Source organism: Mesorhizobium sp. M7A.F.Ca.MR.176.00.0.0, assembly GCF_004023165.1.
Taxonomy (GTDB): Bacteria; Pseudomonadota; Alphaproteobacteria; order Rhizobiales; family Rhizobiaceae; genus Mesorhizobium.
Genome location: NZ_RZTC01000003.1, coordinates 1 through 86,389, shown reverse-complemented (window position 1 = coordinate 86,389; position 86,389 = coordinate 1). Strand labels below are relative to the sequence as shown.

Sequence of the window (86,389 nt, the reverse complement as noted above, 5' to 3'; positions counted from 1 at the left end):
GTCGGGCGGCCAGCGCCAGCGCGTCGGCATTGCGCGCGCGCTGGCGCTGTCGCCGAAATTCGTGCTGGCCGACGAGATCGTCTCCGGCCTCGACGTGTCGACGCAGGCGCAGATCCTCACCCTGCTGGAGAAGCTGGCGGCGGAGATGGGCCTGACCGTCGCTTTCATCAGCCACGATCTGTCGGTCATTCGGCGGCTGTGCCGGCAAGTGATCGTCATGCGCGAGGGCGTGATCGTCGAGGCGAGCACCACCGACGTCTTGTTCGACAATCCACGGCAGGCCTACACGCGCGACCTGATCGCAGCCATTCCGCTGCCCGAGATCGATGCTGGCTGGCTGGACATCCCCGCCGCCGCCAAGGCGCCGACATGAATGCATACGCACGCCGAAGAGCGGGCCTCGGGCGTGCGACCACAAAGACCCAAGTCCCGCCAAATGGAGAGGACTGACATGAAGACCACTATCGCAATTGCAACGCTGGCCGCCGCGATGCTCGGCAGCGCCGGCATGGCCTCGGCGGATTCGATCCCGGGCATGCGCGGCCACGACCACACCGGCATCACCGTTCCCGACATGAAGCAAGCGGTCGACTTCTTCACCGAAGTGGTCGGCTGCAAGAAGGCGATGTCGTTCGGTCCGTTCGCCGACGACAAGGGCACCTTCATGCAGGATCTCCTGGGCGTCGACCCGAAGGCGGTGATCGAAGAGGTCACCATGGTGCGCTGCGGCTATGGATCGAACATAGAGCTGTTCAAATACACAGCACCGGACCAGAAGGACCTGACGCCGAAGAACAGCGACATTGGCGGCTTCCACATCGCCTTCTATGTCGACGACGTCGCTGCCGCCAAAGCCTATCTCGAAGGCAAGGGCGTCAAGACGCGGATGGGGCCGCTGCCGGTCAAGGAAGGGCCGGCCGCCGGCCAGACCATCCTCTATTTCCAGGCGCCGTGGGGACTGCAACTGGAAGCGATCAGCTATCCCGATGGCATGGCCTATGAGAAGGACGCCGAGACGGTGCTGTGGAGCCCGAAGAACCCGGAAAAGTGATCCGGCAGCGCGCTTGCGCGATGACACGCAGGCGCGCTTTCGCCATGTCAGGATAATCGTTTTGATATAAAACTTTAAGCTTGAAATATCTTGTTGCCGGCGCGATACTGAACTCCAGCAAGCGAAGAGGAGATCGCAGACATGAAGGTTGCGGTTCTCGGCGGCGGACCAGCCGGCCTCTACTTTGCCATTTCGATGAAGCTGAGGGACGCCGCGCACGATGTGACGGTGTTCGAGCGCAACCGCGCCGACGACACGTTCGGCTGGGGCGTCGTGCTGTCGGCCGAGACGCTCGACAATCTGTCGAAAAACGACCCGGTCAGCGCTGTCTGGATCAAGAAGCACTTTGCCTACTGGGACGACATCGCCGTCATCCATGACGGCGTGCGCACGGTCTCGTCAGGTCACGGTTTCTGCGGCATCGGCCGCAAGCGGCTGCTGGTCCTGCTGCAGCGCCGGGCGCGCGAACTCGGCGTCAAGCTGATGTTCGAGACCGACATTGCAGATCCCAAGCCCTACATGGAGACGCATGATCTGGTTGTCGCGGCCGACGGCCTGAACTCCAGGGCGCGCAACAGTTTCGTCGACATCTTCAAGCCCGACATCGACACCCGCAAATGCAAGTTCGTCTGGCTCGGCACCAACCAGAAGTTCGACGACGCCTTCACCTTTATCTTCGAGAAGACCGAGCATGGCTGGGTGTGGGCGCACGCCTACCAGTTCGACAGCGACACCGCGACCTTCATCGTCGAGTGCAGCGAACAGACCTGGGCTGCCTTCGGCTTCGGCGCGATGTCGCAGCAGGAATCGATCGCCCTTTGTGAGCGGATCTTCGAAAAACATCTCGGCGGCCACGCCTTGATGACGAATGCCAACCACATCCGAGGTTCGGCCTGGATCAATTTCCCGCGCGTGCTGTGCGAGCGCTGGTCCTACAAGAATCTGGCGCTGATGGGCGATGCGGCGGCCTCAGCCCATTTCTCGATCGGCTCCGGCACCAAGCTGGCACTGGAAAGTGCCGTGGCGCTGGCCGAATATGTCGAAACCGAGCCGGACCTGGATGCCGCCTTCCGTAAATATGAGGATGCCCGCCGCACCGAGGTGCTGAAGCTGCAATCGGCGGCGCGCAATTCGCTGGAATGGTTCGAGGAGGTCGAGCGCTATCTCGGCCTCGATCCGGTGCAGTTCAACTATTCGCTATTGACCCGCTCGCAGCGCATCAGCCACGAGAATCTGCGACTGCGCGATGCCGAATGGCTTGAAAGCGCGGAGGAATGGTTCCAGCGCCAGGCGGGCGCCGGCGGCAACAGCCTGCGCCGCGCGCCGATGTTCGCGCCGTTCAAGCTTCGCGACATGAGGCTGCAGAACCGCGTCGTCGTTTCGCCGATGGCGCAGTACAAGGCCGTCGACGGCTGTCCGACCGACTGGCATTTCACCCATTATGCCGAGCGGGCCAAGGGCGGCGCCGGCCTCATCTATATCGAGATGACCTGCGTCAGCCCGGAAGGGCGGATCACGCCCGGTTGTCCGGGGTTCTATGCGCCCGAGCATGAGGTGGCATGGAAGCGGCTGGTCGATTTCGTCCACACCGAGACCGAGGCGAAGATCTGCGCCCAGATCGGCCATTCCGGCGCCAAGGGCTCGACCCGGCTCGGCTGGGAAGGCACCGACATGCCGTTGACCTCGGGCAACTGGCCTGTGATGGCGGCCTCGGCTGTCGCGTGGTCGCCGCAGAATCAGGTGCCGAAGGCGATGGATCGCGCCGACATGGACCGTGTGCGCGACGAATTCGTCGCATCCACCGAGATGGCCGCTCGTTGCGGCTTCGACATGCTCGAGATCCACGCCGCACACGGCTATCTTTTGTCGTCCTTCATCACGCCGGTCACCAACCGGCGCACGGATGAATATGGCGGTTCGCTGGATAATCGCATGCGCTATCCCCTCGAAATCTTCCGCGCGGTGCGCGCCGCCTGGCCGGCGGAGAAGCCGATCTCGATGCGCATTTCGGCCAATGACTGGGTCGGCATCGAGGGCGTCACACCGGCCGACGCGGTCGAGATCGCACGGCTGCTGCACGAGGCCGGCGTCGACATCTGCGACGTCTCGGCAGGCCAGACCTCGGCACTGGCCAAGCCTGTCTATGGCCGCATGTTCCAGACGCCGTTTTCCGACCGCATCCGCAACGAAGTCGGCATGGCGACGATGGCGGTCGGCAACATCTACGAGCCGGACCATGTCAATTCGATCCTGATGGCCGGCCGCGCCGATCTGGTGGCGCTGGCACGGCCGCATCTCACCGATCCCTACTGGACACTGCATGCCGCCGTGACGCTCGGCGACCGTGGTGTCAAATGGCCAGATCCCTATCTGCCCGGGCGCGACCAGCTCTACCGTCTGGCCGAGCGCGACGCCGCAGCGGGGCTGAAAGTATGAGTACCGCCGCGACGATACCCGGCAAGCATGCGCTGGTCACCGGCGGTGGCTCCGGCGTCGGGCGGGCCATCGCGCTGGCGCTGGCTGCTGCCGGCATCGATGTCACCATCTGCGGCCGCCGGGAAGCCGAGCTCACTGAGGTGGCCGGGGAGAACGGCCGCATCTTCGGCATTGCCGCCGATGTCACCGACGAAGTGGCAATGGCGGCGCTCTACGAGACGGCGCAAGCCGCGCGCGGCCCCTTCGACATCGTCGTCGCCAATGCCGGCATGGCCGGCAGCGCCCCGGCGCACAAAACCGCGCTCAGCGAGTGGCAGCGGACGCTCGACGTCAATCTGACCGGCGCCTTCCTGACGGTGAAGCCGGCGCTGGCCGGAATGGCGGCGCGGAAAACAGGACGAATTGTTTTCATCGCCTCGACCGCCGGCCTGAAAGGCTACGCCTACGTCGCGTCTTACGTCGCCGCCAAGCATGGCGTCGTTGGCCTGATGCGGGCGCTTGCCGCCGAAACGGCAAAATCGGGCATCACCGTCAACGCGGTGTGCCCAGGCTTTGTGGAAACCGAAATGCTGGAAGAGTCCATCCAGCGCATCATCGAGAAGACCGGCCGCTCGGTCGAGCAAGCGCGGTCAAGCCTCGCCTCGACCAACCCGCAAGGCCGCTTCATCCAGCCGGATGAGGTCGCCGCGGCCGTGCTGTGGCTCTGCGGCGACGCCGCCCAGTCGATAACGGGACAGGCGATTTCCATCTCAGGAGGCGAAACATGGTAGCCGGCCCCCTGCCCGCGCCGTCGGGACCCGGCAAGGACCGCTTGCGTCTGTGGATCAGGCTGCTGCGCGCCTCGCGCACGATCGAGGCCGAGCTGCGCGAACGGCTGAAGAAGGAGTTCAACACGACGCTGCCGCGCTTCGACGTGATGGCCGCCCTCTATCGCGCGCCGGAAGGCATGCTGATGAGCGACCTGTCGCGTTTCCTGCTGGTCTCCAACGGCAATGTCACGGGCATCGTCGACCGGCTGGTTTCGGAAGGACTTGTCGCCCGCGCAAGGCGCAATGGCGACCGCCGCACGTCGATGGTGCGGCTGACCGAGGAAGGCGCGCAGGCATTTGCCGCCATCGCTGCGGCGCATGAAGGCTGGATCGGCGAATTGCTGGGCAAGGTCAGCGAGGACGACGCGCGCCGGCTGACCGGCATGCTGACCTCGTTCCGCAGCAACTGGGAGGGACGCGAATGACCGCAATGGCCGGGCGCAAGCCGAAGCATTTCCTGTGGGAGGTCGAGGGCAGGATCGCCAAGGTCCGGCTCGACCGGCCGGAGCGCAAGAACCCGCTGACCTTCGACAGCTATGCGGAACTCCGCGACACGTTCCGCGACCTCGTCTATGCCGACGATGTCGACGCCGTGGTGTTCCTCTCCAATGGCGGCAATTTCTGCTCCGGCGGTGATGTCCACGACATCATCGGCCCGCTGGTCAATATGGACATGAAGCAGCTTCTCGCCTTCACCCGCATGACCGGCGATTTCGTCAAGGCGATGCTGAATTGCGGCAAGCCGATCATTGCTGCGGTCGACGGCGTCGCGGTCGGCGCCGGCGCCATCATTGCGATGAGCTCCGATATCCGCATCGCCACGCCGGAAGCCAAGACCGCGTTCCTGTTCACCCGCGTCGGCCTCGCCGGATGCGACATGGGCGCCTGCGCGATCCTGCCGCGCATCATCGGCCAGGGCCGCGCCGCAGAACTGCTCTACACAGGCCGCACCATGACGGCGGCGGAAGGCGAACGCTGGGGTTTCTACAACCGGCTGGTCGATGCCGCCTCGCTGGAGGCCGACGCGCTCGATATGGCGGCGCGCATCGTCTCCGGCCCGACCTTTGCACACGGCATCACCAAGACGCAGCTCAACCAGGAATGGTCGATGGGTCTCGACCAGGCGATCGAGGCGGAAGCCCAGGCACAGGCGATCTGCATGCAGACCCGCGATTTCGAGCGCGCCTACAAGGCGTTCGTGGCCAAGGAAAAGCCGGTGTTCGAGGGGGATTGAGGATGATGCATTCCGTGGAGACGTCGGCGGGACAGCGCTCCCCTCTGTCCTGCCGGCGCCGTAGAGCGCAGGGCCTGGAGAATAGCGGTGGAAGCACCCATGCCTGACCGCTCCTTCCTCTCCTGGCCGTTCTTCGAAGACCGCCATCGCAAGTGGGCCGAGCAGCTCGACGTATGGTGCGCGAAAAACCTGCCGGTCTCCCACCATGATGTCGACGCCGCCTGCCGCGAGCTGGTCAGCAAGCTCGGGCGAGACGACTGGCTGAAGCCGACGGCGATCGACCCAGACAATCCTGGCCCCCTCGACGTCCGCACTTTGTGTATCACGCGCGAGACACTCGCCCGTCATGACGGGTTGGCCGATTTCGCCTTCGCCATGCAGGGGCTTGGTACCGGCGCGCTCAGCCTGTTCGGCACGCCGCACCAGCAGCAATGGCTTGCGAAGACGCGTGCCGGAAAGGCGATATCCGCCTTCGCCCTGTCGGAACCGCGCTCGGGATCGGATGTCGCCAACACGGAAATGACGGCGACCCGCGACGGCGACAATTACGTTCTGTCGGGTGAAAAGACCTGGATCTCCAATGGCGGCATCGCGGACCTCTATGTCGTCTTTGCCCGCACCGGCGAGGCGCCGGGCGCCAAGGGGCTTTCCGCCTTCCTCGTGCCTGGCGACGCCAGGGGCCTTGGCATCGCCGAACGGCTGGAAGTGATCGCGCCGCACCCGCTGGCGCGCCTGTCTTTCGACCAGGTCCGCCTGCCTGCCGCTGCGCGGATCGGCAAGCCCGGCGACGGCTTCCGTATCGCCATGTCGGTGCTCGACGTGTTCCGCTCGACCGTCGGTGCGGCGGCGCTCGGCTTTGCCCGCCGCGCGCTGGACGAGAGCATCAAACGCGTGGCCGAGCGCAAGCTGTTCGGTGCCCCGATGGGCGAACTGCAAATGGTGCAGGGCCACATCGCCGACATGGCGCTCGACATCGATGCGGCGGCGCTGCTGGTCTACCGCGCCGCCTGGACCAAGGACATGGGCGCCGCGCGGGTCACCCGCGAGGCGGCGATGGCCAAGCTGTTTGCCACCGACAAGGCGCAAGAGGTGATCGACAAGGCCGTGCAGTTGCATGGCGGCGACGGCGTCCGCAAAGGCCATATCGTCGAAAGCCTGTATCGCGAGATCCGCTCGCTGCGCATCTACGAGGGTGCCTCCGACGTGCAGAAAGTGGTGATCGCGCGGCAAGTAATGGGCGCGGCCTGACGGCTGGAAATCGACGAGCGATTTTTGAGACTTGGTTTTTTGGGTACCGGGAGGTTTTGAATGCATACGATTCTGCAGCCGGAAGGCTGGGCAAAACCTGTCGGTTACGCCAATGGCGTCGCGGCACGCGGACAGCTCGTCTTCGTTGGTGGACAGGTCGGCTGGAACGGCCAATGCCAGTTCGAGACCGACGACTTCGTTGGCCAGGTGCGACAGACGCTTCAGAACATCGTGGCGGTGCTGGCCGAGGCCGGTGCGGGGCCGCAGCACATCACCTCGATGACCTGGTATTTCACCGACAAGGCCGAGTATCTGGCCAACCTCAGGGGCATTGGCGAGGCCTATCGCGAGGTGATCGGCCGGCACTTTCCGGCGATGGCCGCCATGCAGGTGATGGCGCTGGTCGAAGACCGCGCCAAGGTGGAGATTCAGGCAACTGCCGTCATCCCGGAATAGGTGTACTGATATTCAGGTGATGCCGGTCTGCAAACGGCAGCTTCCTGCGCTTCCGGTGCTCGCGTACGAAAAGTACGCTCCGCTCCGGTTCTCGTAACCCACCGTTTTCGACTCGGCCTGACCTGAATCTCAACACACCTTCGGCTATACGCGCAGTCCCGCTTGCCGTAAAATCGGCAGTACGTGATCGCAGAAATAGGGCAGTTCTTGCGTGTAGTTGACGAAGGACAGCGCGATGCCCTGGTAGCCGTGTCCGGCGATGGCGGCCATGTCGGCGGCGATCGTTTCAGGCGTTCCGATCAGCGGGTAGGTGCCGGCGCCGCCGGCGAAGCGCTGCCGGTAGCGGTCATAGGCGTGCGGGTCGTGGGACTGCGAGAATTCCTTCTTGCCGGCCATATGGGCATCGACCGCATCGTGGTCGGCCATATCGACGGCATAGCGCGTGTAGTAGGCCTGCGCCTCTTCCATGGTAGGGCGGCAGACGACATGCGCCACCGTGTAGACACCGACATCACGGCCTGCCTTGTCGGCCCGCTCGCTGATATCGGCGACATGCTTGCCGGCATCGCTCATTTCCGAAAAGGTCGTGAACAGATAATCGCACCGGGCGGCGGCGAAATCGCGGCCCGGCCCGCCGAATGCGGCGTTCATGGTCACGGGGCGGGGAACCTGCAGGCTGGCCGGCCGGCTGACAGCCTCCTTGAGGCGATAATAGGTGCCTTCGTAATCGAGCGGTTCGGCCGAGGCATAGAGCTTTTCGAGGATTTCGATCCATTCGGCCGCCTGGTCATAGCCCTTCTCGACCAGCGGCGTGCCGAACATGCCGAATTCCTTCGGGTTCCAGCCGCAGACGATGTTCAAGCCCGCGCGGCCCTGGCTGATATGGTCGACCGTCGCCAGCGCCTTGGCGGCATAGAGCGGATGCACCAGCGGCACATGCACGGTCATGAACAGGCCGATCTGCTCGGTAGCCACAGCAAGCGCCGCCGCCCATGTGAAGGTTTCGAACGACCATTCGCGCACCTTGTTGCGGCCGCCAAAACCGCGCCAGCGCGCGATCGGCAGCATGAACTCCAGCCCTGCGCGGTCGGCGATCTGGGCCGCGGTCACATTGTCCTGCCAGTTTGCCGTCCAGCGTTCCGGAACGTCTGTGATAGCAAGGCCGCCATCGGCATTGGTCGAAAAGACGCCAAGCTTCAATCTGTTCGGGCCGTGCAAAGGGTGTGGTTTGTTCATGTCGCGACCTCCCGGCGAGAGAGCACACGCTAGGCCCGTGCCGAGATATTTCAAGCCTGAAATAGCTTCGGGTCGCCATCGCTCGCGGGTATCGGTTCCAGCGGGCCGCACGGTGTCCGCCACGCAACCGACACCGCAGCTTTTTAAGCTTAAAACTTTCGCCTTGAAAAGCGCCGCACTTTGGATAAGCATTCCACAGTCGATGGCGATTGCCTTGCCGGACGGGCTTGCCGGCCAGTCCATCGTGCAGACCAGTCCATCGTGCCGGCCAGTCCATCGTGGGTGCTCCGGGTGGGAGTCTCAGTTCTTGTCGTTCATACTGTCCCAGTCATCATCCAATGCGCGCCATGCCTTCGATGACGTGCGCGCGCAGATCCGCGATCTGCAACAAAAAACGTCGCCAACCATGACCGCATTGGTCGCTGCCATGAATTGACGCCCTGCGGTGCGGGGCGGCAAAAAACCGTGCGGGAGCAACCCGCCCGATCAACAACAGAGGGAACACAAATGAGCTTCACACGTCGCAAATTGCTTCTTCTCGCCGCCGCCATCGGCATCGCCGCCGGCCCCGCCACCGCTTATGCCGCCGATGTGCTCAATGTCGGCGCCTACCCGACCAATCCACCCTTCGAGTACAAGAACGAGAGCGGCACTTTCGAAGGCTTTGAAGTCGACATCGTCAACGAAGCCGCCAAGCGCATCGGCATGACCACCGACATCGCCGATCTCGGTTTCCAGGCACTGTTTGCCGCCACCACCTCGAAGCGCATCGACGTCGCCATCTCGTCGATCACCATCACGGCGGAGCGGCTGAAGTCACAGTCGTTCACGCAGCCCTATTATGATTCGGACATGGGCATCGCCACCAAGACCGACAGCGCGATCAAGGCCGAGGCCGACCTCAAGGGCAAGATCATCGGCGTGCTGTCCGGCTCGACCGGCGAAACCTGGGTCAAGGCGCATCAGGAAGCCGATGGCTTCAGCGACGTGAAGGGCTACGACACGCAGCAGAACCTGCTCCTCGACCTCAGCGCCGGCCGCGTCGATGCGGCCGTCAGCGACATTCCGGGCATGGAGTATTCCTTCACCAAGATGAAGGACCTGGTCGTCAAGGAGCGCATCAAGACCGGTGAGCAATACGGCCTGATGATGACCAAGGACCACCCGCTGCTCGGCAAGCTGAACGATGCGCTGAGCGCGATGAAGAAGGACGGCACCCTGGCCGCCATCCACAAGAAGTGGTTCGGCAGCGACGCGCCGGCCGACTCCTCGACCATGAAGGAAATGCCGCTGCCGAAGGCCTGATCTGAAAGCTGCGCTGACATCGTGCCGGCTTTCCAGGCCGGCACGATTCATTTCATGCTCCAGCGCCGGCTTCCGCGCCGACTGCCTCGCCATCTGCGAGGCATATTGGTTTTAACCTGAGCATGATTGCTCTCGGGTTCGGGAACGCTCCCATGTCGCTGCTGGATACCTTCTTTAACCCCGACGTCATCATGTCCAGCCTGCCGGCGCTGCTGCGCGGCTTCCTGAACACGCTGCTGCTCGGCATTTTGAGCATCGGCATCGGGATCCCCATCGGCCTGGGGATCAGCCTGGTGCGGCTCTATGCGCCGAAGCCGCTGCGCTGGCTCGCGGTCGGCTACACCGACATCTTCCGCGCCCTGCCGGTGCTGGTCGTGCTGATCCTGATCTACTACGCGCTGCCCTTCCTCGGCATACGCCTGTCGTCCTGGGCGTCGGCGGTGACTGCCTTCGCCTTCATCATGTCGGCTTACTCGGCCGAAGTGTTCCGCTCCGGCATCGAAAGCATTCCGCGTGGCCAGTTCGAGGCGTCGCAGGCGCTTGGCCTGCCGTTCCTCCTGACCTTGCGCAAGGTGGTGCTGCCGCAAGCGATCCGCGTCGTCATCCCGCCGATGACCAGCAACTGCGTCTCGATGTTCAAGGACACCTCGCTCGCCTCCACCGTGGCGCTGCCGGAACTCTTGAAGGAGGCGACCAACGCGCAGTCGCTCTACGCCAACCCCTCGCCGCTGATCGGCGCAGCCCTCGTCTATCTCATCTTCCTCTGGCCGATGGTCCGCCTCGTCAGCCTGCTTGAAGAGCGCTTCAAGACCGAAAAGAAGCGCTGACCTCCGCCACCTGATCCCCGCCCAAGTCCTTTGCAGGAGCCTACCCGTGAACAAGCACCAGACCGACAATGCGAATGCCACCGCGTTCCCCGTCGACGCCATCCGCGCCATGTTTCCAGCTTTACAGCGGGCTGGCGACTTCATCTTCTTGGACAATGCCGCCGGCGCGCAAATTCCGCAGAGCGTGCTCGACGCGGTGACCAACCATCTGGTTTCGCACAATGTGCAGCGTGGCGGCCGTTATGGCCGCAGCGTCACTGTCGACCAGTCGGTCGCCGATGCGCGGACAAGCGTCGCGCTGCTCATCAACGCCTATAGCCCGGCGGAAATCTGCTTCGGCATGAACGCCACCTCGTTCATCCGCCTGGTCAGCCTCGGCATCGGTCAGATGCTGCAGGAGCGCGACGAGATCGTCATCACCGACATGGACCATGATGCCAACATCGCGACCTGGCTGGCTCTGGAGTCCGCCGGTGCAAAGTTCAAATGGTGGCGCATGCGCGAGGACGGCAATCTGCATGTCGACGACCTTCGCCCGCTGGTTTCCGACCGCACCCGTCTCGTCGCCAGCACGGTCACCGCGCATTCGATCGGCTCGATCGTCGATGTCGCCGCGGTGGCCGAGATCGCACATGCGGCCGGCGCCGAAGTGTTCCTCGACTGCGTGCATTACGGACCGCACGGGCTGATCGACGTGCAGGCCTGGGATTGCGACTATCTCGTCTGCTCCGGTTACAAGAATTTCTCGCCGCATATGGGCTTCCTGTGGGGCCGTTTCGAAACGCTGAAGCGGCTGCCGACCTTCCGCGAGGATTTCATCCCCGACGAGCCGCCCTACAAGGTCGAGGCCGGCACCTTCATCTACGAGAACGTTTCCGGAATGGATGCCGCCGTGCAGTATCTTGAACTGATCGGCCGCAATCTGGCGCCGTCCAACAACCGCTCGCGGCGCGACAACATCGTTGCCGGCATGGGCGCCATCCGCGACTATGAGCTGGTGCTGGCGCGTGAGATGCTGGCCGTGCTGAAAGGTTGCGGCGCGACCATCTACGGCGTTGCCGACGAGGCCCGCATCAATGAGCGTGTGCCGACCTTCTGCTTCAACATCGGCAGACTGTCGCCGCAGCGGGTCGTCGAGGAAATGGCCGAGATGCAGATCGGCATCCGCGACGGCCACATGTACGCGCCGCGACTGATGAAGCGTCTCAACCTCTCAATGGACAGCGGCGCCATCCGCGCCTCCCTGGTCCACTACAACACCGTGGGCGAAATCCACAAGTTCGGCGAGGCGCTGCGCGCCATCATCGCCAAGCTGTCGTGATCGGCGTCTAGAGCGAGATGCAGTCAGGCCGAACCGGCGTGGGCTCCATCTACCTTCAGCGCATTTGGTGCGACGCCAAGTTATTCCACCTAGCTGAAAACGCTCCAAGTCAAAACTCGGTCGGCTGGCAGCCGCAAATGGCTGGTCAGAAATGGACGCTAGGACCGCGCCAGAAGCGGCCATTCGGATATGCATTTCGGAACGATGGGAACGGGGCCGACAACGGACTGTCAGCATTTATCGGTAGAATGGCTATTGGGTCGGCCAGGCTCTCATCGCGATATCAGCGATGCGGTGGAGTTCGTCTGGCTGGGCTCCGCTCGCGGCCTCGACGGCGATGCCGCGCAGAATTGCAACCAGGTATCCTGAGAGGGCAGCTGTATCGGTGTCCTTGCCGACATCACCGTCTATCTGAGCACGTTCGAGACGTTTAGCTATCTGGTTTCTAAGTTGCCCGCGTCGAAGATTTGTCTCCTTGCGGGCCGACGCGCTGTCGTCGCTCCCTATCAGGGCACCATGCACCATAAGGCAACCTGGCGGATTTCTCGTGTCGGAGTGGAACGCGCATGCACCATATATCAGCCCCGCAGCAAGCGCGCGTGCAGTTGGCGCGTCCAAGGCATTCTGGATGAAATGCGACGTCTCGCGGTCATAGCGGTCGAGCACCTTCAGGAACAACTCTTCCTTGTTGCCGAACGCCGCGTAGAGACTGGGGCGCGTAATGCCTAGCTCTTCAGTAAGGTCAGTCAGCGATGTGCCCTCGTAGCCCTTGCGCCAGAAAAGCCGCATCGCCTGCACGAGTGCTTTCTCGGTATCGAACTCTCTCGGCCTGCCCATAGTCACTCACTCTCTTTATTGTACCGACTGGTATATTATCGCTTGACGCGTGAATCGATCTGCCTTTTATATACCGATCGGTAGATAATGGGGAAGTGAAGCGATGTCGAAGCTGTTGATCTTTTGTACTGCGCTGTTGCTGGCCACGCAGACCGCCAGCGCCAACGTTAAACCGTTTCCGGCCAGCTTCGAAACGCGCGAGGTCAAGACGGACGGTGTGACGATCCACGTGCGCGTAGGTGGTTCCGGTCCTGCGGTACTAATGCTGCACGGGTACGGTGAGACGGGAGACATGTGGGAGCCGCTCGCCGTTGAAATGGCAAAGGATCACATGGTCGTCGTGCCGGATCTACGTGGCATGGGTCTGTCGTCTCATCCTGAGACTGGCTACGACAAGAAAACTCAGGCTGCCGACATGGAAGCAGTCCTGCGCAGCCTAAATATCCAAAGCGTCGATCTCGTCACGCATGACATTGGCAATATGGTGGGTTTTGCCTTTGCTGCGCAGCATCGGGATCAGGTGTCCAAATTTGTGCTGATCGACGCACCTGTTCCCGGCGTCGGCCCCTGGGAAGAAATACTCAAGAACCCGCTTCTCTGGCATTTCAGGTTCGGTGGACCGGATATGGAGCGGCTCGTGGCAGGTCGGGAGCGGATTTATCTCGACCGATTTTGGAACGAGTTTTCTGCCGATCCATCACATTTCGACGAAGCGTCCCGTGAGCACTATGCCGCTCTCTACGCTTTGCCGGGCGCGATGCACTCCGGCTTCGCGCAGTTCGCAGCCTTCGACCAGGACGCGCTCGACAACAAGGCGATCCTGGAAACGTCAGGAAAGCTGAAGATGCCCTTGCTGGCAATCGGAGGAGAAATGTCGTTCGGTACTCAAATGGCGACGGTGATGCGCTTCGCCGCGGACAACGTTACCGAGGGCGTCATTCCCGGTTCGGGACATTGGATCATGGAGGAGAATCCGGTCGCCACGGTGAAAGTGGTCACTGACTTCCTCAGATAAACGCGATCGGTTTGCTATCAGCTTTCAGGCATCGCGCAAACAGAGTTTGGTGGACGACTTGGGCGCAAAGCTGCCGTCCACTTCGCGGAAGACGTAAGTCGTGTTCGGGCAAAACTCAATCGTTCAGAGTAATTGGGTTTTGGCTCAAGCCGCCTTCTTCTTCGCCAGTCTTGCCTTGATCGAGGCGACGTCGGCGCGCGGGGTCGCGGCGAACAGCGTCCTGGTGTAGCTGTGCTTGGGGTCGGCGAAGACCTCGTCGCGCGAGCCGTATTCGACCGCTTCGCCGAAATACATCACCATCACATCGTCGGCGATGTAGCGCACCACGGACAGATCGTGGCTGATGAAGACATAGGTCAGCTGGAACTCGTCCTGCAGGTCGGCGAGCAGGTTGAGCACCTGTGCCTGCACGGAAAGATCTAGCGCCGAGACCGGCTCGTCCAACACCAGCAGGCTTGGGTTGAGCATCAGCGCACGGGCAATGGCAATGCGCTGGCGCTGGCCGCCCGAGAACATGTGCGGGTAGCGGTTGTAGTGCTCGTGACCGAGGCCGACCTTCTTCAGCATCTTCATCGCCAGGTCGCGCCGCTCGGCCGCCGGCTTGTCGGTGTTGATCAAAAGCGGCTCGCCCAGCACGTCGCCGATCTTCTGGCGCGGATTGAGCGATCCATAGGGGTTCTGGAAGACGATCTGGACCTTGCGGCGCATCTCTTTGGTCAATCCGCCCTTGGCGATATCGACCTTGTTGCCGTCGATGAACAGGTCGCCTGACGTCGCCGGATCGATCAGCGTGATGATGCGGGCGAGCGTGGACTTGCCGCAGCCGCTTTCGCCGACGATGGCCAGCGTCTTGCCCTTGTCGACCTTGAACGAGACGCCCTTGACCGCGTGCACGGTACGCGGCCCGGTGAACAGGCCACCACCGATGTGGTAGTCGCGGACAATGTTCTTGCCTTCGAGGACCGTGGTGTTCATGAGGCGGCTCCCGCGGCAGAGGGGGCCGGCTCGAACAGCATGTCGGAAACGGTCGGCAGCCGGTCGCCGACGGCGTTCTCCGGCAAAGCCGACAACAGCGCCCGCGTGTAATTGCTTTTCGGCGATTCGAACAACGACAGCACGTCGGCCTCTTCCATCTTGCGGCCCTTGTACTGGACGATGACGCGATCGGCGGTCTCGGCCACCACGCCCATATTGTGGGTGATCATGATCAGGCCCATGCCGTATTTGGCCTGCAGCGAAACCAGCAGATCGAGGATCTGCTTCTGGATGGTGACGTCGAGCGCCGTCGTCGGCTCGTCGGCGATCAGCAGTTTCGGATTGCAGGCGATAGCGATGGCGATCATGACGCGCTGGCATTGGCCGCCCGACATCTGGTGCGGAAACGAGCTCAGCCGTTCTTCCGGATCGGCGATGCCGACCAGCTTCATCAATTCGATGGCGCGGGCCCGCCGCTGAGCGCGATCCATACCCATATGGAAGCGCAGCACCTCCTCGATCTGGAAGCCGACGGTGAAGCACGGATTGAGGCTGGCGATCGGCTCCTGGAAGATCATCGAGATGTCCTTGCCGACGATCTTGCGGCGTTCGGACGGGCTGAGCTTCAGGAGATCGACGCCGTCGAAGGCCATGCGGTCTGCCTTGACGGTTGCCGTGTTGGGCAACAGGCCCATCACCGCGAGCATCGCCACGGACTTGCCGGAACCGGACTCGCCTACAATCGCCAGCACTTCGCGCGGCTCGATCGAGAGGTCGATGCCTTGCACGGCCATGAACGGTCCGGCCGCGGTGTCGAAGGAAACGGTGAGGTTCTTGATCTCGAGCAGAGGCATGCTCACGACCTCTTCAGCTTGGGGTCGAGCGCGTCGCGCAGGCCGTCGCCGATCAGGTTGATGGCGAAGACGGTGATCAGGATGGCGAGGCCCGGGAAGGTCACCACCCACCAGGCGCGCAGGATGAACTCGCGCGCTTCGGCCAGCATGGTTCCCCATTCCGGCGTCGGCGGCTGCGCGCCCATGCCGAGGAAGCCAAGGGCCGCCGCCTCGAGGATGGCGTTGGAGAAGGACAGCGTCGCCTGCACGATCAGCGGCGCGATGCAGTTGGGCAGGATGGTGACCAGCATCAGCCTGAGATGGCTGGCCCCGGCGACCTTGGCCGAGACGACATATTCGCGGGTCTTCTCGGCCATCACGGCGGCGCGGGTGAGCCGGGCGAAATGCGGCTGCAGCACAAAGGCGATGGCGATCATGGCGTTGACGAGGCCAGGGCCGAGAACCGCGACAAGCACCAGGGCCAGCAGCAGCGACGGGAAGGCCAGGATGATGTCCATGATGCGCATGATCAGCGTGTCGACCCAGCCGCGGCAGTAGCCGGCGAGCAGGCCGAGAATGACGCCTGAGATCAGCGCTGACGTGACGACGACGAAGCCGATGGCGAGCGAGAACCGCGAGCCGTAGATCAGCCGCGACAGCATATCGCGGCCGACAGCGTCGGTGCCGAGCAGGAACTGCGCGTTGCCGCCTTCCTGCCAGGCCGGCGGCGTCAGGAAGAAGTCGCGGAACTGATCGTCCGGCGAATGGGGCGCCAGCAGCGGCGCGAAGATGGCGATCAGGATCAGCAGCGCAAAGACGAAGAGCCCGATCACCGCGCCCTTGTTGACGGAGAAGTAATGCCAGAACTCGCCGAACATCTGCAGCCTGGCGTCCTGCGGCTTGACGACGGTCGCGGCTTCGATGGTGGCTGGGCCTTCGTTGCTCATGTCAGTTGGCCCGGATGCGTGGGTTGATGACGGCGTAGAGCACGTCGACGATGAGGTTCACCGACATGACGATCAGCGCGATCAAAAGCAACCCGCCCTGCACGGTGAAATAGTCGCGCTTGGAAATGGCGTCGATCATCCATTTGCCGATGCCGGGCCAGGAGAAGATGCTCTCGGTCAGGATGGCGCCGGTCAAAAGCGTGCCGACCTGCAGGCCGATGGTGGTGACGACCGGGATCAGCGCGTTGCGGAAGGCATGCAGGCCGATGACGCGGCGCGGCGCCAGGCCCTTGGCACGCGCGGTGCGGACATAGTCCTCACCCAGCACTTCGAGCATCGCCGAGCGCGTCTGCCTGGCGATGACTGCGAGCGGGATAGTGCCGAGCACGATCGTGGGCAGGACGAGGTGCGACAGTGCCGAGCGGAATGCGCCCTTCTGGCCCGAGATCAGCGAATCGATGGTCATGAAACCGGTCACCGGCTTGAAGAAATAGAGAAGGTCGATGCGGCCGGAAACCGGCGTCCAGTGCAGCGTGCCGGAGAAGACGATGATCAGCAGCAGGCCCCACCAGAAGATCGGCATGGAATAGCCCGCCAGCGCCGTGCCCATCGTCAGCTGATCGAACCAGGAACCGCGACGGATGGCGGCGAAGATGCCGGCGGCGACACCCAGGATGACGGCAAAGATCATGGCGAAGATGGCGAGTTCGACCGTTGCCGGGAAGCGCACCAGGAAATCCTTCAGCACCGGCGTCTTGGTGGAAAACGAGGTGCCGAAATCACCGCTGAGGATGTTGGTCAGATAGGTCAGATATTGTTGCCAGATCGGCAGGTCGAAACCGAACTGGTGCATCAGCGCCGTGTGGCGTTCGGGCGACAGGCCGCGTTCGCCCGCAAGCACCAGCACCGGATCACCGGGCAGGATGCGCACGAAGCCAAAGGCGAGGATGGTTATCCCGATGAAGGTCGGGATGATGAGGGCGAGCTTGCCGAGGATATAACGCAGCATGGCGGGCGAGTGGGGGCGTCACCATATGGTGGCGCCCCCGTTTCGCAACCTTATTCGGCGATATCGACGCCGTCGAAGCGGTGGATACCGAGCGGATCCATCGCAAAGCCGGTGACGGTCTTCTGCATCGGCATGAACACCTTGGAGTGAGCGAGCGTCGCCCAGGGTGCCTGTTCCTTGAAGATGACCTGTGCCTGTTCATAGAGCTTGGTGCGCTCGGCCTGATCCGAAACGGTCTTGGCCTTGTTGATGAGCGCATCGAAGTCCTTGTTGCACCATTCCGCGCGGTTGTTCGAACCGACGGAAGCGCAGCTCAGGAGCACGCCGAGGAAGTTGTCCGGATCGCCATTGTCGCCGGTCCAGCCGACGATGACGGCGCCGTCGTGATCGACCGCGGAAGCGCGCTTGAGGTATTCACCCCAATCGTAGCTGACGATCTCGACGGTGACGCCGACCTTGGCGAAGTCCGCCTGGATCAGCTCGGCGGTACGGCGCGCGTTCGGCATATACGGGCGCGACACCGGCATGGCCCAGACGTTCATCTTGAGGTCCTTGACGCCGGCCTCTTCAAGCAGCTTCTTGGCTGCATCCGGATCGTAAGGATCGTCCTTCACTTCCTTGTTGTAGGACCACATGGTCGGCGGGATCGGATTGATCGCCACCTGGCCGGCGCCCTGGAAGACGGCGTCGATGATGGCCTTCTTGTTGATGGCCATGTTGAGCGCCTTGCGGACGCGCACGTCGTCGAACGGCTTCTGCTGGGTGTTGTACATCAGCGCGCCGACATTGAGGCCTTCCTGCTCCTCGACCTTCAGGTTCGGATCGGCCTGCAGGCCTGCGATGTCGGCCGGTGCCGGGTACGACATGATGTTGCATTCGCCGGCCTTGAGCTTCTGCGCGCGCACCGCCGGATCGGTGGTGATGGCGAAGACCAGATCGTCGATCTTCTGCTTGCCGCCCCAATAGTCCGGGTTGGCCTTGTAACGGATGGCGGCGTCGGTCTGGTAGTCGACGAAGATGAACGGACCGGTGCCGATCGGCTTCTGGTTGAACAGCTCAGGCGTCTTGTCGGCCTGCAGCTTGTCGGCATATTCCTTGGAGACGACCGAAGCGAAATCCATGCCCAGCGTTGGAATGAAAGTGATCGCCGGCTCCTTGAGGGTGAACTTCACCGTCAGGTCGTCGACCTTCTCGACCTTGGCGATGTTTTCGCCGAACTGGTCATTGTAATACTGGTATGCAATGCCCGGAATGTACTGAAACCAAGGGCCGTTCTTGTCGACCTGGCGTTCGAACGAGAACACCACGTCGTCAGCGTTGAAGTCGCGCGTCGGGGTGAAATAGTCGGTCGCGGCGAACTTGACGCCCTTGCGCAGCTTGAAGACATATTCCTTGCCATCGTCGGAGATCGTCCAGCTCTCGGCCAGGCCCGGCGAGGTCGTCGTCTTGCCGTGATCGAATTCGACAAGGCGGTTGAAGACGGTGCGCGATGACGCGTCGAACGTCTGGCCTGCGGTATACGGCGCCGGATCGAAACCCTCCGGCGAAGCTTCCGCGCAGTAGACCAGAGTTTTCGCATTGGCCACGCCGCCCAGGACGCTTGCAGCCAGCAACGCGGCTGCAAAAGTCAGCTTCTTATTCATTGAGCACTCCCTGATGTTCTTCCAAGCCCCTCTATCAGGCTCGCGAAGCGCGCATATAAGCACCGTTTTTCCGGCTTTGGAACACCCCGTTTGCTTACCCCGCGGGAAGCAGGAAAAAAATCCGCTATTTTGCCAAATTGGAGGAAAAATTAGCAGTCTCTTCCATTCACGAGATTATTAACAACCGAATTTTTTTATTGATCGCCAAGCTGACGATATAATGTTCCCCGCGCTTCCGAGCGGCCGAGGGATGCGCCAGAACACCGTTTGGCAGCGCTGGCGGCGGCAAGGACTTTCGACGGCAAATCTTTCGCCGTGTTGCCGCAAGGGCAAGACTTGCACGGTCACCAAGGGAGGCAATACATAGGGTATAACGGCCGCAGCGGAGGGCGCCCTTGTCAATTCAGAGGCGAGGTCAATTCAGGGGCGAGCGCGGCGCGAATGAACAAGACTTGTCCAGGGAGGAACGGGTGGCAAAAGCATCAAGGACGACGACGGTGAAAGCGGGAGCCAAGGCGCCGTCGAAAGCAGCCGGTACTGCCAAGCCGAAAGCACCCGTTGCCAAGGTCGCCACGGCGAAGGCGGCCGCGGCGCCCGTAAGGGCAAGCACAAAGCCGGCGGTGAAAGCCCCGGCCAAGGCCGCGGCCGAAAAGACGGCGCCGGGGAGTAAAGCGGGTGCGGCAAAGCCCGCTGTCAGGCCGGCGTCGAAGGCTGCGGCGGCGGTGAAGGCCCCACCGGCGGCAAGGCCGACCGCCGCCACCGCCAACCGATTGCCGAAAGCATTGACGGCGCTGGCCGCCGGCTTGCCGGAAAAGCCGTGGCTCAAGAGCTATCCGAAAAACGTGCAGGCGGAGATCGGCGCCCTGCCCTACAGCTCGATCGGCGATTTCCTCGTCGGCGCCTGCAAGCAGTTTTCCGCGCAGCCGGCCTTCACCTGCATGGACAAGTCCATCAGCTACACCGATATCGAGCGGCTGTCGGCGGCCTTCGGCGCCTACCTGCAATCGAAGGGCCTGCAGAAAGGCGCGCGCGTCGCGCTGATGATGCCGAACGTGCTGCAATATCCGGTGGCGATGATGGCGATCTTGCGCGCCGGCTATGTCGTGGTGAACATCAATCCGCTCTACACGCCGCGCGAGCTCGAACACCAGTTGAAGGATTCCGGTGCGCAAGCCATCGTCATCCTGGAAAACTTCGCCAACACCTTGCAGGCGGTGATCGCGAGGACGGCGGTCAAGCATGTGGTGGTCGCCGCGATGGGCGACATGCTCGGCGGCCTGAAGGGCACCATCGTCAATTTCGTCGTGCGCCGCGTGAAGAAGATGGTGCCGGCATGGTCCTTGCCCGGCCATGTCAAGTTCAATGCCGCCATGAAGGCCGGCGCCGGCATGGGCTTCAAGCCGGCCAAGGTGGAAGCCGACGATGTCGCCTTCCTGCAATATACGGGCGGCACCACGGGCGTGTCGAAGGGCGCCACACTGCTGCACAGAAACGTGCTCGCCAACGTCGCGCAGAACGCGCAGTGGATGGAGGACGCCTACACGATCAAGCCGAAACCGGCGCACCCCAACTTTATCTGCGCGCTGCCGCTCTATCATATTTTCGCGCTGACCGTGAACGCACTGATGGGCATGCAGCAAGGCGCCCGAAATGTCCTCATTCCCAATCCGCGCGACATTCCCGGCTTCGTCAAGGAACTGCAGAAGTATCCGGTGCACATCTTTCCCGGCCTCAACACGCTGTTCAACGCGCTGCTCAACAATGAGGATTTCCGCAAGCTCGACTTCAAGCCGCTGGTGCTGACGCTGGGCGGCGGCATGGCGGTGCAGAAGGGCGTTGCCGAACGCTGGAAGACGCTGACCGGTTGTTCGGTCACCGAAGGCTACGGCCTCTCGGAAACTTCGCCGGTGGCCACCGCCAACAAGTTCACCGCCGGCGACTTCACCGGCACCATCGGTTTGCCGCTGCCCTCGACCGAGATCGCCATCCGCGACGACGACGGCAACAATTTGCCGCTCGGCGAGGTCGGCGAGGTCTGCATCCGAGGACCGCAAGTGATGGCGGGCTACTGGAACCGGCCCGATGAGACCGCCAAGGTGATGACCAAGGACGGCTACTTCAAATCCGGCGACATGGGCTTCATGGACGAGCGCGGCTACACCAAGATCGTCGACCGCAAGAAGGACATGATCCTGGTCTCGGGCTTCAATGTCTATCCGAACGAACTCGAGGAAGTCGTGGCCATGCATCCGGGCGTGCTCGAAGTGGCGGCGGTCGGCGTGCCGGACGAGCATTCGGGCGAGGTGCCGAAACTGTTCGTGGTCAAGAAGGATCCGGCGCTGACCGCAGAGACGCTCACCGCCTTCTGCCGCGAGAACCTGACCGGCTACAAGCGGCCCAAATACATAGAATTCAGGACCGAGCTGCCGAAGACGCCGGTCGGCAAGATCCTGCGGCGAGCTTTGCGCGAATGATTGCAGCCGGCGGCGCGGATGCCGTAAATGCACCTTGCCGTCCTGACCCGGCAGAATTCATCAGGACGAACATGCGCCTCGCCCCGGTGCCGTCGGTGCCTGAGATCCGGCTCTACACGCCGCACCCGGCCAGCGGCCTGAGGCGGCTTACCGATCCGCTCCAAGGCTCCGACGCCGATGACGACACATTCGAGGCGGACGAACCTGAGCCGCAGCCGCCTTACTGGGCTTATGTGTGGGCCGGCGGCGCGGTGCTTGCGCGCCACATCATGGATCACCCGCAAACGGTGGCCGGTCGCCGCGTGCTCGACCTTGGCGCCGGTTCCGGCCTCGTTGGCATCGCCGCAGCCAAGGCCGGTGCGCGCGAAGTGATCGCCGCCGAAATCGACCGCAACGGCGTTGCCGCAATCGGCCTTAACGCCGCGGCCAACGACATCGAGATCACCATTGTCGACAAGGACATCACGACGGCTCCCCCGCCGCCGGTCGACCTCGTGCTTGCGGGGGACGTGTTCTATGGCCGCGAGGTCGCTCTACGCTTCATCCCGTTCCTCGACCGCTGCCTGGCAGCCGGCATCGAAGTGCTGGTCGGCGATCCCCGCCGCAACGACCTGCCGCTGTCGCGGCTGCGGTTGCTCGCCGAATACAAGGTGCCGGATTTCGGCGACGCGAAGGGTGCCGCGAGCAAGCCGAGCGGTGTGTTTTCCTTCGAGGCGGATAACCGCTGGCGCTGAGATCAAAACCCAGTCAGTCGGAATGACCGGGTTCGACCTCCATCTTTGCCGCAACGACGTTGCTGGCCATTACCTGAAAGCAGACATTCGACTGCTGCACCACGTTGGCCGTTTTGCGCCTCATTTCGGCCGTTGCCGTCGTGACGGCCGCTGCCCAGAAGCGGACAAAGGCGAGGCAGAGCACCGTGGCACCTTTGCGCCAGAAGCTGCCATTGGCAAATGACCAAGTTAGGTCAATCCCCCTGCTCGACCGCCAGTCCTTCGATGAGAGTGTCCAGTGCCGCCTCGAGGGGGTTCGGCCCCACCTTTTCGGGCACGAGAAGGCCGTCAATAGCAAGCATGGCGATGCCGTGCAGCAAGGCCCAGCACGTCGCTGCCTGGCCCTGTATTGGTCGATTGCGAATAAGGCCGGCGGCCTGACCCCGTCGCAACAGCTCGACCGTCACCTCAAATACGCTGAGAGCACTATCGCTCAAGTGGAGGCCTGTCGATCGTCCCTCTTCAGCGCTGAACATCAGGCGATAGAGCGCCGGATTTTGCATGGCGAAGGCGATGTACGCCTGTGCAATCGGCACGACCTCATCGCGCAATGATGCAGTGTTTTTTGGTGTCGCACCGTTGAGTGTTGCCGCTAGTTCGGCAAATCCCAACTTCGCCAGCTCGGCCAACAACGCCGACTTGTCGTGAAAGTGCTTATAGGGCGCCGCGTGGCTCACACCGGCCCGGCGAGCGACTTCCCGCAGCGTGAACTGCCAGTCCTTCTCCTCCCGAAGCATGTCCTGTGCCGTGTCGATGACTGCACGACGGAGATCACCGTGATGGTAGGGGCGACTAATCGGGTCTGGCATGATAGCAAAGTTTCTCGTGGATACATTGTTGACAGTGACTACTTCAAGGCTTATGTAGAGGCATAAGTTTCTCTTGTCTACATCAGAGTGGATCATGAACGCCATATCAAAAACCACCGACGCCGATCACATAGGCGGTTTTCTGTCAGCCCAGCTGCGCGACGAGGCCCTGAGCCATGCCAAGGGCATCTATGAGCAGGTTCGGTGGAACACCATCAAGCTCCTGCACGCCCCCTCCGGGCGGCCGGTCGAAATCAGTCTCAACATGATGCTGCGGTGACCGGAATGGCGTCCCCAAATGAAACCCAGAAGCATCAGCACGTGACCGCCGACAGCTCGTTCCCGCTCACCGGCTCGTGCGAGTGCGGCGCCTGCTCGTTCGAAATCCAAGTCGCGCCAAAGGGCAGGTTCCGGTGTCATTGTCTCATATGCCAAGGCTTCACTGGCAGGCACTTTTCCGACGTCGTCGTCGTGCCGGCCAGGCATGTCACGCTGAATGACGCCTCGAACATCTCCTTCGCTAAGTATCGCCCGCCGCCGAACTTCAATCGCGGCAAATGCCGGACATGCGGAAAGCCCGTAGTCGAGGTCGCGGGGGTAGGCTCCCTGCAGCTGATGTTCGTTCCGGTCTTCAATCTGCGGCCGACCGCGCCTTTGACTCCCGTTCGCGCCGACGTCTTCTACCACCGCCGCGTCGAGGACATGCATTACGGCGTCCCCCACTACAGCGGTTACTGGCCAAGCCAATATGCCATCACCCGCACGATTATCCGCAGCCTGTGACGAGCTGCTTCTCAGCGCTTGCTGCCATCACAAATCGAACCAACTGAAAGAGACATTCAAATGAGCAAAGACAACAAGGCAATCGCGCTGGTGACCGGCGCTTCCTCGGGCATCGGCCTGGCGACCGCCAAGGCACTGGTCAGGGCGGGCTACTGGGTGTTCGGCACGAGCCGCAAGGCCGTTGCAGACCGCGACGGGATCACCATGCTGGTCTGCGATGTCACTGAAGATGCATCGGTGGAGGCGCTGGTTGCCGAGATCGCGCGACGCGCCGGGCGCATCGACCTCGTCGTCAACAACGCCGGGATCGGCATGCTGGGTGGCGCCGAGGAATCATCCATTGGCCAGACTAAAAGACTGTTCGACGTCAATGTGTTCGGCGTCGCCCGCGTCGTCAACGCGGTGTTGCCCATCATGCGCCGTCAGAAGAGTGGTCGGATCATCAACATGAGTTCCATTCTCGGCCTGATCCCCTCGCCGTTCAACGCCTTCTATGCATCGACCAAGCACGCCATCGAAGGTTATTCGGAGTCGCTGGATCACGAAGTGCGGGGCTTCGGCGTCCGCGTCCTCATGGTCCAACCAGGCGTAACGCACACCGCCTTCGAGGAAAACCTGACGCGGGCGGACCAGCCTATTGACGTCTATGGCGTCGGCCGCGACCGCAGCGAGAAGCTGATGCGCAAATGGGTGGATGCTGGCGATGATCCGCAGGTGGTCGCCGATGCTGTGGTGAAGGCCGCAACCGCGGCCAACCCCCGGCTGCGTTATCCTGCAGGACCACAGGCCCGCCAGCTCAGCATGGTGCGCCGGTTCATGCCGCAGCGCATCATGGACCGCATGCTGCATCGGTATAACGGCTTCAACGGCTAACGCTCGCAAACCGAAGGCCCGCAGCCCGACCGCACCTTGGCGAAGCTCGCGACGGCGATCCGGCACACCCAAACAATCAATCAATCTGGAGGCGATGATCAATCGTGCCGTACTGCCGCCCGACGCCGACCTGGTCGCCGCGTATGGTGAGTTCAGCCGATCACTCACCTTGCCAGGATTTCTCGTGCGTGCCGCTGGGAGCCAGGCCTTGATCCAGCAAGCGGGCTCCGATATCGAGTACCGTCTAGGGCACTACCTCGGCATCGCCAATCAACGGGGCTGAGACAACGCCGGGTGACGAGCGCAACAGCGCTCCTCACCCCCACTGCTACACAAAGTGTGAGGCAGCTTTGGGCCACTTCCGGCCCTAGGCTTTCATCGGCGGTATGTCCGTTTCTCGATAAACGTCCCCCAATAGCGGCCTGTCTGCCACCGGCCCCATGACAGACATAGAAGCGAGCGAACTGCACGTCTGCTTTCCTGAACTGCTTCCCCGAAACCTGCCGTTCCGCTTTCCACCAATCAGCCGTTGGCGGGAAAGCCCAAGTTGATTTTGCCCCGCCTCGGCCGTCAGATCGCCTCCTTGACCCGCGCCGAGAGAAAATCCGGCAGGTCGGCGACCGAATCCAAGATCACATCGGCAATGCCGGCCAGCGATTCGCGGGTGCCGGTGCCGGAGAGCACGCCGACTGCCAGCCCGCAGCCACCGGCACGCGCCATTTCGAGGTCGTGCCTGTTGTCGCCGACCATGGCGATCTCCGCCGGCCTGAGGCCGGTGAGGTCGCTGAAAGCCAGGATGGTGTCGGGCGCCGGCTTCGGATTGGCCACCGCGTCGTAGCCATAGGCCGCGTCGAACAATTGGGCGACGCCGAGCGTCACCAGCGTCTTTTCCGCGCCGCTGGTCGAATCATTGGTGGCGACGCCAAGCCGGTAGGATTTCCTGTGCAAGGCCGTCAACGTGTCGACGATGCCCGGCAGCGCCACGGCCATCGCCGAGCCCTGCACAGAGGTGATCTCGTTGAAGCGGGCAACCGCAAGCATCTGGTCCTCGTTGGACAGGCGCGGAAACCACAATTCGACGACGTCGAGATTGGTGCCGGACGCAAAGATCGAGTCGGGCTTGAAGCGTTTGTTGGCGAAATCGAAGCCGGCGGCGGCCAGCAGCCTGTCGGCTTTCCAGCGATCGCCTTCGGACGCATCCATGGCCATGAAGTCGGCAACGCCGAGCCAGGTTGCGTTGAAGTCGACAAGCGTGCCGTCCTTGTCGAACAATATTCCCTTGATGTCTGCCAAGCTTTTCACTCCGCGCCACGCAAATGGTGGATGAATCCCACAAGGCCAGCGGTCGATGCATCCCGCTTGGCGGCACTTTCCTTGCCCTCCACGACAGGCAGAAGGCCGGTGGCCAGTTCCTTGCCGAGCTCGACGCCCCACTGGTCGAAGGAGTTGATGTCGAACAGCGTGCCCTCGACGAAGACGCGGTGCTCGTAGAGCGCGATCAGCCGGCCGAAGGTGCGTGGGTCGAGTTTGCGGTAGAGGATGGTCAGCGAGGGCCGGTTGCCCGAGAAGACGCGGTGCGGCGCTATCTTGTCGACGTCGGCCGGCTTCATGCCCTTGGCCAGCATCTGGGCGCGGGCTTCGTCCAGCGTGCGGCCCTTCATCAGCGCTTCCGACTGCGCCAGGCAGTTGGCGAGCAGCAGATCGTGCTGGTGTTTGAGTTCCGGCTCGTGGCCGACCGCCGCGGCGAGGAACTCGACCGGGATGAAATCGGTGCCCTGGTGCAGCAGCTGGAAGAAGGCATGCTGGCCGTTGGTGCCGGGCTCGCCCCAGACCAGCGGTCCGGCCGGCGTCGTCACCTCTGTGCCTTCGAGGGTGACGCTCTTGCCGTTCGATTCCATGTCGAGCTGCTGCAGATAGGCCGGCAGCCTGGACAGGCGCTGGTCATACGGGATGACGGCGCGCGCCGGGTAGCCGCAGATGACGCGATGCCACCAGCCGACCAGTCCAAGCAGCGCCGGCAGGTTCTCCTGCACCGGCGCGGTGCGGAAATGCTCGTCCATCTCATGCGCGCCATCGAGGAAGGCGCGAAAATTCCGCGGGCCGACAGCGATCATCACCGGCAGGCCGATGGCGCCCCAGAGCGAATAGCGGCCGCCGACCCAGTCCCAGAAGCCGAAGACGCGATCCGGCTCGATGCCGAACTTGGCCACCAGGTCGAGTGCGGTGGAGACGGCGGCGAAATGCTTGCCGACCGCTTCCTTACCCAGTGCTTCCTGCACCCATTTCCGAGCGGTTTCGGCGTTGGTCATCGTTTCGACGGTGGTGAAGGTCTTGGAAGCGATGATGAAAAGCGTGGTTTCGGCGGAGAGGCCCTTCAGCGTGTCGTGGATATGGGCGCCGTCGATGTTGGAAACGTAATGTGCGCGCGGCCCGTCATGATAGGGCGCCAGCGCCAGCGTCGCCATGGCCGGGCCGAGATCGGAACCGCCGATGCCGATGTTGACGATGTCGGTGATCTTCTTGCCGGTGGCGCCAGCCGCCTTGCCCGAGCGCACGGCATCGGCAAAGGCGCCCATGGCGTCAAGCACGGCGATGACGTCAGCCTTGACGTCCTGGCCATCGACGGTGACGCCCTTGCCGGTCAGGTTGCGCAGCGCCGTGTGCAGCACGGCACGGTCCTCAGTGACGTTGATCTTCTTGCCGGCGAACATGGCGGCGCGGCGGCCTTCGAGATCGGCGGCCTGGGCGAGCTTTTCCAGCAGCTCCATGGTGGTCGCGTCGACCGCGCATTTCGACCAGTCGAGCAGCAGATCGCCGTCGGCAGCGGAGAATTCCACGAACCGCTTGGGATCGGCGGCGAAGGCCTGGCGCATGCTGGCGGGCGCCGCCGCGCGGTGGTCACGCAAGGCGGCGAGCTGTTTTTGAAAGGACGATTGATCCACTGCCAAACTCCGAGACCTCGAGCCATCATTACGGACCGGATGTTTCCGGCGCGTGTCGTCGCGACAATCTATCGGGCCGAACTCCACCCGTTTCAATGCGCAGCGATGACGCACACCGTCACCCCAGCGATGACGCAGACGTCACGCGGCGATCACGCAGACGTCACGTACGGTGTCATCGCCGGGATGAGGCGCCGCGTCACCCCAGGATGCCGCAACGCGGCATCAAAAGGACGTGAAGGATCACTGGCATAAATCCCAACGATCAGAAAAATTGATTGGCGCAACCCCTTGTGCCACGGTTACGTTCGGCTGGTCCAGCCAAGCGAAAAAGGCTGGCCATCGAGGAAATCTCCCATGCCACAGCGAAACGACACGGCGATATGGTCCGGCCTGTTCCGGATTTCGGCCGAATCCGGCCAAACCCTGCAGGCGCAGATCCGCCAGGCCATCGTAGCCGCCATTCTCGACCGCCAGATCGCCGCTTCGATGCCGCTTCCTTCCTGCCGGATCCTGGCCGAAAAACTTGGCGTGGCTCGCGGAACCGTGGTGCTGGCGTTCCAGCAGCTCGTCGACCAGGGTTTCCTGGTGGCGCGCGAGCGGCGTGGCCATTTCGTCAATCCCGATGTGCTGGCGACACCGGCCAAGCCCCACCAGAAGGCGCCCGACCAGGCCAACGAGATCGACTGGAAGGCACGCCGCAAGATCGCCGCAAGCGACATGCCGCCGCCAGCGAAGCACGAGAACTGGATCAAGTCGTCCTATCCCTTCGTCTACGGGCAGTTCGACCCGGCGCTGTTCCCGACCGCCGAGTGGCGCGAGTGCAACCGCATGGCGCTTGCCGTGCTGGAAATCCGTAACTGGGCGTCCGACATGGTCGACCGTGACGATCCGCTGCTGATCGAGCAGATCCAGGCGCGGCTCCTGCCCCGGCGCGGCATCTTCGCCAATCCGGACGAGATCATCGTCACGCTGGGCGCTCAGAACGCGCTCTACATGCTGGCGACGCTGCTGATGTCCAAAGGCTCCAAGGTGGCGATGGAAGACCCGGGCTATCCCGACGCCCGCTCGATCTTCCGCCTTGCGGGCGCGGAGATACAGCCGGTGCCGGTCGACCAGTCCGGCATCGTAACTGCTTCTATTGCCAACGATTCCGGGTTCGTCTTCGTCACGCCGAGCCATCATTGCCCGACCATGGTGCCGTTGTCGGCGGAGCGGCGGCAGGATCTTCTGGCGCGCGCCAACCGCTACAACCAGATCATCATCGAGGACGGCTATGACAGCCAGCTTCTCGACGAGGCACCGCAGCAAGCGCTGAAGAGCCTCGATCGCTCCGGCCGCGTCGTCTATGTCGGCTCGATGTCCAAGACGCTGGCTCCGGGCCTGCGGCTCGGCTACATCGTGGCGTCCGCCGGACTGATCGCGGAGCTCAGGGCGCTGCGCCGCTTCATGCTGCGTCACCCGCCGGCCAACAATCAGCGCGCCGTAGCGCTATTCCTGTCGCTCGGCCACCACGAGGCGCTGGTGCGGCGGCTGTCTTCAGCCTTCGACGAGCGGCGTAAGCGGCTGGTCCATGCGATTTCCGCCTTCCTGCCGGAATGGCGTTCGACCGATTCGGCCGGCGGCACGTCGCTGTGGCTCGAAGGGCCGCGCGGCACCGATTCGCGCGGGCTGGCCGAGGCAGCCGCCTCGCGCAGCGTCATCATCGAGCCAGGCGACCGTTTCTTCGATCGCACTGAAAAGCCTTCGCGTTTCATGCGGCTGGGCATCTCGTCGATCGCACTGCAGCACATCGAGCCAGGCATTCGCGAACTGGCCACGGCCGCCGGACGCAGACCCGCGGCCGCCTGATCCATCGTCGATCTCTCGTGACCGGAGCCGTTCGCAGCGGCTCCGGTATTTTAGCTCTGGCACATGGAACTGGGCCAGCTGGCCCATAGGATGGGCCAGTGCCAGCGGCATAGTCGGCGTCAGGGGAAGAAGCAGGCCGATGGTGGACCAACCGCCACGAGTTCCTGCCGACGAAGGTGGAGTGCTTCCATGCCAGTGGCTGTCGAACAGCAGGACACGCCGGCGAACCGTCGTCCGCAGCGCTCCGGTCTTCGCGAAACAGGACATGCCATGCGATCATCTCCCCTGGTGGAGGATACCAGACCACAGCACAAGGCCATCGAGGGCGGCGGCTACGGGCCGCTGCGCGGGGATGACCGCGAGCGTATCCACGAGGGCGTGCTGACGCTTTTGGAGACAGTGGGTTTCGCCAACGCCATTCCTTCCTGCATAAAGGTGCTGACCAAGGTGGGGGCGGTCCACGGCGACGATGGCCGGGTCCGCTTTCCGCGCGCGCTCGTGCTCGACACCATCAAGCGAGCGGCACGACATTTCACGCTTCATGGCCAGGACCCCAGGCACGACATGGTGGTCCAGGGCAAGCGCGTGCACTACGGCACGGCAGGCATCGCCGTGCACCTGGTGGATCTGGAGAAGCGCGAGTACCGCGAGTCCAAGCTGCAGGATATTTATGATGCCGCCCGCATCGTCGACGGGCTGGACAACATCCATTTCTTCCAGCGGCCGATGGTGGCGCGCGACATCGCCGATCCGCTCGAGATGGATTTCAACACGCTTTATGCCTGTGTGATGGGAACATCGAAGCACGTCGGAACATCCTTCACCGTGCGTGAGAACGTGAAGCCTGCGCTTGAAATGCTGTACGCCATCGCCGGCGGCGAGGAGAATTTCCGTGCCCGGCCGTTCGTTTCCAACTCCAACTCATTCGTCGTGCCGCCAATGAAGTTCGCCGAGGATGCCTGCGGCGTGCTTGAGGCCTGCGTCGAAGGCGGCATCCCGATCCTGCTGCTGTCGACCGGCCAGTCCGGCACCACGGCACCCGCGGCGATGGCCGGCGCCGTCGTGCAAGCAGTGGCCGAAGTGCTGGCCGGCCTGGTCTATGTCAACGCGCTCAAGCCCGGCCATCCGGCGATCTTCGGCGCATGGCCGTTCATGTCGGACCTGCGCACCGGCGCCATGGCGGGCGGGTCGGCCGAGCAGTCGGTGGCAACGGCGGCCTGTGCCCAGATGGCGCAATTCTACGACCTGCCCGGTGGCTCCGCCGCCGGCATGACGGATTCGAAATTGCCCGATATTCAGTCCGGCTACGAAAAGGGCATCACCAATGTGATGGCCGGCCTCTCCGGCCTCAACCTCGTCTACGAGGCGGCCGGCATGCATGCCTCGCTGCTCGGCTTCTGCCTGGAAAGCCTGGTCATCGACAACGACATGCTCGGTCATTGCCTGGGCTGCGCGCGTGGCATCGACGTGACTGACGAGGCCCTGTCGATCGACAGCATCGCCGAGGTCTGCCTCAAGGGTCCGGGCCACTATCTCGACAACGAACAAACGCTCAAGCTGATGCAGACCGAGCACTTCTATCCCGCCCTCGGCGATCGTTCCTCGCCGAAGGAATGGAACGAAAAAGGCCGGCCTGATATATTGCTGCGTGCGATCACCGAGAAGAAACGCATTCTTGCCGAGCGATTTCCGCGCCACGTGCCAAAACAGGTCGACGACAGATTGCGTGCCCGCTTCGGCAACCTGATCCACCTGCCGCGCACGCAAATGGGCGGCTGACCGGAGACGAGTTCGTGCAGCCATACAGCCACCACCCGGAGCCAATTCAGGACGGGAAACCGCTTCACACTTTTCCTGGAATTGCGCTCTTCGTTTGACGCAATTCCTAACAGAAAACCGCTTCACACTTTTCCTGGAATTGCTCCGGGATCAACCATCGGGCAGAATGACAAATGAGTGTGCATCCTATCCAGCAAGCACCCACCGACGGCGACGCGATCGATCGGCTGGTGGCATCTCATCAGCCAGGTCACGGCCTGGTGCGTGCCTTCTATCATGATCCGGCGATCTTCGAGCGCGACATCGAACGTGTTTTTCGCCGCCATTGGCATTGCCTGGCCCATGCCAGCGTTATCCCGAACCCCGGCGATTTCGAGCTGTTCAAGCTGGGCGACGAGGCGGTCATCCTGACACGCGGCATGGATGGCACCGTGCATGCCATGCTCAATGTCTGCCGCCACCGTGGTGCCGAGGTCTGCACCAAGGAGAAGGGCAATGCGAAGATGTTCGTGTGCCCCTACCACGCATGGGCCTATTCCAATGACGGATCCTTGCGTGCCGCGCGCCTGATGCCAAAGGATTTCGACCGCTCGGCGCACGGGCTGAAGAAGCTTCATGTCCGCGTCGCTTCCGGGCTGGTCTTCATTTCCTTCGCCGAGACGCCGCTCGATTTCGATCCGATCGAACAGTCGCTGCGCACGAGCTGCGGCCAATATGGCTGGGGCGACGCCAAGGTGGCGTATCGTCAGTCCTATCCGCTCGACGCCAACTGGAAGCTCGCCGTCGAGAACTATGTCGAATGTTACCATTGCGGGCCGGCGCATCCGGAATATTCGCAGACGCATGCGCTGGAAAAACCGGCCGAGATGATCGAGCAACTCAATGCCGCGATGGAGCAACGCACCTGCGCGCTCGGCATCGAGATCGGCAGCGCCAACCGCTGGCAGAACTCGGCCGCCGGACAGGAGGCGATCCACACTTTCCGCTATGCGCTCTATGACGGCGTTTCCAGCGGCAGCAAGGACGGCTCGCCGGTCGCGCCGCTGATGGGCCGTTTCACCGACTATGATGGTGGCGTGACATCGATCCATCTTGGCGGTACGACCTTTCTCGTCTGTTATCCCGATCACGGCATGATCTATCGTTTCATCCCGAAAACAGCTGGTACCTGTGAGATGGAGCTGATCTGGCTGGTGCGCGGCGACGCGGTCGAGGGCCAGGACTACGATCTGGAGAAGCTGACCTGGCTGTGGAAGGTCACCACCGAAGAGGACAAGAAGATCATCGAGCACACCGCGCGCGGCGTGCGCTCGCACTATTTCGTGCCCGGACCGATCGCGCCGATGGAATACAACGAACTGCGCTACATCGGCTGGTATCTCGAGGAGATCAGCCGGGCCTGATCGGCTCGGCTGCCGCAGGGGATCAGGCAGATCTTGCCTTTCGCGTCATTCCGCGCTGAGCCCGTATCGGTCGACGACTTCAGCGTTGATGAGCTTGGCATGCAGCGTCATCAGCACGATCTGCGCGTCGAGACTGTCGCCGGTTTTAAGCGCCGCCTCGATGCGACGCTCGGCTTCCAGCGTCCGCTCATGGCCATTGGCTTGCTCGAAGGTTTCGGGACCCGCGATGCAATAGCTGCATAATTGTGCCACAGACGCATAGGTGCCCGGCGGCGGCTCGTCGGGCCAGCGATCCTTCATCAGGTTGACGATGGTAAGCTTCACGCCCTCCGGCACAAGGGCTGGATGCAGATCGGCGCCGCGCAAGGCATCGTCGAGCTGCCTCAAGTCGCCCGAACGGCCGAACATTCCGAGGAAGCCGAGGGAAGAGCGCCGTCCGGCCATGATGTTTCCTTCCGTTTCCAGCCCACTTAGGTGGTGGGCAAGCGGATTACAAAGGCGGTGCTGTCTAACCAGCCGCCGCCAGCAAGACCCCTGCAAGGGCGGATAGCGCGAGTGCCGGCAGCATGCCGACTTTCAGCTTCAGGATGGCGACCATGGCGGCTACGGATAGCAAGGCCGCACGCCAGTCGATGGACGAAAGCACCGGCACGTTCATGCCAAGCCCCGTCGCGTGCACCTCACGGAAAATGACATGCAAAGCAAACCATAGGGCCAGATTCATGATCACCCCAACAATTGCGGCGGTGATAGCGCCCAGTGCGGCCGACAATGCCTTGTTGCCGCGCAAGGCCTCGATGTAGGGCGCCCCGAGGAATATCCAGAAGAAGCAGGGCGTGAACGTCACCCACAGGGTGAGCAGCGCCCCCAGCGATCCGGCAAGTAACGGGTCGAGCGAGCCGGAATGGCGGAACGCGGCGATGAAGCCGACGAACTGCAGCACCAGGATGAGCGGTCCTGGCGTCGTTTCTGCAAGTCCAAGACCGTCCACCATTTCACCCGGCGCCAGCCAGCCGAAGGACTGGACGGCTGCCTGCGCGACATAGGCGAGCACCGCATAGGCGCCACCGAAGGTGACGACAGCCATCAGGCTGAAGAACCGGCCTATCTCGGTCCAGACGCTTGCGGAGCCGGTGAACCACCAGATCAAAAGAACAGGCCCGAGCCAGATCGGCAGCCAGATGGCGAGGGTGCGCGGCGCGTGCCATTTGGTCGGTTTGACATGGGCCAGTTCGCCACGCTCGAACATCAGGTCGACCGCTCCCTTGGAGTCGGCAACACCGTCCTTGGCATGGGCCGAGCCGGAAAACAGGCCGGGAGCAACGCGGTCCCCCAGCCATCCCGTCAGGCCGGCGAGAAGGACGATGAGCGGAAACGGCACATTCAACGCATAGATGGCAATGAACGCCGCGACCGCGATCGACACCATGACCCGGTTCTTGAGGGCGCGTCGCCCGATCCGGATCACCGCCTCGATGACAATGGCGAGCACCGCCGCCTTCACCCCGAAAAACAGCGCCGCGACGAGCGGCATGTCGCCATAGAGGACGTACAGGCTGCTCAAGGCGAGCATGACAAGCGCGCCCGGCACGACGAACAGGATGCCGGCGACAAGGCCACCGGCCGTCCTGTGCAGCAGCCAACCGATGTAGATGGCGAGTTGCTGGGCTTCCGGGCCAGGCAGCAGCATGCAGTAATTCAACGCATGCAGGAAACGCCGTTCCCCGATCCAGCGCCGCTCCTCGACCAGTTCCTTGTGCATCAGCGCGATCTGCCCGGCCGGTCCGCCAAAGCTGAGCAATCCGATTTTCGCCCAGACCTTCGTGGCTTCCGCGAAGGTCGGCGCAGCCGGCGGCTCGACGGTCACCGCCTTATTGTCGGGGACAAGAATGGTCATGACGGTTTACCTGCAGCGGGCCAGTTGTGCGTTTCTTCGGTGGCGTCGCGACACCAGCGGAAGAACGCGTCGTAGAGCAGCATGCCTGCTTCCAGTTGTTCCAAATCGTCGCGGAACATACGCGACAGACCGAGCGAGGCAGCCAGAAAACCGGCCGCCTGGGGCACCAGGTCGAGGCTTGCGGTGTCGGCCGCGCGCACGATCAACGCCAGGCGATCGAGCGCCCCGGATTCCAACCCGAACTCCTCGATCATGGTGTCGAAGGTGCAGCGTTCGCCGCGATGGCTCCAGAACACATTGTCGATGTCGAACGGCACGGCCTGAAAGCGGTCGGCAACAGCCAGCACTTCAGCGGGTTCGACAAACAGGAACACCGCATCAGGGTCGAGGAAACGCCGGATCAGCCATGGGCAAGCGATGCGGTCGACCTTCGGGCGGGATCGCGTCACCCAGACGGTGGCGCCCTTTTCATTGCGTGGCGGCAACTTGGCGGTGCGGACCAGAAGCCCCCCGGCATCGCGCCAGGCCTCAAAGCCGCCTTCAAGGGATTCGGCTGATATCCCCTCATGGCGCAGCCATGCGACGACGCCTTGCGAGAGCTTTTGCCCCTTCTGGCAGACGACGGCCACCGGCTTGCCGGCGAATGCAGCGGCCCAAGTCGAAACGGTTTTGAAATCGCGCCGGCACGAGGCCGGCAACAGGCGCGGATCGGCGTCGAAATCTTCATCTATGCGAACATCGACAATGACAGGTGCACCCGGCAGACCTATGAGCCGGGACAATTGCGGTGCGGTGATAGCGGTTGTTGACGGCATGGCGTCCACCTCCTGAAAAGAGAAGCTTGGACGCGAACGTTGGGCTGACGCCTCACGGGGTCGTCGCGATGCACCCCTTGTCATGATGGTGGATTTGTTGGGCGCGCTTGTCAAGGACGGTGACCGTTCTCGACCTACCCGGCCGGGATGCAACACACTGACCGGAAAACCGACGGCGGCCTGATTTGATCAAGCCGCCATCCGTCGATCCAGAATCAATGATTGTCCCGCGGCACGCCGCTGGTGTGCGCGACATCCTGGTATTTCACCGCCGGCTTCAGCACCATTCCCTCCGAGAACTGCGCGACCATGCCGCGCTGGATCTCCTGCCAGGGTGTCTGGTGCTTGGGATAGTGGAAGCCGCCATTGTTCTGCAACTCGGCGCGGCGCCGGGTGATCTCGTCGTCGGTGACGAGGATGTCGGCCGTACCCTTGCGCAAGTCGATGCGGACACGATCGCCCGTCTTGAGCAGCGCCAGTCCGCCGCCAATCGCCGCTTCCGGCGAGGCGTTGAGGATCGAGGGCGAACCCGACGTGCCCGACTGGCGGCCGTCACCGATGCAAGCGAGCGCGTGGATGCCCTTCTTGATGAGATAGGCCGGCGGCTGCATGTTGACGACCTCGGCACCGCCGGGATAGCCGACCGGGCCAGCGCCGCGCATGAACAGGATGGTGTGTTCGTCGATGCCTTGCGCCGGGTCGTCGATGCGGGCGTGGTAATCCTCCGGCCCGTCGAAAACCATGGCGTTACCTTCGAAAGCCTCGGGATCCTTGGGGTTGGAGAGATAGCGTTCGCGGAATTCCGGCGAAATGCCGCTGGTCTTCATGATCGCCGAATCGAACAGATTGCCCCGAAGATTGATGAAGCCGGCATTGGCCTTCAGCGGCTTGGCGACAGAGCGGATGACGTCGGGATTTTCGTTGGCAACGCCCTCGCTGTTCTCACCGATCGACTTGCCGTTGACGGTGCGCGCGCCGGGATGCGGCAACAGCCCGCCCTTCATCAGTTCGGCGATGACCGCCGGCACGCCGCCGGCATGATGGTAGTCCTCGCCGAGATATTCGCCCGTCGGCTGCAAATTGACCAGCAGCGGCACATTGAGGCCGACCGTCTGCCAGTCGTCATTGTCGAGCTTGACTCCAAGGTGGCGGGCGATGGCGTTGAGATGGATAGGCGCGTTGGTCGAGCCGCCAATGGCCGAATTGACGACGATGGCGTTCTCGAAAGCCTCTCTCGTCATGATATCGGACGGCTTCAGATCCTCATGCACCATCTCGACGATGCGTTTTCCGGTCTCATAGGAAATCTGGCCGCGCTCGCGGTAGGGCGCGGGAATGGCGGCCGAGCCCGGCAACTGCATGCCAAGCGCCTCGGCCAGCGAGTTCATCGTGGTGGCGGTGCCCATGGTGTTGCAATAGCCGGTGGACGGCGCCGACGAGGCGACGATATCCATGAACTCGTCATAATCGATCTCGCCGGCCGACAGGCGCTGGCGTGATTCCCAGACGATGGTGCCGGAGCCGGTGCGCTTGCCCTTGTGCCAGCCATTGAGCATCGGGCCGACCGACAGGGCGATCGCCGGGATGTTGACGGTGGCCGCCGCCATCAGCAGGGCCGGTGTCGTCTTGTCGCAACCGATGGTCAGCACGACGCCATCGAGCGGATAGCCGTAGAGCACCTCGACAAGGCTGAGATAGGCAAGGTTGCGGTCAAGTGCCGCGGTCGGGCGCTTGCCGGTCTCCTGGATCGGATGGCAGGGAAACTCGAAAGGAATGCCGCCCATCGAGACGATGCCTTCGCGCACACGCTTGGCGAGTTCGATATGGTGACGGTTGCAAGGCGACAGATCCGAGCCGGTCTGGGCGATGCCGATCAGCGGCTTGCCGGACATCAATTCGGCGCGCGTCAGACCGTAATTGAGATAGCGCTCGAGATAGAGCGCCGTCATGCCCGGGTTGTCGGGATTGTCGAACCACTCCTGCGAGCGAAATTTTTTCTTATGGGTGGGGGCGCCTGCCATCATGGTCTCCGTATTTGTAAGACAAATCGATATGGCAACGCGCGGGAGCAGGCAAGAGGGCGTGCGGTCGCAACCGGACTTTGGTGCGATAGACACGCACCGAGCCGTGCGTTACGGGTTCGGGCAGTCTTGTCCGGGAGGTTTTCATGGCTTTGGTGATCGAAGGCGAGGAGCGCATTGCCGCACCGCTGCAAAAAGTGTGGGAAGCGCTGAACGATCCCGAGGTCTTGAAGGCGACGATTCCCGGCTGCCAGAGCCTGGAGATGAAGTCGCCGACCGAGATGGCGGCGACCGTGGTGGTGAAGATCGGACCGATCAAGGCGACGTTCAAAGGCGAAGTGACGCTGAAGAACCTGAAGCCGCCGCACTCCTACACCATCCAGGGCGAAGGCAAGGGCGGCATTGCAGGATTCGCCAAGGGTGGCGCCGACGTGACGCTGACGGCGGATGGACCCGACGCCACGATATTGAACTACGCGGCCAAGGCCGATGTCGGCGGCAAGATCGCACAACTCGGCAGCCGCCTGATCGAATCGACCTCGAAGAAACTGGCTGGACAGTTTTTTTCCAGCTTTGGCGAGAAGGTCGGCGCGGCCTAGGCTGCAGCACGGCGGCGCCTGCTATTCAAACACAATACTCGGCACGGCAGCAGCAGCCGCACCACGCTCTTCGTTGACCCGGTCCCAAACCTTCGAGGCGATGTCGCGGTAGATTTTCGCCTCGGCGCCGTCAGGCTTGGAGACGACAACCGGGGTGCCGGCATCCGAGCTTTCGCGAATGCCCATCTCGAGCGGCACTTCGCCGAGGAAGGTGACGCCGAGGCGCTCGGCCTCGCGGCGGGCGCCGCCATGGCCAAAGATGTCGTAGCGCTTGCCGGTGTCCGGGGCGATGAAATAGCTCATGTTCTCGACGATGCCGAGCAACGGGACGTCGACCTTCTTGAACATGTTGAGGCCTTTTCGCGCGTCGATCAGGGCCAGGTCCTGTGGGGTCGAGACGATGACGGCACCAGCCAGCGGCACCTGCTGGGCCATGGTCAGCTGCGCGTCGCCAGTGCCGGGCGGCATGTCGACGACGAGCACGTCGAGACGGCCCCATTCGACCTCACGCAGCATCTGCGTCAGCGCCGACATCACCATCGGGCCGCGCCAGATCATCGGGGTTTCCTCGTCGACGAGGAAACCCATCGACATCACCTTCAGGCCGTAATTCTCCATCGGTTTCAGGACCTTGCCGTCGACGGTCTGCGGCCGGCCGTGGATGTTGAGCAGCCTGGGCATGGACGGTCCGTAGATGTCGGCATCCAGCACGCCGACGCGCAGGCCGTTGGCGGCGAGGCCGAGCGCGATGTTGACGGCGGTGGTCGACTTGCCGACGCCGCCCTTGCCGGAGGCGACCGCAATGATCGCCTCGATACCGGGCACGCCACGCTTGCCCGGTATCGAGGCGGGCGCGTGCGGAGCCGCACGCGGCGCGGCAGTAGCGGGCGCAGCCGGCGGAACGGGCCTGGGTGCGGCGCGCGACGGAACCGGCGCCTCCATGCCGCCGCCCTTCTTCTCGGCCGTCAGCGCGACGACGGCGCCGGCGACACCGGGGATCGCCTTGACGACGCGCTCGGCGGCGGCGCGCAGCGGCTCCATTTCCTGGGCACGGGCGGCGGGAACGGTAATCGAGAAGAAGACCTTCCCGTCGGCGATGAAAATTTCCGAAACCATGCCGAGGTCGACGATGTTGCCGGTAAAATCCGGCCCGTTGACTGTCTTCAGACGCTCGGTGACGATTTCCTTGGTGACGGACATGGCAGTTTTTCCTTACGCAGCTTGCGCCTGAGATGCAGCTTGCACCTGAGATAATGCAGTTTCCGGACAGAACCAAGCCGTGGAGCAATGGCTGCCTTGGCGTGCCTGGAAAAGCGGCGGGTCCTGTCGGATTTCATCCGCGCCAAACGTCTTCCAGATAATCGAGCGCCGATGCGGCCAACAATCAGGTCAAGCGACAGTCGTCAAACGATCGCGGCGACCTATTTCGGTGACCAGCACGGGGTCGACAACCAGGAAAGGAGACCATCATGCTCGCAAACAGCAATGCAACGGCCAATCTCGCGGTGAAGGATCTCGCGAAAGCCAAGGCTTTCTATGAGGGAACGCTTGGCCTGAAACAGGTGCACGATGAGGGCGGCGAACTGATCGTCTACAAAAGCGGCGATACCACCCTCAACGTCTATCATTCTCAATTTGCCGGAACCAACAAGGCGACAGCGGTAACCTGGATGGTTGGCGACGAGATCGGCAACATCGTCAAGGAACTGAAGTCGAAGGGCGTCGCCTTCGAGCACTATCAGATGCCGGGCTTGACGCTGGAGGGCGATCTCCACGTCGGTTACGGAATGAAGGTCGCCTGGTTCAAGGACCCGGACGGCAACATCCTGAACCTTGTGGACAGGTAGATTTCTTTACGTCACCTCGCCAGGCCAACCGCGAGGTAGGTGAGCGCTGAAATCAAAGCGGTGGCCGGCAAGGTGACGATCCAGGCAATGACGATATTGCCGGCAATGCCCCAGCGCACGGCCGAGACGCGGCGGGCGGCGCCGACGCCGATGATGGCGCCAGTGATGGTGTGCGTGGTCGATACGGGAATGCCGAGCCAGGTCGCCGCAAACAGCGTGATCGCCCCGCCGGTCTCGGCGCAAAAACCCTGCATCGGGTTCAGCCGGGTGATCTTCGAGCCCATGGTGTGGACGATGCGCCAGCCACCGAACAGGGTGCCTAGCGCCAGCGCCGCCTGACAGGTGAGGACAACCCAGAGCGGTACATGGAAAGTCGCGCCGAGCATGCCTTGTGAATAGAGCAGCACGGCAATGATGCCCATGGTCTTCTGGGCGTCGTTGCCGCCGTGCCCGAGGGAATAGAGCGAGGCGGAAAAAAACTGCATGACCCGGAACGTGCTGTCGACCGCAAACGGCGTCTGGCGCACGAAGAGCCACGAGACGACAAGAATCAGGACGAGCGCCAGGATAAAGCCGGTCGCCGGCGACAAGACGATTGCCGCAACCGTCTTGCCAAGCCCGGTCCAGACGATGGCGCCCACGCCTGCCTTGGCCACACCGGCGCCGACCAGGCCGCCGATCAGCGCATGTGAGCTACTCGAAGGGATGCCGGCGATCCAGGTGACGATGTTCCAGACGATGGCGCCGACGAGGGCTGCAAAGATCACCGCCGGGGTGACGATGCTGACGTCGATGATACCTTTGCCTATGGTCTCGGCAACGTGGAGGCCAAAGAACATGAAGGCGATGAAATTGAAGAATGCCGCCCACAGCACCGCATATTGCGGCCGCAGCACCCTGGTGGAAACGATGGTGGCGATGGAATTGGCGGCATCGTGCAAGCCGTTGAGAAAGTCGAAGAACAGTGCGACGCCGACGAGGCCGACCAGCACGGGAAAGGCAATGGTGGCTTCCATCACCTAGACATTCTCAATGACGATGCCGCTGATCTCGTTGGCGACGTCCTCGAAGCGGTCGACCACTTTTTCCAGTTGGCCATAAATCTCGCTGCCGATCATGTACGCCATCGGATCGCTGCTGCCGTGCTTCCTGAAGAGATCCTTCAGCCCTTGCTCGTGCAGGTCGTCGGCCCGGCTTTCGACGCGCATCACCTCTTCGGCGATGGCGTTGAGGCGCACCGTGTGCGTCGCGACCTTGTTGAGCAGCGGGATCGCCTCGGCCACCAGCTTGGCGGCGGCGACGATGACGCCACCCATTTCCTGCATCAGCGGATCGAATTCCTTGCGCTCGAACAGCTTCACCGTCTTGACCGTCTTGTGCATCATGTCGATGGCATCATCCATCGACTGGATCAGGTCCTTGATGTCGCCGCGATCGAAAGGCGTGATGAAGGAGCGCCGCACCGCCAGCAGGACTTCCGCGGTGATGTGGTCGGCCTCATCTTCGAGATCGACGATTTTCTGGCACCAGAGGTCGATATCCCTGCCCTGGAGAAGCTGCTCCAGCGCCTCGGCGCCGCCGACCACGGTGCGCGAATGTCGTTCGAACAGGTCGAAGAAGCGATCTTCGCGCGGCAGAAGCTTGCGGAACCAGCCCAGCATGGTCGATCTCCCAGTTTCATCCACATAGCGCCGCATCGCGCCGCGGGAAACAGGTAGCCGGCTTAAAGGTGTGGATGCAGGGCAATTGTGCATCGCGCTTGCGGTAAGGCGCGATTTCCCCGACCTTGCAGCGAACCACCGGAAAGATCGCATGATCGACAAGCTGGAATTCTTCATCGCGCTCGCCAGGGAGGAGCATTTCGGCCGAGCGGCGGAGGTATGCGGCGTCACCCAGCCGACGCTCTCGGCCGGCATCAAGCAGTTGGAGGGCCAGCTTGGCGTCATGCTGGTTCTGCGCGGCTCACGCTTCCAGGGGCTGACGCCGGAGGGAAAACAGGTGCTGGTGTGGGCACGCCGCATCGTCGGCGACACCAGGACCATGCGCGAGGAAATGCGCGCGGCGCGCCACGGACTTTCGGGCCGTATCCGCATCGCCGCCATTCCGACGGCGCTCGCCATGCTGCCGCGGCTGACGACGCCGTTTCGCGAAAAGCATCCAGGCGTCACCTTTTCGGTGCTGTCGCGGACCTCGATCGAGGTGCTGTCGCTGCTCGGCAATTTCGACATCGATGCCGGCATCACCTATCTCGACAACGAGCCGCTGGGGCGGGTGACCAGCGTGCCGCTCTATGACGAGCGCTATCAATTGATCACCGCGATGGGAAATCCCTATTCCGACCGCGACAAAGTGACATGGGCGGAGCTCTCAAGCCTGCCGCTATGCCTGTTGACGCCAGACATGCAGAACCGCCGCATCATCGATCAGCATCTGGCCGAAGCCGGCGTGCAGGTGCGGCCGACGCTGGAATCCAATTCGATGATCGTGCTGTTTTCGCACATCCGCACCGGCAAATGGTCGTCGATCATGCCACTCAACCTTGCGGAAACATTCGGTTTTTCCGAGCCGATCCGGGCCATTCCGATCGTCGAGCCAGACGCCAGCCACACGGTCGGCCTGGTGGCGACACCGCGCGAACCGCACACACCTTTGGTCTCGGCGCTGCTGGACGAGGCAATGGCGCTGGCGGACGATTTCCACGCCAACCGTTCCGCTAGACAGAGTTAGCCGAACGGAGCGATAGAAAATTTCTATCGTGCAACGAAACCGCTTTATTGATTTCAGAGGTTTTCTCTGGTTTCTTAAGCACTTAGCGATAAAGCGGCACGCGCATGTCGTTGTTCCAAAACAGCTTGATGCTTCTGGCCGATATGTATGGGTCGCTACGATAGGGAGGGCGCTGCATGACAATGCAGCCTGCAAGTACCGAGATCACGTCGCGCACGGCCGCGATCATCCAGGAGATGAAGGGCCTCGAAGGCCCGTTGCTGCCGATCCTCCACGGCATCCAGGAAGAGTTCGGCCATGTGCCCAAGGATGCGCTGCCGGTCATCGCCGAGGCGCTGAACATTTCCAGGGCCGAGGTGCACGGCGTCGTCAGCTTCTATCATGATTACCGCAGCCACCCGGCAGGCCGGCATGTGCTGAAGCTCTGCCAGGCGGAATCCTGCCAGTCGATGGGTTCGGACGCCATCGCCGCCAAGCTGAAGCAATTGCTGGGCATCGGCTTCCATGAGACGACCCGCGACGGTTCGGTGACGCTGGAGCCGGTCTATTGTCTCGGCCTGTGCGCCTGTTCGCCCGCCGCAATGCTGGATGGCGAGGTGATCGGGCGGCTCAATGACGAGAAGCTCGACGAGATCGTTGCAGAGGTGCGCTCATGATCCCGCGTATCTACATTCCCGGCGATTCCGGTGCGCTGGCGCTTGGCGCCGAAAAGGTCGCCAAGGCGATCGCCGGCGAACTCGCCGAGCGCGGCATCGAAGCCAAGATCGTGCGCAACGGGTCGCGCGGCGCCTATTTCCTCGAACCAATGGTCGAAGTTGCGACAGCGAACGGCCGCGTCGCCTATGGGCCGGTCAAGCCGTCCGACGTCAAAAGCCTGTTCGACGGCGGCTTCCTCACCGGCGGCCACCACAAGCGCTGGCTGGGCACGCCGGACAAGATCCCCTTCCTGGCCAAGCAGACGCGGCTGACCTTCGCGCGCTGCGGCGTCACGGATCCGCTGTCCCTCGAATCCTACAAGAAGCATGGCGGGTTGAACGGACTGACGAACGCGCTGGCACTGACGCCTGCCGACATCGTCGCCCAGGTTACCGAATCGGGCCTGCGCGGGCGCGGCGGCGCCGGCTTCCCGACCGGCATCAAGTGGAAAACGGTGCTCGATACCGCAGGCGACCGCAAATACATCGTCTGCAACGCCGACGAAGGCGATTCAGGCACCTTCGCCGACCGCATGATCATGGAGGGCGATCCGTTCGTGCTGATCGAAGGCATGACGATCGCCGGTATAGCCACGGGCGCGACCAAGGGCTTTGTCTATGTCCGCTCGGAATATCCGCATGCGGTGGCGGTGATGAACAAGGCCGTCGAGGTCGCCCGCAAGGCCGGCGTTCTTGGCGCCAGCGTGCTGGGTTCGCCCTACGCTTTCGACATGGAGATCCGGGTCGGCGCCGGCGCTTATGTCTGCGGGGAGGAGACGGCGCTGCTCGATTCGCTTGAGGGCAAGCGCGGCATGGTGCGCGCAAAGCCGCCGCTGCCGGCGCATAAGGGGCTGTTCGGCAAGCCGACGGTGATCAACAACGTCATCAGCCTAGCCTCTGTGCCCATCATCATGGACAAGGGTGCGGCCTTCTACAAGGATTTCGGCATGGGCCGTTCGCGCGGCACGATCCCGATCCAGATCGCCGGCAACGTCAAATATGCCGGCCTGTTCGAAGCCGCTTTCGGTATGACGCTAGGCGAAATCATCGACGATATCGGCGGCGGTACGGCCACGGGGCGACCGGTCAAGGCGGTGCAGGTCGGCGGGCCGCTCGGCGCCTACTTCCCGCGCGCGCTGTTCGACACGCCGTTCGATTATGAAGCCTTCGCGGCAAAGGACGGGCTGATCGGCCATGCCGGCATCGTGGTGTTCGACGACACCGCCGATATGCTGAAACAGGCGCGCTTTGCCATGGAGTTCTGCGCCATCGAAAGCTGCGGCAAGTGCACGCCCTGCCGCATCGGCTCGACGCGCGGGGTCGAGACCATCGACAGAATAGTCGCGGGCATCGAGCCGGAGAAGAACCTCGCTCTGGTCACCGACCTCTGCAACACGATGAAGTTCGGTTCGCTCTGCGCGCTGGGCGGCTTCACGCCCTATCCCGTGATGAGCTCGATTACCCATTTCCCCGACGACTTCAAGCCAGCGCCCGTGCGCGTGGCTGCCGAATAGGAACTGGCAGATGAACATCAAGGCCGACTTCCCCTCCCTCGTCGAAGAGATCGACTACGGAACCCCGCAATCGAAGGCGCAGAAGCAGGTCACGCTGAACGTCGACGGTCGCAGCATCACCGTGCCGGCAGGCACCTCGATCATGCGTGCCGCGATGGAAGGCGGGGTCGAGATCCCGAAGCTTTGCGCCACCGACATGCTGGACTCCTTCGGTTCGTGCCGTGTCTGCCTTGTCGAGATCGAAGGACGCGGCGGCACGCCGGCATCGTGCACGACGCCCGTCGGCGAAGGCATGATCGTGCGCACGCAGACCGAGCGGCTCGATGCCATTCGCCGCGGCGTCATGGAGCTCTACGTCTCCGATCATCCGACCGGCTGGAACGAACAGGCCGGAACCGGCGCGAGTGAGTTCGATGCGGTGGCGAAGTCGATCGGCCTGACCGAGAACCGCTACGGCATCGAAGGCCGCAACCACGTCAAGCCGGAAGGTGGCGTGGCGCCCGGCCATGGCTCGCTGGCGGTCGACTACATCGCCCGCGATGAATCCAACCCCTATTTCACCTATGATGCCTCGCAATGCATCGTCTGCTCGCGCTGCGTGCGGGCCTGCGAAGAGGTGCAGGGCACCTTCGCGCTGACCATCGAGGGACGAGGCTTCGAATCCCGGGTTTCGGCGGGGATGCACGAGGCGTTCATCGATTCGGAATGCGTGTCCTGCGGCGCCTGCGTGCAGGCCTGTCCGACCGATGCGCTGCGCGAGAAGACGGTGCTTGCCAAGGGCCTGCCGGAGCGCTCGGCTGTTACCACCTGCGCCTATTGCGGCGTCGGCTGCTCGTTCAAGGCCGAGGTGAAGGGTGACGAAGTCGTTCGCATGATGCCCTATAAGGAGGGGAAGGCGAACCACGGCCATTCCTGCGTCAAGGGCCGTTTCGCCTATGGCTACGCCACCCACAAGGACCGCATCCTGTCGCCGATGATCCGCGAAAAGGTCACCGACCCGTGGCGCGAAGTGAGCTGGGAAGAGGCGATCTCCCATACAGCGAAAGAATTCCGCCGCATCCAGTACCAGTACGGACGCACCGCGATCGGTGGCATCACCTCGTCGCGCTGCACCAACGAGGAAACCTATCTCGTCCAGAAGATGGTGCGGCAGGGTTTCCGCAACAACAATGTCGACACCTGCGCACGCGTCTGCCATTCGCCGACGGGCTACGGGCTCGGCCAGACCTATGGCACCTCGGCCGGCACGCAGGATTTCGATTCCGTCGACTTCACCGACGTCGCCGTCATCATCGGCGCCAATCCGGCTTCCGCTCACCCGGTGTTCGCCTCGCGGCTGAAGAAGCGGCTGCGCCAGGGCGCCAAGCTGATCGTGCTCGATCCGCGCCGCACCGAGATGGTCAAGTCGGCCCATATCGAAGCGGATTATCACCTGCCGCTGAAGCCCGGCACCAATGTGGCCGTGCTGACGGCGCTGGCGCATGTGATCGTCACCGAGGGCCTGTTCGACGAAGCCTTCATCCGCGAACGCTGCGACTGGACGGAGTTCCAGGATTGGGCATCGTTCGTAGCCTTGCCGGAAAACAGCCCCGAAACCGTCGGCAAATTGTCCGGCGTCGATCCAGAGCTGATCCGGGGCGCTGCGCGGCTCTACGCCACCGGCGGCAACGGCGCGATCTATTACGGCCTCGGCGTGACGGAACACAGCCAGGGCTCGACCACTGTGATGGCAATCGCCAATCTCGCCATGGCCACCGGCAATATCGGCCGGCCCGGCGTCGGCGTGAACCCACTGCGCGGCCAGAACAACGTGCAGGGCTCCTGCGACATGGGCTCCTTCCCGCACGAACTGCCGGGCTATCGCCACATCTCCGGCGAAGCCGTGCGCGATATCTATGAGACCTTGTGGGGCGTGAAGCTGGACGACGAACCCGGCCTGCGCATCCCCAACATGCTCGACGCCGCCGTCGACGGCAGCTTCAAGGGCATCTACATCCAGGGCGAGGACATTCTGCAGTCCGATCCCGACACCAAGCATGTCGCCGCCGGCCTTGCCGCGATGGAATGCGTCGTCGTGCATGACCTCTTCCTCAACGAGACGGCGAACTACGCGCATGTCTTCCTGCCGGGCTCGACTTTCCTGGAGAAGGACGGCACCTTCACCAACGCCGAGCGCCGCATCAACATGGTGCGCAAGGTTCTTGAGCCGAAGGCGCGCTACGCCGATTGGGAGGCGACGCAGGAGCTTGCCCGCGCGATCGGGCTGGACTGGAATTATCAGCACCCCTCCGAGATCATGGACGAGATCGCGATGACCACGCCGAGCTTCGCCGGCGTCTCCTTCGAGTTGCTCGACCGTGTCGGATCCGTGCAATGGCCCTGCAACGAGAAGGCGCCGCTCGGTACCCCGATCATGCACATCGATGCGTTCGTGCGCGGCAAGGGCAAGTTCATCCGCACCGAATATGTGGCGACGGACGAAAGGACGGGGCCGCGCTTTCCGCTGCTGCTCACCACCGGCCGCATCCTGTCGCAGTACAATGTCGGCGCGCAGACCAGGCGCACCGACAACAGCATGTGGCACTCGGAGGACCGGCTGGAGATCCATCCGCACGATGCCGAGAACCGCGGTTTGCGCGACGGCGACTGGGTCCGGCTGACCAGCCGATCGGGCGAGACGACGCTGCGCGCGCTGATCACCGACCGGGTGTCGCCCGGCGTGGTCTACACGACGTTCCATCATCCGGACACGCAGGCCAACGTCATCACCACCGACTTCTCCGACTGGGCGACCAATTGTCCGGAATACAAGGTGACGGCGGTGCAGGTCGGCGCCTCCAACGGACCGTCGGAATGGCAGCGCGACTATGACGAGCAAGCCAAGCAGAGCCGGCGCATCGCGTCTTTGCAGGCGGCGGAGTAGTCTTGAGCGCGCGCCGCAAAGCCACGACGCAGGTATCGCGGCTGGCGCACCGCGCGGTTGGGACGACGGCTGCCAACCGGATGGTGCCGGAAGAGACGCCGGTGGCGTTCTCCTTTGCCGGCACCACGCATGCGGTGATGATGGCAAGCCCGGCCGATTTCGAGGATTTCGCGCTTGGCTTCTCGCTGACCGAAGGCATTGTGGCTGCGCCGGAAGAGATCGAAGCGATCGAGGTCGAGGACCATGGCGCCGGCATCGACATTCAGATCCGGCTGAAGGACCGAGCCAACACACGTTTCGAAGCGCGGCGGCGAAGGCTCGCCGGCCCGGTCGGCTGCGGGCTTTGCGGCATCGAATCGATCGAGGAAGCAATGCGCTCGGTCGATGCGGTTGGTGCCTCAAGCCTTACGCTTGATGCCGACGACATCGCCCGTTCGGTCAAGCTTTTGTCCAAAGTGCAGCCGCTGCACACCGAGACCGGAGCGGTACACGCCGCCGGTTTCTATATGCCTGGCAAGGGCATCGTCATGGCGCGCGAAGATGTCGGCCGTCACAATGCGCTCGACAAGCTGGCCGGTGCGCTGGCCAAGGCCGGCATCGATGGCGCATCCGGTGCCGTCGTGGTGACATCCAGGGTGTCGGTCGAAATGGTGCAGAAGACGGCTTCCATCGGCTCGGCCTTCATCATCGCCGTCTCGGCGCCGACCGCCCTTGCCATCCGCACGGCGCAAGAGGCTGGCATGACGCTGGTGGCGCTGGTTCGCGGCGACGATTTTGATATTTTCACCCACCCCGACCGGGTGGTTTGCGGAGTTGCCAAGCATGTCGCATGACGAAGAACACATTATGAGCACCGCCGAGAAGCTGGTGCGCATGGCAAACCAGATCGCCGATTTCTTCCATTCCAAGCCGCGCGAGGAAGGCATTGCCGGCGTCGCCGAGCACATCAACAAGTTCTGGGAGCCGAGGATGCGGCGGCAGTTCTTCGAAATGCTGGACGACGGCACCGGGAACTTCAACGAGTTGGTGGTGGCCGCCTCCGCCAGGATCAGGCGGCCGATCACGCCGGCTGCGGCCGACCTCAAACTCGGACTCGAGCCCTCCCCTGCCGACGTCGCCGCCTCGCAGGAATAATCGCCAAGCCGCGCCGGCTTACATTCGTCATCGCTAAAGTTTAAGCTGCCGCATCCGCGCTGTTCTGCTATGGTTTGACGACCAGAAATCGTCAGGCCGGGGTGGAAATCTCGTGAGGCCGATCGAGACGCGATACGCCCGTAGCGGCGATATGAGGATCGCCTATCAGGTGGTCGGGCAGGGATCGCTCGATCTGGTCTTCGTGCCGGGCTTCATTTCCAACCTCGACCTGCACTGGGAAGACGAGGGCTATACCAGGCTCTTGAAGCGGCTTTCGGCATTCTCGCGGCTGATCCTGTTCGACAAGCGCGGCACGGGTCTGTCCGACCGCGTCGACGCGCATAACCTGCCCAGTCTCGAAACGCGGATGGACGATGTGCGCGCGGTTATGGACGCCGCCGGCAGCGGCCGTGCAGCCCTGCTCGGCTCCTCCGAAGGCGCGCCGATGGCGATGCTGTTCGCCGCCACCTATCCGGAGCGGACGCGGGCGCTGGCGCTCTATGGCGGCTATGCGCATTTCCACAAATGGGTGATGTCGCCCGAACGCCTCGACGCTTTCATCGAGATGGCGGAGACAGCCTGGGGCACCGGCGCCACTCTGCCCCATTTCGCGCCGAGCCGGGTCGACGACGCGCATTTCGCCCAGTGGTGGGCACGTTTCGAACGATTGTCGGCGAGCCCGACGGCGGCGGCGGCGCTGGCGCGCATGAACGCCGACGTCGACATCCGCCACATCCTGAACGTGATCAGCGCGCCGACGCTTGTGATTCATCGCCGCAACGATGCGCGGGTCGACCCCGATGCCAGCCGCTTCCTTGCACAGAAGATTCCCGGCGCCCGGCTGGTCGAGATTGCCGGACGCAACCATCCGATCTGGACCGGCGATGTCGACGGGGTGGCCGATCTGATCGAGGAATTCCTGACCGGCGAGCGCGCCGTAGGCGAAGTGGACCGCGTGCTGGCGGCACTTCTGGTGACACGCATCTACGATACGGCGCGGCTCGGCGACCGCATGTGGAGCGAACGCAGCCAACGCTTCCAGGAAACCTGGCGGCTGCTGGTCGGACGCCATGGTGGGCGCTCTGTGGGCCTGCATGGCGAGTTGATGATTTCGCGCTTCGACGGCCCGGCACGCGCCATACGCTGCGCGGCAGCCCTGCGCGAGGCGGCGCAGGAATCGGCGTGGCAAGCGCGCAAGGGGCGCATGTCGGCGAGATCGAAATGCGCGGTCCGCCCGTTGGGATGACCGCGCGGGTGGCGATGCAGTTGGCCGCCCATGCCGGCCCCGGCGACATTATCGCGTCGCGTCTGATCGCCGATCTGGCGGCTGGGTCGGGCCTGCATTTCACCGACGCCGGGCGCATCAGCGTCGACGAGTTGGAGGAGCCGCTGGCGCTGGTCCATGCGACGTCCGAACAGCATCTGGAACCCGCCTGCCGGCCCAAACCCAGGGTTGCCGAGCCGGCCGCATTGACGGCGCGCGAAAGCGAGGTGGTGAGCCTCGTCGCCGACGGCAAGAGCAATGCCGCGATCGCCGCCGAATTGAGGCTGAGCGAACACACGGTCAAGCGCCATGTCGCCAACATACTGCTCAAGCTGGACCTGCCGTCGCGGGCGGCGGCGGCGGCGTTTTCGGCCAGGCACCCTGGCCCGCACGGGCCATGAGAGCCATGGCGCTTTCGGGCGAAGCGGCCATGGGCGGGTCAGCGCTATCAATTCTCTCCATGCAGGCCAGGCGGATGTCGTCGGGAAAGGTGCTGCGAACGGAGGAGGAAATGCTGACGTCGAACCAAACACTCAAATCGCTTGCGATAGCGGCAGGGCGCCAGCGATGAGGAGATCAAGGAGGCGGTGGCGATGTCCGCGATCGTGCGCCACTGGCCGACGATGCTCAACGGCAGTCAGGTCGATCTGACGACCTTCAAGAAGCAGGCCGACGACGTGTTCGCGGCCGTCAAGGCGAAGTCGCAGTAACAACCACTGCCCGGCGACGAGCGCCGGGCAGCCCTTCGACCATCAACCGCCCGGTCGCAAGACGGGCCAATGGAGGATGACATGCTGACCAAGACCCAAACAGTGGATGGCGCATCGATCAAGAAGGCCATCGAAACCCGTGACGGCAAGATGCTGTCGAGCTTCTATGCCGACGACGCGCTGGTGCGGGTGATCGACCGCAACAACCCGCCGAGCAAGCCGCGCGAGATCCGCGGACGCGCGGCGATCACCACATTCTGGGACGACATCTGCAGCCGGGCGATGACCCACAAGGTCGACACCACCATCGCCGACGGCGACAGTCTCGCCTTCACCCAGGCCTGCGCCTATCCGGACGGCACCAAGGTGTTCTGCGCGGCGATGCTGGAGCTGAAGGACGGGCGGATCGCAAGGCAGACCGTCGTGCAGGCCTGGGACGAGTAGACCAACAGCCGGTGGATCAACCGCGGCCTGGGCCGCAAACCTGGAGGAGAAGACGATGTTCAGCGCCAGATGGCAGATCGACGCCAAGTTCGGACACAAGCAGACCGTGCTCGACCTGTTGAAGAAATGGGAACGCGAGATCGGCTCGCAGGTCGGCATCGACGAGTTGGAATTCCAGATCATGACCGGTTCGATCGGGGCGCGGGAGGCCACGGTCGAGTCCCATCACCAGGTCGAAAGCCTGGCCCAGTTGGAAGCGTTCTTCGCCAAGATCGGCAAGATCGACGCGCATGCCAAATGGGGCAAGGAGATGGAACCCTATGTCGTGTCGGGCACCAGCCTGTGGAATATTTATCGCATTGTGGAGTAGTGATTCTTCTCCTCGTTTCACGGGGAGAAGATGCCGGCAGGCAGATGAGGGGCGGAGCCCGCTTTGCCAGCGACGCGCTGCTCCTCATCCGGCCCTTCGGGCCACTTTCTCCCCGTAAAACGGGGAGAAGGGAAGGCGCTAGCTGTGAGCCACCATCACATGGCGCACGGCGGTGTAGTCTTCCAGCGCGTAGAGCGACATGTCCTTGCCGTAGCCGGACTGTTTCAGCCCGCCATGCGGCATCTCGTTGGTCAGCATGAAATGCGTGTTGATCCAGGTGCAGCCATATTGCAGGCGGGCGGCCGTCGCCATGGCGCGCGAGACATCCTTGGTCCACACCGATGACGCCAGGCCGTAGTCGCTGTCATTGGCCCAGTTCACCGCCTCGTTGACCTCCGAAAAACGGGTAACCGAGACGACCGGGCCGAAGACTTCGCGGCGCACGATCTCGTCTTCCTGCAGCGCGCCGGCAACCACGGTCGGCTGGTAATAGAAACCGGAACCCTCGCCCGGCCTGCCGCCGGTGGTGATCTCGATGTGCTTCAGTTCCGAGGCCCGCTCGACGAAGCTCGACACGCGGTCGCGCTGGCGGCGGGAGATGAGCGGGCCAATCTCGTTTTCAGTGTCGTCGGGACGGTTGTACTTGATGGTCGAGACGGCCGAGGACAGATCGGCGACGAGCTTGTCGTAGATCTTCTTGCCGGCGTAGATGCGGCAGGCGGCGGTGCAGTCCTGGCCGGCATTGTAATAGCCGAAGGCGCGCAGGCCGTTGACCACGGCACCGAGGTCGGCGTCATCGAAGACGATGACCGGCGCCTTGCCGCCGAGCTCGAGATGCGTGCGCTTGACCGACTTGGCGGCCGCCTGCAGCACTTTCTTGCCGGTGGCGACGTCGCCGGTGATCGAGATCATGTTGACCTTGGGATGATTGATCAGCGTGTTGCCGACGCTGTCGCCGCGGCCGAGCACGACGTTGACCACGCCCACCGGCAGAATATCGGCGAGGATCTTCGCCAGCTTCAGCGCCGTCAGCGGTGTCTGCTCGGATGGTTTGAAGACGACGGTATTGCCGCCGGCGATCGCCGGCGCCAGCTTCCAGGCCATCATCATCAGCGGGTAGTTCCACGGCGCGATGGAGGCGACGATGCCGATCGGATCGCGCCGGACCATGGAAGTGTGGCCGGGCAGATATTCGCCGGCGACGACGCCGGGCATCGAGCGAACGGCGCCGGCGAAGAAGCGGTAGCAATCGACGATCGCCGGGATTTCGTCATTGAGCACAGCGTTGATCGGCTTGCCGCAATTGAGCGCCTCGAGCGTGGCGAACTCCTTCGCGTCTGTTTCGATGCGGTCGGCGATCTTCAGCAAATAGCCGGAGCGCTGCGCCGGCGTGGTGCGCGACCACAAGACGAACGCCTGTTCGGCGGCGGTGACCGCCGCCTCGATCTGCGCCTGGCTGGCCTCGGGCAGGCTGAGGATGGTCGCCCCGGTCTTTGGATTGAGGATCGGTTCCTCGGTCTCGGTGCCCTTCTCGAATTTCGAGCCGATCAGCATCTGGGTGTCCATAAGGTTTCTCCTTGAACAGGAGCGAGTAGCGAGTAGCGAATAGCGAGTAGGTTTGACCGTCGATCTTCCCTATTCGCTATTCGCTACTCCCTATTCGCTGTTTTTCATTTCCCACTTCCGGCGATCTGGTCGCCGTCACGGGTGAGGTAATAGGCGGCAAGGATCGGCAGCAGCGTCACCAGCACCACGACCATGGCGACGACATTGGTGACCGGGCGCTGGCGCGGACGGATCAGTTCTTCCAGCATCCAGATCGGCAGCGTCTGCTGCTGTCCGGCAGTGAAGGTGGTGACGATGACCTCGTCGAAGGACAGCGCGAAGGCCAGCATGCCGCCGGCAAGCAAAGCCGTGGCGATGTTGGGCAGCACGACATGGCGGAAGGTCTGGAAACCGTCGGCGCCGAGATCCATCGACGCCTCGATCATCGATCCGGAGGTGCGGCGAAAGCGGGCGACGGCATTGTTGTAGACGACGACGACGCAGAAGGTGGCGTGGCCGAGCACGATCGTCCAGAACGAGAACGGGATATCGGCGAGCGAAAAGGCCGAGCGCAGCGCGATGCCGGTGATGATGCCGGGCAGGGCGATCGGCAGGATGACCAGCAGCGAGATGGTTTCGCGGCCGAAGAATTTTGTCCGCGACACCGCCGCCGAACAGAGCGTTCCGAGGACCAAAGCAATCGCAGTCGAGATCGAGGCAACCCTGACCGATAGCGACAGCGCCTGCCAGACATCCGGCCGGTTCCAGGTCACGGCGAACCATTGCGTCGTCAGCCCTGGCGGCGGCCAGACGAAGCTCTTCTCCTCGGTGGTGAAGGCGTAGACGAAGATCAGCAGGATCGGCAGATGCAGGAACAGCAGGCCGCAGGCGGCGGCTATCTTCAGGCCGAGCGGAGCCGACTGGGAACCATCAGAGCGCATCGAAGGCCCCCATGCGCTTGGCGCCCCAGAGGTAGAAGCCCATGATGACGATCGGCACCACGGTGAAGGCGGCGGCGAGCGGGATGTTGCCGGCGGTGCCTTGCTGCGAATAGACGGCCTGGCCGATGAACAGGCGCGAGGTGCCGATGATCTGCGGGATGATGTAGTCGCCGAGCGTCAGCGAGAAGGTGAAGATCGAACCGGCGACAATGCCCGGCAGGGCCAGCGGGAACAGCACGTTGCGGAAGGTCTGTCCCGGCGAAGCCCCCAAATCGGACGAGGCCTCGACAAGATTGCCGGGCACGCGCTCGAGCGCCGCCTGTACCGGCAGGATCATGAACGGCAGCCAGACATAGACGAAGACGATGAAGGTGCCGGTGAACGATACCGACAGCGAATTGCCGCCGACAATCGGCAGCGACAGCCATGCGTCGAGCACCCACAACAAATGCAGCTTGGCGAGCAGCCAGGTGAGGATGCCCTCCTTTGCCAGGATCAGCTTCCAGGCGTAGATCTTGACCAGATAGCTCGACCACAGCGGCAGCATGATGCCGAGATAGAACAGCGCCTTCCAGCGACCGCGCGCATAGCGCGCCGCGTAATAGGCGATGGGGAAAGCGATGACGGCCGAGGCCAGCGTGACCAGGGCCGCCATCGTCACCGTGCGCAGGATGATGTCGAGATTGGCGGCTTGGAACAGGTCGCCATAAGTCTTCAGCGTGAACTCACGGTTGATGAGGCCGGAAAACTCGTCGATGGAGAAAAAGCTCTGCGCCAGGAGCGCAAACAACGAGCCGATATAGACGATACCCAGCCACAGAACCGGAGGCAGCAGCATGAGCAGCAGCAGGACCTTCGGCTTGCGCCAGAAAAGGTCCGATAGCGCGCCGCGCAAGCCGCCGCTGCCGGGCAGGATGGCGGGCGCTGTTGCACGCATCATGGTGGCGTCGAGGCTCATGCCGGCTCGTCCATCAGATGCAGGTGCTCGCGGTTGAAGGTGAGCACCACCGCCTCGCCTTCCCCAGGCAAGGCCGTGCCGGCGGGCACGATGGCGTGCAGCCGCAGCCCGTCGGCATCGAGCGACAGTTTCGTCGTGGCGCCGAGATAATTGGTCGAGACAAGGCGGGCGGACACGCCCTCGCCACTTGTGACCCCGCTGGCCGCGCGGCCGACGCGAATGGATTCAGGGCGGAGACTCCCCCAGCGATGCTGGCCGGAATAGCGCTGGACGAAATCCGGCGGCAGCACGTTGGAGGAGCCGACGAAATCGGCGACGAAGCGGGTCTTCGGCCGCTGGTAGATATCCTCCGGCGTGCCGACCTGCATGATCTTGCCATCGTTGAAGACGGCGACGCGGTCGGCCATCGACAGTGCTTCGCCCTGGTCGTGGGTGACGAAGACGAAGGTGATGCCGAGCGCCTTCTGCAGCGACTTCAGCTCCTCCTGCATGTTCTCACGCAATTTGAGGTCGAGCGCGCCGAGCGGCTCGTCGAGCAGCAGCACCTTTGGCTGGTTGACCAGCGCACGGGGGCGCACGGGCGAGCGCGACGCGCTGGCGCTGGCCGCCGGAAAGCTGGCCGGGGCGGCGGGCGCCATAGCCGGGCAGCCGCACCAGTGACAGCGCCTCTTCCGCCGCCTTGTGCCGCTCAGCCTTGCCGACGCCCTTGACCATCAGCCCGTAGGCAACGTTGTCGAGCACATTCAGATGCGGGAACAGCGCATAGTCCTGGAACACGGTGTTGACGTTGCGGCGATAGGGCGGAACGCCCTCGGCGCGTTCACCGAAGATCGAAATCGAGCCCGATGTCGGCTGCTCGAAGCCGGCTATGAGGCGCAGGCAGGTGGTCTTGCCGGAACCGGACGGCCCGAGCATGGCGAAGAACTCGCCCGGCACAATGTCGAGATCGACCGCATCAACGGCGCGCACGCTGCCGAAATGGCGCGAGGCTTTCTGGAAGGAGACGGCGGAGGTCATGGGCTGTCAGTCCGTTGCCGGTTTGATGCGTTGATGTCGCGCGACGTCCTACCTCCCCCCGCGACGGGGGAGGTCGCGACGAAGCCGCGGGTGGGGGTGCTTCGAAAAACGCCGAGCGCACGCCACCCCGACGCTATGCGTCGACCCTCCCCACAAGGGGGAGGGTAAGAAGAATCACCGCCCGCCGATGACGCCGATATAGTCGGATACCCAGCGGTAGTAGGGCACGCACTGATCGTTCTGGGTGGCGCATTTCGACACCGGCGTCTTCCAGAACTTGATCTTGTCGAAATTCTCGTAGCCGTTGGTCTTGCAGCCTTCGTCGGTCAAAAGCTCATTGCCCTTGCAGGCGGCGGGCACGACCGGCAGCGAGCCGAACCAGGCCGAGACATCGCCCTGCACCTTCGGCGACAGCGAATGTTCCATCCACATATAGGCGCAGTTGGGGTTGGCCGAATCGGCTTCCATCATCGTGGTGTCGGCCCAACCGGTCGCGCCCTCCTCCGGAATGGTGGACGCTATCGGCTTCTTGGCGGCGACCAACGTGTTGACCTGATACGGCCACGAGCCGGAAGCGACGACGCCTTCGTTCTGGAAGTCGTCGACCTGGATGGCGGCGTCATGCCAGTAGCGGCCGACCAGCGTGCGCTGGACGCGCAGCAATTCCAGCGCGGCCTTGTACTGGTCCTCGTTCAGTTCGTAGGGATCCTTGATGCCGAGTTCCGGCTTGTGGAACATCAGATAGTTGGCGGCGTCGGCAATGTGGATCGGCCCGTCATAGGCCTGGACGCGGCCCTTGTTGGACTTGCCGTCGGGCAGCTTCATTTCCTCGAAGACGATGTTCCAGCTCTTGGGAGCTTCCTTGAACACGTCGGTGTTATACATGAGGACGTTGGGGCCCCACTGGTAAGGAACGCCGTAGTGGGCGCCGCCGACGGTGAACCACGGCGCATCCTTGAGGCGCTCGTCGACCGTCTTCCAGCTCGGGATGAGATCGGTGTTGATCGGCTGGACACGCTTGCCAGCAACGAGGCGCAGGGAGGCATCGCCTGAAGCGGTGACGAGGTCGAAGCCGCCCTCATTCATCAGCGAGACCATCTCGTCGGAGGTGTTGGCGGTCTTGACGTTGACCTTGCAGCCGGTCTCCTTCTCGAAGGAGGTCACCCAGTCATAGCCCTTGTCGGTTTCGCCGCGCTCGATATAGCCCGGCCAGGCAACGATGTTGACCTGGCCCTCGCCCTTGCCAAGCTCCTTTACCTGGGCGACGGCCTGACCGGAAAAGGTCAGCGCGACCGTCAGAGCAGTGCACGACTTCAGGAATGAATTCATTGTCGATCTCCCATTTAGGCGCCTGACCCTGAAAGCCGTGTTCGGTCTTCCTAGGGTCACGCGCGGACTGAAAACTGTCAGTTCGTCCGTTGGGCTTGATGCCGCTCTGGTGGCGACTTTGGTCCCTGAGCCGAAAGTGCTTTGAAAATTCCGGTTTCGCAAATTCATTTATCAGAAGGGCGATATCGGTTTTTCCGATAGGTGGGCAGCCGACCTCTCAGGGACGCTGGCGGACCGTCCGCTGCGACTGGGCAAGGCCGATGAAATCGCGCGCCGCCTGCGGCAGACCGGAGCCGCGCCGCCAGACCATGCCGACCTGGACCACCGGCAAGGAGCCGGAAATATCGCGCGATTCGATGCGGTCGCCTTCCAGCGACCAGGGCCGGTAGACGAGGTCGGGCAGCAGCGCCACGCCGGCGCCGGTGGCGACCAGACTGCGCACGGCCTCCACGGAACGGGTGCGGAAGGCGACATGCGGCTTGGCGCCGATCGCCGTCAGCAGCTTGCCGGTATTCTCCTCTATCTCGTCGACGGTCAGCATGATCAGCGTTTCGGAGGCAATGTCGCCAATGCTGATGATGTCGGCGCCGACGAGCGGATGACCGAGCGGCAGCCACAGCCGATAGGCCGAGACTTCGAGGATTTCCGACTGCAACGCGGTGCGGTCGCGCAAATTGGAGGTGACCATGACGGCAATGTCGAGCTTGCCGCCAATCAGGAGGTGTTCGAGATAATCGCCATTGTCCTCGATGGCAGAGACCTCGACGCCGGGATAGGCGCGGCGGTAGCGGGCAAGCAGATCCGACAGCACATAACCAGCGACCAGCGAGGTGACGCCGAGCTGCAGCCGGCCGGCCGCCACCGCCTGCTCGCCGGAGAAAGAGCGGCGCGCGTCGGAAACGTCCGCGAGGATTTTCGTCGCGTGGCGCAGGAACTGGTGGCCCTTGTGGGTGATGTTGAGGCCACGCGGATGGCGTTCGAACAGTTCGACGCCGAGATCGCTTTCGAGCTCCTTGATCGCTTCGGTGACCGACGACTGCGAGATTGACAGGTTCTGCGCGGCGCCCGAAACCGTGCCTTGCTCGGCGACGGCGATGAAGAACTGCAACTGGCGGATGGTGAAAGCCATGGCCGGACTAAACACGGCGGACGCGATGCTGGGAAGTGGCAACCGGCGAACACTTGACGGCTTCGCCAATCGTAACTAACTAAGTTACATGAAACGCAACAGCCGACTGTCCTCGACCTTGCACATTCTCGTCCACATGGCCGAGAAGCCCGAACAGGCGCTGACCTCCGAGCAGCTTGCCACCTTCATCCACACCAATCCGGTTGTGGTCCGCCGCACCATCGCAGGCTTGCGCGATGCCGGCATCGTCACCTCGTCGCGCGGCCACGGTGGCGGCTGGCTGCTCGGGCGGGCGCCCGAGAAAATATCCCTGGCCGAGATCAGCGTCGCCCTTGGCGAGACGCTGCTGCCGTTCAGCACAGAGCCGGAAAGCCCCGGCTGCCTCGTCGAGCAGGCGGTGATCGCCGTCCTCGACGATTTTCGCATCGCCGCCGAAAGGCTGCTGGCGGAGAAGCTGAGCCGCATCACGCTGGCCGACCTGACCGCCGATTTCCGCCGCCGTTTTGATCTCATTGGAGTCTCCAGCCATGCAGTATGATCTTGCCGTCATCGGCGGCAGCTTTGCCGGCCTGTCCGCCGCCATCCAGGTGGCGCGGGCAGGACGCAAGGTGCTGGTGATCGACGCCGGCCAGCCGCGCAACCGCTTTGCCGAGCATTCGCACGGCTTCCTCGGCCAGGACGGGCGCGCGCCTGGCGCAATCCTGGCTGACGCAAGGCGGCAGCTGCTGGCCTACCCGACGGCCAGGGTTGTCGACGGGCGCGCGGAGAAGGCCGTTGCCGCCGGCAGCAGCGATTTCGAAATCACCACCGATGGCGACGAGACATTCGGTGCCGCACGATTGGTGCTGGCCACCGGGGTGCGCGATATCCTGCCGGAGGTTGCCGGGCTTGCCGAGCTCTGGGGCAGGAGCGTGCTGCACTGCCCCTATTGCCACGGCTACGAGGTTTCCGGCGGGCCGCTCGGCGTGCTCGCAACCGGCCCGATGTCCCTGCATCAGGCACAGCTGATCGCCGATTGGGGCGATGTCACACTGTTCGGCAATGGCCTGTTCGAACCCGACACAGAGCAGATGCGCGCGCTGGAGAGCCGAAAGGTGCGGTTTGAGCCCACCAGCGTTGCCGAGCTAAGGGAAGACGGCTCCGGCGGATTGATCGTCCACCTCGACGACGGCAGAAAGGCCGGCGTCAGGGCGATGTTCACCGCGCCGCGCAACATCATGGCCAGCCCGCTGGCCGAACAGCTCGGCTGCGGCTTCTCCGAAGGCCTCCTCGGCCCGGTGATATCAGTCGATGACAGGCAGCAGACGACCGTGCCCGGCGTCTACGCCGCCGGCGACGCGGCACGCTCGATGCACAATATTGCCTTTGCGGTATCGGGTGGCACTTTTGCGGGCGTCTGCGCCCACCAGTCGCTGGTGTTCGGCTAGAACCCGGCTTCCTCGCCGGCGATGCTGAGCCGCGCGCCGGCCTGGGCCAGGGCGGCAGCCAGGTCGTGCGGCGGCGAGCGGTCGGTGGCGAGTTCGGAAAAGCTGTCGAAGCCGCAGACCTGGACCAGACCAAGACGGCCGAATTTCGAGTGATCGGTGATGACGAGGGACCGCTGGCCGCGCGACAGCACCATGCGGGCGAACTCGGCCTCATCCAGATCAAAATCCATGACGCCCATCACCGCGTCGACGCCGCCGGTGGAAATGATGGCGTGGCTGACCGAAAAACGACTGACAAAATCGATTGCCGAGGCGCCGAAAGCAGCGCCGGAATCGCTGCGCAGTTCGCCGCCCGCCATATAGACCTTGTTGCCGTTGATGGTGGCCAGGGTGCGGGCAATATCCGAGGAATTGGTGACGACCGTCAGGCGCCGGTGGCCGAGCAGTTCACGCGCAAGGAACGAGGTCGTCGTGCCGGTGTCGAGCATGATCGATTCGCCGTCGCGTATGGTGGCGGCGACCATGCGGGCAATGACGCGCTTGGCGTCGGCGTTCTCACGCATGCGCCGTTCGAACGGCGCTTCGCCGATCATCGACGGCAGGCCGATGGCGCCATGCATCTTGAGGACAGAGCCATCACCAGTCAGGGGCTTGACGTCGCGGCGCACCGTCTCCAGCGACACGCCCAGCCGGTCGGCCAGGCTGGCGATGGTGACGGTGCCCTCTTCCTGCAGGAGCCGCAGGATCTCGCCGTGTCGTTTGGACTGGGCCATCTGGTTTCCCGAACTGATGCTCCTGACCGATTTTAAGGTAATTCAAGTGCTTTTAAAGGAACTACCTTACGCTTTCGGGCAAAATACCCAAAAAAAGTCACACCTTTTTATTGACAAGCGGGCAGCCCTGGCGTGAAATCGAAGACATCAACAGGCTTCAGATCTGCGACTGGGGGCAGAGCCGCAATTCAGCGATCAGGCCGTTTGGAACGTGCCTGTTCAAGGAATTTTCAGATCCGCGGGGGCGGATGCCGGGCTCAAAAACCTGGCCAAGGGGCTCGTCGGTGCGGTGCGGGATACCGATCCTGGCGTCCCGCACCGACGAGATCATTTACGTTTCTCCCGCCATCGTTGCGCTGTTCACGGCGCCTTGTCGAAGCCCAGCAAACCAGGGATGTTCCGTGACCGCCGAAGATCGCATCCGCGCCCTGCCCTGCTGGACCGGTAGCATCGAGATCGCACCGCTGCCCGGCGGCCTGAGCAACGCGAATTATGTGGTCAAGGACGCGGCCGGACGACATGTCGTGCGCTTCGGCAAGGACTATCCGTTCCACCATGTCTTTCGCGAGCGCGAGGTTATGACCGCGCGGGCGGCGCATGCCGCCGGTTTCGCGCCAGCCGTCCGCCATGCCGAACCGGGCATCCTGGTGACGGAATTTCTCGGTGCGAAAACCTATCTGGCGGAAGACGTGCGCGCCAATCTCGGCCGGGTCGCGGCCCTGATGCGCGCCTTCCACCGGGAGATGCCCAATCACGTCTCGGGCGCCGGCTTCATGTTCTGGGTGTTCCATGTCATTCGCGACTATGCGCGCACGCTTGAAGAAGGCGGCAGCCGCAAGCGCAGCGACTTGCCGCGCCTTTTGACACTGGCCGACGAACTGGAGCGCGCGCAGAAACTGCTGCCGATCGTCTTTGGCCATAATGACCTGTTGCCGGCCAATATTCTCGACGACGGCAACAGACTATGGCTGATCGACTTCGAATATGCCGGCTTCAACACGGCGATGTTCGACCTCGCAGGCGCCGCCTCCAACGCCGGCATGAGCGACGAGGAATCCTTTGCCTTCCTGACCGCCTACTTCATGAAGGAACCGGACGAGGCGATCCGCCGTTCGCACGCGGCCATGCAATGCGCCTCGCTGCTGCGCGAGGCGATGTGGAGCATGGTCTCCGAGCTCTATCTCGACGCGCCGGGCATCGACTACGTCGCCTACACCGAGGAAAACCTCGCCCGGCTCGACGCGGCACTGGAAAACTACCGGACAAAATACGGGATACAGAAATCATGACATTGCCGAGCCAGGCCGCCATCGTCGTCATCGGCGGCGGCATCATCGGCTGTTCGACGGCCTATCATCTGGCGCGCGACCACAAGGCTGACGTGGTGCTGCTGGAGCAGGGCAAGCTGACCTCGGGTTCGACCTGGCATGCCGCCGGCCTTGTCGGGCAATTGCGCTCGTCGGCGTCTATCACCCGCGTGCTGAAATACTCCGTCGACCTCTACAAGGGACTGGAGGCCGAGACCGGTCTCGCCACCGGCTGGAAGATGACCGGTTGCCTCAGGCTCGCCACCAACGCCGACCGCTGGACCGAGTACAAAAGGCTGGCGACGACAGCAAAAAGCTTCGGCATGGACATGCAATTGCTGTCGCCGGACGAGGTGAAAAGGATGTGGCCGCTGCTGGAGACCGGCGATCTCGTCGGCGCCTCCTGGCTGCCGACCGACGGCCAGGCGAGCCCCTCCGACATCACGCAGTCGCTGGCCAAGGGCGCGCGCATGCATGGCGCCAAACTGCTCGAGGATGTTCGCGTCACCGGCTTCGAGATGAAGGACGGCCGCATCACGGCGGTGAAGACCAGCAAGGGCGACATCGCCTGCGACAAGGTGGTCAACTGTGCGGGCCAATGGGCGCGGCAAGTGGGGGCCATGGCCGGCATCAACGTGCCGCTTCAGCCGGTGAAGCACCAGTACATCATCACCGAGAAGATCGACGGTCTGGCGACCGACGCGCCGACCATCCGCGACCCTGACCGACGCACCTATTTCAAGGAGGAAGTCGGCGGGCTGGTGATGGGCGGCTATGAGCCTAACCCGCAGGCCTGGGCGACTGGTCTCCCCGGCGACGACGTTCCCAATGATTGGGAATTCAGGCTGTTCGACGACGACTACGACCATTTCGAGCAGCACATGAGCCAAGCGATCGCGCGTGTGCCGGCGCTGGAAACCGTCGGCGTCAAGCAGATGATCAACGGGCCGGAGAGTTTTACGCCGGACGGCAATTTCATTCTCGGCACAGCGCCCGAATGCGCCAACATGTTCGTCGGCGCCGGCTTCAACGCCTTCGGCATCGCCTCGGGCGGCGGCGCTGGCTGGGTGCTGGCGCAGTGGGTGGTCGATGGCGAAGCACCGCTCGACCTGTGGGTGGTCGACATCAGGCGCTTTTCCAACCTGCACCGCGACCGTCAGTGGGTCTGCGACCGCACGCTGGAGGCCTATAGCAAACACTATACGATCGGCTTTCCGCATGAAGAGTACGCCAGCGGGAGGCCGCGCATCGTCTCGCCGCTGTACGAGCGGCTGAAACAGCAGCGCGCCGTGTTCGGCTCGAAGCTCGGCTGGGAGCGGCCGAACTGGTTCGCGCCCGAAGGCGTCGAGCCGCAGGACATCTATTCGATGGGCCGGCAGAACTGGTTCGCGGCGGTCGGCGACGAACACCGGCATGTGCGTGAAAAGGTCGGCATTTTCGATCAATCGTCTTTCGCCAAATACGAGCTGAGCGGGCCTGATGCGCTGAAGGCGCTGGACTGGATCTGTACCAACGACGTCAGCAAGCCGGTCGGCCGGCTGACCTATACGCAGCTTCTCAACACGCGCGGCGGTATCGAAGCTGATCTCACTGTGGCGAGGCTGGCCGAGGAGAAATTCTATATCGTCACCGGCACCGGTTTCCGCACGCATGATTCCTCATGGATCAGCGATCATATCGGCGAAGGGCTCGATGCCAGGCTTGTCGACGTCACCGAGGATTTCGGCACGCTGTCGCTGATGGGTCCTCGGGCGCGCGACGTGCTCTCGGCGGCGACCGGAGCCGACGTGTCGAGTGCCGGCTTCCCGTTCGGCCATGTGCGCGAGATTACCATCGCCGGCCGCACGGTTCGGGCACTACGCGTCACCTATGTCGGCGAACTCGGCTGGGAACTGCATGTGCCGATCGCGGCCACCGGCGAAGTCTTCGACGCACTGATGGCGGCAGGCGAGAAGCATGACATCCGACCGGTCGGCTATCGGGCGCTGGAATCGCTAAGGCTGGAAAAAGGCTATCGCGCCTGGGGCTCTGACATCACCCCCAACGATACGCCGCAGGAAGCCGGGCTCGGTTGGGCGGTCAAGCTGCGCAAGAACACCGATTTCGTTGGACGGCGCGCGCTGGAGAAGACCAGCGGCGCGGCACTGAAGAAACGCTTTGCCGGCTTCACGGTCGACGACCCCGAGATCGTGCTGCTCGGCCGCGAAACCATCCTGCGCAATGGCGAACCGGTCGGTTATCTCAGCAGCGGCGGTTACGGCTACACGCTGGGCAGGAACATCGGCTACGGCTATGTGCGCAACGCCGACGGGGTGAGCGATGATTTTCTCGCTTCCGGCGACTATGAACTGGTGGTTGCGATGGAGAGGACAGCGGCCAATATCCACCTCGAGCCGATGTATGATCCGGCAGGCGCCAGGGTCAAAGCGTAGGTCAAATAACGCGCAAAGCGAGGCCGCGGCTTGGTACCGTGTCGGCCTCGCCGGGCATCGAGACGTAAGGACGCGTTTCCTCGACGCGGGTGACGAGGCCTTGCGCCTCGATCTCGCCGACACGCGTGGCAAAGCCGGCATCCCACAGCGTGTTCTTGACCGTCAGCACGATCACGCCGCCCGGCCGGCAGATGCGGATTAGCTCGTCCAGCCCTTCGACGCCGACATGACCCGATGTGAAGACGCCGGCCGAGATTATCCCGGCATAGGCATCATCGGCAAAGGGCAGATGACCGCCCAGCGCCAGACAATGAAACGCGGAATAGATGCCCTTGCGGGCCGCCTGATCCAGCATGCCTTGTGAAATATCGAGTGCCTCGACCAGGGGATAACCAGCAATATCAAGCCATTCGCCGATGAGCCCGGTGCCGGCCCCGGCATCGAGCAGCGGTGCTGAACCGCGCGGCAGATGGCGGGCCAGCAACGCAAGGCAGATCGTCGGATGGCGATAGCCGGCGGCCGACATGTCGGCGTCATAGGTTTCCGACCAGCGGTCATAGAGTGCGGCCACCTCTTCGGGCCGCTTTGCCGCGTAGGCCGCGCCGAGCGCGCCCTGATGTTTGCTGTCCGCCACTTTTATCCAGTCCGCCAATTTTTGATCTCGCAGTGATGATAGCCAAAGCGCGAAAATTGTGGAACCGTCGCTGCGACAAATAACAGCGTGGGGGCGCAGGCATGGTGACAGACGAGGCGCGTGCCGCACTGGACGCCATTCCCATGCTGGCCGGTTACAGCGGGCCGCTGGAACGGCTGGGCGGCCTCACCAATCTCGTCTTCAAGGCCGGCGACTTCTGCCTGCGCATTCCCGGCAAGGGCACCGAGGAATACATCAACCGGGCCAACGAAGCGGTGGCCGCGCGCGAAGCTGCAAAAGCGGGGGTCAGTCCCGAGGTGCTGCATGTCGACCCCGGTACCGGGGTGATGGTGACACGCTACATCGCCGGCGCCGAAACGATGTCGCCGGAGAAATTCCGGACACGTCCGGGCAGTCCGGCACGCGCCGGCGAAGCCTTTCGCAAGCTGCACGATTCAGGCGCGGTGTTTCCCTTCCGCTTCGAATTGTTCGCGATGATCGACGATTACCTCAAGGTGCTGTCCACCAAGGAGGTCGCCCTGCCCGCCGGTTATCATGACGTGGTGCGAGACGCCGAGAGCGTCCGCTCGGCGCTGGCCGCCCATCCGCTGCCGATCGTCGCCTGCCACTGCGATCCGCTGTGCGAGAACTTTCTCGATACTGGCGAGCGGATGTGGATCGTCGACTGGGAATATTCGGGCATGAACGATCCGCTCTGGGACCTTGGCGACCTCAGCGTGGAGGGCAAGTTCGACGCCGCCCAGGACGAAGAGATGATACGCGCTTATTTCGGCGGCGAGGCGAGGCCGGCGGAGCGCGGCCGCATCGTCATCTACAAGGCAATGTGCGACCTGTTGTGGACCTTGTGGGGGCTGATCCAGCTCGCCAACAACAACCCGGTCGATGATTTTCGCGCTTATGCGGATGGCCGTTTCGCTCGCTGCAAGGCGTTGATGGAGACGCCGGAGTTTTCGCGGCATCTGGCAGCAATACACCGGGACTGAGCCTGGACTAACTCACGCCCTTCGGCACGTTTTCGGGCGGCACAGTGATCTCGACCACTTTCTGGCGATGGAAGATGAACAGGCCGGCGAGAACAACGATGGCCGAGCCGATCAGGATGCGCGGACCGGGAACGTCGCCGAAGAACACCAGGCCGAACACCACCGCCCACAGCAGCAGTGTGTAGTGCAGCGGCGCCAATGTCGAAGCCGGCGCCAGCTTGAGCGCCCTGGTGATCATCAGGTGGGCGCCGCAGGAGACGATACCGAGCAGCAGCATGGCGCCGAGATCGAGTGCCGACGGCGTCTGCCAGGCGCCGATGGTCAGCACACCGCCGACCAGCAGCGTGCCGATGGTTTGCCATGTCACCAGATTGGTGTCGCTGGTGCCACGCAGGCGGCGGTTGAGGATGATGGCGAAGGCGAAGGAGATGCTGCCTACCAGCGCAAAACCCGATGACAGCGAGAACGCCGCCGAGGACGGTTTCAGCATGATCAAAACGCCGCAGAAGCCGAGCAGGATCGCCATCCAGCGGCGCCAGCCGACCTTTTCGCCAAGCAAGAGGTGCGAGAGTGCCGCAACGTAGATCGGCCCGGCCATGTAGAAACTCATCACATCGGCAAGCGGCAGATAGACCACGGCGGCATAGAAGAGCGCGGTGTCGAGCGTGGTCATCACCACCCGCAGCAGCTGCAGCTCCAGACGTTCCATGCGAAACAGCTTGGCCGGGCCCTGATTGGCGATCATCGGGCCGAGCACGAAGAAGGCGCCGATAGAGCGGATCAGCACCACCTGGCCGACGGAGAAGCTGGCGACCAGCCACTTGCCCATGGCGTCGTTCAGCGCAAACAGGAAGTCGCCGGCCAGCATCAGCAGAATGCCGGCCAGAAGCACATTCCTGATCGTCGAATTCTGCGCCACGGGCTGCGTCATGCCGATCCCGATTCCTCCCTAGTTAGCCGCGTCGTAGACGGAAGCGGCGGCTTTGACGAGGAGAAAACCGGAAATCGGCAAGGCCAGCCTCGGGAATCGGCTGGGTCTGCGCGATTCAGTTCCCTTTTGGCTGCGGCCTGAGAATAATGGGCCGATAGATCACCGGCCTGTCCCAGGGGTCGAAAGCCGGGGTGCGTCTGAGCTCCGCACGCCGCTCCAGATCGATGCGCTGCAGACACTCGGCAAAGGCGTCATTCTTCTTGACGAAGCCGTAGGACCGGCATTTCGCTTCGTCGGCGGCGCGGCGATCCTCTGCCGTCACCGTCGTGCAGCCGGTGCAAAGCACCGTCAACGCCACCGCCATCACAGTCTTGCGCCACATGGAATCCTCCTCGAATAAAAGTGGAGCCTTAATGTAGACTTATTTCCGGACGGGCGAAGCTCAGACCCTTGATGCAGATGCGGTGTCCTATTGGTCCTGATGCGAATGGTGCCGTCGGTTCACAAGTACCGGCCTTCCGTCGATGGACAGCCTGGTTTCCTGCTTCGTCCGCTCCGCCACCACCTTGCCCCTGGCGATGACGCACAGGCGCTCGGCGCGCAAGCGCAGGGCTTCGACCGAATTGCCGGCATCGAGGACGACAAGGCTGGCGCGCTTGCCGACCGCCAGGCCGAGATGATCGAGGCCCATGATCGCGGCATTGACGTTGGTGACCATATCGAAGCAGCGCGCCATCTCGGCCGGGCTCGACATCTGAGCGACGTGCAGGCCCATGAAGGCGACATCGAGCATGTCGGCGGTGCCCAGCGAATACCAGGGATCGAGCACGCAATCCTGGCCCCAGCCGACGCGAATGCCGAGCGCCAGCATTTCCTTGACCCGAGTCAGGCCCCGGCGCTTCGGGAAGGTGTCGTGGCGGCCCTGCAGCATGATGTTGATCAGCGGATTGGGAATGACCGAGACGCCGGCCTCGGCGATCAGCGGCAGCAGCTTCGAGACATAGTAATTGTCCATCGAATGCATCGAGGTGAGGTGCGAACCGGCGACCTTGCCCTGCAGACCAAGGCGCTGCGTCTCATACGCAAGCTGTTCGATGTGACGCGACAGCGGATCATCGGTCTCGTCGCAATGCAGGTCGACCATCAGGCCGCGCCTGGCCGCGATCTCGCACAGCTCCGTTACCGAGCGCGTGCCGTCGGCCATAGTGCGCTCGAAATGCGGGATGCCGCCGACAATGTCGACGCCCATGTCGAGCGCGCGAATGGTGTTTTCACGCGCCGACGGGGCGCGATAAAACCCGTCCTGCGGGAAAGCGACCAGTTGCAGGTCGATATAGGGAGCGACCGTCTTCTTGACCTCGAGCAGCGCCTCGACCGCCAGCAGCCTGTCATCGCAGACATCGACATGGGTGCGGATTGCGAGCAGGCCCATCGACACCGCCCAGTCGCAATAGGCCAATGCGCGATCACGCACCGCCTCATGCGTCAAAAGCGGCTTCAACTCGCCCCATAGCGAAATGCCTTCGAGCAGTGTACCCGACGCGTTGATGCGCGGAATGCCGTAGGAGAGCGTCGCGTCCATGTGGAAATGCGGATCGACGAAGGGTGGCGAGACCAGATTGCCGCGGGCGTCGACCTCGGTCCGCGCAGAACCCTGCAGAGTGGGCTCGATCGCCGCGATCGTCTCACTGCTGATGCCTATGTCGGCAACCCTGCCATCAGGCAGTGTGCCGCCGCGAACGATAAGGTCGAAAGCCATCTGTCGTCACCCCGTCAAAAGAATCATCTGATAGTGCCGAGGCTGAAAATCGCATCCCGTCGATGCCGCTTGCAACAGCGGTTTGTCCGCGGCGGGCGCGGATGGTTCCATCCGGCCGCAACTCCCTCTATAAGCCGCCTTCGTTGTCCCGGTTTCAAGGATCCGCCGTTTGTTTCGTTTCTTCCGCTCGACGGAAAACCAGCGCCTCGTTGCGAGGTTGATCCGGGAATCCTTTTATCAGCACAGGTTTGGCTACGGCGCCGCGATGTTGTCGATGCTTGTGGTGGCCGCCACGACCGGCGCCAGCGCCTGGATTCTCAAAGAGATCACCGACGAATTCGTGGTCTTCAAGCGGATTGACCGCGTCAACCTGATTGCGGCGGGGGTCGCCACGATCTTCATTCTCAAGGGTCTCGCCAACTTCATCCAGGCCTATTTCATGAGCCGGGTCGGCAACGCCATCATCGCCGACCGCCAGCGCAAGATCTACGACCGCATCCTGGCGCAAGGCATCGAATTCTACCATTCGACCTCGTCGTCCGACCTGATCACACGCATGACCAACAATGCGCAGGCGGCGCGCAACGTGCTCGACCTCGTTGTCACGTCCTATGTGCGCGACCTGTTGTCGCTGGTTGTCCTGGTAGGGGTCATGGTCTGGCAGCAGCCAGCCCTGTCTATAATCTGCTTCGTCGTCGGCCCCTTGGCTATCTACGGGGTCAACCGCATCCTCAAACGTGTTCGCAAGTTCGCCGCGATGGAGTTTCGCTCGGTCGGCCAGATCGTGCAGGTGATGCAGGAAACGGCAATCGGCGTCCGCGTCGTCAAATCCTTCAACCTCGAAGGCGCAATGCGCAACCGCATGTACAAGGCCGTGTCGGACGTCGAGAACCGGGCCAACAACATCGCGACGCTGGAGGCTGCGACAAGCCCGGTGATGGAGACGCTGGCCGGGCTGGCAATTGCCGGGGCCATCTTCGTCAGCGGCTTCCTGGTCTTGCAGGGCGGCCAGATGCCGGGAAACATCATGGCCTTCATCGGGGCGCTCCTGTTTGCCTATGAGCCGGCAAAGCGCCTTGCCCGCGTGCGCATATCGCTGGAAAGCGGTATTGTCGGCGTGCGCATGATGTTCGAGCTCGCCGACCAGCCGCTGACTCTGGTCGAGAAGCCCGACGCGAAGCCGCTTCTGGCCGGACCGGGCGAGATCCGGTTCGACGCCGTCGACTTCGCTTATCAAAACGGGCCGCCGGTGCTGGACAGGTTCGATCTGACGCTTGCGCCCGGCAAGATGACGGCGCTGGTCGGGCCTTCCGGCGGCGGCAAGTCGACGATTCTAAACCTGATCATGCGCATGTACGACCCGAAGAGCGGCAAGGTGCTGTTCGATGGTCAGGATATTTCCCATGCGACGCTCGCATCGCTGCGGGAAAAGATCGCCTATGTCAGCCAGGATACATTCCTGTTTGCCGGCACCATCATGCACAACATCCGGCTTGGGCGCGAGGGTGCGACCGACGAAGAGGTTATCGCCGCCGCCAAGGCGGCCAACGCCCATGACTTCATCAGCGCGCAGGCGAAAGGCTACGAGACGGATGTCGGCGAGAATGGCGGCCTGCTATCGGGCGGCCAACGCCAACGGATCTCGATCGCACGCGCCATGCTGCGCAATGCCGAGATCCTGCTGCTGGACGAAGCGACCAGCGCGCTTGATGCCGAATCGGAAGCGCTGTTCCGCGACGCGCTGCAGCAATTGACGGAAGGCCGCACGACGATCGTCATCGCGCACCGTCTGTCGACGGTGCACCAGGCAGACACGATCGTGGTGCTCGAAGCCGGCAAGGTGGTGGAAAGCGGCCCGCACAAGACCTTGCTCAAGCAGGGTGGGCTCTACCAGAAGCTTTATGAGTATCAGTTGATGCCGTGATGGTGTTCCGGATGTTGGAGCCAGCCCCCTCATCCGGCCCTTCGGGCCACCTTCCCCCCGAGGGGAGAAGAGATCGTCAGCGCCGGCGCCAGCCTCTTGTCCCCAGCGGGGAGAAGGTGGCCGCGTAGCGGCCGGATGAGGGGCCTGGGCGCAAACCTTATTCCGGCACAAACCTCACCGCGCCCTTGGCCGCGCTGGTCGCCATGGCGGCATAGGCTCGCAAGGCGGTCGTCACCTTGCGCTTGCGCTTTTCCTCGGGCTTCCAGGCCAGGGCGCCCTTGGCCTCCATCGCCGCCCGGCGGGCAGCGAGTTCCGCCTCATCGACAGCCAGGCGGATGCTGCGGTTCGGGATGTCGATCTCGATCGTATCGCCCTCCTGCACCAGCCCGATCAGCCCGCCTTCGGCGGCTTCCGGCGACGCATGGCCGATCGACAGGCCCGACGTGCCTCCCGAGAAGCGGCCGTCGGTGACCAGGGCGCAGGCCTTGCCGAGCCCTTTCGACTTCAGATAGCTGGTTGGATAAAGCATTTCCTGCATGCCTGGGCCGCCGCGCGGCCCTTCATAGCGGATGACGACCACATCGCCGGCCTTGATCTCGTTGGACAGGATCGCCTTGACGCTGGAATCCTGGCTTTCGAAGACGCGGGCCGGTCCGGTGAACTTCAGGATCGATTCATCGACGCCGGCGGTCTTCACGATGCAGCCGTCGAGAGCCAGATTGCCTTTCAGCACGGCGAGGCCGCCATCTTTGGAAAAGGGATGTTCGGTCGAGCGGATGACGCCTTTCTCGCGGTCGAGATCGAGTTCGTCCCAGCGGCGGTCCTGGCTGAAAGCGACCTGTGTCGGCACGCCGCCAGGGGCGGCGAGGAAGAAATCACGCACGCTCTGGCTGGTCGTGCGGGAAATATCCCAATGGTCGAGCGCTTCGCCCAGCGTTCGCGTGTGCACCGTCGGCAGGTCGCGGTTGAGCAGGCCGGCATTGTCGAGCTGGCCGAGGATGGCCATGATGCCGCCGGCGCGGTGCACGTCTTCCATGTGCACGTCGGACTTGGCCGGAGCAACCTTGCACAGCACCGGCACCTTGCGCGACAGCGCGTCGATGTCGTCCTGATCGAAATCGATTTCGCCCTCATGCGCGGCGGCGAGAATGTGCAGCACGGTGTTCGTCGAGCCGCCCATGGCGATGTCGAGCGTCATGGCGTTCTCGAACGCACCTTTGGAGGCGATGTTGCGTGGCAGCGCGGTTTCGTCGTCCTGCTCGTAATAGCGCGGCGAGATCGACGATCAGGTGGCCGGCCTCGACGAACAGCCGTTTGCGGTCGGCATGCGTCGCCAATGTCGAGCCGTTGCCGGGCAGCGACAGGCCAAGCGCCTCGGTCAGGCAGTTCATCGAATTGGCAGTGAACATGCCCGAGCAGGAGCCGCAGGTCGGGCAGGCCGAGCGCTCGATGACCTTGACGTCCTCGTCGGAGACCCTGTCGTCGGCGGCCGCCACCATGGCATCGACCAGGTCGAGCGCCTGCGTCTTGCCGGCGAGCACCACCTTGCCGGCTTCCATCGGACCGCCGGAAACGAAGACGGTAGGGATGTTGAGGCGCAATGATGCCATCAGCATGCCGGGCGTGATCTTGTCGCAATTGGAGATGCAGACCATGGCGTCGGCACAGTGAGCGTTGACCATGTATTCGACGGAATCGGCGATCAGCTCGCGCGACGGCAGCGAATAGAGCATGCCGTCATGGCCCATGGCGATGCCGTCGTCGACGGCGATGGTGTTGAATTCCTTGGCGACGCCGCCGGCCTTCTCGATCTCGCGCGCGACCAACTGGCCGAGATCCTTCAGATGGACATGGCCCGGCACGAACTGGGTGAAGGAGTTGACCACCGCGATGATCGGCTTGCCGAAATCGCTGTCCTTCATGCCGGTGGCGCGCCAGAGGCCGCGAGCGCCGGCCATGTTGCGGCCATGGGTGGTGGTGCGGGAGCGATAGGCAGGCATGTTTTTTCCTTGGTGGCTGGCCACAGCCATGCATGGCGCGGCGGAGCTGAATTCGGACCGCAGGCGTTATAGACGCGCAAGCCCGGTCTGGCCACAATTTTGCAATGCGCCAGATTCTCTCAAAAAAATGCGTAGCACTGTCGGATGGCGCACTGCATGCCCGTCCTTAGGCAGACGACATGGAAATGGCACCACGTTCGGAGTCAGCCGTTTCGCCGTAACGCAACCAAAACAACCCGAGGAGCACGACATGCAAAAGATCACCACCTGCCTGTGGTTCGACGGCCTGGCCGAAGAGGCCATGAATTTCTACGTCTCCATCTTCAAGAATTCGAAGGTGCTGAGCGTAATGCGCTGGCCCGAAGGCCACGCCGATGAAGGCAAGGTGCTGGTGACCACGTTCGAACTCGACGGGGTGCAATTCCAGGCGCTCAATGGTGGACCGCAGTTCAAGCACACCGAGGCGATGTCGCAGTCGATCGACTGCAAGACGCAGGAAGAGGTGGATTACTTCTGGGACAAGCTCATCGAAGGTGGCGGCCAACCGTCGCAATGCAGCTGGCTGAAGGATAAATTCGGCGTCTCCTGGCAGGTTGTGCCGGAGCAGCTGCCGCGCCTGCTGCTGGATCCGGACCGGGCCAAGGCCGGCCGCGTGATGTCGGCGATGATGCAGATGAGCAAGATCGACATCGCCAGGATCGAGGAAGCGGCGAGAGGATAGTCGAGGGTTGGCGCTGCCCCTCATCCGCCCTTCGGGCACCTTCTCCCCGTGAACGGGGAGAAGGGAAAACTGGCGCCTACGCCGCCTTGTCGCGGACCTGATAGTCCTTGATCGTGGCAAACTTGATCGCCTTCCAGCGTTCCGCTTCGTAGTTCAGCGAGAAAGCGTGCTGGGCGAGGAACACCGGATCATTGTCGAGGTCGCGGGCGATGTCACCGCGATGCGCCTCGATGAAGCGAAGCGTCTCGGCTTTGTCGTCGGCCGATATCCAGCGGCAGACTGAAAACCGCGACATCTCGAATTCGACCGGCAGCGTGTATTCGAAGTTCAGCCGTTCCTTCAGCACGTCGAGCTGCAGCGCGCCGACGACGCCGACGATGGCCGGCGAGCCATCCTCCGGCGAAAACAGCTGCACGACGCCCTCCTCTGCCATCTGGTGCAGCGCTTCCTTGAGTTTTTTCGCCTTCATCGCGTCGCCGAGGCGCACACGACGCAGGATTTCCGGGGCGAAATTCGGAACGCCGCGGAACAGTATCTCCTCGCCTTCGGTCAGCGTGTCGCCGATGCGCAGCGTGCCATGGTTGGGGATGCCGACGACGTCACCGGCAAAAGCCTCGTCAGCGGTAACGCGGGTCCGGGCAAAGAAGAACTGCGGCGCCGACAGCGACATCGGTTTTCCCGTGCGCACCAGCTTGGCCTTCATGCCGCGCTCGAGCTTGCCCGAACAGACACGGACGAAGGCGATGCGGTCGCGGTGATTGGGATCCATGTTGGCCTGGATCTTGAAGACGAAGGACGTCATCTTCTCTTCGGTCGCCTCGACCTTGCGGGTGTCGGCCTCCTGCGCGCGCGGCGGCGGTCCAAAAGCGCCGAGTGCCTCGATCAGGTCGCGCACGCCATAGTTGCGTAGCGCCGAACCGAAATAGACCGGCGTCAGATGGCCCTCGCGGAAGGCCTCAATATCAAGGGGTCTGCACGCTTCTCGCGCGAGTTCCAGTTCCTCGATGAAGGCTTCGCGCTCGTTTTCGGGCAGCAGCCCGGCGACGCGGTTGGAATCGGGGCCGTTGACCGGCGTGCGTTCCTTCTCCGCGTCGCCCCTGCGCACGGCATTCAGCGCCAGATGATAGGTGCCGGCAAAATTCTTGCCGCGGCCGATCGGCCAGGTGACGGGGGCAGTATCCAGCGCCAGCTTCTGTTCGATCTCGTCCAAAATCTCGAACGGATCGCGGCTTTCGCGGTCCATCTTGTTGATGAAGGTGATGATCGGGATGTCGCGCAGGCGGCAGACTTCGAACAGTTTCAGCGTGCGTGGCTCGATGCCCTTGGCGGCATCGATGACCATGACCGCCGAGTCGACCGCCGACAGCGTGCGGTAGGTGTCGTCGGCGAAATCCTCGTGGCCGGGCGTGTCGAGCAGGTTGAAGACATTGTCCTCATACTCGAAGGTCATCACCGAGGTGACGACCGAGATGCCGCGTTCGCGCTCGATCTTCATCCAGTCGGACCGCGTCTGGATCTTGTCCTTCTTGGCCTTGACCTCGCCGGCGAGCTGGATGGCGCCGCCGAACAGCAGCAGCTTTTCGGTGAGCGTCGTCTTGCCGGCGTCCGGGTGCGCGATGATCGCGAAGGTGCGGCGGCGTGCCACTTCTTCTTCTATTGCTTCGGGCATTCTCTGGGATTTCCGTGTGACAGGCCGGGCTTCTAGCAGCGCAGTGCCGGCCTGTCGACCGGTCCGGCGGCTCGGGCGCTGCTGATCGCCGCCTCACCGTCAGAGCATACAGCTCAGTCGTGCTGTGGCTCCGGCCAGTGCATTGCCGCATATTTTACGCTGCGCGATGTTGGCAAGCGGCTGCCGGGATGGCACTGGATGAACATCCCTCCGGATGACGAGGAAGAGGAGCAAGCATGACTGCGGCGAAACAAGTAATCGTCATCGGCGCCGGCATCATCGGTGCCTCCACCGCCTGGCATCTGAGCAGAGCGGGTGCGCAAGTGACGGTGATTGCCGACAGTGCTGCCGGTGGGGTGGCGACGCCAAATTCGTTCGCCTGGATCAACGCCAGCTGGGGCAATCCGGAGCCCTATTTCCGGCTGCGCACCCGCGCCATGGCCGAATGGTCGCGGCTGGCGCAGGACCTGCCCGACCTGCCGCTTATCTGGTGCGGCGGCCTGTGCTGGGACTTACCGGCGGCCGACATGGAAACCTACGCCACGGAACATTCCGCCTGGGGCTATGGCATCAGCCAAGTCGACCGCGCCGGTGCAGCGCGCATCGAACCTAATCTCACCGAGCTTCCGGATTTTGCCCTGCATGTTGCCGAAGAAGGTGTCGCAGAGCCCGTGGCCGCCGTCCGTGCCCTATTGGCAGACGCGAAGCGACATGGCGCGAAGACCATCTCCAGCACGGTGACGGCCCTGGTCCAGACCGGCGGCAGGATCACCGGTGTCGACACATCGCATGGCCTGATTGCATCGGACGAGGTGGTGGTCGCGGCCGGCGTTGGCTCGCCGGAGATCGCCGCGACCGCCGGGATCAACCTGCCGATCGAAACGCCGCCCGGCCTGATCGTCCATTCGCGACCGCACGAAAAGCTGCTCAACGGGCTGGTGCTGGCCGAGCGGCTGCACATGCGCCAGACGGCGGAAGGCCGCATCATCGCCGGCTCGGATTTTGGCGGAGCCGATCCGGGCATGGATGCCGAAGCCACCGCCCACGCCCTGTTTGCGGCCATGAAGGCCATGCTGCGCGACAGCGATGGGTTGGAACTCGATTTCCACACGGTCGGCTACCGGCCGACGCCGATCGACGGCTTTCCGATCATTGGCCGCGCCGAGGGCTTGGACGGTGTCTATGTCGCCGTCATGCATTCCGGCATCACGTTGGCGCCGGCCATCGGCCTGTTCGCCGCTCGGGAAATCCTCGACGGCGAGCGCGACCCCTTACTTGCCCCTTATGGATTGTCGCGTTTCGCTCAATAGGCGGGCGGACGCCGAAAGCCGCCGGTCAGTGGTTCGATTGCCCTGGCGATGCCGAGCAGCTGTGACTCCGACCAGCGTTTGCCGACCAGTTGCAAGCCGATCGGCAAGCCCTCGCTGCCCTGTCCGCATGGGATGGAAAGCGCCGGATGGCCGCTGTAGTTGAAGACGGCGCCATAGGCCGGCAGCATCCAGTAGCTCTGCTCCTTGCCGTCGACCGTGATCGGCGTGCCCGGCTCGCAATGCGGGAAGGCGGAAGTCATGGCGACCGGGCAGAGCAGCGCGTCATGGTTTTCGAAAAACCGGTCCCAGGCGAGAATGGACCTGTCGCGGCGGGCGAGTGCCTCGAACCAATGCGAGACCGGTGTCGGGTTCTCCGGCGACTCCGGCTGGGCGGCCTCCAGCATCATGCCGATCAGCGCGCCGCCCTGCACCAGATCGTGGTGCAGATCGAGTTTCGGCAGTTTTGCCTCCTCAACGAGGGCACCGGCCGATTGCAGCTGCCTTGCGAGGTTTTCGACCGCGGCGCTGATGTCGCCGGCCACCGGAAAGCCGGGAAAGGACGGCGCGAAGGCGATGCGCAATGTCCTAGGGTCGAGCTTCGGCATATCCTGGACCGGCACCGGAGCAAGATCGGTGTCGCTTCCATCCGGGCCGGCGATGATTTGATAAATCAGCGCCAAATCTTGCACGCTGCGCGCCAACGGCCCGAGGCAGGACATCAGCCGCACGCTGCGCGCGGCACCGCCGGGATCGGGGAAGGCACCGGCCAGCGAGACACGATGCTCCGTCGGCTTCAAGCCATAAACACCGCAAAAGGCGGCCGGCAGCCGGATCGAATCCTGCATGTCTGTGCCCACGTCGAACGGCGTCATCCCCAAGCAAATTGCCGCTGCCGCGCCTCCGCTGGAGCCTCCCGCCGTGCGCTGGAGATTCCATGGATTGTTGGTGCGGCCGAACAGCGGGTTGTTCGATTGCCAGTCCGAAAGCATGGCCGCGACATTGGTCTTGGCCATCAGCACGCCGCCGGCCGCTTTCAGTCTGATGACGACCGGGCTGTCCTGCTTGGCGACATAGTCGGCAAAGGGCGGGAAGCCGACCGTGGTCCTTATGCCTGACGTTTCGTGCATGTCTTTCAGCGTGAACGGCACGCCATGCAGAGGTCCGGGTGCGGCGCCGCGCGCCTGGGCAGCGTCCGCCTTCTTGGCACGCTCGCGGGCGCCTTCCCTGTCGAGCGAGATGACGGCATTCACCGCATGGTTGTGCGCATCGATTTGCGCCAGATAGGCGTCGAGTGCTTCCACGGCGGAGATTTTGCGCTTGGCGATGGCTGCAGCGAGATCGACGGTTGAGGAGAAGACGATGTCCATGAGGAATGCTCCGGCTTGGCCGCGCGTGCCTGACCAATTGGCGGAACGCGGCGCGATTTCAAGCGGAGTTGAGCATTCGGTATTCGCTAGTGCTTGATCGAAGTTGTGCTGCCGATGTCGGCACTCTACGGCGCCCCCCTCTGGCCTGCCGGCCATCTCCCCCTCAAGTGGGGAGATTGGATAGCGTCACGGCTTTCGCCAATCTTCAACGTTGCAAGAACGCGCGGTCGGCGAAGCTGCCAATCTCCCCACTTGAGGGGGAGATGTCCGGCAGGACAGAGGGGGCGCTGGCCCGCGACTTTGCAGCATTTGCGATCCGGCGAAGAAACTTACCCGACCAGCGCCAGCTTTGCCGCCGCTGGAGCAAACGGGCGAATGCTGATGCCGTCCCGCGTCATCGTGACAAAACTCGATGGCGGGATCGCTTGCCAGTCGCCGCCCTCGCGGTCGAACGGCTCGGACACGATGCAGCGGCCGCCGCCCTTGCGCAAGACGGAGGTGTAGAGCGTCGGCGCGTGGGCGTCGGTGGCATAGCGCACCGCATGCAGCGCCTGTCCATCCGAGAAGGCGGCGGTGAGCTTCAGCGCTGGTTCGAGGCCGGCGCGGCGCGAGGCTTCGAGCACGCGGCTAGTGGCGCGGGACACCGCGCCTTGCGGATCGCCGGCCAACCCTTCGTCGATCATCAGCAGGAAAAAGAGTTCGGAATCGGTGGTGCCTTCGCGCTGGTCGAAGACGGCGTCTGACAGCGAATTCTCCAGCGCGCGGCGGATCTTCTCGAAGCCGCCGATCTGGCCGTTGTGCATGAACGACCAGGCGCCGGAGATGAACGGATGGCAATTCATGCGGCTGGTGGCGCCGCCGGTGGACGCCCGTACATGGGCGAGGAACAGGCCGGATTTGATCTGCCGGCACAGGCTTTTCAGATTGGGATCGGACCAGGCCGGCAGGATATCGCGATAGAGACCCGGCTCTGGGCGGTCGCCATACCAGGCAAGGCCGAAGCCGTCGCCATTGGTCGGCGATTTCGCTTCCTGGGCGCAATGGCTCTGGGCGATCAGCGAGTGACAGGGCGCCGTGAGGATGTCTTCGAGAAAGACCGCTTCACCGAGATAGGCCGCCCACCGGCACATCGCTTCTGTCGTCCTCTAGGCGCGATCCATAAGAGCCGCAGGCTCCTTGATCGCGTGTGTGCCTCTGTTGTGCGTCCGCTCGTAAAGCTCGCGAACGATTCGGCTGGCGGTAGTTTCAAACAGAAATGGCAAGAAAGCATGAACGAGCGCAGCACAAGCCGCCATCAACAGGCGCGACGAAAACCAGGCGGCAAAAGCCATATGACTGAGATAGGTTTCGCCGACCTTGGCCGGATGAGAGGTGAAAATCCTTGCGACCGACATGCTGGTTCCCCTTCAGCGCTTCAAGTTCCTGATATGAGTATCCTGACACGCTTCGCCGGTTCATCGGTCTCAAAATGTCCTTGTATTTCGGTGATCCTTGGGACAAACATCCCACATGACGCTGGAAATTGACGAAATCGACCGGAAATTGCTCACTGAGCTGCAACGCGACGGCACGCTGTCGGTCGACCAGCTGTCGGAACGGGTGGCGCTGTCGCGCAATGCCTGCTGGCGCCGGGTGAGGCGGCTGGAAGAGGCTGGTGTCATCACCGGCAGGGTGGCGCTGGTCGATGCCGAAAAGCTCGGGCTTGGCCTTTCCGTCTTCATCCTGATCCGCACGTCCAACCACGATCCGGAGTGGCTGCAGAAGTTCCGGGCGGCGGTGACCGGCTTTCCCGAGATCATCGGCGTCTACCGCATGTCCGGCGACCTCGATTATGTCTTGCGCGCCCGCGTCGCCGACGTGAAGGCCTATGATCGGCTCTACCAGCGGCTGATCGCCAAGGTGGCGCTGTCGGATGTGTCCGCGTCCTTCGTGATGGAGGAGATCAAGGAGACGACCGTCGTTCCGATGGAACTGCGTTAGTAGCGCTACGTTCGCGTTTGGCCGAAGCCTCCCCAACTTCGTCATACCAGGGCGGAGCAGCCGCGAAGCGGCGTCGCGGAGACCCTGGTATCCATGCCGTGACCTACCCAAGAGTGCAACGGCGCAGAACTCTGCACCGTCGTGACCCGTTGGAGTCGCGGCATGGATCCTCGGGTCTGCGCCGCGTCGCTACGCTCCTTGCTCGCCCGTGGATGACGAAGCATGGACGTTTTCGCCAATCACCAAGCATGCAATCCTTCAGCGCAACAAATCCATTAAAACTCCTGTGCCCGAAACCAGGTCACAGTGCCGCCCAAAAGAAAGCCGTTGATAGAATTACAGTCGAGTTGACCGAATCGCCGTTCGCGCCGATAGGATCGATTTTATGCGCGCAGCCCTTCAAACTTCCTCCGTCATCGGTCCGACCGTCGGCTTCGTCAGGTTGCCGCATGCTGAAGGACTTCCCCTTCCCGCCTATGAAAGCACTGGTGCCGCCGGCATGGATCTGCGCGCCGCTGTGCCGGACGACCGGCCGCTGCTGATCCTTCCGGGAAAGCGCGCTCTGGTGCCGACCGGGCTGATCCTGGAAATTCCGGAAGGCATGGAGGGCCAGGTGCGGCCCCGCTCCGGACTTGCTTTCAAGCACGGCCTGACCGTCCTCAACACGCCCGGCACCATCGATAGCGACTATCGCGGCGAGGTGAAGGTGCTGCTGATCAATCTCGGCGATGAAGACTTTGCCGTGACGCGCGGCATGCGCATCGCCCAGATCATCTTCGCTGCGGTGGCCCAGGCGACCGTGGAAGAGCGCAGTCTGGCCGGTGGTACGGCGCGTGGCGCGGGCGGGTTCGGATCGACCGGCACCGCCTGATGCCTGAACTGCCTAAGCTTGTCATCTTCGACTGCGACGGGATCCTGGTCGATACAGAGAATTTGGCCAATCGGCGTCTCGCCGAATGGCTGACCGCTGCCGGCTATCCGACAAGCTTCGAATATTGCCGCAAGAATTTCTCCGGCCGCAGCATGGCGTCGGTGCAGAAAGAGATCGAAGAAGAGACCAGCGTCAGGCTCGGCGCCGGTTTCGTCGATCGCTGGAACGCCGGCCTGCCGGACCTGTTTGCCCACGGCGTCGAAGCGATCCCCTACGTCCGCGAGTTCGTCGAAGCCGTGCGTTCAGCCGGTATCGCCTATTGCGTCGCCACCTCGGCCCGGGTGTCGAAGATGCACATCACGCTTGGCCAGACCGGGCTGCTGCCGCTGTTCGAACACGCGATGTTTTCCTCGACCATGGTCAGCCGTGGCAAGCCGTTCCCGGACCTGTTCCTGCATGCGGCCAAGACCATGGGCTTCGCGCCTGCCGACTGCATCGTCATCGAGGACAGCGTCGCCGGCACGCAGGCCGGGATCGCCGCCGGCATGCGGGTGTTTTCCTACCATGCCGATCCCTATTCCGACCGCGCCGGCCTGATCCAGGCCGGCGGCATCCTGTTCGACGACATGCGCGAGCTGGCCGGGCTGGTGCCGATCCACTGACCTGATCTTCAGCCTGCAGCTGTACGCCTCGATTGTCCGTGCTAGCTTGGCGCCGCCAACTCGAGGCCACGCATGAACCCCAGCCTGCTCCGCCTCATCCTCGCCTTGATGCTGGCGCCGTTTCTATGGACCGCGGCCGGCGCGCAAGCCATCAGCTTTCCGGAGCTCGGCAGCGCTCTGCCCGGCCGCACGGATGTCACCTATCTCGACCTCGCGAGGATGGTCATTCCGGATCTCGCTGCGGACAAGGACGGCTTCTATAGGGGTGGGTTGCCGATCGAGATGCGTCATATCGAGGGACCGGACAGCGGCGGTTCGCCGCCCGAGACTTCGGGCTTTTCCAATGCCGCGGTGCTCGCCATCAAGGCCGGCGGCAAGGATCGGCTGACCATGCTGTTCGACCTTGGCGATTCTCCCGACAGCGCCGAAGGCTATGCGGTGCTGGCGCTCTACGACATCACGGCCAAGCCAAAGCTGCTCGACGCCGTCAATGTCGCGCTCGACCGCGGCACCTATTTCCACGAGCCGGGCAGACTTTCGGTCAGCGCCAACGATGACGTCCTCATCACCATGAGCGCGCATTTCAATTCGAGCCAGAACTATGTGATCACGCCGCTGATCATGATCCGCGACGACAAGTTCGAACCGATCGACATGATCTATACGTTCGACGAAAACCTGTGCGCCTACAGCCGCAAGCAGGACGTGACTTTGCAGACCGTAGGCGACGGCCAGCCTTATGCCGCCATCAAGGTGACCGTGACCGACTCTACTGTGCTGAACGGCGAAAGCTGTGACGACACTCCGCCCAGACCAGAGTCCCACGAGATTTCCGTCACCTATCACTGGGACAAGAAGACATCGCGCTACACCAAGGATTCCGACGCGCTGGACAAATTGGCAGGAGAGAACGCCAATCGCTTCTGAACCAACCGCATTCGTTTGCCCGGTCAAATCGGGCAGGATAAAATCCGCTTAGCCACACCGCACATGATGGGGGAACTACCATGGACAAGGGCAAGATCTTTCGCGACCTGCATGCCTCGACCTTCGTCATGCCCAATCCCTGGGATATTGGCACGACGAAGCTGCTGGCCTCGTTCGGTTTCACGGCGCTGGCGACGACCAGCGCCGGCTTTGCTTTTTCACGCGGCCTGCCGGATGGCGCCGTGACCTTCGACCAGATGATCCACCATTGCCGCGAGGTGACGGCGGCGACCAGCCTGCCTGTCTCCGCCGACCTCGAGAAAGGCAAGGGCGACAGCGCCGAGCAGGCCGCCGAAACCGTCTTCGCGGCGGAAGCGGCCGGCCTTGCCGGATGCTCGATCGAGGACCACACCGGCGATCCGGACAAGCCGATCTATGATTTCGCGCACGCCGTCGAGCGCGTTGCGGCGGCGGCGGAGGCGGCGCGGGCGCTGAAGCGCGATTTCGTCTTCACCGCGCGGGCGGAGAATTTCCTGTGGGGCAAGTCCGACCTCGACGACACCATCAAGCGGCTGCAGGCCTTCGAGAAGGCCGGCGCCGACGTGCTCTATGCGCCCGGCATCGGCGACGTCGAGATGATCCGCACGCTCTGCTCGGCGGTCAACAAGCCGGTCAATGTCATGGCAAAGCCTGGCTTCACCATCGCCGACCTCGCCATGGCCGGCGTCAAGCGCATCTCGCTCGGGCCGTGGCTGACCAATTTCGCCTATGGCATGCTGGAAACGGCGGCGCGCGAGATCCAGCAGGACGGCACCTTCGGCTTCACCCGCGCCGCCATGCCGTTCGGCAAATTGCAAGCCCTCTTCGGCAAGTCTTCAGCTTGAACGGGGCCCATCGCATGACGCTTACCGTCGTCGATATGCATACCGGCGGCGAGCCGCTCAGGATCGTCACCGGCGGCTATCCCAGTGTCCCCAAGGGCACGATCCTGGAAAAGCGCGCCTATGTGCGCGACCATCTCGATCATCTCAGGAAGATCCTGATGTTCGAGCCGCGCGGCCATTACGACATGTATGGCGCCCTGCTGGTCGAACCCGACCTGCCCGGCGCCGACCTCGCCGTGCTGTTCATGCACAATGAGGGCTATTCGACGATGTGCGGCCACGCCATCGTCGCGCTCGGCCGCTACGCCGTAGATGAAGGATTGGTGGCGAAACAGGAACCAATCACGACAATCAATATCGAGGCGCCGTGCGGGCTGGTCGTCGCCTCGGTCGAGGTCAGGGACGGCAAGGCCGGTGCGGTGTCGTTCGAAAGCGTGCCGGCGTTCCTGTTCGCCGGCGGGCAGACGATAGAGCTGGCGGGCCACGGCACGATCGGCTTCGACGTCGCCTATGGCGGCGCTTTCTACGCGCTGGCCGATTGTCACCAATTCGGGCTCGAATTCGGCAAAAGCCGGGTGCGCGATTTCGTCGATGCGGCAACCGCGCTGACGGACAGGCTCAAGGCCGAATTTCCGCTGTCGCATCCCGACCACGGCGACCTTGCCTTCCTCTACGGCACCATCCTGACCGATGGCCGCGATGCTTTTTCCGATGGGGTGACCAAGAACATCTGCGTCTTCGCCGAGGCGGAGGTCGACCGCTCGCCGACCGGGTCCGGCGTCACCGCAAGGCTGGCGGCCATGCATGCCAAGGGCGAGATCGCGATCGGGCAGACGCGTATGTTCGAAAGCATTGCCGGCTCGCGTTTTTCGGGAGCCGTGGTGCGGACGGCGAAGGCTGGCCCGCACGGGGCGATCATCGCCCGCGTCGGCGGCCGCGCCTATTATAGTGGCAGGACGGAGTTTATCGTCGAAGCGGACGACGAGCTCGGACGCGGATTCCTGTTGCGCTGAAGAAAATGCTCAGCGGCGCGAGGAGCGAGCCACTTCCCGCACCGAGATCGCCTTGTGCAGATGCACCATCACGGCGGCGGCGAAGAGCGGCGTCAGCAGGTTGAGCAACGGCACGGCGAGGAAAGCCGCGATGAGCAGCCCGGCGAGAAACACCGTGCCGGCATAGTGCCTGCGTAAGGCCCTGGCCTCTTCTTCCCCGCGAAAGCGCATGGCAGCGAATTCGAAGAACTCGCGCCCGAGCAGATAGCCGTTGACGATAAAGAAGGCGGCTATGTTGACGCCCGGCACCAGCAGAAGCAGCAGGGCGACGATGTTGCCGAGAATGACGACGGCGAGGAATCGCGCCGACAGCACCAGCGAGCGCAGCGCCGGCATGGCGCGACCGGTCGGATCGCCGGGATAGTCGGTGCGCTCGACCACTTCGGCGATATCGTCGAGGAACAGGCCGGCGACAACAGCCGTCACCGGCGCGATGAGCAATGCCATGCCGAAGGCAAGCGCTATCGCGGCGATGATGCCACCCAGCCAGCCGGCCCAGGACGGTATGCCGGGCAACAGCGTCTGCAGCCACGGCAGGGCGAGCCACTCGACGAGGCTGGTCAGGCCGAACCACAAGGCGACAAGCGCCAGCAGCGTCAGACCCAATGTCTTGAGGAACACGGCCCGAAAGGGAGGCGAGAGCAGCTCGAGGGCCGCAGTGCGGGCAGCGTCGAAAATCACCGTGCTTTACCCCCAGGTCACACCAGACACCGTCGAAAAGGCGGATACTTCCGAGATAAGCAGAGCACGGCATGAGCGCAAGCAGGCCGGTTCTTTTGCTTTAACGCAGTCCCCAAGGGGAGAGCGCTATGCGCTTTTCCCGGGAAAACCGCTTCACACTTGTCCTGGAATTGCTCTACCGCGCAAATGCTGGCTTTCGAACCGGAATGGTCATGGCGGCGACCCCAGCCACGACAAACCCCATGCCCAGCCATGCCGTCGAGCCTAGGCTTTCGCCGAGGAAAAGGGCGCCGATGCCGACGCCGATCGGCACCCGCAGATAGGCCTGCGAGGTGGTGCCGACCGAACCCAACGTGTGGATGAGGCGGAAATAGATGACGAAGGCCAATGCGGTGGAAAACACCGACAGGCCGAGCAGGGCCAGAATCGATGCGGCCGAAGGCGCCAGCGTCCACGGCTGGTCGAACACCAGACTGAGGGGCACGAGGATGACGGCGCCGCACAGCATCGAACCGGCGGCAGGCAGCATCGGATCGAGACCCTTGAAGCCGCGGCCGAAAATGGCGGCCCCGGCATAGCAGATTGTTGCCGCTACGATGGCCAACTGCGCCCACAACTCGTGACCGAGACCACCCAGTGCCTGCGTGCCTATGATGAGACAGATGCCGGCAATGCCGGCGCCGACGCCAATCAGCTTCCGCACCGTGACCGGCTCGTGGCGGGTGATGAGCGCTGTCAAGAGGAAGGTGAAGATCGGCGAGGTCGCGTTCAGGATGGTGGCGGGGCCGGCATCGACCGAACGTTCCGCCGCGGCGATCAGGGTGAACGGGATGACGCTGTTGAGGCAGGCCTGGAAGGCGAAGCGGCGCCAGCTTGCCGCATCGCCCGGCATGGCGAGCCCGCGCCAGCGGAGGATGGCAAACAAGATACCACCGGCAATCAGGGTGCGGGCGGCAATGAAGGTGACCGGCGGGATGGTTTCGACGCCGATCTTGATGAAGGTGTAGGAGGCGCCCCAGAGCACCGCCAGCACGACGAGCAGCGCAAGGTCGGTGGTCATGTCGTTCTTTGCAGGCTCGTTCTTTGTCGGCATGGCTCGCCTTCAAACGGGATCGGGTGAGCCATGCTTGTAGGCGGTCCGGCGATGAAATGCTTCGGCCACGGTCGAATTGTCATAGCGCCTCGCGGCTGATGCGCCTTTTGCCTGTTCCGCCAAAGTTGCGTGTCACGCCCTAGGCAAACCGGTTTCAAATCGCTAGACCCGCGCCGGACCGGCGTGGCAAGAAGCCGGCTCGGGTTTTGGCGGAGATTTTGATGCCGGATTAT

At 63.2% G+C, this 86,389-nt stretch carries 81 protein-coding genes and 4 pseudogenes (1 of these 85 cut by a window edge); 49 read left to right on the top strand and 36 right to left on the bottom strand.

Annotation, left to right across the window (positions count from 1 at the left end; translation table 11 throughout):
* From EOB59_RS02060 to EOB59_RS02025, 8 genes and pseudogenes are all read left to right on the top strand, one after another.
* Window positions 1–373: pseudogene (locus EOB59_RS02060) on the top strand (ATP-binding cassette domain-containing protein) (it extends 480 nt beyond the left edge of the window).
* A gap of 78 nt (window positions 374–451) precedes the next feature.
* Window positions 452–1,051 carry a VOC family protein gene (locus tag EOB59_RS02055; protein ID WP_127808064.1) on the top strand — a complete coding sequence of 200 codons (600 nt, stop codon included), beginning with the start codon at window positions 452–454 and terminating at the stop codon, window positions 1,049–1,051.
* A gap of 141 nt (window positions 1,052–1,192) precedes the next feature.
* Window positions 1,193–3,487, top strand: a complete 2,295-nt coding sequence (locus tag EOB59_RS02050) for a bifunctional salicylyl-CoA 5-hydroxylase/oxidoreductase (protein ID WP_128287529.1) — start codon at window positions 1,193–1,195, stop codon at window positions 3,485–3,487.
* Window positions 3,484–4,257, top strand: a complete 774-nt coding sequence (locus EOB59_RS02045; RefSeq protein ID WP_128287528.1) for an SDR family NAD(P)-dependent oxidoreductase — start codon at window positions 3,484–3,486, stop codon at window positions 4,255–4,257. The genes EOB59_RS02050 and EOB59_RS02045 overlap by 4 nt, the downstream gene beginning before the upstream one ends.
* Window positions 4,251–4,721, top strand: coding sequence for a MarR family transcriptional regulator (locus EOB59_RS02040; protein WP_128287527.1), 471 nt, complete (start codon window positions 4,251–4,253; stop codon window positions 4,719–4,721). The genes EOB59_RS02045 and EOB59_RS02040 overlap by 7 nt, the downstream gene beginning before the upstream one ends.
* Window positions 4,718–5,530: an enoyl-CoA hydratase family protein gene (locus EOB59_RS02035; RefSeq protein ID WP_128287526.1), complete on the top strand. Its 813-nt coding sequence runs from the start codon at window positions 4,718–4,720 to the stop codon at window positions 5,528–5,530. The genes EOB59_RS02040 and EOB59_RS02035 overlap by 4 nt, the downstream gene beginning before the upstream one ends.
* A 99-nt stretch (window positions 5,531–5,629) precedes the next feature.
* A complete protein-coding gene (locus EOB59_RS02030; protein ID WP_127808069.1) occupies window positions 5,630–6,778 on the top strand; it encodes an acyl-CoA dehydrogenase family protein in 1,149 nt (382 codons plus the stop codon).
* Between the two features lie 60 nt (window positions 6,779–6,838).
* Window positions 6,839–7,234 carry a RidA family protein gene (locus EOB59_RS02025; RefSeq protein ID WP_127808070.1) on the top strand — a complete coding sequence of 132 codons (396 nt, stop codon included), beginning with the start codon at window positions 6,839–6,841 and terminating at the stop codon, window positions 7,232–7,234.
* A 144-nt stretch (window positions 7,235–7,378) separates the two neighbouring features.
* On the opposite strand, the gene EOB59_RS02020 is transcribed toward EOB59_RS02025, so the two are convergent.
* Entirely contained in the window at window positions 7,379–8,470 is a 1,092-nt protein-coding gene (locus EOB59_RS02020) for an LLM class flavin-dependent oxidoreductase (protein WP_128287525.1), read from the bottom strand.
* A gap of 112 nt (window positions 8,471–8,582) precedes the next feature.
* Between EOB59_RS02020 and EOB59_RS02015 the strand changes: the two genes are divergently transcribed.
* The 4 genes from EOB59_RS02015 to EOB59_RS02000 all read left to right on the top strand — a co-directional run bounded on the left by EOB59_RS02015 (window position 8,583) and on the right by EOB59_RS02000 (window position 11,923).
* A complete protein-coding gene (locus EOB59_RS02015) occupies window positions 8,583–8,906 on the top strand; it encodes a hypothetical protein (RefSeq protein WP_127322019.1) in 324 nt (107 codons plus the stop codon).
* Between the two features lie 71 nt (window positions 8,907–8,977).
* Window positions 8,978–9,775, top strand: coding sequence for an ABC transporter substrate-binding protein (locus EOB59_RS02010; RefSeq protein ID WP_127268313.1), 798 nt, complete (start codon window positions 8,978–8,980; stop codon window positions 9,773–9,775).
* A gap of 152 nt (window positions 9,776–9,927) precedes the next feature.
* The gene (locus tag EOB59_RS02005; RefSeq protein ID WP_023811481.1) at window positions 9,928–10,602 is read left to right on the top strand and encodes an amino acid ABC transporter permease; all 675 of its coding nucleotides are present in this window, start codon (window positions 9,928–9,930) and stop codon (window positions 10,600–10,602) included.
* 46 nt (window positions 10,603–10,648) lie between these two features.
* Window positions 10,649–11,923, top strand: a complete 1,275-nt coding sequence (locus tag EOB59_RS02000) for a cysteine desulfurase-like protein (RefSeq protein ID WP_127808072.1) — start codon at window positions 10,649–10,651, stop codon at window positions 11,921–11,923.
* A 252-nt stretch (window positions 11,924–12,175) separates the two neighbouring features.
* On the opposite strand, the gene EOB59_RS01995 is transcribed toward EOB59_RS02000, so the two are convergent.
* Complete coding sequence (locus tag EOB59_RS01995) at window positions 12,176–12,760, bottom strand: TetR/AcrR family transcriptional regulator (protein ID WP_245481810.1); 585 nt, start codon at window positions 12,758–12,760, stop codon at window positions 12,176–12,178.
* Between the two features lie 103 nt (window positions 12,761–12,863).
* Between EOB59_RS01995 and EOB59_RS01990 the strand changes: the two genes are divergently transcribed.
* Window positions 12,864–13,775 (top strand): alpha/beta hydrolase, encoded by a 912-nt coding sequence (locus tag EOB59_RS01990; protein WP_127397773.1) that lies wholly within the window; start codon window positions 12,864–12,866, stop codon window positions 13,773–13,775.
* 144 nt (window positions 13,776–13,919) lie between these two features.
* On the opposite strand, the gene EOB59_RS01985 is transcribed toward EOB59_RS01990, so the two are convergent.
* From EOB59_RS01985 to EOB59_RS01965, 5 genes are all read right to left on the bottom strand, one after another.
* Entirely contained in the window at window positions 13,920–14,750 is an 831-nt protein-coding gene (locus EOB59_RS01985; protein ID WP_127397772.1) for a dipeptide ABC transporter ATP-binding protein, read from the bottom strand.
* Complete coding sequence (locus EOB59_RS01980; RefSeq protein ID WP_127267322.1) at window positions 14,747–15,604, bottom strand: ABC transporter ATP-binding protein; 858 nt, start codon at window positions 15,602–15,604, stop codon at window positions 14,747–14,749. The genes EOB59_RS01985 and EOB59_RS01980 overlap by 4 nt, the downstream gene beginning before the upstream one ends.
* 2 nt (window positions 15,605–15,606) lie before the next feature.
* Window positions 15,607–16,461 (bottom strand): ABC transporter permease subunit, encoded by an 855-nt coding sequence (locus tag EOB59_RS01975; RefSeq protein WP_224618710.1) that lies wholly within the window; start codon window positions 16,459–16,461, stop codon window positions 15,607–15,609.
* A 70-nt stretch (window positions 16,462–16,531) separates the two neighbouring features.
* Complete coding sequence (locus EOB59_RS01970; RefSeq protein ID WP_127398204.1) at window positions 16,532–17,539, bottom strand: ABC transporter permease subunit; 1,008 nt, start codon at window positions 17,537–17,539, stop codon at window positions 16,532–16,534.
* 50 nt (window positions 17,540–17,589) lie between these two features.
* Window positions 17,590–19,182, bottom strand: a complete 1,593-nt coding sequence (locus EOB59_RS01965) for an ABC transporter substrate-binding protein (RefSeq protein ID WP_127330705.1) — start codon at window positions 19,180–19,182, stop codon at window positions 17,590–17,592.
* Between the two features lie 470 nt (window positions 19,183–19,652).
* On the opposite strand from EOB59_RS01965, the gene EOB59_RS01960 reads away from it, so the two are divergent.
* Both EOB59_RS01960 and EOB59_RS01955 read left to right on the top strand, forming a co-directional pair.
* Window positions 19,653–21,656, top strand: a complete 2,004-nt coding sequence (locus tag EOB59_RS01960) for a long-chain fatty acid--CoA ligase (protein ID WP_128287524.1) — start codon at window positions 19,653–19,655, stop codon at window positions 21,654–21,656.
* Window positions 21,653–22,390, top strand: coding sequence for a methyltransferase (locus EOB59_RS01955; protein WP_127808075.1), 738 nt, complete (start codon window positions 21,653–21,655; stop codon window positions 22,388–22,390). The genes EOB59_RS01960 and EOB59_RS01955 overlap by 4 nt, the downstream gene beginning before the upstream one ends.
* 233 nt (window positions 22,391–22,623) lie before the next feature.
* Here the strand turns inward: EOB59_RS01955 and EOB59_RS01950 are convergent, their stop codons facing one another.
* Window positions 22,624–23,238, bottom strand: a complete 615-nt coding sequence (locus EOB59_RS01950; protein WP_127397304.1) for a TetR/AcrR family transcriptional regulator — start codon at window positions 23,236–23,238, stop codon at window positions 22,624–22,626.
* Window positions 23,239–23,332: 94 nt separating this feature from the next.
* Between EOB59_RS01950 and EOB59_RS01945 the strand changes: the two genes are divergently transcribed.
* From EOB59_RS01945 to EOB59_RS01930, 4 genes are all read left to right on the top strand, one after another.
* Window positions 23,333–23,518, top strand: a complete 186-nt coding sequence (locus EOB59_RS01945) for a hypothetical protein (RefSeq protein WP_127808076.1) — start codon at window positions 23,333–23,335, stop codon at window positions 23,516–23,518.
* Window positions 23,519–23,559: 41 nt separating this feature from the next.
* Complete coding sequence (locus tag EOB59_RS01940; protein WP_128287523.1) at window positions 23,560–24,021, top strand: GFA family protein; 462 nt, start codon at window positions 23,560–23,562, stop codon at window positions 24,019–24,021.
* Between the two features lie 60 nt (window positions 24,022–24,081).
* On the top strand, window positions 24,082–24,894 hold the full coding sequence (locus EOB59_RS01935) for an oxidoreductase (protein WP_127808078.1): 813 nt from the start codon (window positions 24,082–24,084) through the stop codon (window positions 24,892–24,894).
* A gap of 94 nt (window positions 24,895–24,988) precedes the next feature.
* On the top strand, window positions 24,989–25,177 hold the full coding sequence (locus EOB59_RS01930; RefSeq protein WP_174800301.1) for a hypothetical protein: 189 nt from the start codon (window positions 24,989–24,991) through the stop codon (window positions 25,175–25,177).
* Between the two features lie 287 nt (window positions 25,178–25,464).
* Here EOB59_RS01930 and EOB59_RS01925 read toward each other — a convergent pair whose 3' ends face one another.
* Window positions 25,465–26,187 carry an HAD family hydrolase gene (locus EOB59_RS01925; protein ID WP_127808079.1) on the bottom strand — a complete coding sequence of 241 codons (723 nt, stop codon included), beginning with the start codon at window positions 26,185–26,187 and terminating at the stop codon, window positions 25,465–25,467.
* Between the two features lie 5 nt (window positions 26,188–26,192).
* Window positions 26,193–27,836 carry a glucose-6-phosphate isomerase gene (gene pgi, locus EOB59_RS01920; protein ID WP_127808080.1) on the bottom strand — a complete coding sequence of 548 codons (1,644 nt, stop codon included), beginning with the start codon at window positions 27,834–27,836 and terminating at the stop codon, window positions 26,193–26,195.
* Window positions 27,837–28,193: 357 nt separating this feature from the next.
* Here pgi and EOB59_RS01915 point away from each other — a divergent pair, with 357 nt between their 5' ends.
* The 3 genes from EOB59_RS01915 (at window position 28,194) to EOB59_RS01905 (ending at window position 32,869) form a co-directional block, all read left to right on the top strand.
* The gene (locus EOB59_RS01915; RefSeq protein ID WP_128287522.1) at window positions 28,194–29,687 is read left to right on the top strand and encodes a PLP-dependent aminotransferase family protein; all 1,494 of its coding nucleotides are present in this window, start codon (window positions 28,194–28,196) and stop codon (window positions 29,685–29,687) included.
* 189 nt (window positions 29,688–29,876) lie between these two features.
* Window positions 29,877–31,466 (top strand): trimethylamine methyltransferase family protein, encoded by a 1,590-nt coding sequence (locus EOB59_RS01910; RefSeq protein WP_128287521.1) that lies wholly within the window; start codon window positions 29,877–29,879, stop codon window positions 31,464–31,466.
* Between the two features lie 173 nt (window positions 31,467–31,639).
* The gene (locus tag EOB59_RS01905; RefSeq protein ID WP_128287520.1) at window positions 31,640–32,869 is read left to right on the top strand and encodes an aromatic ring-hydroxylating dioxygenase subunit alpha; all 1,230 of its coding nucleotides are present in this window, start codon (window positions 31,640–31,642) and stop codon (window positions 32,867–32,869) included.
* 45 nt (window positions 32,870–32,914) lie between these two features.
* Here EOB59_RS01905 and EOB59_RS01900 read toward each other — a convergent pair whose 3' ends face one another.
* From EOB59_RS01900 to EOB59_RS01885, 4 genes are all read right to left on the bottom strand, one after another.
* A complete protein-coding gene (locus EOB59_RS01900) occupies window positions 32,915–33,313 on the bottom strand; it encodes a hypothetical protein (RefSeq protein ID WP_128287519.1) in 399 nt (132 codons plus the stop codon).
* 64 nt (window positions 33,314–33,377) lie between these two features.
* A complete protein-coding gene (gene chrA, locus EOB59_RS01895) occupies window positions 33,378–34,766 on the bottom strand; it encodes a chromate transporter (RefSeq protein ID WP_128287518.1) in 1,389 nt (462 codons plus the stop codon).
* A complete protein-coding gene (locus EOB59_RS01890; RefSeq protein ID WP_128287556.1) occupies window positions 34,763–35,581 on the bottom strand; it encodes a chromate resistance protein ChrB domain-containing protein in 819 nt (272 codons plus the stop codon). Before EOB59_RS01890 ends, chrA begins: the two co-directional genes overlap by 4 nt.
* A gap of 215 nt (window positions 35,582–35,796) precedes the next feature.
* Entirely contained in the window at window positions 35,797–37,602 is a 1,806-nt protein-coding gene (locus EOB59_RS01885) for an IlvD/Edd family dehydratase (RefSeq protein ID WP_023811496.1), read from the bottom strand.
* Window positions 37,603–37,748: 146 nt separating this feature from the next.
* Here EOB59_RS01885 and EOB59_RS01880 point away from each other — a divergent pair, with 146 nt between their 5' ends.
* Entirely contained in the window at window positions 37,749–38,201 is a 453-nt protein-coding gene (locus EOB59_RS01880) for a carbon monoxide dehydrogenase subunit G (RefSeq protein WP_128287517.1), read from the top strand.
* Window positions 38,202–38,222: 21 nt separating this feature from the next.
* Here EOB59_RS01880 and EOB59_RS01875 read toward each other — a convergent pair whose 3' ends face one another.
* Window positions 38,223–39,401 (bottom strand): Mrp/NBP35 family ATP-binding protein, encoded by a 1,179-nt coding sequence (locus EOB59_RS01875; protein ID WP_128287516.1) that lies wholly within the window; start codon window positions 39,399–39,401, stop codon window positions 38,223–38,225.
* A 269-nt stretch (window positions 39,402–39,670) separates the two neighbouring features.
* On the opposite strand from EOB59_RS01875, the gene EOB59_RS01870 reads away from it, so the two are divergent.
* Window positions 39,671–40,048, top strand: a complete 378-nt coding sequence (locus tag EOB59_RS01870) for a VOC family protein (protein ID WP_027039668.1) — start codon at window positions 39,671–39,673, stop codon at window positions 40,046–40,048.
* An 11-nt stretch (window positions 40,049–40,059) separates the two neighbouring features.
* Here EOB59_RS01870 and EOB59_RS01865 read toward each other — a convergent pair whose 3' ends face one another.
* Both EOB59_RS01865 and EOB59_RS01860 read right to left on the bottom strand, forming a co-directional pair.
* Window positions 40,060–41,064, bottom strand: a complete 1,005-nt coding sequence (locus EOB59_RS01865) for an inorganic phosphate transporter (RefSeq protein WP_127317733.1) — start codon at window positions 41,062–41,064, stop codon at window positions 40,060–40,062.
* Between the two features lie 3 nt (window positions 41,065–41,067).
* Window positions 41,068–41,709, bottom strand: coding sequence for a DUF47 domain-containing protein (locus EOB59_RS01860; RefSeq protein WP_127267007.1), 642 nt, complete (start codon window positions 41,707–41,709; stop codon window positions 41,068–41,070).
* A gap of 151 nt (window positions 41,710–41,860) precedes the next feature.
* Here EOB59_RS01860 and EOB59_RS01855 point away from each other — a divergent pair, with 151 nt between their 5' ends.
* The 11 genes and pseudogenes from EOB59_RS01855 to EOB59_RS01810 all read left to right on the top strand — a co-directional run bounded on the left by EOB59_RS01855 (window position 41,861) and on the right by EOB59_RS01810 (window position 51,829).
* Window positions 41,861–42,775, top strand: a complete 915-nt coding sequence (locus tag EOB59_RS01855) for a LysR family transcriptional regulator (RefSeq protein ID WP_127267008.1) — start codon at window positions 41,861–41,863, stop codon at window positions 42,773–42,775.
* Between the two features lie 176 nt (window positions 42,776–42,951).
* Complete coding sequence (locus tag EOB59_RS01850; protein ID WP_127317731.1) at window positions 42,952–43,431, top strand: formate dehydrogenase subunit gamma; 480 nt, start codon at window positions 42,952–42,954, stop codon at window positions 43,429–43,431.
* Window positions 43,428–44,984 (top strand): NADH-quinone oxidoreductase subunit NuoF, encoded by a 1,557-nt coding sequence (locus tag EOB59_RS01845; protein WP_128287515.1) that lies wholly within the window; start codon window positions 43,428–43,430, stop codon window positions 44,982–44,984. The genes EOB59_RS01850 and EOB59_RS01845 overlap by 4 nt, the downstream gene beginning before the upstream one ends.
* A gap of 10 nt (window positions 44,985–44,994) precedes the next feature.
* Window positions 44,995–47,907 (top strand): formate dehydrogenase subunit alpha, encoded by a 2,913-nt coding sequence (fdhF, locus tag EOB59_RS01840; protein WP_128287514.1) that lies wholly within the window; start codon window positions 44,995–44,997, stop codon window positions 47,905–47,907.
* A gap of 2 nt (window positions 47,908–47,909) precedes the next feature.
* Window positions 47,910–48,740: a formate dehydrogenase accessory sulfurtransferase FdhD gene (gene fdhD, locus EOB59_RS01835; protein ID WP_128287513.1), complete on the top strand. Its 831-nt coding sequence runs from the start codon at window positions 47,910–47,912 to the stop codon at window positions 48,738–48,740.
* A complete protein-coding gene (locus tag EOB59_RS01830) occupies window positions 48,730–49,041 on the top strand; it encodes a formate dehydrogenase subunit delta (RefSeq protein ID WP_023811684.1) in 312 nt (103 codons plus the stop codon). Before fdhD ends, EOB59_RS01830 begins: the two co-directional genes overlap by 11 nt.
* 112 nt (window positions 49,042–49,153) lie before the next feature.
* The gene (locus EOB59_RS01825; protein ID WP_245486500.1) at window positions 49,154–50,287 is read left to right on the top strand and encodes an alpha/beta fold hydrolase; all 1,134 of its coding nucleotides are present in this window, start codon (window positions 49,154–49,156) and stop codon (window positions 50,285–50,287) included.
* Window positions 50,263–50,706, top strand: a complete 444-nt coding sequence (locus tag EOB59_RS35845; RefSeq protein WP_245486499.1) for a helix-turn-helix transcriptional regulator — start codon at window positions 50,263–50,265, stop codon at window positions 50,704–50,706. The genes EOB59_RS01825 and EOB59_RS35845 overlap by 25 nt, the downstream gene beginning before the upstream one ends.
* A 156-nt stretch (window positions 50,707–50,862) precedes the next feature.
* Window positions 50,863–51,015 (top strand): annotated as a pseudogene (locus EOB59_RS01820) (carboxymuconolactone decarboxylase family protein); the annotation flags it as partial.
* Between the two features lie 81 nt (window positions 51,016–51,096).
* Window positions 51,097–51,459: a nuclear transport factor 2 family protein gene (locus EOB59_RS01815; protein ID WP_127267880.1), complete on the top strand. Its 363-nt coding sequence runs from the start codon at window positions 51,097–51,099 to the stop codon at window positions 51,457–51,459.
* 55 nt (window positions 51,460–51,514) lie between these two features.
* Window positions 51,515–51,829, top strand: coding sequence for a hypothetical protein (locus EOB59_RS01810; RefSeq protein WP_128287512.1), 315 nt, complete (start codon window positions 51,515–51,517; stop codon window positions 51,827–51,829).
* Window positions 51,830–51,967: 138 nt separating this feature from the next.
* Here EOB59_RS01810 and EOB59_RS01805 read toward each other — a convergent pair whose 3' ends face one another.
* The 6 genes and pseudogenes from EOB59_RS01805 to EOB59_RS01780 form a co-directional block, all read right to left on the bottom strand.
* Complete coding sequence (locus tag EOB59_RS01805) at window positions 51,968–53,395, bottom strand: gamma-aminobutyraldehyde dehydrogenase (RefSeq protein ID WP_128287511.1); 1,428 nt, start codon at window positions 53,393–53,395, stop codon at window positions 51,968–51,970.
* A gap of 104 nt (window positions 53,396–53,499) precedes the next feature.
* Window positions 53,500–54,315 carry an ABC transporter permease gene (locus EOB59_RS01800; protein ID WP_127267883.1) on the bottom strand — a complete coding sequence of 272 codons (816 nt, stop codon included), beginning with the start codon at window positions 54,313–54,315 and terminating at the stop codon, window positions 53,500–53,502.
* Window positions 54,305–55,255: an ABC transporter permease gene (locus EOB59_RS01795; RefSeq protein WP_197031622.1), complete on the bottom strand. Its 951-nt coding sequence runs from the start codon at window positions 55,253–55,255 to the stop codon at window positions 54,305–54,307. Before EOB59_RS01795 ends, EOB59_RS01800 begins: the two co-directional genes overlap by 11 nt.
* Window positions 55,256–55,269: 14 nt before the next feature.
* A pseudogene (locus EOB59_RS01790) lies at window positions 55,270–56,290 on the bottom strand (ABC transporter ATP-binding protein).
* 174 nt (window positions 56,291–56,464) lie between these two features.
* A complete protein-coding gene (locus tag EOB59_RS01785; RefSeq protein ID WP_128287509.1) occupies window positions 56,465–57,619 on the bottom strand; it encodes an ABC transporter substrate-binding protein in 1,155 nt (384 codons plus the stop codon).
* 217 nt (window positions 57,620–57,836) lie between these two features.
* Entirely contained in the window at window positions 57,837–58,748 is a 912-nt protein-coding gene (locus tag EOB59_RS01780; RefSeq protein WP_013528025.1) for a LysR substrate-binding domain-containing protein, read from the bottom strand.
* Window positions 58,749–58,836: 88 nt separating this feature from the next.
* Here EOB59_RS01780 and EOB59_RS01775 point away from each other — a divergent pair, with 88 nt between their 5' ends.
* Together EOB59_RS01775 and EOB59_RS01770 are read left to right on the top strand one after the other, a co-directional pair.
* Entirely contained in the window at window positions 58,837–59,286 is a 450-nt protein-coding gene (locus EOB59_RS01775) for an Rrf2 family transcriptional regulator (RefSeq protein ID WP_024503367.1), read from the top strand.
* Window positions 59,276–60,175: an NAD(P)/FAD-dependent oxidoreductase gene (locus EOB59_RS01770; protein WP_128287508.1), complete on the top strand. Its 900-nt coding sequence runs from the start codon at window positions 59,276–59,278 to the stop codon at window positions 60,173–60,175. Before EOB59_RS01775 ends, EOB59_RS01770 begins: the two co-directional genes overlap by 11 nt.
* Here the strand turns inward: EOB59_RS01770 and EOB59_RS01765 are convergent.
* Together EOB59_RS01765 and EOB59_RS35185 are read right to left on the bottom strand one after the other, a co-directional pair.
* On the bottom strand, window positions 60,172–60,948 hold the full coding sequence (locus EOB59_RS01765) for a DeoR/GlpR family DNA-binding transcription regulator (protein WP_027039687.1): 777 nt from the start codon (window positions 60,946–60,948) through the stop codon (window positions 60,172–60,174). The two genes, EOB59_RS01770 and EOB59_RS01765, sit on opposite strands and share 4 nt — an antisense overlap.
* A 157-nt stretch (window positions 60,949–61,105) precedes the next feature.
* Window positions 61,106–61,279, bottom strand: coding sequence for a hypothetical protein (locus EOB59_RS35185; protein ID WP_164895554.1), 174 nt, complete (start codon window positions 61,277–61,279; stop codon window positions 61,106–61,108).
* 70 nt (window positions 61,280–61,349) lie between these two features.
* Between EOB59_RS35185 and EOB59_RS01760 the strand changes: the two genes are divergently transcribed.
* Window positions 61,350–62,237: a phosphotransferase family protein gene (locus EOB59_RS01760; RefSeq protein WP_128287507.1), complete on the top strand. Its 888-nt coding sequence runs from the start codon at window positions 61,350–61,352 to the stop codon at window positions 62,235–62,237.
* Window positions 62,234–64,687 carry an FAD-dependent oxidoreductase gene (locus EOB59_RS01755; protein WP_128287506.1) on the top strand — a complete coding sequence of 818 codons (2,454 nt, stop codon included), beginning with the start codon at window positions 62,234–62,236 and terminating at the stop codon, window positions 64,685–64,687. The genes EOB59_RS01760 and EOB59_RS01755 overlap by 4 nt, the downstream gene beginning before the upstream one ends.
* A 1-nt stretch (window position 64,688) precedes the next feature.
* On the opposite strand, the gene EOB59_RS01750 is transcribed toward EOB59_RS01755, so the two are convergent.
* On the bottom strand, window positions 64,689–65,321 hold the full coding sequence (locus tag EOB59_RS01750) for a class I SAM-dependent methyltransferase (RefSeq protein ID WP_164895553.1): 633 nt from the start codon (window positions 65,319–65,321) through the stop codon (window positions 64,689–64,691).
* A gap of 101 nt (window positions 65,322–65,422) precedes the next feature.
* Here EOB59_RS01750 and EOB59_RS01745 point away from each other — a divergent pair, with 101 nt between their 5' ends.
* Window positions 65,423–66,325, top strand: a complete 903-nt coding sequence (locus tag EOB59_RS01745; protein WP_127267471.1) for a phosphotransferase family protein — start codon at window positions 65,423–65,425, stop codon at window positions 66,323–66,325.
* A gap of 7 nt (window positions 66,326–66,332) precedes the next feature.
* Here the strand turns inward: EOB59_RS01745 and EOB59_RS01740 are convergent, their stop codons facing one another.
* From EOB59_RS01740 to EOB59_RS01730, 3 genes are all read right to left on the bottom strand, one after another.
* Window positions 66,333–67,256 carry a DMT family transporter gene (locus EOB59_RS01740; protein ID WP_127267472.1) on the bottom strand — a complete coding sequence of 308 codons (924 nt, stop codon included), beginning with the start codon at window positions 67,254–67,256 and terminating at the stop codon, window positions 66,333–66,335.
* 115 nt (window positions 67,257–67,371) lie between these two features.
* On the bottom strand, window positions 67,372–67,638 hold the full coding sequence (locus EOB59_RS01735) for a hypothetical protein (RefSeq protein WP_127267473.1): 267 nt from the start codon (window positions 67,636–67,638) through the stop codon (window positions 67,372–67,374).
* Between the two features lie 87 nt (window positions 67,639–67,725).
* Window positions 67,726–69,015: an amidohydrolase family protein gene (locus tag EOB59_RS01730; RefSeq protein ID WP_128287504.1), complete on the bottom strand. Its 1,290-nt coding sequence runs from the start codon at window positions 69,013–69,015 to the stop codon at window positions 67,726–67,728.
* A gap of 169 nt (window positions 69,016–69,184) precedes the next feature.
* Here EOB59_RS01730 and EOB59_RS01725 point away from each other — a divergent pair, with 169 nt between their 5' ends.
* Complete coding sequence (locus tag EOB59_RS01725; RefSeq protein ID WP_128287503.1) at window positions 69,185–70,939, top strand: ABC transporter ATP-binding protein; 1,755 nt, start codon at window positions 69,185–69,187, stop codon at window positions 70,937–70,939.
* 157 nt (window positions 70,940–71,096) lie between these two features.
* On the opposite strand, the pseudogene ilvD reads toward EOB59_RS01725, so the two are convergent.
* A pseudogene (gene ilvD, locus EOB59_RS01720) lies at window positions 71,097–72,939 on the bottom strand (dihydroxy-acid dehydratase).
* A gap of 250 nt (window positions 72,940–73,189) precedes the next feature.
* On the opposite strand from ilvD, the gene EOB59_RS01715 reads away from it, so the two are divergent.
* Window positions 73,190–73,660 carry a VOC family protein gene (locus tag EOB59_RS01715; RefSeq protein WP_127808104.1) on the top strand — a complete coding sequence of 157 codons (471 nt, stop codon included), beginning with the start codon at window positions 73,190–73,192 and terminating at the stop codon, window positions 73,658–73,660.
* Window positions 73,661–73,736: 76 nt separating this feature from the next.
* Here EOB59_RS01715 and EOB59_RS01710 read toward each other — a convergent pair whose 3' ends face one another.
* On the bottom strand, window positions 73,737–75,329 hold the full coding sequence (locus tag EOB59_RS01710) for a peptide chain release factor 3 (protein ID WP_127808105.1): 1,593 nt from the start codon (window positions 75,327–75,329) through the stop codon (window positions 73,737–73,739).
* A gap of 236 nt (window positions 75,330–75,565) precedes the next feature.
* Between EOB59_RS01710 and EOB59_RS01705 the strand changes: the two genes are divergently transcribed.
* A complete protein-coding gene (locus EOB59_RS01705; protein WP_127808106.1) occupies window positions 75,566–76,639 on the top strand; it encodes an FAD-binding oxidoreductase in 1,074 nt (357 codons plus the stop codon).
* On the opposite strand, the gene EOB59_RS01700 is transcribed toward EOB59_RS01705, so the two are convergent.
* The 3 genes from EOB59_RS01700 to EOB59_RS01685 form a co-directional block, all read right to left on the bottom strand.
* Window positions 76,633–78,006, bottom strand: coding sequence for an amidase (locus tag EOB59_RS01700; RefSeq protein ID WP_128287502.1), 1,374 nt, complete (start codon window positions 78,004–78,006; stop codon window positions 76,633–76,635). The genes EOB59_RS01705 and EOB59_RS01700 overlap by 7 nt on opposite strands.
* A 329-nt stretch (window positions 78,007–78,335) precedes the next feature.
* Window positions 78,336–79,136 (bottom strand): class II glutamine amidotransferase, encoded by an 801-nt coding sequence (locus EOB59_RS01690; protein ID WP_127266625.1) that lies wholly within the window; start codon window positions 79,134–79,136, stop codon window positions 78,336–78,338.
* 15 nt (window positions 79,137–79,151) lie between these two features.
* The gene (locus EOB59_RS01685) at window positions 79,152–79,400 is read right to left on the bottom strand and encodes a DUF6356 family protein (protein ID WP_128287501.1); all 249 of its coding nucleotides are present in this window, start codon (window positions 79,398–79,400) and stop codon (window positions 79,152–79,154) included.
* Between the two features lie 115 nt (window positions 79,401–79,515).
* Between EOB59_RS01685 and EOB59_RS01680 the strand changes: the two genes are divergently transcribed.
* From EOB59_RS01680 to EOB59_RS01655, 6 genes are all read left to right on the top strand, one after another.
* Window positions 79,516–79,986 (top strand): Lrp/AsnC family transcriptional regulator, encoded by a 471-nt coding sequence (locus tag EOB59_RS01680; protein WP_127332244.1) that lies wholly within the window; start codon window positions 79,516–79,518, stop codon window positions 79,984–79,986.
* A 385-nt stretch (window positions 79,987–80,371) separates the two neighbouring features.
* A complete protein-coding gene (dut, locus tag EOB59_RS01675; RefSeq protein ID WP_127321744.1) occupies window positions 80,372–80,857 on the top strand; it encodes a dUTP diphosphatase in 486 nt (161 codons plus the stop codon).
* Window positions 80,857–81,519, top strand: a complete 663-nt coding sequence (locus tag EOB59_RS01670; protein WP_127408497.1) for an HAD family phosphatase — start codon at window positions 80,857–80,859, stop codon at window positions 81,517–81,519. Before dut ends, EOB59_RS01670 begins: the two co-directional genes overlap by 1 nt.
* 72 nt (window positions 81,520–81,591) lie before the next feature.
* Window positions 81,592–82,446 carry a hypothetical protein gene (locus tag EOB59_RS01665; protein ID WP_127808109.1) on the top strand — a complete coding sequence of 285 codons (855 nt, stop codon included), beginning with the start codon at window positions 81,592–81,594 and terminating at the stop codon, window positions 82,444–82,446.
* An 80-nt stretch (window positions 82,447–82,526) separates the two neighbouring features.
* Entirely contained in the window at window positions 82,527–83,330 is an 804-nt protein-coding gene (locus EOB59_RS01660) for an oxaloacetate decarboxylase (protein WP_128287500.1), read from the top strand.
* Window positions 83,331–83,344: 14 nt separating this feature from the next.
* Window positions 83,345–84,343 (top strand): proline racemase family protein, encoded by a 999-nt coding sequence (locus EOB59_RS01655; RefSeq protein WP_128287499.1) that lies wholly within the window; start codon window positions 83,345–83,347, stop codon window positions 84,341–84,343.
* 9 nt (window positions 84,344–84,352) lie between these two features.
* Here EOB59_RS01655 and EOB59_RS01650 read toward each other — a convergent pair whose 3' ends face one another.
* Both EOB59_RS01650 and EOB59_RS01640 read right to left on the bottom strand, forming a co-directional pair.
* Window positions 84,353–85,063: a sulfate transporter family protein gene (locus tag EOB59_RS01650; RefSeq protein WP_128287498.1), complete on the bottom strand. Its 711-nt coding sequence runs from the start codon at window positions 85,061–85,063 to the stop codon at window positions 84,353–84,355.
* A 175-nt stretch (window positions 85,064–85,238) separates the two neighbouring features.
* Window positions 85,239–86,156 (bottom strand): EamA family transporter, encoded by a 918-nt coding sequence (locus tag EOB59_RS01640; protein WP_128287496.1) that lies wholly within the window; start codon window positions 86,154–86,156, stop codon window positions 85,239–85,241.
* Window positions 86,157–86,389: the final 233 nt, after the last annotated feature.

Bases quoted from the DNA above. Each gene is read 5' to 3' on its own strand.
- fdhF (WP_128287514.1), top strand. From the start codon at position 44,995: ATGAACATCAAGGCCGACTTCCCCTCCCTCGTCGAAGAGATCGACTAC.
- EOB59_RS01755 (WP_128287506.1), top strand. From the start codon at position 62,234: ATGACATTGCCGAGCCAGGCCGCCATCGTCGTCATCGGCGGCGGCATC.
- EOB59_RS01805 (WP_128287511.1), bottom strand. From the start codon at position 53,395: ATGGACACCCAGATGCTGATCGGCTCGAAATTCGAGAAGGGCACCGAG.
- EOB59_RS01935 (WP_127808078.1), top strand. From the start codon at position 24,082: ATGAGCAAAGACAACAAGGCAATCGCGCTGGTGACCGGCGCTTCCTCG.
- EOB59_RS01670 (WP_127408497.1), top strand. From the start codon at position 80,857: ATGCCTGAACTGCCTAAGCTTGTCATCTTCGACTGCGACGGGATCCTG.
- EOB59_RS02020 (WP_128287525.1), bottom strand. From the start codon at position 8,470: ATGAACAAACCACACCCTTTGCACGGCCCGAACAGATTGAAGCTTGGC.
- EOB59_RS01900 (WP_128287519.1), bottom strand. From the start codon at position 33,313: ATGGCCGGACGGCGCTCTTCCCTCGGCTTCCTCGGAATGTTCGGCCGT.
- EOB59_RS01845 (WP_128287515.1), top strand. From the start codon at position 43,428: ATGATCCCGCGTATCTACATTCCCGGCGATTCCGGTGCGCTGGCGCTT.
- EOB59_RS02050 (WP_128287529.1), top strand. From the start codon at position 1,193: ATGAAGGTTGCGGTTCTCGGCGGCGGACCAGCCGGCCTCTACTTTGCC.
- EOB59_RS01775 (WP_024503367.1), top strand. From the start codon at position 58,837: ATGAAACGCAACAGCCGACTGTCCTCGACCTTGCACATTCTCGTCCAC.
- EOB59_RS01950 (WP_127397304.1), bottom strand. From the start codon at position 23,238: ATGCCAGACCCGATTAGTCGCCCCTACCATCACGGTGATCTCCGTCGT.
- EOB59_RS01810 (WP_128287512.1), top strand. From the start codon at position 51,515: ATGTTCAGCGCCAGATGGCAGATCGACGCCAAGTTCGGACACAAGCAG.
- EOB59_RS01730 (WP_128287504.1), bottom strand. From the start codon at position 69,015: ATGGCTTTCGACCTTATCGTTCGCGGCGGCACACTGCCTGATGGCAGG.
- EOB59_RS01995 (WP_245481810.1), bottom strand. From the start codon at position 12,760: ATGGGCAGGCCGAGAGAGTTCGATACCGAGAAAGCACTCGTGCAGGCG.
- EOB59_RS01855 (WP_127267008.1), top strand. From the start codon at position 41,861: ATGATCGACAAGCTGGAATTCTTCATCGCGCTCGCCAGGGAGGAGCAT.
- EOB59_RS01680 (WP_127332244.1), top strand. From the start codon at position 79,516: ATGACGCTGGAAATTGACGAAATCGACCGGAAATTGCTCACTGAGCTG.
- EOB59_RS01710 (WP_127808105.1), bottom strand. From the start codon at position 75,329: ATGCCCGAAGCAATAGAAGAAGAAGTGGCACGCCGCCGCACCTTCGCG.
- EOB59_RS01685 (WP_128287501.1), bottom strand. From the start codon at position 79,400: ATGTCGGTCGCAAGGATTTTCACCTCTCATCCGGCCAAGGTCGGCGAA.
- EOB59_RS01735 (WP_127267473.1), bottom strand. From the start codon at position 67,638: ATGTGGCGCAAGACTGTGATGGCGGTGGCGTTGACGGTGCTTTGCACC.
- EOB59_RS01665 (WP_127808109.1), top strand. From the start codon at position 81,592: ATGAACCCCAGCCTGCTCCGCCTCATCCTCGCCTTGATGCTGGCGCCG.
- EOB59_RS01965 (WP_127330705.1), bottom strand. From the start codon at position 19,182: ATGAATAAGAAGCTGACTTTTGCAGCCGCGTTGCTGGCTGCAAGCGTC.
- EOB59_RS01640 (WP_128287496.1), bottom strand. From the start codon at position 86,156: ATGCCGACAAAGAACGAGCCTGCAAAGAACGACATGACCACCGACCTT.
- EOB59_RS01890 (WP_128287556.1), bottom strand. From the start codon at position 35,581: ATGCCGTCAACAACCGCTATCACCGCACCGCAATTGTCCCGGCTCATA.
- EOB59_RS02055 (WP_127808064.1), top strand. From the start codon at position 452: ATGAAGACCACTATCGCAATTGCAACGCTGGCCGCCGCGATGCTCGGC.
- EOB59_RS01795 (WP_197031622.1), bottom strand. From the start codon at position 55,255: ATGATGCGTGCAACAGCGCCCGCCATCCTGCCCGGCAGCGGCGGCTTG.
- EOB59_RS01700 (WP_128287502.1), bottom strand. From the start codon at position 78,006: ATGGACATCGTCTTCTCCTCAACCGTCGATCTCGCTGCAGCCATCGCC.
- EOB59_RS02040 (WP_128287527.1), top strand. From the start codon at position 4,251: ATGGTAGCCGGCCCCCTGCCCGCGCCGTCGGGACCCGGCAAGGACCGC.
- EOB59_RS01860 (WP_127267007.1), bottom strand. From the start codon at position 41,709: ATGCTGGGCTGGTTCCGCAAGCTTCTGCCGCGCGAAGATCGCTTCTTC.
- EOB59_RS01885 (WP_023811496.1), bottom strand. From the start codon at position 37,602: ATGGCAGGCGCCCCCACCCATAAGAAAAAATTTCGCTCGCAGGAGTGG.
- EOB59_RS01765 (WP_027039687.1), bottom strand. From the start codon at position 60,948: ATGGCCCAGTCCAAACGACACGGCGAGATCCTGCGGCTCCTGCAGGAA.
- EOB59_RS01770 (WP_128287508.1), top strand. From the start codon at position 59,276: ATGCAGTATGATCTTGCCGTCATCGGCGGCAGCTTTGCCGGCCTGTCC.
- EOB59_RS02030 (WP_127808069.1), top strand. From the start codon at position 5,630: ATGCCTGACCGCTCCTTCCTCTCCTGGCCGTTCTTCGAAGACCGCCAT.
- EOB59_RS35185 (WP_164895554.1), bottom strand. From the start codon at position 61,279: ATGATCTCGTCGGTGCGGGACGCCAGGATCGGTATCCCGCACCGCACC.
- EOB59_RS01800 (WP_127267883.1), bottom strand. From the start codon at position 54,315: ATGCGCTCTGATGGTTCCCAGTCGGCTCCGCTCGGCCTGAAGATAGCC.
- EOB59_RS01915 (WP_128287522.1), top strand. From the start codon at position 28,194: ATGCCACAGCGAAACGACACGGCGATATGGTCCGGCCTGTTCCGGATT.
- EOB59_RS02045 (WP_128287528.1), top strand. From the start codon at position 3,484: ATGAGTACCGCCGCGACGATACCCGGCAAGCATGCGCTGGTCACCGGC.
- EOB59_RS01905 (WP_128287520.1), top strand. From the start codon at position 31,640: ATGAGTGTGCATCCTATCCAGCAAGCACCCACCGACGGCGACGCGATC.
- EOB59_RS01910 (WP_128287521.1), top strand. From the start codon at position 29,877: ATGCCAGTGGCTGTCGAACAGCAGGACACGCCGGCGAACCGTCGTCCG.
- EOB59_RS01740 (WP_127267472.1), bottom strand. From the start codon at position 67,256: ATGACGCAGCCCGTGGCGCAGAATTCGACGATCAGGAATGTGCTTCTG.
- EOB59_RS01990 (WP_127397773.1), top strand. From the start codon at position 12,864: ATGTCGAAGCTGTTGATCTTTTGTACTGCGCTGTTGCTGGCCACGCAG.
- EOB59_RS01930 (WP_174800301.1), top strand. From the start codon at position 24,989: ATGATCAATCGTGCCGTACTGCCGCCCGACGCCGACCTGGTCGCCGCG.
- EOB59_RS02010 (WP_127268313.1), top strand. From the start codon at position 8,978: ATGAGCTTCACACGTCGCAAATTGCTTCTTCTCGCCGCCGCCATCGGC.
- EOB59_RS01655 (WP_128287499.1), top strand. From the start codon at position 83,345: ATGACGCTTACCGTCGTCGATATGCATACCGGCGGCGAGCCGCTCAGG.
- EOB59_RS01745 (WP_127267471.1), top strand. From the start codon at position 65,423: ATGGTGACAGACGAGGCGCGTGCCGCACTGGACGCCATTCCCATGCTG.
- EOB59_RS01875 (WP_128287516.1), bottom strand. From the start codon at position 39,401: ATGTCCGTCACCAAGGAAATCGTCACCGAGCGTCTGAAGACAGTCAAC.
- EOB59_RS01815 (WP_127267880.1), top strand. From the start codon at position 51,097: ATGCTGACCAAGACCCAAACAGTGGATGGCGCATCGATCAAGAAGGCC.
- EOB59_RS02005 (WP_023811481.1), top strand. From the start codon at position 9,928: ATGTCGCTGCTGGATACCTTCTTTAACCCCGACGTCATCATGTCCAGC.
- EOB59_RS01705 (WP_127808106.1), top strand. From the start codon at position 75,566: ATGACTGCGGCGAAACAAGTAATCGTCATCGGCGCCGGCATCATCGGT.
- EOB59_RS01850 (WP_127317731.1), top strand. From the start codon at position 42,952: ATGACAATGCAGCCTGCAAGTACCGAGATCACGTCGCGCACGGCCGCG.
- EOB59_RS01660 (WP_128287500.1), top strand. From the start codon at position 82,527: ATGGACAAGGGCAAGATCTTTCGCGACCTGCATGCCTCGACCTTCGTC.
- EOB59_RS01865 (WP_127317733.1), bottom strand. From the start codon at position 41,064: ATGGAAGCCACCATTGCCTTTCCCGTGCTGGTCGGCCTCGTCGGCGTC.
- EOB59_RS01880 (WP_128287517.1), top strand. From the start codon at position 37,749: ATGGCTTTGGTGATCGAAGGCGAGGAGCGCATTGCCGCACCGCTGCAA.
- dut (WP_127321744.1), top strand. From the start codon at position 80,372: ATGCGCGCAGCCCTTCAAACTTCCTCCGTCATCGGTCCGACCGTCGGC.
- EOB59_RS01945 (WP_127808076.1), top strand. From the start codon at position 23,333: ATGAACGCCATATCAAAAACCACCGACGCCGATCACATAGGCGGTTTT.
- EOB59_RS01715 (WP_127808104.1), top strand. From the start codon at position 73,190: ATGCAAAAGATCACCACCTGCCTGTGGTTCGACGGCCTGGCCGAAGAG.
- EOB59_RS01970 (WP_127398204.1), bottom strand. From the start codon at position 17,539: ATGCTGCGTTATATCCTCGGCAAGCTCGCCCTCATCATCCCGACCTTC.
- EOB59_RS02025 (WP_127808070.1), top strand. From the start codon at position 6,839: ATGCATACGATTCTGCAGCCGGAAGGCTGGGCAAAACCTGTCGGTTAC.
- EOB59_RS01980 (WP_127267322.1), bottom strand. From the start codon at position 15,604: ATGCCTCTGCTCGAGATCAAGAACCTCACCGTTTCCTTCGACACCGCG.
- EOB59_RS01690 (WP_127266625.1), bottom strand. From the start codon at position 79,136: ATGTGCCGGTGGGCGGCCTATCTCGGTGAAGCGGTCTTTCTCGAAGAC.
- chrA (WP_128287518.1), bottom strand. From the start codon at position 34,766: ATGACCATTCTTGTCCCCGACAATAAGGCGGTGACCGTCGAGCCGCCG.
- EOB59_RS01955 (WP_127808075.1), top strand. From the start codon at position 21,653: ATGATTGCAGCCGGCGGCGCGGATGCCGTAAATGCACCTTGCCGTCCT.
- EOB59_RS01785 (WP_128287509.1), bottom strand. From the start codon at position 57,619: ATGAATTCATTCCTGAAGTCGTGCACTGCTCTGACGGTCGCGCTGACC.
- EOB59_RS01830 (WP_023811684.1), top strand. From the start codon at position 48,730: ATGTCGCATGACGAAGAACACATTATGAGCACCGCCGAGAAGCTGGTG.
- EOB59_RS01975 (WP_224618710.1), bottom strand. From the start codon at position 16,461: ATGTTCGGCGAGTTCTGGCATTACTTCTCCGTCAACAAGGGCGCGGTG.
- EOB59_RS01985 (WP_127397772.1), bottom strand. From the start codon at position 14,750: ATGAACACCACGGTCCTCGAAGGCAAGAACATTGTCCGCGACTACCAC.
- EOB59_RS01870 (WP_027039668.1), top strand. From the start codon at position 39,671: ATGCTCGCAAACAGCAATGCAACGGCCAATCTCGCGGTGAAGGATCTC.
- EOB59_RS35845 (WP_245486499.1), top strand. From the start codon at position 50,263: ATGCGCGGTCCGCCCGTTGGGATGACCGCGCGGGTGGCGATGCAGTTG.
- EOB59_RS02035 (WP_128287526.1), top strand. From the start codon at position 4,718: ATGACCGCAATGGCCGGGCGCAAGCCGAAGCATTTCCTGTGGGAGGTC.
- EOB59_RS01780 (WP_013528025.1), bottom strand. From the start codon at position 58,748: ATGGCTTTCACCATCCGCCAGTTGCAGTTCTTCATCGCCGTCGCCGAG.